This is a genomic window from Lysobacter korlensis, from assembly GCF_042434515.1.
In genome coordinates, this window is record NZ_JBHLTG010000001.1 from 1,302,679 (window position 1) to 1,412,813 (window position 110,135).

A 110,135-nucleotide genomic window follows, 5' to 3' on the forward strand; every position below is an offset into this window, starting at 1 on the left:
TGCCGATCGGCCATGGACAGACGATTTCGCAGCCCTGGGTCGTCGCCAAGATGACCGAAGCGCTGCTGGAGAGCGCACCTTCGAAGGTGCTCGAGATCGGTACGGGTTCGGGCTATCAGGCCGCGGTGCTCGGTGCGCTGGGCCTCGAGGTGCATACGGTCGAGCGGATTGGCGAGCTGCTTCGCGCTGCGCGCAAGCGCTTCAGGCAGCTGGGCCTCAATATCCGCAGCAAGCACGACGACGGCCACGCCGGATGGGCCGAGAACGCCCCGTTCGACGCGATCATGGTCACGGCCGGCGCCGCCGCGATCGTCGATGCCCTGGTCGACCAATTGGCGCCCGGCGGCATGCTGATCGCCCCGGTCGGTTCGGCGGCGTCGCAGGAACTGCTGCGGCTGCATAAAGATGCCGATGGGCAGGTTGTGCGGCAGACGCTCGCCCCCGTCGTGTTTGTGCCGCTGCTGCCCGGCACCATTGACTGAGTTCTCCCAGGGATCGCCTTTTGAAGCTTTTCGGACCGCTGTACGAACGCACCCTCATCTGGGCGCGCCACCGCCATGCTCCGGCGCTGCTGACCGGGCTCAGCTTCGCGGAGGCGGTGGTCTTTCCGGTTCCGCCGGAGGTGATGCTCGCGCCGATGGCGCTGGCGCAGCCGCAGCGAGCGTTCTGGCTTGCAACGCTGAGCCTGATCGGGTCGCTCGCCGGCGCGATCGTCGGTTACCTGCTGGGGCATTTCGCGTTCGAGCTGGTGCGTCCGCTGCTCGAAGCGCTGGGCTGGATCGACAAGATCGAGGCCCAGGTGGCGTACCTGGCCGAGATCGCGAAGAACTCGCCGTGGAAGGCGTTCTGGTTGCTGGTGCTCGCCGGTTTCACGCCGATTCCGCTGAAGATCTTCACCTGGGCGTCCGGCGTGGTGGGCGTGCCGATGCTGCCGTTCCTTGCCAGCATGCTGGTCGGTCGCGGCAAGCGGCTCTACCTGATCGCGATCGCGGTGCGGCTCGGTGGCACGCGTGCCGAAGCGACGCTGCGGCGTTTCATCGAGCCCGTGGGCTGGGCGGCGCTCGCCGTGCTGGCGCTCGGGATCGGCTGGTTGGTCTGGAGGGCACAGCAGGGCGCATGAGCAGGATCACCGCTCCTTGGTTCGCACTCGCCGCTTGCGTGGCGCTTTCGGCATGTTCCAGCACCGTGGTCCGCGAAACCGGCCCCTCGTCGGGCGGTTCCGCGCCAGCGGTCGGGCGCCCGGGCCAGATGGACGTGGTCCAGCGCGGCGACACGCTTTTCCGCGTGGCGTCGCGCAATGGCCTCACGGTGGGCGACCTCGCGGCCTGGAACGGCATCAAACCGCCCTACACGATCTATCCGGGACAGCGTCTGCGCCTGTACCCGCCCGGTGCGACGCCGAGCGCAGGACCCGGCTCCGCTACCGCGCGAGCCACGAGCGGGACGCCCGCGCGCAGTAGCTCCGGGGCGCGCCCGGCCGCAACCAAGGCCGCCAGCGCACCGCGGGCCGTCGCTAGCGCGACACCGGCGCCAGCGCCGTCGGCGCCGCCGCTGCAGAGCGGCATTGCCTGGCGCTGGCCAGCGGAAGGGACGTTGCTGAACCGATTCGCCGCCGGAGACCCGACCCGGCAGGGCATCGACATCGCGGGCGCCGGTGGCTCGGCCGTGCGTGCGGCCGGCGACGGCACCGTCGTGTACTCGGGCTCGGGCCTGGTCGGCTACGGCGAACTCGTGATCATCAAGCACAGCGAGGCCTGGCTTTCGGCCTACGGCCACAACCGCAAGCGCCTGGTCAACGAGGGCCAGCTCGTGAAGGCCGGCGACCAGATCGCCGAGATGGGGCGCAGCGGCGCATCGCGCGACATGCTCCACTTCGAGATCCGCTACAACGGCAAGCCGGTCGATCCGCTGCAGTACCTGCCGCCGCGCTAGGCGAGCGCCGCGGACTGAAGCGGGTCGTCCACCCCGTGCGGAGTCGGATAAAGCGCCGGACTCAGGGTGCTGGTGGCTGCAGGATGAAGCCGGCAACCACGCGGCGCCCTTCACCCGCGAGGACGCTGAAGGTGCGTGCAGCCGCGCCGTTCGTCATCACTTCGATGCCGATCCCACGCCCCAGGCAGGCAGCCATCGTGGCAGCCGGCGGGAACACCTGTCGTGCCCCACTGCCGAGCAGCACCACTTCCGGATTGAGTGACAGCAGGGGCTGGAGCTCGTCCGGCCCGATCGCGGCCGCATCGGTGACCGGCCATTCGGTGACCAGTGCGCCCGGAGAGATCACAAAGCTTGTCGTCAGGTGCTGCTCGTTGATGCGGGCCGAACTGCCGTCCGCGCCTTTCAGCACGAACTCGTGGTCGGCTGGCTCGAGCGTGAGCTGCACCGTCAGCCTCGCGGCAACACGATCTGCCGCTTCTCGCGGCTCTGACGGTAGAGCACGGCCGTGTGGCCGATGCGCTGCACCACGGCTGACCCGGTGCGCTCGCCGAGGTCGGCGATCATCGCGTCGCGTGCTTCGCGGTCGTCGGCTGCAACCTTGACCTTGATGAGCTCGTGATGCTCGAGCGCCAGGTCGACTTCGGCGACGACGGAGTCGGTCAGACCCTTTCCGCCGATCTGCAACATCGCCTTCAGGTCATGTGCCTGGCCGCGCAGGAACCGGGTCTGGGCGGAGGTCAGGACGGTCGGCATCGGGGCACGTGATCAGGGTCTGGCAGGGGGCGGAAGGGTATCATGGGTTCCCGTCGCTCCCCCGAGTCCGGTTTTCATACCGATGGCCACGCGCAGCAAGAGCAGCCACCGCTGGTTGCAGGAGCATTTCTCCGACCCGTACGTGAAGAAGGCGAAGGCCGAAGGGCTCAGGTCGCGTGCGGCCTATAAGCTCGAGGAGCTCGTGGAGCGTGACCGGCTTCTCAAGCCGGGCATGGTCGTCGTCGATCTGGGCGCCGCTCCGGGAGGCTGGTCACAGTGGGTGCGGCAGGCCCTCGGCGAAAGTGGCCGCGTGGTCGCACTCGACATCCTCGACATGCCTTCACTCGCGGGCGTGGAGTTCCTTCATGGGGATTTCAGGGACGATGCGGTCCTATCGCGGTTGGAGGCGACGTTGGACGGCAAGGCGGTGGACCTTGTGCTGTCGGACATGGCCCCCAATATGAGCGGTGTAGATGCGGTGGACCTGCCGCGCGCGATGCATCTGGCGGAACTGGCGATGGATTTCGCCGACCGCCACCTGCGGGTCGATGGCGCGTTCCTGATCAAGTTGTTCCAGGGCGTGGGTTTCGACGAGTACGTGCGCGAGTTGCGCCGCCGCTACGCCAAGGTGTCGATCCGTAAGCCCGCGGCATCCCGCAAGCGCTCGCCTGAAGTCTATGCACTGGCGCAGGGCAAGCGGGCGGTGGTTCGATAGAGACATGCCGGCCCTGGGCCGGTCGCGAAAAGATGGTTTATGCCTTCGGGCGAACAGGCAGGGTTAAGTGAACGATTTGGCCAAGAATCTGTTGCTTTGGGTGGTCGTCGCCGTCGTGCTGATGGTGGTGTTCCAGGCTTTCGGGCCGCGAACCGCCAGCAACGAGACGCTTGCGTACGACCAGTTCGTCCAGCAGGTGCAGAGTGACCGCGTCGAAAAGGTCACGATTGCCGACGACCGCACGACGATCACCGGCGAGCGCAAGGACGGCAGCAAGTTCACGACCTTCAGCCCCGGCGACAAGGATCTCGTGAACGAGCTGCTCGAGCACGACGTTGCAATCCAGCAGACCCCGCCGGCCAATGGGCCGTCGCTGGTCTACATCCTGATCAACGTGGCCCCGTGGCTGCTGTTCATCGGTATCTGGATCTACTTCATGCGCCAGATGCAGCAGGGCGGCAGCAAGGGCGCGATGAGCTTCGGCAAGTCCCGCGCAAAGATGCAGGGCGAGGACCAGGTCAAGGTCACGCTCGCCGATGTTGCCGGCTGTGACGAGGCGAAGGAGGAGGTCGGCGAACTCGTCGAATTCCTGCGCGACCCCACCAAGTTCCAGAAGCTCGGCGGCAAGATTCCCCGCGGCGTGCTGATGGTCGGTCCTCCGGGTACCGGCAAGACGCTGCTCGCCCGTGCGATCGCCGGCGAAGCGAAGGTGCCGTTCTTCTCGATCTCGGGTTCCGACTTCGTCGAGATGTTCGTCGGCGTCGGTGCGAGCCGCGTGCGCGACATGTTCGAGCAGGCCAAGAAGCACGCGCCATGCATCATCTTCATCGATGAAATCGACGCGGTCGGCCGCCATCGTGGCGCGGGCCTCGGCGGCGGTCATGACGAGCGCGAGCAGACGCTGAACCAGCTGCTGGTCGAAATGGACGGCTTCGAGGGTGGCGAGGGCGTGATTGTGATCGCCGCGACCAACCGTCCGGACGTGCTCGACCCTGCGTTGCTGCGCCCGGGCCGTTTCGACCGCCAGGTCGTGGTGGGCCTGCCGGACGTGAAGGGCCGCGAGCAGATCCTGCGCGTGCACATGCGCAAGCTGCCGCTTGCCGACGACGTCGTGCCGATGACGATCGCTCGCGGTACGCCAGGCTTCTCGGGCGCGGACCTCGCAAACCTCTGCAACGAGGCTGCGCTGTTCGCCGCTCGCGAGAACGGCAAGGAAGTGCGCATGGATCACTTCGACCGTGCGCGCGACAAGATCCTGATGGGCGCCGAGCGTCGTTCGATGGCGATGAGCGAGGACGAGAAGCGCCTGACTGCTTACCACGAGGCGGGCCACGCGATCGTCGGTCGTGTCGTGCCCGAGCATGACCCGGTCTACAAGGTCACGATCATCCCGCGTGGCCGCGCCCTGGGCGTGACGATGTACTTGCCGGAAGGCGACAAGTACAGCTACAACAAGGTCGCGATCGAGTCGCAGCTGTGCTCGCTGTACGGCGGCCGCGTTGCCGAGGAGTTGATCTTCGGTAACGACAAGGTCACCACGGGCGCGTCGAACGACATCGAGCGTGCGACGAAGATGGCGCGCAACATGGTCACCAAGTGGGGCCTTTCGGACGAGATGGGTCCGATCGCCTACTCGGAAGAGGAGGACGAGGTGTTCCTCGGCCGTTCGGTGACGCAGCACAAGAACGTCTCGAACGAGACGGCCCGCAAGATCGATGAAGTGGTGCGGGCTATCCTCGACAAGGCTTACGGTCGCTCGACGCAGATCCTGCGCGAGAACATCGACAAGCTGCACATCATGGCTGAGACCCTGCTGCAGTACGAAACGATCGACGCCAAGCAGATCGACGACATCATGGCCGGGCGTCGCCCTGGTCCGCCGTCGGACTGGTCGCGTGGCGGCCCGGCGCATGAAGAGCCGAAGACGCTCACGCTTGGTGGTCCACAGCCGACCGCCTGACGTCGCCGGTTGCGATGAAACGGATCGAAGGCCAGAGTTCGCTCTGGCCTTCTTTTTTGTGTCGGCGTCGGCCTCGGCAATGAACTGTTTCATCGCGGCTGTGCGGCGCCAAGCGGGGCATTGATCGCAGCCGCTTGGGATCGGCCGGGATGATTGCCGCGGCCTCTAAGATTCAGTCACTACAGGAAGCGACGCGATGTTCGATATCTCGCCCAGGCTGGACTGCAACGGTCGCGAACTGGTGCTCGACCAGCCGCGTGTGATGGGCATCGTCAACGTGACGCCTGATTCGTTCTCCGATGGCGGGCGGTACGACACCGCCGACCTGGCCGTCGCGCATGCGTTGAAGCTCGCCGAGGAAGGCGCGGACGTGCTCGACATCGGCGGCGAATCGACCCGCCCCGGCGCCCCTGCGGTCGATGCCGACGAGGAACTGCAGCGCGTGCTGCCGGTCATCGAGCGACTGGTGCGGGAAACGTCGCTTCCGATCAGCGTTGATACGTCAAAGCCCGAGGTGATGCGTGCGGCGGTCGCAGCTGGCGCCGGCCTGATCAACGACGTGCGTGCACTGCGTGAGGGCGGCGCGCTCGACGCCGCTGCCGCGCTCGGCGTGCCGGTCGTGCTGATGCACATGCAGGGCGAACCGCGCTCGATGCAGGACGCGCCGAACTACGACGATGTGGTCGCGGACGTGCACCGTTTCCTTGCCGAGCGCATCTTCGCTGCCGAGATGAGCGGGATTGCGAAGTCGCGGATCGTCGTCGACCCCGGGTTCGGTTTCGGCAAGACGCGCGATCACAACCTCGCATTGCTTGCAGGGTTGGATCGGTTCGGCGACCTCGGCGTCCCGCTGCTTGCAGGGCTGTCGCGCAAGCGAACGATTGGCGAACTCACCGGGCGCGACGCGCCGGCTGATCGCATCCACGGTTCGGTGGCGGCGCACCTGATCGCGGCGCAACGTGGCGCGCGGCTGCTACGTGTTCATGACGTTGCCGCCACTGTGGACGTGCTGAAGATCTGGCATGCGGTCGCCGGCGTCACGCCGCCGCGCCGCAGTGCGGCGTCGACAATCCGGTGGCCGGACGAGGATTGAGCCGGGCTCGACAGTTGCCCACAGCGCGTGTGGACAACCGGTGCAGCGCTCTGTGGATAGGGTGCTGCAGGCCCCGCGGGGCAAGGGCTTCGCGGTGGTTGGCGATTTTTTGTCCAGGCCGGAATCGGCTATGCACAGCGCTTGTGGACAAGCGCATGAGCGAAGCTGTGGATAACGATCGTAGAGCCTGTAACTGTCGGGCTTGGCTTCGATCTGGCTAATTTTTGGCCACTTGTTTTTGCTTGACATATGCCCTGCGACCGGGGCCTTGGGTGACCGCGGGCGCCTGATCCTTGACCCGGTCCGGCCGTCCGGGATGCCGAGCGCGCCGCGGTCCGTCACCGGCGGCCGGGCACGCTAAGCTTGGGCGACCGCCCGGGGCCGGGCGAGGGGACGCAAGATGACGGCCAGTACGCCATTGCTCGTGACGTTTTCGATCTACCTGATCGCCATGGTGGCGATCGGATTCGTGGCCTGGCGTTCGACGCACAGCTTCGACGACTACATCCTCGGCGGACGCTCGCTCGGCGGGTACGTGACCGCGCTTTCCGCCGGTGCGTCGGACATGAGCGGCTGGTTGCTGATGGGCTTGCCGGGCGCGTTGTTCGCGAGCGGCGTGTCCGAGTCATGGATCGCGTTCGGCCTGATCGCGGGTGCCTGGGCGAACTGGCGTTTCGTTGCGGGTCCCCTTCGTGTGTACACCGAGCGCACCCGCAACGCGCTGACGCTGCCGGACTACTTCACGCACCGCTTCGCGGACGAGCGGCGGGTCCTTCGCGTGCTGTCCGCGCTCGTCATCCTCATTTTCTTCGCGGTGTACTGCGCGTCGGGCGTGGTCGCCGGCGCGCGGCTTTTCGAAAGCGTCTTCGGCCTGTCGTATGCGGAGGCGATCTGGTGGGGCGCCGCTGCGACGATCCTCTACACACTGATCGGTGGCTTTCTCGCGGTGAGCTGGACCGACACTGTGCAGGCGACGCTGATGATCTTTGCGCTGGTGCTGACGCCAATCGTCGTGCTCGTGAGCAGCGGCGGGTTCCAGCCCAGCCTGGCGCTGATCGGCGAGTCCGACATGGCGCGGCTGGACTGGTTCAACGGCGGCGCGCTCGGCTTCGTCGGCATCGTCTCGTTGCTGGCCTGGGGCCTGGGCTACTTCGGTCAGCCGCACATCCTGGCGCGCTTCATGGCGGCCGATAGCGTCGCGACGATCCCCAAGGCTCGCCGCATCGGCATGATCTGGATGGTGCTGTGCCTGTTCGGCGCGATTGCCGTGGGATTCTTCGGCATCGCCTACTTCGCGGCGCACCCGGCCGCGGCCGCCCCGGTGCAGGCCAATCCGGAACGCGTGTTCATCGTGCTCACGGAGCAGTTGTTCAATCCCTGGGTGGCCGGCGTGCTGCTTTCGGCGATCCTGGCGGCAGTGATGAGCACGCTCTCCTGTCAGTTGCTGGTGTGCTCGAGCGTGCTGACCGAAGACCTGTACAAGGGCTTCGTGCGCCGCAACGCCGGGCAGCGCGAACTGGTGTGGGTGGGGCGCGCAATGGTGCTCGCAATTGCGCTGGTCGCGATCGTGATCGCCCAGGACCCGGACAGCCGCGTGCTCGCGCTCGTCGGCTACGCGTGGGCGGGCTTCGGCGCGGCGTTCGGGCCGGTGGTGCTGTTCTCGCTGTTCTGGCAGCGCATGACCCGCAACGGTGCGCTGGCCGGCGTCGTTACCGGTGCGCTCACGGTGATCCTGTGGAAGCACACCGGGAGTGCGCTGTACGAAATCGTCCCGGGCTTCATCGTGGCGTCGGTGGCCATCGTCGTGACGAGCCTGCTCGATCGCGAGCCGCCGGCTGACGTACAGGTCACGCACCAGCAGGTGCGCGCGTCGCTGCGCGAGACCGGCTACTGAGCCGGACCAAAGAGCGGCGCTGCGAATGAGTGCGGACCTCCGGCCGCGCGCGATCGCGCTGATGGGCCCGACGGCATCGGGCAAGACCGCGCTCGCGCTCGAATGGGCGCAGCGGCTCGGTGGCGAGATCGTCAGCGTCGATTCGGCGCTGGTCTACCGTGGTCTGGACATCGGCTCGGCCAAGCCCACGTCGGCCGAGCGCGCTGCAGTGCCGCACCACCTGATCGATATTTGCGACCCGTGGCAGCCGTACTCGGCGGCAGAGTTCGCGGCTGACGCGCGTCGCGCCATGGACGACATCGCTGCCCGGGGGCGCTGGCCGATCCTCGCCGGCGGTACCGGCCTGTATTTCCACGCCCTGCTGCACGGCCTGTCCGACATGCCCGAAGCCGATGCGGCGACGCGCGCGGCCATTGAGCGCGAAGCCGCCGACCGCGGCTGGGCTGCGCTGCACGCCGAACTGGCCGCGCTCGACCCCACGGCCGCTGCCCGAATCCATGCCACCGACGCGCAGCGAATCCAGCGCGCGCTGGAGGTCTATCGTCTGTCGGGTCGGACGATCAGCCAGTGGCGGGCCGCCGCGCCCGTTACGCGGCTGCCGTACCGTGTGCTCAAACTCGCGCTCGCACCGGCCGCGCGTGAGGTGCTGCATGCGCGCATCGAGGCGCGCTTCGACGCGATGCTCAACGCCGGATTCCTCGACGAAGTGCGGGCACTGCGCGCGCTGCCCCCGCTCGCGACGCACCCCGCGCCGTTGGACCTGCCGGCAGTGCGCGCGGTCGGATACCGGCAGGCCTGGGAGCACCTCGAGGGGCGGGTCGGCTTCAACGAGTTCCGCGACCGCGGCATTTACGCCACTCGCCAGCTCGCCAAGCGCCAGCTCACCTGGTTGCGCGGCCAGCTGGACCTGCGCTGGTTCGATCCGTCCACCCAGCGCCACGAGTTGGACGCCGCGCTCGAACTGTTCGTTGGTCGGCAGTAACACCTGCCGCGCACACACCTGCGCAAACCGATTGCGCGACGCGTGACTGCGTTCGCCAAACCGTGCATCCGCGCGGATGGATTCAGCGGCAGTTGCGTTACCATCGGCCTATCGCCGCTGCGGGGGACAGCGCCCGGTGATCCCGCGAAGCGGGTGTTTTGTCTGGCACACCTATAACTAGAACAGCTGGGGAATTCGAATGTCGAAGGGGCAATCCTTGCAGGACCCATTCCTGAACGCACTGCGCCGCGAGCGCGTGCCGGTGTCGGTCTACCTTGTGAACGGCATCAAGCTGCAGGGCACGATCGAGTCGTTCGATCAGTTCGTCGTCCTGCTGCGCAACACCGTCAGTCAGATGGTCTACAAGCACGCGATCTCGACCGTGGTGCCTGCACGCAACGTGCGCGTCGGTCCGGGCGGCGGCTATGTACAGGCGGCCCACGAGAATGGCGAGAGCGACGAGGAATCCGGGCCGTCCCCCAGCGACGCCTGACTTGATTCCGCTCCGGGCGCCCGCATCTCTCCGGCAGGAATCCCATGGCCGCGTCAACGGCCGGAGCTGAAGCTACTTGTTCGAGCGTTCCCGCAAGGGTGAAACCGCACTGCTGATCCAGCCCCACGCCGGCGGGCCGCCGGATGAAGGCCTGCTGGAGGAATTCGGCGACCTCGCGCGTTCGGCGGGCGCGACCGTCGCCGCGACGCTGACCGCCCGCATCGATCGGCCGAACGCCGCGATGCTGATCGGCAGCGGCAAGTTGGAAGAGGTCAAGGCGGCCGCGGAGGCGACCGGTGCCGACCTCATTCTCGTCAACCACCCGTTGTCGCCGGGCCAGGAGCGCAACCTCGAGAAGCTGCTGCAGCGGCGCGTCGTCGACCGTACCGGCCTCATCCTCGATATCTTCGCGCAGCGTGCGCGCAGTCATGAAGGCAAGCTGCAGGTCGAACTGGCCCAGCTGCGCCACATGGCGACGCGGCTCGTGCGCGGCTGGACCCACCTTGAGCGACAGCGCGGTGGCTCGATCGGCCTGCGGGGCCCGGGTGAAACCCAGCTCGAGACCGACCGCCGGCTGCTCCAGAAGCGGCTGGAACAGCTGCAGCGCAGGCTCGAGAAAGTCGAGGTGCAGCGCACCCAGATGCGGCGCGCGCGCGTGCGCAGTGAACTGCCGCGCGTGGCGCTTGTCGGATACACCAACGCGGGCAAGTCCACCCTGTTCAACGCGCTGACCGGCGCTGAAGCCTATGCGGCGGACCAGCTGTTCGCGACGCTTGATCCGACCGTTCGCCGCATCGAGCTGCCTGGCGGTGGCGTCGTGCTCGCCGATACCGTCGGATTCGTCCGCGACCTGCCGCACGACCTCGTGGCAGCGTTCCGCTCCACGCTGTCGGAGGCGCGTGAGGCGGACCTGCTCGTTCACGTGGTCGACGCTTCCGACCCACTGCGCGATGAGCGCATCGCCCAGGTCGACGCGGTGCTCGCTGAAATCGGTGCGGGTGAGATCCCCCAGTTGCTCGTGTTCAACAAGATCGACCGCCTGGGCGAACCCACGGCTGACGACGAGGCGCCTGACGATGCGGCCGCGGGCGACGGCGACGCGGGAGCGGGCGCGGCGATGGAGCCACGACGCGATCGGCCTGCCGAAGGCCGGCATCGCGTGTGGTTGTCGGCGCGCGATGGCGTGGGCATGGACCTGCTGCGCGAAGCGGTCGGCGAAGCGCTGGAGCTGCGACACGTCGCTGGCGAAGTCCGGCTGCCGGCACGGGCTGCGCGGCTGCGCGCGCAGCTGCACGAGCTCGGGGCCGTGCGCGCCGAACGCGCCGACGATGACGGCTGGCTGCTCGAAGTCGACATGGCCGAGGCCGATGCGCAGCGCCTGTTCGCGCAGGCGCACGGTGATGCGCTGCAATCGTTGGTCCCGCCGCCTGCGGAAGACGCCGGCCTCGCTTGAGGCAGCCGGGACCCCCACCTAGAATCACCGGGCCTTGCGGCGATCCGTCGCAAGGTTCGTTGCGAACCTGCATCCACAGGTTTCACACCTGCGCGGCGCGGATGCCCGCACGCATTACAACCTAGGAGCAGGCATGGCCTGGAACACCCCTGGCAGTGACAATTCCGACGGCCGCCCGCCGCGTCGCGACCGCGACGGGCTCGCCGGGCGTCTGGACGCATTGCGCGGCCTGTTCGGCGACGGCGGCGGCAACAACGTCTGGCGGTGGGCCGGCATCGTTTTCGGGCTCTGGCTGCTGTTCAACAGCTTCGTTCTGGTGACCGAGCAGGAGCGCGGCGTCGTGCTGCGTTTCGGCAACTTCGCCCGCGTGCTACAGCCCGGCCCGCACATCAAGGCGCCGTGGCCGATCGAGCGCGTGGTCAAGGTCAACGCGACCCAGAGCAAGGCCTACACCGAGAACGTGCCCGTGCTGACGCGCGACGGCAACATGGTCGACGTCGAAGTCAACGTGCAGTACCGCATCGGCGATCCGGTGCGTTACCTGTTCGGTTCGCGCAATGCCGATACGGTGCTGCAGCAGGCGACGCAAAGCGCCGTTCGCGAACTCGTCGGCCGGTCGGACCTGGACTCGGTGCTCGGTGCACGCAGCGCGCTGACGGTCACGGTGCGCGAGCGCCTGCAGAGCCTGCTTCGCGCGTACCGCACGGGCCTGGTCGTCACCGAACTCAATCTGCCGAATGCGCGTCCGCCGGAAGAAGTGAAGGACGCATTCGACGAAGCGCAGCGCGCCAGCCAGGACAAGAACACCGCGATCAACCAGGCCCAGGCCTACGCGAAGCAGGTCGTGCCCGAGGCGCGCGGCGAAGCGGCACGCATCCGCACGGCGGCCGAGGGCTATCGGACCTCGACGGTCGCGCGAGCGCAGGGTGACGCCGAACGCTTCACGCTGCTGGTCGAGCAGTACAAGCAGGCGCCGGACGTGACCCGCAAGCGCCTGTGGCTGGATACCGTCGAGCAGGTGCTGTCAGAAAACCGCAAGGTGGTCGGCGGCGATTCGCGCCAGCTGATCTACGTGCCGATGCCTGACCCGAAGGCGGATGCGGGTGCGCGTCGCGCCGAGGCAGCGCCGCTCGCGAACCCCGAACTGCTCGATCCGGTCACCACGAACGAGCCTGCCACCCGCACCGGGCGTACGTCGCGTCCGAGCGGCCGAGAGGAGTCGAGCCGATGAGAGTCCAGATGTGGATCGCGCTTGCGGTCGCCGCCCTGTTCGCGTTGATGGGGTCGATGTTCGTCGTCAGCGAAGGGCAGGGCGCGATCGTGCTCAACCTCGGACGCCTGGTCCGTACCGAAGTCGAGCCCGGCCTGCACTTCAAGTGGCCGCTGGTCGAGACGGCGCGCGTGTTCGACCGCCGCCTGCAGGTGCTCGAGTCCGAGCCCGAGCGCTATCTCAGCGCCGACAAGCAGGACGTGAGCGTGGACTTCTTCGCGCTCGGTCGCGTGGAGGACCTCAAGGCGTTCTATCGTGCCACCGGTGGCGACGAGAACGTAGCGGTGCAGCGTCTGGCACCGATCATCAAGGACTCGCTGCGCAACGAGATCAACTCGCTGACGCTGCGCCAGGTCGTGTCCGGCGACCGCGCGACCGTGGTTGGCAAGCAGATCGATGCGATCAACCGCGGTGCGGCGACGCTCGGTGTCGAGATCGTCGACATCCGCATCAAGCGCATCGATCTGCCGCAGGACAGCAACGTGTTGAAGTCGGTGTACGACCAGATGCGCAGCCAGCGCCTGCAGGTCGCCAGCCAGCTGCGCGCCGAAGGCGTCGAGCTTGCGCAGACGATCCGCGCCGGCGCTGACCGCGACCGCGCGGTGCTGCTGGCCGAGGCCGAGCGCGACGCGCAGAAGATGCGCGGTCAGGGCGACGCCGAGGCGGCCAAGCTCTACGCGCAGGCAGCGAATCGTGACCCCAGCTTCTTCGCGTTCCAGCGCAGCCTCGAGGCGTACCGCAACTCGTTCGACGATGGCGAAGCAGTGATCGTGCTCGACCGCGACGACCCGTTCCTGCAGTACATGAAGTCCGACCGCTGAGATCGCGATGAACGAGCTGTTGTCGGCGCTCGCGCTGGTCGCGGTGCTGGAGGGGTTGTTCCTGTTCGTCGCCCCCGGTGGCTGGAAGCGCGCGGCTGAGCAGTTGTATGCGCTTCCTAACGCGCGGTTGCGCATGTTTGGAATGGTTGTCGTCGTGCTCGGGTTGCTGTCGCTTTTCCTCGTGCGGGGCTGATCGGCCGACGGTGGATATAGGCACGGGTGGGCGCCCCGCAGGTCGAGGTGGCCTTGCAGGGGCAAAACCCGGATAATGCGCAAAAGCCGGCCGGGTGATCCGTCCGGCTTTTTCCGTGTCTGGGGTCCGGTGCCTGCGCCGACCGCCGCCATCGCCGTTGACGGACGCCCGCTTCGTCGGCCGGCGCCGCCGCCAAACAAGTTCCGGAGCAGCAAACAGATGGGTCAGTCAGTCGTGGTGTTGGGCGCCCAGTGGGGCGATGAGGGCAAGGGCAAGATCGTCGACCTGCTGACCGAGAACATCGGCGCGGTCGTGCGCTTCCAGGGCGGCCACAACGCCGGCCACACGCTCGTCATCGGCGGCAAGAAGACCGTCCTGCACCTGATTCCGTCCGGCATCCTGCGCCCGGATGCGCTCTGCCTGATCGGCAACGGCGTCGTGCTGCATCCCGGTGCGCTGCAGAAGGAAATCGCCGAGCTCGAAGGCAACGGCGTCGAGGTGCGTTCGCGCCTGAAGATCAGCCCGGCCACGCCGCTGATCATGCCGTACCACATCGCACTCGATCAGGCGCGCGAGAAGGCCGCCGGCGGCAAGGCGATCGGCACGACCGGGCGCGGCATCGGCCCGGCGTACGAGGACAAGGTGGCGCGTCGCGGCATCCGCGTGGCCGATTTGCATTACCCAGACCAGCTGGCCGAGAAGCTGCGTACCGCGCTGGACTATCACAACTTCGTGCTGACGAAATACCTCGGCGTCGATGCGGTCGACTTCCAGCAGACCTATGACGAAGCGCTCGCATTCGGCGAATACGTCGAGCCGATGAAGGCCGACGTCGCCGGCATCCTGCACGAGCTGCGCAAGCAGGGTAAGCGCGTGATGTTCGAAGGCGCGCAGGGCTCGCTGCTCGACATCGACCACGGCACCTACCCGTACGTGACCTCGAGCAACACGACGATCGGCGGCGCGATGGCGGGCTCGGGCGTCGGCGCGAACGCGATCGACTACGTGCTGGGCATCGCGAAGGCGTACGCGACGCGCGTGGGTGGTGGTCCGTTCCCGACCGAACTCGACGATGAGGTTGGCCAGGGCCTGCGTGATCGCGGCCAGGAATACGGCGCGACTACCGGTCGCCCGCGTCGCTGCGGCTGGATGGACATCGTCGCGCTCAAGCGCGCGGTGGCGATCAACGGCATCACCGGCCTGTGCATTACCAAGCTCGACGTGCTTGACGGCATGGAGAAGCTGAAGATCTGCATCGCGTACGAATACCGCGGCAAGCGCACCGAGTACGCGCCGCTGGACGCGGCCGGTTGGGAAGAGTGCACGCCGGTGTACCTCGAGTTCCCGGGCTGGGACGAGAACACCCACGGCATCACCGAGTGGGACAAGCTGCCGGCCGCTGCACGCGCGTACCTGCGCGCGCTCGAGGAGCTTGCGGGCTGCCCGCTTGCGATCGTGTCGACCGGTCCGGACCGCGCGCATACGATGGTGCTGCGCGATCCCTTCGCGTAAGTCGCGAAAGGCCTGACAAAAAAGCCGCCCTAGGGCGGCTTTTTTGTGGCCGAGAGGTTTGAACTTCCCGCGCTCCGTGACACCCGGAACGCGGGACGCCGCGTCGTCGCTCGTCCGGTCAGTCGTTCGATGCGCGGGCCTTTGCGCCAGCCGAGGCATTGCCGCGGGCCGACACTCCGCTACGCGGCGAGGCGCTGGCCTCGGCGCCGGCGTCACCGCGCACATCGGCGTCGGCGCGGGTGCGGCGCGGCTGGCCGTCCTTGCCGGCGGCGCCTTCAGCCTCCGAGTCCGAACGCCCGGCGCCGATCGACCCCGCCAGGCCGGCTGCACCTTCTGCCGCGCCGTCCGCGTTGACCGGGCTGATGCGGCCGCGCATGCGGTCGAGCAGGCCCGGGCGACGCGGCGTTTCGCCAGCGACCGGATCGGATTGGGCGGCGCCTGCCGACTGCAGCGAGCCCGCAGCCGCGCCCGCAGCGTCCAGAGCGCTGGCGCCGCGCTGCGACGAGACCGACGCACCGCCCTCGGCCATGCCGCGCGCATTGGCAGCCGTTTCAAGGCCTGCGGCCGCTGCCCCGCGGCTCATGCTACCGGCGCGGGCGCCCGTGACGTCGGCTGCAGTACGCGCGCTGCCCACCGCTTCGCCCGCGACGTCGAGGCCACGCTGGCCGTTCGTCGCGGCGCGTTCGCGTGCCGAGCGCAGTGCGCCGGTCGCGCTGCCGGCCGCATCAACCGCGCCGTCGAGCGACCCCGCGCCGCCAAGGGCCGCCGCGCCTTCGCCGCTGCCCAGCAGCGATGCGCCACCACGGCCCAGGCCGAGCGCAGCTTCGCCGCGCCCGCTGCCCTGTGCGCTGACCGAGCCGGCGGTCTGCGCCGCGCGGCCGCTTAGGTCCTCGGTCAGGCCGACGGCGCGGCGCTGCGTGGCTTCGGTGCGCTCCCGCAGGCGCTGGGCCCGCTCTTCGACGCGCAGCTGCGACGCGTCGATACGGCCGGCGCCGCCGATCGAGCCACCGGCCTGGCCGCCGATACGGCCGACCGTCGAATTGAGGCCCCCGGTCAGGCCGCCACCGATCGAACCGCCGCCGCCGAGGAGCTGCGCCTGCGCGGGGAGCGCGATGGCGACGGCAGTGGCGAGGAGGGTATTGATGAGGGTCTTGTTGCGCATGTCGGTCTCCGGTGCCACGGACCATCCGCGGCGTCTTGAAGACCTCTACGAACCGGCGCGCCGGGTTCTTCCATGCCATCCGCCCGGCAGCCGGTTACGGTTGGGCTTCGTTCAGCGAAGCGGATCGATCAGCCCGTCGCCATAGCGCGGGTCGCGGCCGGGTTTGCCGAGATCGCGCGCACGCGCGGCGAGCGCGCGCTGCACGTGGGTGGCCGCGGCCGGATCAGGTGCCGACAGCGACTCGGCCGCCAGCCGCGCGACCACCGGGGCCGCGAACGACGTTCCGCGCATCGCTCGCGGGCCTTCGCCGAGTACGCCTGTGGCGCTGAAATCCACATGCGGACCGCTGCCGGATTCGGGGAGCACCCGCTGCTTCGCGTCCACGCCGCTCACCGCGATTACTCCCGCGTAGGCGGCGGGAAACAGCGGCGGTGCGGCGGGCCCGTCATTGCCGACCGCGGCGACCAGCACATGGCCACGCGCGAGCATCGACTGCACGGCGCGCGCGAGCACCGGATTGTCCGGCCCGACAAGGCTGATGTTCACCACCGGTACCCGCTCGCGTGACATCCAGGCCAGTGCCTGCACGAGACCGAGCGTCGCTTGGCCGACTGGATCGCCGCACCACAGATCAGCCGCGTAAAGCTCGGTACCGCGCGCGGCCAGTCGCGTGGCCACCGCGGTGCCGTGCGGCTGCGGTTTCGCTGCCCCGCCGCAGCCGTGCCGTTTGATGCGCACGCCGGCAAGCGCCGGATGTGCGGCATCCACGCCGCCATCGATCAGGCCGATGCGTACCGCGCCCGAAACCGCGGACGCGCCCGTCGCTGCGACTGTCGCTGCTGCAACAGGCGCGGCCTGCAGGTAGATGTGCTGGAACGCGAACGTCGCCTCTGGCGCCGCGCGTTGCAGATCGCGCATCGCGCGTGTCGCGCGCCGGCCGCGCGTGTCGCGCACGACGGCGATGTCGAGGTCCAGCGCGTTATCTGTGGCTGCACCGGGTGCGAGTTCGAAACCTGCCGCCCGCAACGCGTCGATCGCATCCGGAGCCGCGCCGAGCATCAGGAATTCACCACGCAGGACCGGCTCGCCCTGCAGGTCGAGGTCGACGCGCGCGCGGTGCGTTCGCACGAGGTCGCGGATCTGCAGCCGGCGCAGCTGTGCCAGTGGGGCCTGCATGCGTGGGTCGGACAACGTGCGGTCCAATGCGGCGGTCGCCGCCTGTGTCGGCAGCGAAGGCACGCCCGTCGGCAAGGCAGGCAGGCCCGGTCTCCCACCCAGGGCCTGCGCGCCGGCCGCGTGCGCCACGAGTAGCGTCGACAGACATCCCAGCAGCATCAGGCGGTTCGGGCGCATCGAAGGGCAGGCTGGACCGGAAGAGCCGGATGCTAGCATCGGCCCGCTTTACCGCGCGCCAGCGCCGGACTGCAGCGGGCGATGGAACAAAACGCCTTCCTCGAACGTAGGAACCTCTAACGCGTGGATTCGAGTAATGCCGTCCGCGACGGATTGATCGAGCTGCTGCCGCGCCTGCGTCGCCTGGCGCGGACGCTCGCCGGTCAGGCCGCCGATGCCGACGACCTCGTCCAGGTCGCGCTGGAACGTGCGCTTGCGCGCGCGGACCAGTGGCGGCCCGACGCGCGGCTTGACGCCTGGGTATTCGGGATTCTCCGCAATGCCTGGCTCGACGAGCTGCGCTCCCGCAGCCGCCGCCAGCGCGTGTTCGCGCCGGAGGAGGCCGGGGAGGCGGTCGGCGAGGAGTCGGCCGAGCGGCGCGTGCAGGCGATGTCGGTGGCAGCGGCGATGACGCGGCTGCCGGACGAACAACGCGAGGTGGTGGCCCTGGTGCTGGTTGAAGGGCTGTCATACCGCGAGACCGCGGACCTGCTGGAGGTTCCGGTCGGCACCGTGACCAGCCGCCTGGCGCGTGCGCGCGCTGCGCTGCAGGCCCTGTTGGGCGAGGAATGATGAGCACGATCGACGAGCACGAACTGCAGGCCTGGATCGACGGCGAACTTGCGCCGAGCGATGCCGCGCGCGTGGCGGCGGCGGTCGCGGCCGACCCCGTGCTTGCCGCGCAGGCGTCGCGTGAGCGACGACTGCGCGAGCGGCTGCGTGCCGAGTTCGATCCGGTGCTGGACGAGCCGGTGCCGGCGCGGTTTGCGGAGTTGCTGGGAGGCGCCGCGAGTACGCCTGTGCGTGGCGGCGCCTTCGCGGCAGGCAGGAGCGGCCGCGATGCGATTGATCAGGGCGGCAGTTCCGTAGACTCCGCCGCCGCGACAGGCGAGCGCAAACCGGCCGCCGCCAACATCGTTCCGCTCACAGCGCGACCCCGGACCGCGATGAGCAAAGCCCGCTGGGGCACGCCCGTCTACGCGCTGGCCGCATCGCTCGCCGTGCTCGCGGTCAGTCTGTGGCTGCGCCCGGGCACGGGGCCGGTACAGGTGCAGGACGGCACGCTGATCGCACGGGGCGAGCTGGAACGCGGACTCGACCAGGCACTGGCCAGCGAACCCGCAGCGGTCGCGCAGGTCGCCATCGGCCTGAGCTTCCGCGATGCCGACGGCCGCATCTGTCGCAGCTTCGTCCACCGTGCGCAGCCCGGGCTTGCCGGCCTTGCGTGCCGCGAAGGGGAGCGCTGGTCGTTGCCGGTGCTCGCACGGCCTGTCGAGGGCGCAGACGGTGAACTGCGCCAGGCATCGAGCGCAATGTCGCCGGAGGTGCAGGCGGCGATCGATGCACGCCTGCAGGACGAGGTCTTCGACGCCGAAGCCGAACGCCAGGCGCGCGAGGCGGGCTGGCGCTGACTGTCGTCAGTCGCGGCGCATCCCTCAGCGCAGCAGCAACACCGGGATCGGGCAGTGGCGCAGCACCTGCGTCGTCGTGCTGCCGACGATCATCGCGCGGATGCGCGAATGGCCGTACGCACCCATCACCAGCAGGTCGATGGCCAGCGCATCGGCCTGCGCTGCAATCACGGTATCCGCGCTGCCCTGGGCGGCATGAAGCTGCGCATCGAAGCCGGCGTCACGCAGCGTGGTCTGCGCCCATTGCAGGTGCGCCTGCTGCGCGTCATCGGGCGCGCCCACCATCAGCACGTGGCAGTCCAGCCCCTTCAGCAGTGGGCTTGCGCAGACCATCTCCACGCAGCGGCGCGTGGTGGCGCTGCCGTCGAACGCGATCATGAAGCGGGCGACCGGGCGGAACGCGCGCGACGCGACCAGCACCGGCCGGTGCACCGCACGCACGACGCGTTCGAGATTGCTGCCGAGGTGCCCGGCCGCGAAGTCCGCATGCTCGCCGCGCTTGCCGATCACGAACAGGCGCGTGCCCGCCTCGAGGTCGAGCAGGGATTCGACGAGGCCGCCGTGGAGGTGGCGAAGCGTTGCATCAACGCCATGCCCGGCAGCGCGCTCGCGCAGCGCGTCGAGCAATGCGCGCCCCTGCTGCTGCGCGATCACCGCACGCCGCTCGTCCAGCGAGGCAAGCTCGGCGAGCAGGGTTTCGCGCGCACCCAGCGACAGGCTGCCGCTGAGGTCCCGTGCCGCCGCGTCGTGTTGCCGGTCCTGCACGTGAAGCAGCTCCAGCGGCGAGCCGAGACGGGCTGCGGCCCACGCTGCGAAATCGGCCACGCTGTCCGCGTAGCTGGACAGGTCGACAGCGGCGACGACGCGACCGGTCGGATGGATCAGTTCGGCACTCATGCGCTCTGGCTCCTCAATGTCCACCGAGCATCTGCTCAGCACCGGGTTTGTCGTGCACACCGAGCCGGTCGACGATCGTCGCGCTGGCTTCGTTGAGGCCGATGACCTCGACCTTCGTGCCTTCGCGGCGGAACTTCAACACGACCTTGTCCAGTGCGCCAACCGCGCTGAGGTCCCAGAAGTGTGCACGTGACACGTCGATCGTCACGCGCTCGAGCACTTCGCGGAAGTCGAACGCACCGGCAAACGCGTCAGCCGAAGCGAAGAACACCTGGCCGGTCACAACATAGGTACGCGCCTTACCGTCCGTGTCACGCGTGGATTCGACATGCAGCAGCTGCCCGACTTTGCGCGCGAAGAACAGCGCCGAGAGCAGCACACCGGTCAACACGCCCTGGGCGAGGTCGTGGGTGAACACGGTAACCAGCACCGTGCCGATCATCACGATGCTGGAACTCTTCGGATGCGTGCGTAGGTTGCGGATCGACGACCAGCTGAAGGTGCCGATCGAGACCATGATCATGACCGCGACGAGTGCCGCCATCGGGATCTGCTTCACCCACGGTCCTGCGAACACCACGAGCATGAGCAGCACAACGCCCGCGACCAGCGTCGACAACCGCCCACGCCCACCTGATTTCACGTTGATCACCGACTGCCCGATCATCGCGCAGCCGGCCATGCCGCCGATCAGGCCCGAGGCGATGTTCGCCACGCCCTGGCCCGCGCTCTCGCGGTTCTTGTTGCTGGGCGTGTCGGTGAGGTCGTCCACGATCTGCGCGGTCAGCAGTGATTCCAGCAGGCCGACCACGGCCAGCGTGAGCGAGACCGGCAGGATGATGCGCAGCGTTTCGAGATTCAGCGGTACGTCCGGCAACAGGAAGATCGGCAGGCTGTCGGGCAGCTCGCCCATGTCGCCCACGGTGCGGATGTCGAGGCCGAGCGTGATTGCGACGATGGTCAGCACGACGATCGCGACCAGTGGCGACGGTACCGACCGGGTGAGATACGGAAAGAGGTAGATGATCGCCAGGCCCGCGGCCGTCATCGCATACACCTGCCAGTTCACGCCGGTCAGCTCGGGCAGCTGTGCCATGAAGATCAGAATCGCAAGGGCGTTGACGAAGCCGGTGATCACCGAGCGCGATACGAAGCGCATCAGCGAGCCGAGTTTCAACACGCCGGCAAGGATCTGCCACACGCCGGTCAGCAGCGTTGCAGCCAGCAGGTACTGCAGGCCGTGATCGCGTACGAGGTCGGCCATCACGAGCGCCATCGCGCCGGTCGCGGCCGATATCATGCCGGGCCTGCCGCCGGTGAACGCGATGACCACCGCGATGCAGAACGACGCGTAGAGGCCGACCTTCGGATCGACGCCGGCAATGATGGAAAACGCGATCGCCTCGGGAATGAGCGCGAGTGCGACGACGAGCCCGGCGAGCACGTCGCCGCGGATGTTGCCGAGCCAGTCCTGACGCAGCCGGTCGATTGAGATCAAGACAAGGTCCCCGGCGACGGCGCTCGACGGCGCGGCCGCGAAATATCGGAAAAAGGTGGCGCACAGGCGCCCCTGCCCCGAAGGGCGGACTGCTCACCAGCGATCAGGGTGGCGTCATCACGCGTGTTTCGACCGTCGAAGCAGGGCGCATGCCTCGGGGGCCGCGCGAAGGGGCGGCAGTCTAACCGATCAGCAAGAGCGGATCGGGCGTGCGCTCCGGCGCACCTTGTATTGCCTAAGGACCCGCTGGTTGAAAATGAGAATGGCTCGCATTACGCTGCGCGCCCTTCGTCGCGGCCGCGCCGTCATGCGCCTCTTTACCTCTTCTACGCATCGACCGTCCGCGCCGCCCGCGTCGGCGGTGTCCAGCGCCGTCAAAAGGATTTCCATGTCGCCCCGCAAGTGTCCGTTGTTTCTCGCGCTCGTTGCCGCGCTGACCGCGCCTGCCGTATCCGCGCAGATGGCACCGTCGCAAACGCTGGCTGCAACGACTGTCGAGACGACGGAGGCTCGCGAAGCAGGCGCATCCGACGCGCGCACGCTCGACAGCGTCGTCGTGACCGCGACGCGCGGCACCAAGGCGATCGACAAGATCCCCGGTGCGGTCAGCGTGATCACGCGTAGTGAGCTCGATGCACAGCTGCAGATCACCGAAGACCTGAGCCAGGTGCTCGCAACCCAGATCCCGGGCTATGCGCCCTCGCGACAGAAGCTCACGACGTTCGGCGAGTCGCTGCGTGGCCGCACGCCGCTGATCCTGTTCGATGGCGTGCCGCAGTCAAACCCGCTGCGCAACGGCGCGCGCGAAGGGTATTTCGCCGATCCGTCGGTGATCGAGCGCATCGAAGTCGTCAGCGGCGCGTCGGCAGTGCAGGGCCTGGGTGCCACCGGCGGCATCATCAATTACATCTCGCGTACGCCACGTATCAAGGGCACGAGCCACACGGTCGACCTCAAGTACGGCACGCAGGGCGAGAGCGATGACGCGCTCTGGAAGGCCGGCTACGGGCTCGAGCACAAGCAGCGCTTCGACGCATTGCTTTACGTCGGCGCGACGATGCGCGGCGTCGGTGTAGACGGCGAGAACCGCCGCCTGGGGCTCGAGGCCACGCAGGGCGACGTGCAGGATTCCACCGCGACGGATCTGTTCGCCAAGGTCGGCCTCGATATCAGCGACGCACAGCGGGTGCAGGTCTCGTTCAACCGCTTCCTGCTAGAAGGCGATGGCGATTGGACGCGCGTGGATGGCGATCGCGACGCCGGCATCCTGACCAGTGCCGTACGCGGCGAGCCGGTCGGACTGCCGCCGCGCAACCGCGTGCAGACTGCGTCGCTGGACTGGATGCATGCCGACCTCGCAGGCGGCACCGCGAACGTGCAGCTGTACAAGCAGGATTTCGAGTCCGTGTACGGTGCGGGTACGTTCGGAGTGTTCCAGGATCCTGCGATCGCGCCGGTCAATACGCTGGTCGACCAGTCGGAGATCATTGCCGACAAGGCCGGGCTGCGCACGACGTGGGTGCGGCCAGACCTGTTCCTCAACGGGCTGGAAATGACGGTCGGCGTCGACTGGCTTTCGGACGAGTCGGAGCAGCAGCTCGCGCAGACGGGGCGCACCTGGGTGCCGCCGCTCGAGTTCGAGAACGTCGCGTTGTTCACGCAGGCCGAGTACACGAGTGGCGCGTTCACCGTGCGCGGTGGCGCGCGTCGCGAGCATGCGACGCTCGAGGTCGAGGACTACACGACGCTTGCCGTCCGGCAGTCCAACGGGTCGTACCGTCGCTTCGATGTGGCCGGCGGCGGCCGCTCGTTCACCCAGTGGGTCGGCAACCTCGGTGCGGTGTGGCGCTTCGCCGACGGCTGGTCCGCGTTTGCTGCGTACAACGAAGGCTTCGGTCTGCCGGATGTCGGGCTGGTGCTGCGCGGGGTGCGTGCCGAAGGGCAGTCAGTTGGCGACCTCATCGCGCTCGAGCCGATCGTCACGGACAATCGCGAGGTCGGCATCACCTGGGCCGGCGCGCTCGGCAGCTTCACCGCATCGGCGTACGACTCGCGCAGCGAACTGGGCTCGCAGGTGCGTGTGGATCGCATCACGGGGCAGGGCTCGATCCAGCGCGTGCCCGTCGAGGTCAGCGGCTTCGAGTTCGCCGGGGAGTTGCGGCCCCACCAGGACTGGGCGCTTACCGCGACTTACGCGACCACCCGCGGCAAAACCGCGGCCGAAGAAGATGCGCCGCTCGATCTCGCGCTCGGCGCGCGCTCGCAGGGGCCCGACAAGGCGGTCGCCGCGGTTCGCTGGCAGGCGAGCCCGTCAGTGGCCGTGTGGCTGCAGGCGATGCACCTGTTCTCGCGTCACGTCAACGAAGGCCGCGTCATCAACAACGGCCTGACCTCGCTCGAAGAGAACTTCAACGGGTATACGATCGCCGACCTCGGCGTGACCTGGAACTCGCGCTGGGGGCAGTTCGGGCTGGGCGTCGAGAACCTGTTCGACCGGCAGTACGTCGGCTATTACTCGCAGGCCAACAACAGCGGCAACAACCTGGACTACTTCGCGGGCCGCGGCCGCGCCTATCTGCTGAGCTGGCAGCGGACGTTCCGCTGACTGCAGGGCCTGGGGGTGTCGCCGTTTCGTCGCCGGTAGAGCGCTGTACGGGAACGGTGATGCAGACGCCTACGGGGCGGCGTGGCCGCCCATGGCGACCGCGTGTTGCGCAGTCGCCTCATCGACCGCGGATAACGCGGTTGGTTGTAGACATTGAAGTCTGTAGGCCGAGACGCGACGCACGCGCCTCGGCCACTGCGTGCAACGCTCAGCGCTTGAAGCGCACTTCACCGCGCATCGGTGCACTCCTCGGATCGCAGCGATATTCGAAGCGGGCGTGCAGGCCGCTGGCCTTGCCCGCTGCATCGAGTGCCACGTCGACGATATCGAGCACGCCGGTGCTGTTCGGGCAGTAGACCGGATCTTCGAGCCCGCGGATGACGTTGAGCCCGGCGAACCGCGACGTCGCTTCGCCGCGCGTGACGTAGCGGCCTGGACGCAGCGTCTGGCCGGTCGGCGGAAACACGACGACGTTCCAGAAGTCCTTGATCACCGACGCTTCGTAATACATGCCGGACGCGTCGCCGTTGAGCGAGAACAGGCTGGTGTCGCCGTGGTGATGCTGCCGCAGCGCACCCCAGGGCGAAGTCTCCGGTGCCTTGATGCGCAACGACAGCGGCGAAGCCTTGTATCGCAGCAGCCCGCTCCACGCGGGCGCATCGGGTGACCCGACGCGCTGGCTGTAGGTGGCCTCGAGCGCTACGACCTTGCCGGCGGCGTCGTAATCGATCTGGCGGATGACGATCCAGCCCCAGATCGTGTCTTCGGTCGAGCAGCGCGGATTCTCGAACGTGACCTGCAATCCCGCGGCGCGGCCGTAGGTGGCGGTGGGGCATCCGACATCCGGATACAGGCCGGGCTTCAGGCGCTCGCCCGGCGGGGCGACGAACGTGACATACCAGTTGCCATCACCGATCGCCGCTGCCTGGCCCGAGGTGTCGCGCACGTTGAAGAACACGCGGTCCCCGAAGCTTGTGAGCGTGAATCGCGCGGTGTCCTCCGTGAGTATCTGCCGCGCACCCGTCGCTTCGTCCTTGACCGTGAACTCCGATTGCGCATGTGCGGCGCCTGCCGAGGCGAGCAGCGCAATCGATACCAGTCCAGCGTTGAACCAGTTCTTCAGCCGTTCCATAGCACTCTCCCTTTGTCCGGCCTGCGCCGGTGTCGTTGATCCCTGCTCAGGCAAACGCAGTCGGAGGCCAGATTCGGGCAGCGATCGCAGCGCAGAAAAGGGAAGGCAAAAGGTCCAGTCAGCATTCGCAGCGATGCGGTCGCGGCGACGCCGTGCGGTCGCGTCATGCATCGACTCGCTCAAACGAAAACCCCGGCTGGAGCCGGGGTCTTCCTTGAAGCAGTTACTGGAGGTCGATCAGAAGTTGATGCTCCACGAATCGATCCGGCCGGTGTCGCCGCCGTAGTTGTCGTTGACGCGCAGCTTCCAGGTGCCGTTGAGCGCCTCGCTGGTCAGGTTGCGGGTGTAGGTCCCGATGACGTTGTCGGCGCTGCCGCCGGAGCGGTTGTGGATGTTGTAGACCGAGCCGTCCGGCGCAACCAGGTCGACCTTCAGGTCACCTTCGTAGGTGTGCAGGATGTTGACGCTCACCGATGCGTCGCTCGGCCCGTTGCCGCTGCGACCCGACACCGTGATCGGGCTTTCAACCGTCGAGTAGTCGCGGATCGCGTAGTCGGTGCCGTTGCTGTAGGTCTGGCGGCTGCCGCCACTGCTGGTCGAGTAGTCGCCAACCAGACTCACGCCCGAGAACGACGAGTACGCCTTGACGCGCACGTAGTACGTGCCCGCCGCCGGCGAGGCGAACGTGCAGGTTTCGCTGTTGCCCGAGCGGTAGGGGCGGCAGTCGTACGAGCTGTCGGTCGGCGCGCTGCCGAACTTCACGTACAGGTCGGCATCGCCGGTGCCGCCGGACATCGTGAACGTCAGGTTGCTTGCGCCCGACGGCACGCTCATCGTGTATTCCAGCGATTGGCCCGTGCTGGCGGCCAAGCCGGTGACCGGCGTGCCCTTGGTCAGCGTGCCGCCGGTCGGCGGAGGCGGCGTGGTGCCGCCGCGGGCCGCATCGACCGCGGCGCGTGCCTGGATGATGCCGGCACCAATCGGCTGCGACGGCGTCGACGGGAACGGACGCGCGGTGCTCTTGAGGATGGACTCGATCTCGGCCGGTGTCTTCGGGGTGCTGGCCGCGGCCTGCATCAGTGCGACCAGGCCGGCGACGTGCGGCGTCGCCATCGAGGTGCCGCTGTATGACGCGTAGCTTTCAGTCGACGGGCCCGACGTGCCCGAATTGAGCGTCGAGCGGATCGACGAACCCGGAGCGGCGATGTCGATCAGCGAGCCGTAGTTCGAGAAGCTCGAACGCGCGCCGGTGTTCGTGGTCGAGGCCACCGCGATCACGTTGTTGCAGTTCGCCGGCGAGGCGTTGGAGACGTTCGTGTTGTCGTTGCCGGCCGCGATGACCAGCGTCGAACCGCGCGACACCGCGCTGTTGATCGCGTTCTGCGTCGTGGTGCCACAGCTGCCGGAACCACCGAGGCTGAGGTTGATCGCTTCGGCCGGGTAGGGGTTTGCGGGCACGCCGGACACGCTGCCGCCCGATGCCCAGATGATCGCGTCGGCGATGTCGGAGTCGTAACCGCCGCCCTTGCCCAGCACGCGCACCGGCACGACCTTCGCGCCGAACGCCATGCCGGCAACGCCCTTGCCGTTGTTGGTGACCGCTGCCACGGTGCCGGCCACGTGCGTGCCGTGCCAGCTCGAGGACTGGCCACCAGAAGCATCGCCCGGGTCGGACGGATCGGAGTCACGGCCATTGCCGTCGGCGGCCACCGCGGTGTCGACGATGAAGTCGTAGCCCGGCAGCATGTTCGCGTTGAGGTCGCTGTGATTCGTGATGCCGGTGTCGAGCACCGCAACCACCGCGCCGCTGCCGCTGGTGACGTCCCATGCCTGCGTCGCGTACGTGCCGCCCGCGCCGGTGCCGAAGCCGTACTGCTGGCTGAAGTCGGGGTCGTTCGGGGTGAATACCGGGTGGTTGAGCTTGTCGACTTCGATGTATTCGACAGCCGGGTCGGCTGCGATCTGGCGCATCAGCGCCTCGGCTTCGACGCGGTCGAGCTCGCGGTCGGTCTTCAGCACATCGGCGCCCAGCGCCATGCGGCGCACGTGGTCGAGTCCGACAGCCTTGCCGCCGACGCGGGCGACGCGGTTCGCAGCAGCGCGGACGTTCGCCGGATTGGCGCGCTCCGGCGTGCCTTCGCGGTACTTCACGATGAAGCGGTCATTGCCCTGCGACGCGAGGCCGGAGGCGTTGACGTTGCCGGCGTGGACAGCGCCCGCCATGGAAGCCAGCGCCAGCGTGGTCGCGGCAGCGAGGGCATGGAGGCGGGTGCGGCGCGGATTGCGATTGGTCATCGATGAACTCCCGAAGTGGGCGGCGCTGATGCAGAGCGCGGGGATCCGTCTGGTGAACTGCGCTGGGCGTCCTGCACGCCAGACGGTGGGGGATGGCGCCTCTTCCGTGAGACCGCTGACTCGAACCTAAATGACGATCGGAGTCACAAACAAGACAAATTCCGCAAAGGGATGAGCTTAAAGTGTGACAACTGTCACAAATGCCGGAAGGAAGGCGCCTCGCTTACTTGACTGAACAGGGGTGTGGTGGCTCGAAAACGGCGTCGCGACAAGCTGAACAGGGCGGCTGCAGGCACGGTTTTTGTCCGCGCGACGCCTTCGGCCGAGCTGAATAGCGGTTCTTCGGCTCGTCCGGACGGCTATGGGCCCCGTCCCGCAAGGCTCTCGGCCGCTCGCCGGCCGGATCGCGCATTTTCTTGCTGCAGCGCGTCAATCACTTCGGCGGCGAGCGCGGAACCGGCCGTGCTGCGGCATTCGACGCGCCCTACGCGCCAGGGCACCTACGGTAGAGGCCACTGAAGCTGCTGGAGTTCCGGATGGCGCATGCGACCAGGGTGGTGCACAACCGAATCGCGGTCGTGTTCGACTTCGACCTCACGCTCGGCAAAGGATCGGTCGACGTGTTGCTGCAAAAGCTTGGGGTGGACCCCGAATCTTTTCGACGCGAGCAGGTCGAGCCACTGGACCGGGAGGGATGGGATCACTCGCTTGCCCGGTTCAAGGCGCTGATTGATCTGTCCGAACGCTGCGGCGGTGCAATCACCGAGTCGCTGCTGCAGGAGGTCGGCCGCGACACCCCTCTTTACCGCGACGTCGAACGGGTGTTCGACCGTTTGCGTGAAACCGCGCGAGCGGTCGTCGACGATGTGGTGGTCGAGTTCTATGTGCTGACCGCCGGATTTGCGGAAGTGCCCGGAGCCACCTCGATCGCGCACGAATTCAAGGCGATCTGGGGCAGCGCGGGCTGCTACGACGACGATGGCCGGCTCGTGTTTCCCAAGCGCATCGTCACCTACCCCGAGAAGGTGCGTTACCTGCTGCAACTCGCAAAAGGATTGTCGGTCGACGGGTCGGACTCGCCACCCGACGTGTATCGCGAAATTCCCGAACAGGACTGGCACGTGCCGTTCGACCAGATGGTGTACGTCGGCGATGGCGCGAGTGACCTGCCCGCGTTCGACCTGATCGGCAGTCGCGGTGGAATCGCAATCGGGGTGTTCGGTCCGGACGGCTCGGCTTCGAGCTGGAGCAAGGACAAGAAGATGCGTGCCGGTCGCCGTGTCCAGAACCTCGCACGCGCCGACTATGCGGAGGACGCGGAGTTGTCGCGGTCGTTGTGCCTGGCGGTCGAGGCGATTGCGAAGCTGATCGCGTTACGTCGACTCGGCTGCCACGAGTAAGCCCGTGTGCCGGGCATGCGGCAGCTGCCGGTCCCGCTTTCCCGCAGCGCGGCTCGCTACTGGGACAGCCTCGCCGGCCTGAACGCACCGCTTCGCCGATGCGTCCTCGTGTGCAGCCGCTTATGCGATCGGGCAGTGCGACAGCTGGCCCGGGGCCGCGGTCTGATAGCGGGGTGCCGGCCGTCGGTGACATCACCGTCGCGGTGATGCTTCGGCACCGCCTCCCGGTCAGGTGCCCGTGGGATGTGGATGCACGGCAAGCCGGCTCCCTTGCCAGAGACCTACGTCGATGATCAAGCGCGGCGAGAAGCCGTACACGAAGTCGAGGTGAGAGCGGGCTCGACTGCGACGGGCAGGTTCCGCCGTGGTCGTCCGCGGCCGGACCGGGTCGGGGGTTGGGGCCCTGGAGGAGACTGCCGTGCGAGGGGAAGCGCGGTGCGGCCACCGCTGGCACCGCAGGAAGAGGCCGGATTCGGCACATCGTGACGACCCCGTCTTCACGCGACCTAGTCCGCCAATGGTTGAGGCTGGATTCCGGCCAGATCGCGCGGGGGAGCCATCGCAGCCAAGCGCGGCCGTAGGCCTGATCCACCCGCGTTCTTCTAGAAAACCACTGCATGGCACGTGCGTCGTGCCACTGACGGCCGTCGGCCGTCGTCGGCTTCGTGCCTATCACAGGGAACCCCATGACTTCACGAACACACCTGCGCTCCGCCCCGTCCGTCTGCCGTTCGCTGCTGGCGGTTGCCTGTTTGGCCGCGCTGCCTGCACTCGCACAACAGCAGCCGCCGCCGGTCGACCCCGCCCGCGTTCCGGGCCAGACGGCACAGGACATCGACCCGGCCGCGCGCACTCCGGCACTGCAGGCGCGCACGATCGACCCGGCCGCGCTTGCCGCGCCGGGCACGTGCCCGTTCGCAGGGCAGGGGCAGGTGACGCTCTCGCGCATTGAAGTAACCGGCGCGACGTTGGTGCGGCAGGCCGAGCTCGACGCCGCCGTGGGCGATCTCGTCGGACGTACCGGCGATACGCAACTGCTGTGCGACGCGCGCGACCGCGTCGCGGCCGTGTATGCCCGCAACGGCGAGGCGCTGGCGCGTGTCGAGCTGCCCGAGCAGCGCATCACCGACGGCGTGCTGACCCTTCGAGTCAATGAAGGCCGCATCGCCGACGTGCGCATCGAAAACGCCGAGGCGATGGGCCCGTCGGCTGCGCTTGCGCAGGCCTACCTGGATGCGCTGAAGACCCAGGGCGCGACGAGCTGGGCCGATGTCGAGCGCGCGTTCCTGCTGGTACGCGAACTGCCCGGTGCCGACGTGAACTTCTCGATGCGCCGCGCCGATGACGGCAGCGCCGACGGCCTGCAGGCGACCGCGACGTTCGCGCCGCGCCGCACGCTCGATGTCACGCTGGGTGCGCAGAACCTAGGCTCCGAAGCGCTCGGCAAGAACGGTGTTTCCGCTCGCTTCGATGCAAACGGTTTCACCCGTTTGGGCGAGCGCACCAGCCTGGTGCTGTACTCGAGCGTCGACGGTGAGCAGCAGGTTGCACAGCTGCTCGAGGAAGTGCGCGTCGGCCCGTCAGGCCTGGTGCTGACCGGCGACGTGGCCTACGGCCGCACCGAGCCGGAAGGCGACCTCGCGGCGCTTGATCTCGACGGTGAATCGTTGGTTGCCCGTGTAGGTGTCCGCTATCCGTTCGTCAAGCAGCGCAACGCGATGGTCGACGGTGCCGTGCGCCTGGAGGCGATCGAGCAGGACAACGCGCTCGGTTTCCTCGGCTCGTTCGGCGGGCCGGACATTCCGCTGTTCGAAGAAAGCCTGCGTGTTCTGTCGCTCGGCGTCGAAGGCCGCTGGATGTATGGCGACACGCGCAACTTCGCGACGCATGCGAGCGTCGAGCTGCGCCAGGGGCTGGAAGCGCTCGGCGCCAGCGAGACCGGCGACCGGCTGCTCTCGCGGACCGATGCGCAAATCGACTTCACGTCCGTTCGCCTCGGCGCGGGCGCGCGCCTGCGGCTGGGCAACAGCACGGCGGTCGCACCGTATGCCGCACTGACCGCCGCCGCGCAGTGGACCGACGACTCGCTGCCGGCCTACGAAGAGTTCCAGTTCGGCAACTACACGATCGGCCGCGGCTTCGACCCGGGCGCCGCAGCGGGCGACCGCGCAATCGCGGCCCGCGCCGAGCTTGGCGTGGAGTTCTCACTGGACGGCGCTGCGCAGCTGGGCCTGTTCGGCTTTGCCGACGGCGCGAGGCTGTGGAGCGAAGACCGCGGCGGCTACGACGCCGAGCCGTGGTCGGCAGGCCTCGGCATGCGCCTGCGTGGCCGCACGAGCGAGTTCGCCCTGATCTGGGCGGCGCCGCAGACCGCGCCTATCCCGGGTTTCGCCGAGCCGGACAACAGCCTGCTGCTGACGTTCTCCCACGCCTTCTCGATTCGCTGAGGACACGCACATGACCCATAAGACCCCTTCCCGCGGCCTCGCGCTTCGTGCCCTGTCGCTAGGCATCGCCACCGCGCTTGCCGCGCCGCACGTCGCGGCGCAGAGCCTGCCGACCGGCTTCACCGATGCCACGAACGTCACTGCACCGACGTCCGACGGCACCACCATGACCGTCAACGTGACCGGCCCCCGCGCGTACGCCGAGTGGACCACGTTCGACGTTCCCGCCGCCACGTTCTTCAATGTGACCAGCGACGCCGGCGTCGGCAACAACTACATCTTCGTCAACCGGGTGACCGGCGGCATGACGTCGACGATCGCGGGCACGGTCAATGCCGGCGGCAACTTCTGGCTGATCAATCCGGCCGGCATCGCGGTCAGCAGCTCGGGCGTGTTCAACGTCGGCGGCTTGCTGCTGTCGACTGCGGCGCTGCTCAACGGCGAGGACGCAACGCTCAACGGCGCTGCATTCCTCAACGGCACCACGAACACCTTCACGTTCGGCGGTGCAGCCGGCGGCATCACGGTCGCCAACGGCGCCTCGCTCAACGCAAGCAGCGGCCCCGGTGCGATCGCGCTGATTGCCGACGCGATCAACTTCGGCGGCACCGCTAATGCCGGTACGGGCCAGAACGCGCTCGTCGGCGCGCGTGGCGTGTCGGTGACGTTCGACGGGAACCTCGATGCGATCACCACGCTCGCCATCACCGAAGGCAGCACCGCCACGACCGCGGTAAGCGTCGGCGGCGCAAGCACGTTCAGCGGCAACAAGACCATCATCGCGGCCGCTGGCATGACCGATGCAGCGGGCAATGTGCTGCTCAACAACAGCGGCGGCGCCGACACGGTCACGTTCAATTCCGGTGACATCGTGCTCTACGCGGCGGGCAACGCTGGTGCGGGCACGACGCGCACGTTGATTGCAGGCGGCCGCACGCGACAGACAGCTGTCGCGGCCGGCGCGTCGAGCGTCCGGATCTTGGGCAACGTGGGCACGGGCACATCGGACCTCGACATCCGCTCGGCGGGCTCGGTCGACTACTCGACGAACACGCTGCAGGGCCGTGATGTCGCGATTGGCTCCAGCGGCTCGGTCACCGTCGGCACCGTCACCGCGCGGGACGACCTCGTGATTCGTTCGCAGGGCATTTCGGTCGGGGGTACCCTCACCTCCGGCGGTACGGTCGGCGGACTCGCTCCGCTCGACACCAGCTCTGCGGGTGCAGCTGACCACCTGCAGACAACGAGGCTGTCCGGCAACGACATGTCGCTGTATGCCGAGACCGGTAACCTGACCGTCGCCGTGGCGCCGAACGTCGGTGACGGCTACCGCATCCGGGCCGCGGACTTCTTCGGCGCTGGTGTGTTCACGCCCAACTTCACCCAGGGCACCGAGAACACGTTCGTCATCACCGATACCGCAGGTGGCTTCACCGCTGCCAACCTCAGCAGTCCGGGCCGCCTCTGGATCGAAGCCCGGAACGGGGGCAATCTGAACGTCACGGGGCCACTGACCTCGGCGCGCGGTGATGTCCAGCTCATTACCTCCGGCGGCGGAAACATCAACCTCGGCGGCAACGTAACCTCGGGCATCCGCGCGGGCTCGACGAACGAGTACATCTCGCTCCGCTCGTCGGGTGCAATCAATCAGACCGCAGGCATCGTCAATACGACGCAGAGCTCGAGCGGGCGGCTGTACGTAAGCGCGGCCAATGGCATCTCGTTGCTTCAGGAAAACCTGTTCGCCGCAGCCGCGTTCCGCAACTCGGGCGCCGGCGGCATCCAGGTCCGCAATGCCGGTACGGGTGCTGCCGGCGTGCCGTTCGAACTGACCACGCTCAACGTGGACAGGTTCAGCCCGCAGATCGCTGGTGCAACGACCGGCAGCGGCGACATCCGTTTCGACGTCGCCAGCGGCATGCTCGTCAACGCAGTACCGGTCACCACCGGCGCAGGGAATATCGTCGTTGATGGCGCGACCGTGGTCGCAGGGGCGACGACGTTCACGGCCACCGGCGGCAGCGCTACCTTCAACGGCACGATCGACGGGCAGGCGGCGAACCAGGGCGACCTCGTCATCAACGCGACGGGCACCACGTTCAACGGCAACGTCGGCTCGACGAACGCGCTGTCGACGCTGACCGTCAACGGCGCAAGCATGCTCAACGCCAACAGTGTGGCCGCTAGCAACGGCCTCGACCTCGACGACCTGACGGTCGGCGCGGGCGTTGCCGGTAATGCCACGCTCACCACCGATGGTGCGCTGACGGTTGGCAACATCACGGCGAACCACACCGGCACGCTGGTCGGTAATGGCGGCTCGGTCGACATTACGTCCTTCGTCGGTCCGAATGCATCGCTTTCGCTGACCTCGAGCCTGGGCTCGCTCGCACTCGGCTCGGCCAACGCCGGCGGCAGCGTTTCGCTCGCCGCGACGGGCGGCGACCTCAACGTCGCCACCACGATCGACGCAGGCGGCAACATCACGGCCGATTCGGTCGGCACGGTGCGCGCGAATGCACTGCGCTCGAGCGGCGGCACCGTCTCGGTCACCGCGCTCGGCACGGTGGGTGGCGCGACGCCCGGCAGCCGCATGGACATCTCGTCCGCCGGCAATGTGAGGGTCGACGCTTCGGGCGCAGCGCTGCTGGGCACCGTAGCGGCAACGGGTGCGGGCGCCGACATCATTGCCGCCGCCAACGGGCTCGACATCGCAGCGGCCAACGCCACCGGCGTGCTTTCGCTCACCGGCGATGCGGGCGGTATCACGCTCGGCACCGCATCCAGCAATTCAACGACCGTCAACACCAGCGGCGCGCTCAACGTCACCGGCCCGCTCACCACGAACCTGCTGACCGGTACCGCCGGTGGCGGCGCGGTGCTCGGCGGCGCGAACCAGATCGGGCAGCTTGGGGCGTTCACCACGTCGAGGCTCACCCTCCGCAACGCACGCGCGCTGACGGTCTCGGGTGTGGTCAACGCCGGCACCGGCGACGCATCGATCGCCGTGACGGGCGGCAATCTCGAGATCGGTGCGGCCGGCCAAGTGCGCGGAGCCGGTGTCGACCTGTCGACCGATGCGAACTTCATCAACGCCTCGGGCTCGGATGCGGTCGTCGCATCCAATCGTTGGGTGATCTACTCGCAGGCTCCGGCCGGCAACGTGTTCGACAACCTCAACAGCAACAATACGGCGATCTGGAACGCGACGCGCGCCACGCTCGCTCCGGCGGCAGTCAACGCCAACCGCTACGTGTTCGCGTTCCAGCCGCGGCTGACGCTGACCACCGGCAACGTGAGCAAGGTCTACGGCACCGACCTGACGTCCAACCCGGGCGTTGCGTTCACGATCAGCGGCTACCAGCCGGGCGTTGCCGGCGCGTTCCTCGCCGACACCCAGGCGTCGGTATTCAACGGCACGCCGCGCGTGACCTCCGACGGCTTCGCGCCGCGTGCGTCGGTCAACGGTGGGCCATACGGCATCACGGTCGATCCGAACTCGCTCGCGACCAACAGCGGCTATGCGGTCGACGTGTCGAACGCGGGCAGGGTGACGGTCACGCCGCTCGGCATCACCGGCACCGTCAACGTCGACAACAAAACGTACGACGGCAGCACGGCGGGAATGGGCGCGGTGGTGTTGAACGGCGTTCTTTCGGGCGACGCAGTTGGCACGGGCGGCACGACCTTCACCTTCGCCGACAAGAACGCAGGCACCGGCAAAACCGTCAACATCAGCGGTACGAGCCTCACGGGTGCCGACGCTGGCAACTACACGCTGACGCTGCCGGCGACTGCGGTGGCGGACATCCTGCGCCGTGCACTCGTGGCGGGCTTCGTGGTCGATAACAAGACCTACGACGGCACCACCACCGCGACCGGGGCCGTCACTCTGAACGGCGCGGTTGCCGGAGATGCGGTGGGGACCACGGGCACCGCCTTCGCGTTCCTCGATCCGAACGCCGGCACGGGCAAGGCCGTTAACGCGAGTGGCACGACATTGACCGGTGCGGATGCCGGCAACTACACCTTGACGCTTCCCGGCAGCGTCGTCGCCGACATCCTGCAGCGCGCGATCACGGTCACCGCCGATCCGAAGATGAAGCAGGTCGGCAATCCCGACCCGGCACTGACGTACACGATCACCAACGGATCGATCGTGACGGGTGACTCGCTCAGCGGCTCGCTGACCCGTCAGCCGGGCGAGTCTGCGGGTTCGTATGCGATCCAGCAGGGCACGCTGAACGCGTCGTCGAACTACCGCCTCACGTTCGTCGGCTCGACGCTGACGATCACGGAAGAAGCGGTGCTGCCCGAGCCGCCGCCGGTGGGTGTCATCGCGACGAACTCGTTCGCGAGCGAAACGACGGACCTGCTCGATCGCATCGACGACCGCACGCCCGGCGCGATGTTGCAGGCCGCTGCGCTCGAAGTGATCGACGAGCGCGACGACTGCGAAAGCGCGGACGGCCAGCGCACGGCCTGCCCGAGCTCGCAGCCCCGGTAAAACCAGCGCACGGCGGTAACACGTCGTAACGAAAAGGCCCCGCAATGCGGGGCCTTTTCGTGTCCGGCGTTAACGCGGGCCGGCCGCTGGTTTGTTTCGCATCGCAACCGACGTCGGCCTCGACCGGTCACCCGGCCAGGCCGACGCGGCGCGCGACTTACATCACATTCGGCTCGCTGAACGCCTCGATCTCTTCGAACTCGCTGATCGGCACGCAGCTGCAGAACACGTTCTTGTCGCCGTAGACATTGTCGACGCGCGCGACCGGCGGCCAGTACTTCTGCTGCCGCAGCGAAGCTAGCGGGAAGACGGCCAACTCACGCGAATAGCCGTGCGTCCATTCCGCCGCCATCACCGCATTCGCGGTGTGCGGTGCGTGCTTGAGCGGGTTGTCCTCGCGATCCATACGGCCTTCCTCGACCGCGCGGATCTCGTCGCGGATCTGGATCATCGCGTCGATGAACCGATCCAGCTCGTGCAGCGCCTCGCTCTCGGTTGGCTCGACCATCAGCGTGCCCGCGACCGGGAAGCTCAGCGTCGGTGCGTGGAAGCCAAAGTCGATCAGGCGCTTGGCCACGTCCTCGGCGCTGATGCCCGTCGCGTCCTTGATCGGGCGCAAGTCGAGGATGCACTCGTGCGCGACAAGGTCGTTGCGACCGGTGTAGAGCGTCTCGTAATGCGGCGCGAGGCGCTTGGCGACGTAGTTCGCGTTGAGCAGCGCAACCTGGGTCGCGCGGCGCAGCCCTTCGGCGCCCATCATCGTGACGTACATCCAGCTGATCGGCAGGATCGAGGCGGAACCGAACGTCGCCGCCGACACCATGCCGACCGGGGCATCGCTACCGAACGCACGCGGCAGGAACGGTGCAAGGTGCTCCTTGACCGCGCACGGGCCGACGCCCGGGCCGCCGCCGCCGTGCGGGATGCAGAACGTCTTGTGCAGGTTGAGGTGCGATACGTCCGAGCCCCACTTGCCGGGCTTGGCGACGCCGACAAGTGCATTCATGTTCGCGCCGTCGGTGTACACCTGGCCGCCGTGCTTGTGCACGATCTCGCAGATCGCAACGATGTCCTCCTCGAACACGCCATGCGTGGACGGGTAGGTGATCATCAGCGCGGCAAGGCGGTCGCTGTACTTCTCGGCCTTCGCGCGCATGTCCTCGACGTCGACATTGCCGTTCGCGTCGCACTTGGTCACCACGACCTGCATGCCGCACATCTGCGCCGAGGCGGGGTTCGTGCCATGCGCGGACTCGGGGATCAGGCAGACGTCACGATGGCTCTCGCCGCGCGAGGCGTGGTATGCCTGGATCGCGAGCAGGCCCGCGAACTCGCCCTGCGCGCCGGAGTTCGGCTGCAGGCTGACCGCGTCGTAGCCGGTGCATTCGACCAGCATCGCTTCGAGTTCGGTGATCAGCTGGTGGTAGCCCTCGCTCTGGTCGGTCGGCGCGAACGGATGGATGTTCGCGAACTCCGGCCACGTGACCGGGATCATCTCGGCCGTCGCGTTGAGCTTCATCGTGCAGCTGCCGAGCGGGATCATCGTGCGGTCGAGCGCGAGGTCCTTGTCCGACAGCGAGCGCATGTAGCGCAGCAGTTCGTGTTCGCTGTGGTGCGTGTTGAACACCGGGTGTTGCAGGAACTTGCTGGTGCGCAGCAGGCCAGACGGCAGGGAGTCGGCGGCGCTGGAATCGAGCGCATCGACATCCGTGATGTGCGCCCCGAACAGCGCGGCGATGTCCACCACGTCCTGTCGCGTCGTCGTCTCGTCGAGGCTGATGCCGAGGCTGCGGCCGTCGATCTCGCGCAGGTTGATACCGGCTTCCCGTGCCTTCGCATGGATTGCGGCGGCGTCGACATCGACCACGTGCAGCGTGTCGAAGAAGTCCGGGCCCACGGTCACGCGGGCCTGGCGCAGCGCGGCAGCGAGGATCGCGGCCAGGCGGTGCGTGCGGCGTGCGATGCGGGTCAGGCCTTCGGCACCGTGGTACACCGCGTACATGCTGGCCATGACGGCGAGCAGGACCTGCGCGGTGCAGATGTTCGACGTGGCCTTCTCGCGGCGGATGTGCTGCTCGCGCGTCTGCAGCGTGAGGCGATAGGCCGGCTTGCCCTCGGCGTCGATCGACACGCCGATCAGGCGCCCCGGCATCGAGCGCTTGTACGCATCGCGGCAGGCAAGGAACGCCGCATGCGGGCCGCCGAAACCGAACGGCACGCCGAAGCGCTGACTATTGCCGACTACGATGTCCGCACCCCATTCACCGGGCGCCGCGATCAGCGTCAATGCGAGCAGGTCGGTCGCGACCGCGACCAGGCCGCCGCGTGCGTGCACGGCTTCGGCGAGTGCCGCGTAATCGTGGATCTGGCCGAACGTGTTCGGGTACTGCAGCAGCACGCCGAAGCAGTCGACATTCGTCACTTCGCTCTCGTCGCCGACATGCAGCTCGATCTCGACGCCGGCCGCGCGCGTGCGCAGCACTTCCAGCGTCTGCGGGTGGACGCCGCTGGAGACGAAGAACACGTTCGACTTCGACTTGCACATGCGCTTGGCAAGCGTCATCGCCTCGGCCGCCGCGGTGCCCTCGTCGAGCAGCGAAGCGTTCGAGATCTCCATGCCCGTCAGGTCGGCGCACATGGTCTGGAAGTTGATCAGCGCTTCCATGCGGCCCTGCGAGATCTCGGCCTGGTACGGCGTGTAGGCCGTGTACCACGCCGGGTTCTCGAGGATGTTGCGCAGGATGACCTTCGGCGTATGCGTGCCGTAATAGCCCTGGCCGATGTAGCTGCGGAACACGCGGTTGCGCTTGGCGAGCGTGCGGATCTTGGCGAGCGCTTCTTCTTCGGTGATCGGCTCGGGCAGCGCGAGCGGCGTGGCCGACTTGATCGAGCCCGGTACGATCGCATCGGTCAACGCGTCGAGCGACTCGTAACCGACCACGCGCAGCATGTGCGCGATCTCGGCATCGTTCGGTCCGATATGGCGCTCGATGAATGCGCCGTGGTGTTCGAGTGCGCGCAGCGAAGTGCCGGCGGGGATCGGGGTGGAACTCTGGTTCATGACGGAGGCGTCCGAAGGCTGCGTGCATGCCACACGCGGGGCGCCCCTCTGTCCTTTTGCCTGAGAGTTTGGAAGCGGCCCCGGCTGGCTGCCGGGGCAGCGGGGGAGGGCGCTTCTTGCCCCTTCGGCGCCGGATTGAACCGGTCTCTCCAGAGTTGTGTACGCGGCGGTCGTGGGGCCTGAGCGATTGCGGGCGTTTGCGCCTTCGGCAGCGGGACCGTGCCCGCTTCTCCCACCGCGTGCTGCTGGCGGGATTATAGACGTGCCGGCCGCGTGAAGGCCCGGCCCGCTTGCGGCTTTACTGCCCGCGGGCGCGGTCGGCCGGTTGGGGTTAAGTCTGGCCGCGGCCTGCAACCGCGGGTACTGCGCACTACGCACTGCGCCCATATGGCACGACCGTAAGTCGCCTCCGTCGCGCCTCGGGCGCGAAAGGCCGCAAGGTGCAGGCGGAACACGCGCACTGTGGATCGCGCCCGCCCAGCGCCGCAAACGCGGGCGTACCCGCCCGCGCGAGCCTGCGGGCGAGGCCGCAGCGAACGGACGAGGCGGGCGATTGGCGGCCGATGGAACGCAACGCCCCGGTGGAATAACGAAGGCGCCGCCCCTGAGTCGTTAAGCTAGCCCGCCGTCCCGCGCCCATGATGATGCCCCGTTCCACCCCGGCCCTCCCGGTCCGCCGGCTCGCGTTGCTGCTCGGTGGGCTGGCGATGTTCGGCCCGTTCTCGATCGACACGATCTTCCCCGCGTTCCCGCAGATCGGTGCCCAGCTCGGGGCCGACAAGGTGGCGATGCAGCAGACGATCAGCGTGTACCTGATCGCCTACGCGCTGATGAGCATCGTGCACGGCCCGCTGTCGGACGCGATCGGCCGGCGCCGCGTGATCCTCGGCGGCCTCGCCGTGTTCACGCTCGCGTCGGTCGGCTGCGCGCTTGCGACCGATCTGCCCACGCTGCTCGCGTTCCGCGCGCTGCAGGGCCTGTCTTCGGGGGTCGGGCTGATCGTGGGCCGCGCGGTGATTCGCGACGTGCTCAACGGTGACGACGCGCAGCGGCTGATGAGCCAGGTGTCGATGATCTTCGGCATCGCCCCGGCGATCGCGCCGATCATCGGCGGCTGGATCCTCGGCTGGAGCCGCTGGCCGGCGATCTTCTGGTTTCTGGTCGCGTTCGGGCTGGCGCTGCTGATCGCCACGGCCCGCTGGCTGCCGGAGACGCACCTGCCCGAGCAGCGGCGGTCGCTGCGTCCGGTCGGGCTGATCCGTGACTACGCCGGCATCTTCCGCAACGCCCGCTTCCAGCGGCTCGCGGCGGCAAGCGCGTTCAACTTCAGCGCGCTGTTTCTCTACATCGCGTCCGCGCCCGCGTTCGTGCTCGACATCCTGAGGCTGGACGAGCGGCAGTTCGCCTGGTTCTTCGTGCCCACGATTGGCGGCATGGTGCTCGGCGCCTTCATGTCCGGCCGGGCCGCGGGGCGCATTTCCGGCGAGCGCCTCGTCGCGATCGGCTTCGCCTGCAGCGCCGTCGCGATGATGTTCAACCTCGGCTACAACCTGCTGGTCGACGTGCCCAGCGTGCCGATCGCGGTGCTGCCGATGAGCCTCAACGCATTCGGCATCGCGCTCGTGTTTCCGATCATCACGCTGTCGATCCTCGACATGTACCCGCAGCAGCGCGGCGCGGCCTCGTCGCTGCAGGCATTCACCAGTCTGGTTCTCAATGCCGTCGTTGCGGGTCTGCTGTCGCCTTGGCTCAGCAGCGATCCGCTCGCTCTCGCGGCCGGCGCGGCGGCGTTCATGGCGGTCGGCTGGTGCTTCTGGCGCTGGGAGCGGCAGGTGCGGCGGCGGTCGATCGATTCTTCGGGCGAGCAGCCTGCGATGCCGAGCGAGATCGTCTAGGCCCATGGGTCTGCAGCCGGCGGCGGAATGGAGCAAGCCGCGCCCGCCTCGGCTGGTTGGCCCATCGGACGCGACGAAGCGCGCGACCGCTTCGCCAAAAGGAAAGGCCGGCATTCGCCGGCCTTTCGGTGCCACCAGTGGCTGAGGCTCAGCCCGCGATCGGCGGTGTCGCCGGCTTGGCAGGTGCGGCCGGCGCTGCCGGGCCCGTTGCCGGTGCCACCGGGCTGGCTGCCGGAGCCGGCGTCGCGTTCGCCTGCCAGCCGCAGGTGCGGCCCTCGTTCTGCTGCTTCAGCCAGGTCTGCAGCGGTGCGAAATACTCGAGCACGGCGGAGGCATCCATCTTCTCGCCACCGGTCAGCTCCTTGAGCGTCTGCTGCCACGGCTGGCTCGCGCCCTTGCTCAGCATCGCCTGGAACTTCTGGCCGGCTTCCTTGTTGCCGTAGAAGCTGCATTCGTACAACGGGCCCTTGAAGCCCGACGCGTCGCACAGCGCCTTGTAGAACTGGAACTGCAGCACGTGCGAGAGGAAATAACGCGTGTACGGCGTGTTGCCCGGCACGTGGTACTTCGCGCCCGCATCGAAGAACTGCTCGCCGCGTGCCTCGACCGGGGCGACGCCCTGGTACTTCGCCTTCAGATCCCACCAGGCCTTGTTGTACTCGCCGGGCTTGATCGAACCATCGAACACACCCCAGCGCCAGCGATCGATCATCAGGCCGAACGGCATGAACGAGACCTTCGCCAGCGCCATACGCATCTGCGCGTTGATCAGCGCTTCGTTGGTCTGCTGCTGCTCGCCCACGAGGCCGATCGACTGCAGGTACTGCGGCGTCATCGCGAGCACGATGGTGTCGCCGATCGCTTCGTGGAAGCCGTCATGCGCGCCCTGCTGGAAGATCGGCGGCAGCTTGTTGTATGCGAGGTAGTAATAGACGTGGCCGAGCTCGTGGTAGATCGTCGTGAAATCTTCCTCGTTCGGCTTGATGCACATCTTCGTGCGCACGTCGCCTTCCATGTTCATGTCCCACGCGCTGGCGTGGCAGACCACGTCGCGGTCGCGCGGCTTGATGAACTGGGTGTTCTTCCAGTAGCTCTCCGGCAGCTTCGGCATGCCTAGCGAGACATAGAAGTCCTGCGCGCGCTCGGTCATCTGCTTCGCGTTCGCGAGGCGCGCTTCCTGCTCGGCTTCGACCAGCATCGCCGGCGTTGCGGGCACCTGCGACTGCGCGATTCGGCCCGCATACGCCTGCTGGTACTGCGATTCCAGCGCGGTGCTGATGTCCAGGCTGCCGGCGCCCGGGTACGGCGCGAGGATGTCCCAGATGTTGCCCCAGTCCTGCTGCCACATGTTGCCGAGCAGGTGCGCCGGCAGCATGCCGCCGGCGGCCGCGCCCTTGTCAGCGCCGTACTCGGACTGCAGCCGCGTGCGGGTGTAGCAGTGCAGCTGCTCGTACAGCGGCTTGACCTGGGTCCACAGGCGGTCGGTCTCGGCTGCGATCTCGGCCGGGCTCATGTCGTAGCCCGAACGCCACATCTCGCCGGCGTCGGCGAAGCCCAGGTTCTGCGCGCCGTCGTTCACGAGCTCGACGAAGCGCGTGTAGTCCTTGCGCATCGGCGGCGAGATCGTGTGCCAGCCGCGCCATGCGGCCAGCTGCTCGTTGTAGTCGCGGTTGTTGCGCAGCACTTCCTCGAGGTCGCCCAGCTGGCGGCAGCTGCGCGCCGCGCCTTCGCCGGTGCAGAACTCACCCGACCCGTACATGCCTTCCATGCGCGTTGCGATCTGGGTGAGCTCGGTGAGCTTGGCCGGATCCTTCGGCGGCGGCATCGAGGTCGAGAGCTTGAGCAGCCGGATCGCGCGCGCGGTCTCCGGCGACATCTGCTGGCCTTCGAACTTCTTCGCCTGTTCGATCCAGCTCTTGAGCTGGCCGAGGTAGCGCTCGTTCGCCTTCGCCGACAGCAGCTGGCTGTCGTCGCTGATGTAGGTCGACGACAACCACTGCGCCGCCGTCAGCTCCGGATACAGCGCCTTGTATTCGGCGTTGACCCGCGCGATGAACTCGTCGGCGGTCTCGCCTTCGCGCGCTGCCGGTGGCGCGCCGGGGCGCGAATCGTCCGGGCTGGGCTGCCGCGTGCAGGCCGACAGGCCGAGCAGGGCAGTAATGCTGAGCGCGAGAAGCGCGCGTGCTGGGGTCATGATCGAGGTCTCCGGAGTCTTCAGGCGCGAGCGCACCCGCGCCCGAAGGCTAGAGGCCCCAGCAGGACCGTGCAAGTTGCCCGGCGTGACCGGGTCAGGCGGCCGCTGCGGGCAGGGGCGGCAGGATCGGCACGCGCGTCGTCGCGTCGGCCAGGCCGTGGCGTTGCAGCCACTCCCACGAGGTCTCGGCGTCGCGTTCGAAATACGCCCGCGCCGAGCCCAGCCGGAAGCTGTAGCCCCAGGCATCCATGTCCGCAAGCGCGCGATCGCGGCCTACGCCGCGCAGCTCGCCGGCCAGCAGGATCTGCAGCACGCAGACGGCGTCTTCCTCCTCGATCGAGTCGGTCGCGTCGGTATGCACCGCGGCGCGGCGCGCAGGTGGCAGCACGATCAGGTGACAGGCCTCGTGCAGCAGCGAGTGCACGGGCGTGTCCCGCCTGGCGTAGACATCCGAAGCGATGATCCCCGCCTCGGCGTCGCCCCAGTAACTACCGGGGATCGGCTCGCCATCGGCAACCAGGTGCAGGCGCAGGCCATAGCGGGCGAGCAGCGTGGCTGCGTCGTCGAAGTCGATGTCGGCCAGGGTCAGCATCGGGAGCGTCGGGTAGATCGGCGCAGCGGTCACGCATGGCGCAGCGCCACTCGGTTTGCCACAGGGCGGCGGCGACCGCCAAGGCGGCCGCCGGCACCGTTGCAGCGGTCAGGCCTGCGCGGGTTGCTCGGGCAGGGCCACCGAGATGTCGAGCACCTTGTTGTCGCCTTCGCCTATCAGGTCGACCTTGACCGACTCCGCATCGACATTGACGTACTTGCGGATGACCTCGAGCAGCTCGCGCTGCAGCATCGGCAGGTAGTCCGGGCCGCCGCGGCCGGCACGCTCATGGGCGACGATGATGCGCAGCCGGTCCTTCGCAAGCGAGGCCGTCTGCTTCTTCGCCGTCAGGAAATCGAACATCCCCATCGGTTAACCTCCGAAGAGCTTGCTGAAGAAGCCCTTCTTTTCCGCCATCGTGAAGCGCATCGGGCGCGTGTCGCCGAGCAGGCGGGCCACCGCGTCGTCATACGCCTGCGCCGCATCGGACTGCGACTCGAGAATCACCGGCTCGCCCTTGTTCGAGGCGTTGAGCACGTCCGGCGATTCGGGAATCACGCCGATCGTCTTCAGGCCGAGGATTTCCTCGACATCGCCGATGCTGAGCATCTCGCCGGTTTCGACGCGCTTGGGGCTGTAGCGGGTGAGCAGCAGGAACTCCTTTATGCGGTCGCCGTTCTCGGCGCGCCGCGTCTTGCTTGCCAGCAGGCCGAGGATGCGGTCGGAGTCGCGTACCGAGGAGACTTCCGGATTGACCACGACCACCGCCTGGTCAGCGAAGTACATCGCGAGAAACGCGCCTTTCTCGATGCCGGCCGGCGAGTCGCAGACGATGTAGTCGAAACCATCCTGCGCGAGGTCGTCGAGCACCTTCTGCACGCCTTCCTTCGTCAGTGCGTCCTTATCGCGCGTCTGCGACGCCGCGAGCACGTAGAGGTTGTCGAAGCGCTTGTCCTTGATCAGGGCCTGGCGCAGGGACGCTTCACCGTTGACGACGTTGACGAAGTCGTACACGACGCGACGCTCGCAGCCCATGATCAGGTCGAGGTTGCGCAGGCCGACGTCGAAGTCGATCACCGCCACCTTGTGGCCGCGCCGTGCGAGCCCGCAGGCGAGGCTCGCGCTGGTGGTGGTCTTGCCCACGCCGCCCTTGCCGGACGTGACTACGATGATCTCGGCCAAAGTTCGTTTCTCCTGTTCTGATCTTGGGGGATGGATCGCGCGGCCGGGACGGTCAGTCCAGCGCCGCGATCCTCAATTGTTCGTCTTCGAGCCAGACCTGGACCGGCTTGCCGATCAGGTCCTTCGGGATGTCCTCGAGCACCTTGTAGTGCCCGGCGACCGCCACGAGCTCGGCGTGGAACTCGCGGCAGAAGATACGCGCCTGCGTGTTGCCCTGCGCGCCGGCGAGTGCACGACCGCGCAGCGCACCGTAGATGTGCACCGAGCCGTCGGCGATGACCTCGGCGCCCGCACCGACGGTGGTCAGCACGGTCAGGTCCCGGTGGTCGGCGTAGATCTGCTGGCCGGAGCGGACCGGCGCAACCTGCATCAGGCCGGGCTGGGGCTGGGCCGCGGCCGGTGCAGGCGCCGCGCGCGGCGGCTCGGGTGGTGGCGGCTCGCGCCGCGGGGGCAGGGCGGTTGCTGCCGCTGCAGGCGCGGGCGTGCCGTCGACGCGTTCGTACTGGGCGCGGAACTTCGCGAGCAGCGGCAGGCCGAGCTGGATCGACAGCTGCTCGATCTCGCTCGTGCCGTACGCAAGCGCGACCGGCAGTACCCCGGCGGCACGCAGGCCGTCGATCAGGCTGCGCGCGGTCGCCGCATCAGGCGCATGGGCCAGGCCGCCGAAATCCAGCACGACGGCAGCACGGTCGAACAGGTTGGGCGCGCGCTGCACGCGACTGCGCATCTCGTCGACCAGGCGTGCGACGTCGAGCGTGCGTATGCGCAGGTTCGCGATGCCGACCTGGCCGATCTTGAGTTCACCGGCCGGCTCGAAATCCATGCCGACCACGTTCACAGGCCGGTCCCCGTCTGCATCGGTACGAATGCCGCTGCGTCCAGCGCAACGCGCGGCTGGCGGACCCACGGCAGCTTCGGCAGTGCGTCGCCGTAGGTTTCGTTGATCCAAGGGTAGCTTTCGAGGTCCTTCATCAGCATCGCTGCGCGCAGCCGGGCGTCGGGCATCACGTTCTGGCCGACCTCGTGGAATCCGAACGCGCCATGGAACAGCAGCACCGGGTCGTTGCCACCGTCGAGGAAGACCTCGCAGGCCATCTGCGCGTAGCGCAGCTCGGCGTAGCTCTGGGCGTCGGCGTAAAAAGCGCGCCCGACGCCGCCACCACGCCGCCGGCTGGCAACGACGATGCGGTCGATATAGAAGAAATTGGAGTAGCGCTCGCGGAACCAGCGGAAATTGCTGCTGTCGTGCTCGGACCGATGGCCGATGCCGATCAGGAACCCGGCCAGCGTGCCGTCGCGCTCGGCGACGCGGAAATACTCGGCGCAGTCGTAGAACGCGCGAAGCCGCGTGGAGTCCAGCGGCAGGATGGCGGGTCCGGCGGCGTTGTTGAGTGCGAGTACGGAATCCAGCTCGTGCTCGCGCACGTCGCGGACGACAATCGACATTCCATGCTCCCTGGTTCGTCGGCCGGAGACGGCCGCGGCCGGCGGTGATTATCGCATGGGGTCCCAAGCGCGGCGACCGCGACCGCAGGCATGACTTTCGGACGGCTCCGTGCGCCCGGCCGCGCCAGTACGATGCGTGCATGCTGGCCCGCCTGAACCATATCCAACTGTTGCGTTACTCCGGCCTGTTCACCTGGGCCGTCGTCGGCGTGCCGCTGCTTTACCTGTGGATGCTGCCGCTGGCCGCAGGCGTGGACGAGGTCCCGCTCGGTCTGCGTCCGCGGCCGTGGCAGGGGTGGGTGGCCTATGCGGCGTTCGGTATCAGCTACGCCTGGCTGACGCGCGGCCTCGATGTCCGCCGGCGCACGGTCGGTGATTACGTGCTGCTGCTGGTGCTGACCGGTGCCGCGATTTCGGTGAGCTACTACGCCGAGAGCGGGCTGGGCAGCGTGCTGCTGATGGTCGCGGCCTGCCTGCTGCCGTGGCTGCTGCCGCTGCCGCTCGGGATCGCGTGGCTGGCACTGAGCCAGCTGGCGGTGGTGCCGGTGTTCGTTCGCGGCTTCGACTTCACGCTGCTCGAGGCGATGATGCAGTCGGTGCTGTACGCCGGCTTCTCGCTGTTCGTGTTCGTGACCAGCCTGGTCGCACGCCAGCAGGCGCAGGCCCGCGACGAGCAGCGGCGCTTGAATGCGGAGCTGCGCGCCACCCGCGCGCTGCTCGGCGAGAGCGTGCGCGTCAACGAGCGCACGCGCATCTCACGCGAGCTGCACGACCTGCTCGGGCATCACCTGACGGCGCTGAGCCTGAATCTCGAAGTGGCCGGGCATCTCGCAGAGGGACGGGTGAAGGACCACGTGCACCAGGCCCATACCCTCGCGCGGCTGCTACTCACCGACGTGCGCGAAGCCGTCAGCCAGCTGCGCGAAGGCGGATCGATCGACCTCGCCGCCGCACTGCGGCCGCTCGCCGAGAATGTGCCGGCGCTCGACATCCACATGGATATCCAGGCGCCGCTGATGCTCGACGACCCCGAGCGCGCCCACGTCCTGCTGCGCTGCACGCAGGAAATCATCACCAACACGGTGCGGCACGCAGGCGCGCGCAACCTGTGGATCCGCGCCGAGCGCATCCGCGACTGCGTGCGCGTGACGGCGCGCGATGACGGACGCGGCGCCGAGCAGCTCACGGCAGGCAACGGCCTGCGTGGCATGCGTGAGCGGCTCGCCCAGTACGGCGGTGACCTCACGATCGATACCCGGCCGGACGCGGGATTCAGCCTGACGCTGACCCTGCCTGTCTCGGCCTCCACCGCAGCTTGCGAAGGAGTGACCGTATGATGTCCGCCCCGAAATCCCCGACCGTTAGATCCCCGATCCGGGTGATGCTGGTCGACGACCAGACGCTCGTGAGGCAGGGCGTTCGGTCGCTGCTAGCGCTCGCCGAGGGCATCGAGGTGATCGCCGAGGCCGGCGACGGCCGCCAGGCGGTCGAGATGATTCCGCAGGTCCAGCCCGATGTGGTGCTGATGGACATGCGAATGCCCGCGATGTCCGGTCTCGAGGCGCTGCAGGCACTCGCGCGGCTCAATGCATTGCCGCCGACGATCATCCTCACCACATTCGACGACGACCAGCTGGTGCTCGCGGGCCTCAAGGCCGGTGCGAAGGGCTATCTGCTCAAGGATGTTTCGCTGGACCAACTGGTCGGGGCGATCCAGACGGTCGCCGCCGGCGGCTCGCTGGTGCAGCCGGCAATGACGCAGCGCCTGCTTTCCGGTCTGGAGCACATGCGCAACGACTTCGTCAGCCTCGATCGGCCCGATCCGCTGACCGAGCGCGAGACCGAGATCCTGCGCCTGATGGCCGGAGGGTTCTCGAACAAGGAAATCGCGAATTCGCTCGGTGTCGCCGAAGGCACGATCAAGAATCACGTGTCGAACATCCTCAGCAAGCTCGGTGTGCGCGACCGCACGCGCGCGGTGCTGAAAGCGTTCGAGTTGCAACTGGTCTGATCGCAGGTCAAGACGCCAAAGGGCCTGATTTCAGGCTGCAAAGGCCTCATTGGCCATCGCCGTTGCAGGTCCGCGCCGGGCGCCGGCGGCGAATCCAATGCGGGCCATGCGGGCGGCAAGGCAGCGCTGCGTGGCCCCGATTGGGCGGAGAAGCCGTTGGTCGGCCTGAATCCGCACAATCCATGGCTGCGCTCGTGAGCTCAACCTTGCTAGGATTGCCGGTCTGCGCCTGCGGCCCGTAATGGGCCGGCCCTGGAGAACCCAAGAATGACCCGTCTGCTCGAAATTCTGATCTCGGTGGCGATCGTCGCCGTGCTGTTCCTCGCCGTGGGCCTGGTGCTGCCGTCGAGCCGCCATATTTCCCATTCGGTTGAGACCAACCGCAAGCTGACGATCGTGTACGACACGCTCAACAGCCTGCGCCGTTTCGACGACTGGAACCCGGTGGCGCTGTTCGATCCCCAGATGAAGATGAAGCTGTCCGGTCCCGAGTCGGGCAAGGGCGCACGTCTGGACTACTCCTCGGAGGTCGAGGGCGTGGGCGAGGGCAGCTGGGAAATCGTCGAGACCGAGCCGGGCAAGAGCGTTACCTACGCGATCACCAATCCGGAGCGCGGCGAGAACAAGCGCAGCAAGTTCATCCTCGAGCGCACCGGGCGTAACGGACGCAACGTCGAGATCACCCAGACCTACGACGTCGACTACGGCTGGAACCTGCTCGGCCGCTATGCCGGCCTGTACGTGACCAGCAGCGTTGGCGAGCAGATCAAGATGGGCCTGCGTCGTCTGAGCAACATGCTGGCCACGGTGCCGAACTACGACTACGCGGACCTGAGCAAGGACGACCCCACCCGGGCTCCCAAGGTTGCCGAGCGCTCGGCCGAGAACCTCCTCGTTGTGACCGCTGCGGTCGATCGCAACAACGAGAAGGTCCAGTCGCAGATGAAGAGCAACATGGAATGGATCCGCAAGGTGATGGCCGCGAACAACCTCGAGCCCGCGGGCCCGGTTCGCATCGTCACCAACGAGTTCGGTGCGGAGACCTATTCGTTCGACGTCGCGCAGCCGGTCCGCAAGGCAGGCTCCGCCCCGGCAGCTGAAGGCGCCGAAGGTGCAGCGGGCGAAGCGGCTCCGGCCGTTGCCGCCGGTCCGGCGACGAAGCTCGAAGGCATCAAGCTCGACGGTCCGGTCGAGCTGGTGTTCAGTGATGCAAGCAAGGTCGCGACCGCGCCCTTCAGGGGCCACATGGCCAGCCTGCCGAAGATGCGCGATGCGCTGCGCGGCTGGGCGATGACGCGCGGTTACGAGACCACGGAACGTCCGTACGAGGCCTGGAACAAGGGCATCGAAGCGGGCTTCACCGAAGAAGGCGAATACGACGTGTTCTGGGCGATCAAGTAAGTCGCGGTTTCACTGGTATCTGTCACGACGCGCCGCGGTCTCCGCGGCGCGTTTTTTTGTGCCGACGGAATGGGCGCTTGAGCCGGGCCCGAAGCTAGATCCTATGCCGCGGCGCACGATGTCTCGCATGACCTCGCCGGCCTGCCGGCCTCGGTAGCGCCGCACGCGTGCAGCGCGGAGCGGTGATTGCACTGCCGGCCGGGACCGATGGCCGGCTCACGCGGCCGCCGGCGTCGGCGGCATTCGCATCGCTATCGCTATCGCTATCGCCTTGGCTTTCGCGTTCGCGGTCGTCATAGGCCGGAAGCGGGCCGGTGCCACCGGGCCCGGTGCTATGGTTCTTCGCTCCGCCTCACCTGTATCTGCGCGCGCCCATGAATCCCACCGGACGCCTCCCGCTGTTGTCACGCCTGCTCGCTGCCTCCGGCGCATTACTTGCCGCCAGCGCGGTTGGATTGTCGGCGTACGCATCACACGGTGCGGAGGAGGACGCGCGCATGCGGCTGTTTCTGGCGGCGACGATTGCGTTCGGGCACGGGGTCGCGCTCGCGGCGCTGGCCCCCCAGGCGACCGGGAGGTGGGCAAACGGCGCGCTCACGCTGATGCTGGCCGGTGTCGTGGGTTTCTCGGGAAGCGTCGTCGCGGCCCACTTTTTCGGTACGCCGACGCGCCTGGCCCCGATTGGCGGCAGCCTGCTGATGCTCGCGTGGCTGCTGCATGCGATCGATCGTATGAGGCGCTGAACCATGGCGCGTCATTCGCCCGGGTTCGACACCGCTGCAGCGTACGAGCACCTCGCGCGTCGTGATCGACGCCTGGCTGTCTGGATGCGGCGGCTCGGCGTGATCGACCCCGAGCCCCGATGGCGGAAGCGCTTCGACCCGGTCGACGCGCTGGCGCGGGCGATTCTCTACCAGCAACTCAGCGGCAAGGCCGCCGCGACGATCGTGGCGCGCGTCGAAACCGCGATCGGCAGCGACCGCCTGCATGCGGACACGCTCGGCCGCTGCGACGACGCGACGCTGCGGGCCTGTGGCGTTTCGGGCAACAAGCTGCTCGCGCTGCGTGACCTGTCGTTGCGCGAGTCGCAGGGCGAGATCCCCGACCTGCGCCGGATGGCGACGATGGACAACGACGCGATCATCGCCGCGCTGGTGCCCGTGCGCGGGATAGGCCGCTGGACGGTCGAGATGATGCTGATGTTCCGGCTTGGCCGCCCGGATGTGCTTCCGGTCGATGACCTTGGTATCCGGAAGGGCTTGCAGCGGCTCGACGGGCTGGAGGCGATGCCCACGCCGAAGCAGTTGCAGGTCAGGGGAGAGCGGTGGGGGCCGTATCGAACCTACGCGAGCTTCTACCTCTGGCGGGTAGCGGACGCCGCTGTGGACAAGGCCGTCGCGACTCCGCGCTCGCAGGACTGACGGCATCACGCGGCATCACGCGGCATCACGGCCGGGTTGGTAGCGTCCGGCGTCGGGTCGGTCATGTCCCGTCCCGCAACCCGATCTGTCCGCGTCGCCGGAGGTGTTCCATGGCTACATCCAACCGTTTGCGTCTGCTCAGCCTGTCCGCAGCGCTTGTTTTCGCGGTCGCCGCTGCTCCTGCATGTGCGGAGCCATCGAACAAGTGGCGTATCCAGGTGAGCAGCGACGCCGACAGTGCCGGCGTGATGGTGTTCGACATCGTCCCGGTCAACGCGCCGCCGCGCAGCGTCACCGTGCAGATCCCCGACGACGCGGGCGAGAACGAGGTGGCCGACCTCATCCGTGATGCGCTGCGGGTCCAGATCGGCGACGCCTATAACGTCGAGGTCGACGACGGCGAGGATGTGCTGGTCAAGAAGCAGTTCGGTGCCGCCGACTTCGACCTTCGCCTCCGCGAGACGACTGTGCGCGGCGTGCGGATCAACCTCGACCGCGAGTAAGCACGCGACCGCGCGGCACGCGCGGGGTCAGCCCGCGGCTACGCCGTAGCGCCAGTGCCACGGCTCGTAGACGATCCCGTGCGGGTTGTCGCGCGGGTAGCTCATATGAAAGCCGTGCGCGGCGGCGTTGCGCTGCAGCCATGCGAACGCTGCGGTGTGTTCAAACGACTCCTCCGCCGGCGGCTCGCCGGGGGTACCGATGTCGAGTGCGCAGCCCGAGTGGTGTTCGCTGTAACCCGGCGCCGCGTTGACCGTCAGGATCTGTTCTACGGTCAGGCCGCGCGCGAGCTTGCGTTCGAAAATGCCGAGCTGGTAGTCGTGGCTGCGGTATCCGGAGATGGACTCGAGCACGATGCCCTCGCGGTGCGCGGCTTCGCGCATGTGGCGCCACGCGTTTGCCGCATCCGCGCGCATCCAGAGCGGTCGCCGGTAGCGATCGAAGCCGGCGAAGGCCAGGCGTTCGGGCTCGGCCACGATCGCAAGACCCGTGCGCGCGCCGTACTCGTCGCCGATCCCGAGGCGACCCAGGTGCGCCGACAGACGATCGAGCGGCAATGTCGCCAGAGCGCGGATGCCGGTCGCCGCGTCGCGACGGGGGCGATGTAATGCCGCCACCGCCGCCAGCGCCGCCTCCACCCCGGCGTCGCGCTTCCATTGCGGCACCAGCCCGACCAGCTCGCCGCCGGCAAGGGTTGCGAGGTAGCGGCCGTCGCGCTTGCGGCGCAGCACGGTGTCCGAGCGTGCGAGCAGCCGCGCATGGTGGTTGCTGCGTGCGCTGAGCAGGCGCGCGGGCCAGAGTTCGATCTCGGGCGTGTTGACCAGCTGGAACGTGTTCGAGCGCATCGGCGCAGCGTAGCGTCGGGCTGGGGGCGACGCTACGTACAAAGGGTCATTCGCGGCCATCAGTCGCATAACAGCGTCGATGGACGGCATTCTGGCGGCATCCGGCATCCGGCATCCGGCATCCGGCATCCGGCATCCGGCATCCGGCATCCGGCATCCGGCATCCGGCATCCGGCATCCGGCATCCGGCTTACGCATCCGCTCTCGCCGCGGCAATCGAAACGATTTGCCAACCGCTACGGCTGGCTGCTGCGATACGCAGCGCATGCCCGCATGCCCGCATGCCCGCTTGGCCGAACGTAGGCGATTCCAAGCGACCGCGCGACCGCGCGCACGCGCGCTTACGTCGCCTTCTTGAACACGGCGATCGCCGGCGACATCGGCGAGCTCACCACCAGGTTGACCAGCTGCCAGCCCTGCAGGCCCTGGCGGTTTAGCTCTTCCTGCACGACCTCGGGCTTGAACCGCCCGAGCAGGCCCGGCTTGATTTCGATTACCTGGTACGACCATCGCTGCGTCATGGTGAGTTCTCCGTGTCAGACGTGTCGGGTGGCGGCGGGTCGGGTTTCGGTAGCCGGCCCGCCTTGCGCAGTGCGTCGCGCAGCACGTACTCGATCTGGGAGTTGAGGCTGCGCAGCTCGTCGTCGGCCCAGCGCTGCGCGGCGTTGAGCACGTCGGCGCTGATGCGCAGCGGATAGGCTTTCTTTTCGCTCATGGGCGACGGGGCGGTTCGCGGTAGCCGCTCCGAGCGCGAGCCGCCGTGACGATCAGCGCGATGCCAAGCACGTTGACCGCGACCACCATCGCCACGACGACCATCAGTCCACGGCCCTCGTCGCCGGCGGCCCAGTACAGGCCCACCGCGGCAGCCAGCATTGCCAGGCCGACGCCGACCAGCAGCAACGAAAGCCGCCGTGCCAGCGCGTCGGGATCAGCAACGCGCGTGGCGTCGAGCCCGTTGATCAGATGCAGATGGCCCCGGCGGACGTAGGCGGCGACCACCAGCACGGGCAGGCTGGTCAGCGCGATCAGCAGCGGGGCGATCAGGGCAGCAGCATCGGACATGGCGGCCTCCCGTCAGTACAGCGAGCCGGTGTTGACGACCGGCTGCGTGGCCCGGTCGCTGCACAGCACGACCAGCAGGTTGCTGACCATCTGGGCGCGACGCTCCTCATCGAGTTGAAGCGTGCCGCTCTTCTGCAATTCGGCCAGCGCCATTTCGACCATGCCGACCGCGCCGGCCACGATGCGCGTGCGGGCCGCGATGATCGCGTTCGCCTGTTGGCGCTGCAGCATCGCGTGTGCGATTTCCGGCGCGTAGGCGAGGTGACTGATGCGCGCATCGAGCACGGCCACGCCGGCATCCGCCAGCCGCTCGGCGAGTTCTTCCTTGAGGTGCTGGCTGATCTCGAGTGCGTGGCTGCGCAGCGCCAGCTGGCCTTCCTCGTGCTGGTCATACGGGTAGCTGGTCGCCATGCCGCGCAGCGCGGACTCCGACTGGATATGGACGAAGCTCTCGTACTCGTCCACGTTGTAGACCGCCTCGGCCGAGTCCACGACCTGCCAGACGATGACCGCAGCGATCTCGATCGGGCTGCCGTCGAGCTCGTTGACCTTGAGCTTGCCGCTTTCGAAGTTACGGATGCGCAGCGACACCTTCTTCTTGGAATAGAAGGGGTTGTTCCAGCGCAGGCCGTTCGCCTTCACCGTGCCGACGTATTTGCCGAACAGGCTCAGGACGGCCGCCTGGTTGGGCTCGACCATGTACAGGCCGAACAGACAGAAGACCGCAATCGCACCGGCGAGCGCGGCCGCGATCGCCTGGATGCGCTGCTGGTCGCCCGTGCCGTCGAGGAAGGCGACGACGCAGCCGATGATCGCGACCAGGAGCAGCAGCAGGACCGGAATGCCGGGCAGGGATTTGGTCGGGTTCTCACGCATGGCCTTCGCTCCTTGATCCGCATTGGTGATATCAAAAAGATATCACTTGCTCCGGGCCTTCCGGGCTGAATCCGACGAACGGTCGGAGCCTACGGCCTGACCTGATAGAGCGGGGCGGGGATGAATTCGCCGGTCGCATACAGCGTGCGCCCGTCACGCGACCAGCCCAGTGCCTCCGGCTGCGGCAGCACTGGCAGGGCGCGGATGGTCGGCTTCTCGGCGATCGCCTGGCTCCACGATTCGCGTGGAGCACGCGTGTACAGCAGCAGGTGCCGGTAGGTCATGACGGCCAGCGTGCGGCCGTCCGGCGAAATGTCGGCCGCGGTCACCTGGCCCTGCAGCCGGGCGCGCCGGGGCCAGCGCTCGCGCATCTGCTGGTCGGGCCGCGGCAGGCCAACGAGGGTGCCGATGCGCTCGGCGGTCAGTAGACCGCCCCCTTCCGGGCGCAGCGGAAGCGAGAACACTTCGGGTGGCTCGCGTTTTTTCGTGATCAGCAGAATCTGTCGCCGCCTCACGTCGACCGCGACGGCCTCGCAGTCGCGCGCGCCGTCCGGCCAGCGGAATGCGATCGACCATGCCGGGTTCAGGCGCGCGTTCGCGAGCCGGGACGGCTCTTCGATGATGTGCAGTTGCAGCGAGCGCCGCAGCCCGCCGTTGTCGCCGATGTCGGCCACGAGCAGGTACGCGCGGCCGTCGAGTTCGAACGAGGCGAGGTCTTCCCAGTCGGTCTTCGGCACGCCTTCGACCCGGAATGTCGCCTGCCGCTGGCCGCGCAGGTCGATCGCGAACAGGCGTTCGGGATTGCCGCCGTCGTCGTGGATCCACAACACGTTGCGATGCCGGCGCGACGTGGCCAGGCCGCTGACCTCATCGAGTTGCGGATCGATCAGCACGCCGCTCAGGCGTGCGCCCGCGGTGGTGGTGTCGGGCTCGGGTCCGCAGCCGGCCAGTACCAGCAGCGCCATCAGCACGGCGGGCACGGTGAGTGAACGCAAAGGCAGCGACGGGAGAGGGCGACCACGCGGCATCGCTGCAGCATCGCATGTGCACGCGTGCCGCCCAAGCGATGTGCGCCCTGCGATGGCGATGCGGGCATCGACGTTAAACTGCGCGCTGCGTTCATAAGGGTGCGAGCAGATGATTGCGACGGTATCGATGGGCACGCCGCTGTCGGCACACGCCACGCGCGTGCTGCTGCTCGGCTCGGGCGAACTGGGCAAGGAGGTCGCGATCGAATTGCAGCGCTTCGGCGCGGAGGTGATTGCGGTCGACCGCTACGCCGATGCGCCGGCCATGCAGGTCGCCCACCGCAGCCATGTCATCGACATGCTCGATGCGCAGGCGCTGCGCGAGCTGATTGCGACTGAACGTCCATCGCTGATCGTTCCCGAGATCGAGGCGATCCACACGCAGACGCTGGTCGAGCTCGAGCAGGAGTTCGCCGACCGCGGCACGGCCACGCGCGTGGTACCGACCGCCCGCGCCGCGCGGCTGACGATGGACCGCGAAGGCATTCGCCGGCTTGCGGCCGAGACGCTCGGGCTGCCGGTTTCGCCGTACCGTTTCGTGGACACGCTGGACGATTACCGCGACGCGGTCGCGCAGATCGGCCTGCCTTGCGTGGTCAAGCCGGTCATGTCGTCTTCGGGCAAGGGCCAGAGCACGGTGCGCGCTGAAAGCGACATCGACGCGGCGTGGGAGTACGCACAGACCGGCGGTCGCGCGGGGGCGGGGCGCGTGATCGTCGAAGGCTTCGTCGACTTCGACTACGAGATCACGCTGCTGACCGTGCGGTATGCCGGCGGCACTGCGTTCTGCGCGCCGATCGGCCACCTGCAGCGCGATGGCGACTATCGCGAAAGCTGGCAACCGCAGGCGATGAGCGCCACCGCGCTCGAACGAGCGCGCGACATTGCCCGGCGCATCACCGACGATCTCGGCGGATGGGGGCTCTTCGGCGTCGAGCTCTTCGTGCGCGGCGACGAGGTCTGGTTCAGCGAAGTCTCGCCACGTCCCCATGACACCGGGCTGGTCACACTCGCGTCGCAGACGCTCAGCGAGTTTGCGCTGCATGCCCGCGCAATCCTCGGACTGCCGGTGCACGCAGACGCCGACGGTGTCGTTCCGCTGCTTGCGCCGTCCGCTTCGTGCGCGGTGCTGGCCGAGGGCAGCGGCGTACCGGTGTTCGGTGGGCTCGAGCGCGTGCTCGCGGCGCCGTCGGTGCAGCTGAGATTGTTCGGCAAGCCGCGCGTCGACGGCAGGCGGCGGGTCGGCGTCACGCTCGCCACCGCGGGCGATGTCGACCAGGCACGCGAGGCGGCACGCGATGCGGCCGAGGCGCTGCGCATCGAGCTGCTTTGAGCACGACTTTCACTCTGGACGGGACGGACAATGGGCGCAGGACAGACGATCGGCGATCGCAACGGCTACGCGGTGTTCCTGTTCGACCACGCGCTTGAAACGCTGGGCGAGCCGATCAAGCCCTATCTGTGCGATGGCCCCGTCGGCACGCACCTCGCGTGCCGAGAGATCGATACCGCCGGTGGTTTCGTCGAGATGATGCTCGACGGCTGCGACGAGTCCGGCGCCCGGCAGGAAGTCGAGCTGATCGTGCCGACGAACATGATCCGCATGATCGTCTCGGCGCGCACCGAAGGCTCGTTCGGCTTCGTGCCCCGGCGTGCGGTGCCGCTGGAGCCGGCGCTTCCGCCGACCGGACCGACGGCTGCGCCCGCCGACGCCCAGCCTCAGGCCGTGCCGGATTCGGGTCGTGGCGAGACGCCGCCGGTTCAGACGCCGGACAAGCCGTAGCGTTCGAGCGCAGGCCGTGCGCGGCGCTCACCTTCGCTGGTAATCAACGGTGCGGACGGCGCAGTCGCGGTTCGCGACTGTCGAGCCTCCAGCTCAGACCCAGACGTCGTTTGGCGCCGTGTAGTCGCCGCCGGCAGCGCCAGTATTCACGACGCCGCGCGGTTCGACCAGCATGATCCGGCATTCGGACTCGGCAATCGGACGGTGCTCGACACCGCGCGGCACGACGAACATCTCGCCCGGCCCCAGTTCGACACATCCATCGCGGAACTCGATGACCATGCGGCCTGCGACCACGATGAAGACCTCGTCGGTGTCCTCATGCGCATGCCAGATGAACTCGCCTTCGATCTTCGCGATCTTGAACTGCACGTCGTTCATCTCCGCGACGACACGCGGCGACCAGCGGTCATCGAACCGTTCGAACTTCTGGCTCAGGTTGATCGGGCGGTAGTCCATCGGGGCTCAGCGCGTATTCGAGGCTGGCCACTGTACGTCGAGCCAGACCAGGTGGTGGTCGCTCGCTTTGGCGATAGCGGCGTCGCGTGAAGTCGAGGGCGGCCAGAACACGCCCGCGTCCTGCACTCGAAGGTCGCTCGACGGCAGCACGTAATCCAGCCGCAGCGTGCCGGAACTCGTACCGAAGTCGCCGGTGTGCGTGGCAACGTCGCCATGGCGTTCGATTCGGCGCTCGGCCGCACGCTCGACCGCGCCCGCACTGCGCGGTATCGGCTCGTCGATGACCCGCGGGTGCGCCAGCAGTTGTGCAATCGCGCCGCGCACGCCATCGCCGTCGTCGGGATCGGCGTTGTAGTCGCCTGCGATCACGAACGATGCGTCCGCCGGCAGGCCGCCGCAGCGGCCGGTGTCATCGCAGAGCCACGGTGCGGGGCCCGGGTCGAGGTATTCCTTCCACAGGCGGATCTCGTCGAAGTTGCGCGCGCCGTTGCGGTCCTCGGGCCCATCGAACACCGGTGGCGTCGGATGCGCGGCCAGCAGGTGCAGGCGCCCGTTCGGCGTGCGGATCGGAACGTCCCAGTGCGACTTCGACGAAAGCCGCAGTTGCGACCACGTCTGCGGTGCGTACCAGGGCTCGCCCGTCGCCGGGTCGATAGGCTGGCGCGCGCCAGGAAGTGCGCTCCAGCGCAGCAGCTGGAACGTGCGGACGTCGCGCAGGTCGATCGGATACTGCGACAGCACGAGCATCCCGTACTGGCCGGGGTGCAGGCCGTAACCCCAGGCGTCGTCGCCCAGCGTGCGGCCGTCGCCACCGACGCTGCCACTGCGGTCGAGGTCGAGCCCGCTGGGCACGCCGGTATTGACCGGTGCGAGGAAGCGATACGGGTAACGCAGCGCTTCGCCACCGCCGGGCTGGGCGACTTCGAGGTAGCGGCGCTGGAACAGCTCGGCCGCGCGCTGCTGTTCGTCGTAGTCGAACTCGTTGAGCCGCACGATGTCGGGACGGACCCGTTGCAGCACGGCCGCGATGCTGCGCGCGTTCTCGTCGCCCACTTCGAGGCGTCGGATCAGCCCGCCGCTCGTGTTGTCATACAGCGACGTGTTGTAGGTGGCGATGCGGACCGTCGCAGGCGTCACAGCGGTGGCCGTGGGGGCGCGGTGCACGTTGAGCCTGACGCAACCCACGGCCAGCGCCGCGGAGGCGAGGGCAAGCCAGAACAGTGGGCGGCGCAGCAATCGGCCCGGCATCAGGCCGCGTCTCCGTCCTCGAGGTCGCGCCAGTAGCGGCCGTCGAACCCCTCGAGCGGACGGAAGCGGCGCTTGTAGTCCATCTTGCCGTGGCCGGACAGCCAGTAACCGAGGTAGACGTGCGGGCGATGCTCGCGGCGCGCCCATTCGATCTGCCGCAGGATCGCCAGTGTGCCGAGGCCGCGATGCGCGAATTCGGGGTCGTAGAACGTGTACACCGCCGACAGCGCATCGGCGGTCAGGTCGGTGACCGCGACCGCCAGCAGGTGGCCCGGGCCGCCCGTGGGCGACGGGTCGCGGAATTCGAGGAAGCGGCCTTCGCTCCAGCTGCCGACGAGGAACTGGTCGAACTCGGCCGCGCCGTGCGTGTCCATGCCGCCGCCGGCATGCCGGGTGGTGAGGTAGCGACGGTAGAGCGCGAGCTGCTCGTCGGTGCGCTCGGGCGGGCAGACCCGCATCTGCACCTGCGCATTGCGCGCGAGGCAACGGCGCTGGCTGCGGTCGGGTACGAAGCGGTCGACCGGGATGCGCACCGCGACGCAGGCGCGGCATGCCCCACAGTGCGGCCGGTAAACGATGTCGCCCGAGCGGCGAAAACCCCAACCCAGTGCGAGCGGATACCAGTGCCCGAGCCGCGGGTCGCGCGGATCCAGCACAAGATCGCGCGCGAGCCGGTCCGGCCAGTACCCGCACGCGTGCTCGCTGGTGTGGAACAGGCGCAGGTCGTCGGAATCATGGTGGTTGGTACCCATCCGCCGAGCATAGCGCCGCGCACCTGAGTGCGAGGTGTGATGGGCGCGGCCGTACAGGGCCGGTTTCGCGCAGCGCGCGGGCGTTGGCGCTCTGCGTAGGAGGAAAGTCGCGCAGACGCAGAGCGGGCTCGACTGATCGGTGGGCGCGGTGTGTCGGCTGCCCCGCGGCGATGCGGACTCAACCCTGCATCGCGACGTGCCGCAAGGTGTCGGTCACCTGCCAGCGCCCATCGATGTGTCGCACCTGCAGTGTCTTGTAGCTGCCGTACATCTGGTGGTGGTAGGCATTGACCTCGATCTTCGCGGTGTCGGCGGCAGACGGGCGGAAGCCCTGCACGTCGATCAGAAGCGCGGGCTGCCCGGTCTTCGGAAACACGCTGCCGGTATCGCTGTCGGCAACGCGGCGGCAGTGCGAGCCCGGCACGGTGATGAACGGCTGGCGCCCAACCTGGTCAATCACCGCAGCCGGTGCATCACGGCCGTCGATCGTCAGGCACAGCACCGGCAGTTTCGCGTCCGCAACCGCGTGCTGGAAGGCCGCGATCGCCACCGCCGGCAGCGTTGCATGCACCGAACCGTCGAACGGCGGCGATGCAAGCACCGGCGCCAGAGGCGTGCGCACGGTCTGGACCAGTGCCATTCCGATGACAACCGCGATGCCGCCCAGCACTGCGACCTTGAACCGGAACGCGCGCTTGCGTCCCGGGTCGGCGGCTGCCTGCTGGGTGCGGGGCTCGAATCGGAACGTCGGCGCCGAGCCGTCGTTCGTACGCGTGGAGTCGATCAGGCCCGCCGTGCGCAGGATCTCGCGCGCCCGCACCTGGTCTTCCGACCGCACGATCCACACCGCCGGCTTAGGCGCGTCGGTGTCGCTATAACTGAAGCCGCCACGGCGGCTGCCCTTGTACGAGCGGCCGTCGGTGATGCGTACCTGGATATCGGCATCGCGCATCAGCTGCGCGACCTTTTCGACGTTTTCCAGTCGCGGGCTGCTGAATATCTGACGCATCGATCACCCCTTCGCGGGTGCGGGCTCGTCGCCGACCACGCGGATCATGCCTTCCTGTGCCGTGCTCGCGACGAGTCGCCCCGTGCGGTCGTAGATCTGCCCGCGGGCAAGGCCGCGCGCGCCCTGGGCGCTCGGGCTGTCGATGGAATACAGCAGCCAGTCGTCGGCGCGGAACGGGCGGTGGAACCACAGCGCGTGGTCGAGCGAGGCCATCTGCACGTTCGGCTGGTAATAGCTGATGCCATGCGGGAACGTCGCCGTACCGAGCAGGTGGAAGTCGGACGCATACGCCAGCAGGGCGCGGTGCAGCTCCGGCGCATCACCGACTTTTTCGCTCAGGCGGAACCAGACCTGCTGGTACGGCGGGCGCTTCGGCGGCTTGAGCTCATCGCGCGGGTAAACGTGGCGGAACTCGAACGGTCCCTGCTTCGACAGCCAGCGCTGGACCTTGGTCGGCAGCTTCGCGATCACCTTTTCGGGTACCGCGGGCGAAGGATCGATGTCCTCGGGCTTGGGCACTTCGGGCATCGAAAGCTGATGCTCGCCGCCTTCCTCCTCGTGCTGGAACGAGGCGGCGAGGAAAAAAATCGGCTGGCCGTGCTGGATCGCGGTGACGCGACGCACCGAGAAGCTGCCGCCATCGCGGGTGCGGTCGACCTGGTAGACGATCGGCGCTTCGATGTCGCCGGCTCTCAGGAAGTACGCGTGCAGCGAATGCGCCGCGCGGGGCGAGAGCATCGTCGACTGCGCGGCCGACAGCGCCTGTCCGAGCACCTGCCCGCCGAAAACGTACTTTGTGCCGATGTCGCGGCTCTGGCCGCGGAACAGGTTGTCTTCCAGGCGCTCGAGCGAGAGCAGTTCGATGAGCTCGGAAACTGGGGAAGTCGTCATGGGGGTGCCATTTGCCGGGCCCGCATTATATTGGGAAGCGCCCCGCGCCCCGGCCGCGGGCCCGCATACCCGCGGGATCGGTTAATGCGCCGCAGGGGTGGGCGACGCGCATACGCGCCTCATGACCCGCTGCTCCGATTGCGGTTGCGTTCCGGCGCGGATGAGCCCGCAAATCAGGGCTGGAATCGCTCGAGCCGGGTGGCGCCTAGAACCCGCGGCCAGGGGAACTGCGGCCCCGGGTCGCGCTTGCGGAACACCGTGCGCGAAGCATCGTCTGAAGCAGGCACCTGCGTGGTGTCGAGGTCCTCGTGCCCCGCGACGTAGCGCAACGTCGGGTGATCCGCCTGCAGGCGCTGCAGCAGGGCGATCAGCGACTCGATCTGCGCCGGGGTGTAGGGCTCGTCCATCGCCTGGTGGTCGGCGGCGAGCCAGTTCGGGTAGCGGCCGGTGTTGACCAGTTCGATCCCGATCGACCGCGGGTTGTAGCCGCGCGTGTGGTGCGCGATCCGCAGTGCGTCGACGTACTGGTGCACCGAACCGTCGCGATCGATGTAGTAGTGGCCGCTGTTGCCGGTGCCGGATGCCGGGTAGAGCACCTGCTCGCCGTAGCGTCGTGCCATCGCGAGGTCGGGCAGCTCGGTGCAGTGGATCACGACCAGGTCGATCTGTTCCCGCGGGCGGGCATCGAGGCGCGCCTCGTAAGGCAGCGGGTCGATCTGCACGGGCAGCGGCGGAAGCTCGGGCAACATGTGCCGGATGCTAGCATTCAGCCCCGTTCCGGAGCCCGTGATGAAACTGCCTCCCGCCGACTCCGCGCTCGGCCGATTGATGGCCACGCTTCCGCGCGACGGGCGCATCCAGTGGATCGGCGTTCGGCCTGGACGCGACGAGCCCGTGGTCGAGCTCGACGAGGTCCAGGTCGAGACTGGCACCGGCCTCGTCGGCGACCGCTACGCCGGCGGCAGTGGCAAGCGTGGCGTGACGCTGATCCAGGCCGAGCACCTGCCCGTAATCGCGACGCTTGCAGGCCTGGACGCGATCCACCCGACAACGCTGCGCCGCAACCTCGTGGTATCCGGCATTCCCGTCATCGCGCTCAAGGGGCGGCGATTCCGCATCGGCGACGTCGTGCTCGAAGGAACGAGCCCATGCGATCCGTGTTCGAAGATGGAGCAGGCGCTCGGGCCGGGCGGCTACAACGCGATGCGCGGCCACGGTGGCCTGTGCGCACGCGTGATCGAAGGCGGCGTGATCCGACGCGGTGACGCGGTCGTGGCGCTGCAGGACTGATCCGGAGAATCGATGAGCACACGTGGCCACTGCATCCTGTCGCACGGTTTCGAGAGCGGCCCCGACGCCACCAAGGTCACTGCGCTCGAGCACGTCGCGCAGCGCCTCGGCTGGACCTGCGAGCGGCCGGATTACACCGACTTGGACGCGCGCCGCGAAGTCAGCGAGCTCGGCGATGTGCCGGCACGCGTGCAGCGACTGCTCGCGCTTGCGCGCACTGCGGCTGCGAAGGGCCCGGTCGTGCTCGCGGGCTCCAGCCTCGGTGCGTACGTCAGCGCGCGCGTCTCGCTCGAGGTGCCGGCGGCCGCGCTGTTTCTGATGGCGCCGCCGACCCGGATGGGCGCAGCCGCCCCGCTCGATGCGGCGCAGGTGCCGACATCGATCATCCACGGCTGGGACGATGAGCTCATTCCGGCTGCGCACGTGATCGACTGGGCCCATCCCCGCCGTGCGCGATTGCTGCTGGTCGACGACGGCCATCGCCTCTCAAACCATGTCGAGGCAAGCGCCGATGCGTTCGCCGCGCTGCTGTCGGGGATTGATCGATGAAGTTTTTTGCCAGCTGCGGCAAGGGCCTGGAATACCTGCTCGCCGACGAGTTGCTCGCGCTGGGCTGCGCGCGCGCGACCGCGACGGTTTCCGGTGTGAACGTCGAAGGCGAGCTCGTCGATGCGCAGCGCGCGGTGCTGTGGTCGCGGCTGGCCAGTCGCGTGCTGTGGCCGATCGCCGAATTCGCCTGCGCGAACGAGCAGGACCTTTACGCGGGAGTGGCCGCGCTCGCATGGGACGAGCATCTGCAGGCCGGCGACACGATCGCGGTCGACACGCATGTCTCGGGAGAAGGGCTGACGCATGCGCGTTATGCAGCGCAGCGGGTCAAGGATGCAGTCGTCGATACCGTACGCGCATCCGGCGGCGTGCGTCCGGATGTCGATGTCGAAGCGCCTGACCTGCGCATCAACCTGGTCGTGCGCAAAGGCCGCGCGATCGTGTCGATCGACCTGTCGGGCGGCCCGATGCACCGGCGCGGCTGGCGCCAGTTGCAGGGCGAAGCACCACTGAAGGAGACGTTGGCCGCGGCGATGCTCATGCGTGGCCGCTGGCCGCAGGTGTACGCGAACGGCGGCGCTCTGCTGGATCCGATGTGCGGCAGCGGCACGCTGCTGATCGAAGGCGCGCTGATCGCCGCCGATGTGGCGCCGGGCCTGTTGCGCCACGAGCACGGGGTGCCGACGCGCTGGCGTGGCTTCGACGTTGAGGCCTGGCGCTCGCTGCTCGACGACGCGCGCAGTCGCGAGCAGGCCGGGCGTGCGTCCCTGCGGTCGGTGTTCCTGGGTGCAGACCTCGATCCGCATGCGATCCGCGCAGCGCGTGACAACGCGATCGTCGCGGACGTAGGCGAGGCGATCGAATGGCGGGTGGCCGACGTGCGGCAGCTTGATGCCGATGCGTTGCGCGCTCGCATGCGTGCAAGCGGGGAGGGCAGTGCGGATCGGGCGTCACGCGACGCCGCTGGTCTGGAACCCGGCAGAGACGCGAGCCCGACCGGAAGCCAGTCCCCTTGGGCGGCCGCACGCCTGAAAACGCTCGCAGACGGTAGCGAGGGTGCAGCAGACGCAGCTACGCAGCCGGAGGGCGATGGCGTCGGAGCGGCCGCAGAGCGCAACGCCGACCCGCAGCCCGCAGGGCTCGTCGTCTGCAACCCACCGTACGACCTGCGGCTTGCCGCCGATCCCGCGCTGTACCGTGCGCTTGGCGACGCCCTGCGCCGCGCGGTGCCGGCTTGGCGTGCCAGCCTGCTTTGCGGCAGTGTCGAGCTCGCGCATGCCACCGGGCTGCGCGCGCAGAAGACCTACCAGGTGTTCAACGGCGCGATCGAATGCACGCTGCTCGCGGTCGACCCGATCGCACCACCGCAGCGCGAGCGCGAAGCCGATGCGCCGCTGGCGCTGTCGGAAGGCGCGCAGATGGTTGCGAACCGGCTGCGCAAGAACCTGCGCAAGCTCAAATCCTGGCGCGAGCGCGAGGCCGTGACCTGTTTCCGCGCTTATGACGCCGACCTGCCCGAATACGCGGCTGCGATCGACGTCTACGTGCCGGCCGATACGGGCGCATCGATGAGCGATGCATGGCTGCACGTGCAGGAATACGCGGCGCCGGCGGAGATTCCCGAAGCGCTGCAGCGCCGTCGGCTCAACGAATTGCTCTCGGCGGCCCGCGAGGTTTTCGGCGTGCCGCGCGAACGGGTTGCACTGAAAACGCGTGCACGCGGCAAGGGCGGCAGCAAGTACGGACACTTCGACACGCGCGGCGAGTTCATCGTCGTGCGCGAGGGTGATGCACGGCTGCGCGTGAACCTGTTCGACTACCTCGACACCGGCCTGTTCCTCGACCATCGCCCGCTACGCCTGCGCATCGCCGACGAGGCCGAGGACACGCGCTTTCTCAACCTGTTCGGCTATACCGGCGCCGCGACGGTGCATGCCGCGGTCGGTCGCGCGCGGCAGACCACGACGGTCGACCTGTCGGGCACCTATCTGCAGTGGTGCGCCGACAACCTGGCGGAAAACGGCATCGGCGGTCCGCGCCACAGGCTGGTGCAGGCCGACGCGGTTGCATGGCTGGAGGCCGATACGGGCGAATACGACCTGATCTTCTGCGACCCGCCGACGTTCTCCAATTCCAAGCGGGCCCGCGATTTCGACGTGCAGGCGGTGCACGTGCGGATGCTGCGCGCCGCGGTGGCCCGCTTGGCGCGCGACGGCGTGCTGTATTTCTCGAACAATTTCCGTCGCTTCCGGCTGGATGAAGCGGCCGTGTCGGAGTTCGCGGCGTTCGAGGAAATCACGGCGCAGACGATTCCGCCGGACTTCGCGCGCGATGCGCGCATCCACCGCTGCTGGCGACTGCGCAAGCGCTAGGTCTGGTTGGCAATTGCCACGGACGGCGCGCGGCTACACGACCGCGCCGCCAGCCGGGCGAGACGGCGCACCACCGACTCAGCCAGCCTCTGCCACTGATGTTGGCGTGCAGAAGCGGCGCAGCGCGGCGGCAATCAAACAGGCAGCGGGGCAACGGGCAGTCGACGGCTGAATTCCTGACACGGGCGGCGCTCTGCCGGCCAGCAGCTCACCCATTGCGCTCATCCGCGCAACGCTGGTTTTCGGCGCCGCGGCTCGGAAACGGCGCCGCGCGGCCTCATTTCGTGGACAGGTCGAAGCCTGATACGGAGTCCCCATGTCCACCGCAGTCCAGAACGCCCGCGTGATCCGCTCGCTGCGCGGCATGCCCGCATCCGACGGCGCCGGCGTGCGCCTGACCCGCGTCATCGGCACGCCCCAGTTGCCGGATCTCGATCCGTTCCTGATGCTCGACGAGTTCGGTACCGACCGGCCGGAGGACTATCTGGCGGGTTTCCCGAACCATCCGCACCGCGGCTTCGAGACCGTGACCTACATGCTCGACGGCCGCATGCGCCATCGCGACAACCACGGCAACGAAGGCGTGCTCGTGCCCGGCAGCGTGCAGTGGATGACCGCGGGCCGTGGGCTGGTGCATTCGGAAATGCCCGAGCAGGTGGAAGGCCGCATGCGCGGCTTCCAGCTGTGGGTGAACCTGCCGGCACGCGAGAAGATGTGCGAGCCGCGGTATCAGGAGTTCGACCCTGACCGCATCGTGCAGGTGGCGCCGGCGCCTGGCGTGCAGGTCAAGCTCATCGCGGGCCGCATCGGCGAGGCCGTGGGCCCGGTGTACGGCGACGGAGATGCGACGACCGCGCCGGTGTACCTCGACGTGTCGCTCGATGCCGGCGCGCGCTGGGACTACTCACTGCCGGTTGGCCATAACGCGTTCGTCTACGCGTACGAAGGCACGGTGCACGTGGGCGAGGGCGATCAGCGGCGCGAAATGCGGGCGCAGGAGCTTGGCGTGCTTGGCGGTGGCGAACGCGTCGTGCTGCAGGCCGGTGACGCCGGTGCCCGGCTGATCCTCGTCGCAGGCCGGCCTCTGCGCGAGCCGGTCGCAAGGCACGGGCCGTTCGTGATGAACACCCGGCAGGAACTGATGCAGGCTTTCGTCGATTTCCAGGAAGGGCGCTTCTAGGCGCCTTCGTCCGCGGCGGCAGGCACTGGTCCCGCCGCCGCCGGAAATCACTTGCTGCTGAGCTGGGCAGCCCGGAAGCGCAGGTTCGTGGTCTGCGCGAGTGCCTCGTTCAACTGCTGCTCCGACTTCGCCTGCACCCAGACGTGTGCGACGCGGCCGCCTGGCAGCTCGATCAGGGTCTCGCGTGCCTGGATGCCCGGCTGTGCGGCCAGTTCGCTCCGGTACCACTGCACCTGACGGCCATCGATCGACGCTTCTTCCGCCTGGTCGCGGCGGCGCGGCCGGAATGGCGATTCGTTCGCGATGAACAGTCCGAATGCCTCGGACCCGTCAGCGCGGAGTGCGCGGCAGAAGTCGGATGTGGCCGTCGCCTTGTGCTGCCAAGCCAGGCCGGAGTCGGCCGGGAGCTGTGGGCACGCGACCGCGCCCGGCGATGACTGGGCCTGTGCACCGGCGGCGAGCGCCAGCAGGATCGGCAGGCTGAAAAAAGCTCTGTTCATGAATCCCCCGTGTGGCCGCGGAACCGTGCGGCCTGGACTGAACATAGTCCCTTTTTTGGGGGTTGACAAACGCTTCGTGTCGAATTTTGTGACCTCGGCCGCAATGCGTTGGAGCACTGACACTGCAGGGCACAAAGCGACGGAAAGCGTTGATGCAAAAGGCTTTACCGCCCCTATTCAGCTCGGCGCGCGAGCCGAAGGGTCGCTTTTGGCGGCGACGAGCGGTCGAGTTCGAGCAGCGTCAGCTGCCAGCCGCGCACCGACACGCGATCCGCGGGCGGTGTGGTCGTCAGGCGCAGCGGCTCGGGCTTGCCATTCCCGGGTTTCAGTTCGAACAACAGCACCGCTTCGCCGGCGTGGATGCACTGCACCTGCGGCGGGCAACGCGAGTCCGATTCCACCGACACGAAGCGCAGTTGCGCGCCGGCTGGGAGCGGGGCCGCGTTCCCCGGGGCGAGAGTGACGGTCTCGGCGGTGGTAGCGCCGGCGCTAGCGTTGGCCTGATCGGTCTGACCAGCAGGTCCGGCGCTCGTGCAGCCTGCAAGCGCGCAGCCGGCCAGCATCAGTGACAGGGCGGAATGCTGTTTCATGCGGAGCCTCAATCCCGGCAAGTGGACAGGCTAGACCAGGCGGGATGAATGCGTGTCGCGCATGCCACGCCGCCGCGGCCGTGCCCATTCGTCCGGCTGCGTCGCCAGCCGGCGTGCGAGATGCACCGGCTCGGGCAGCCGGTGGCCGCACTGCATTTGAAGGCTGTACTCGAGCGAGGCCGCAAGCGAGACACGATGGCCGGGCGATACGAAGATCGGCGGTGACTCGCTGCGCGTGCGCACGGCCCAGCCGATCTGCTGGTCGCCGTCGCGCAGGCGCGAGGCCTCGCCCTCGAGCGGGCCGGGCTCGACGAACGCACCGGCAAGGCGCCCACGTGCAACGCCGATCGTCGGCAGCCCACTCGCAAGGCCGAAATGCGTCGCCAGCCCGCACCGCCGCGGATGGGCGATGCCGTGGCCCTCCACCATCGCCAGGTCGGGCTCGCGCGGCAGCGCCGACAGGGTCTCCAGCATCGCGGGCAGCGCGCGGAAGCCCAGCAGTTCGCGCACATACGGCAGCGGAGCGGGAAACTTGCAGACCTCGGCATGCAGCGGCTCGAGAGTCTGTACGTCGAGCAGCACGGCCGCCGCGCGCACGCGGCCGTCGTCGGTGTCGGCCGCGCTGAAGCCGGCAATGGTGCGCAGCGGCATCCGCAGCGCGTCGCTGAGCTGGACCTGCGAGGCCAGTTCGCTCTGCAGCAAGCGCGCGCCGTGTTCGCTGCCATCCCAGCCGGGGAAGCCCGCGTCGAGCCGGAACGTGCCGTACGCGCGGATCACCACGACGCCACCTCGAGCCGGGCAGGAGCCTCGCTCGCTGCGGACGCGTGCAGGCGGTAGTGGATGCCGTACTCGGTCTCCGCCATGGGCTCGACCGGGCATGCGCACAGTGCCGCCGCGAGCGCCGGTGCCGTATTGCTGTGGCCGACGATCAACACAGTGCCATCCGTATGCCGCGCGCGCAGCTGCGCCGCCAGGTCGGCGGGGGCGGATCGCGCGTCGTAGGTCTCGACGGTTAAGCCGTGTGCACGGGCCGCAGGCTGCGCCGTCGCCTGCGTGCGGCGGAAGCCGGTTGCGTAGACAGCTTTCAACCGCGCATCCGCGAGCATCGTCGCCAGCCGTTCGGCACGCGCTTGCCCGACTGCGGTCAGCGTCGGGTCGCGCGTATCGTCGGTGGCTTTTTCCGCGTGGCGGACGATCACGAACGTTGCACCGTCTGGCTCGGCGCGCGGCGCGCTCGCACACGCTGTGGCCAGCGTGGCGTAAGCCAGTACGAGCAGCGGCGCGGCGGTCGCATGCATGAATTGCCGTGTGCGCGACATCGCGCACCGGATGCCCGCCGACCGGTTCACAGTGGCGTGCGCTCGCGGCGTGCGCGGCAGGCCTCGTCGACCAGCGCGAGCAGGGCGTCGGGATCGACCGGCTTTACGAGATGCGCGTCGAAACCGGTGCGTTCGCTGCGCTCGCGGTCGTCCTTCTGTCCCCAGCCGGTAACCGCGAAGATCGCAAGCGAATCGCCCCAAGGCTGCGCGCGGATGTGCGCGCAGACGTCGTGGCCATTGCGCCCCGGCATGCCGATATCGACCAGCATCGCGTCCGGCCGCAGCCTGGCCGCGGCATCGATGCCCGCTTCGCCGTCGTAGGCCACGTGCACGTCCTTGCCGCACAGGCGCAGGAACATCGCGAGCGAATCGGCGCTTTCGCGGTTGTCGTCCACCACCAGCAGGCGCTGTGCGCCAGCAGCGGGTCCGGCTGTGCGCAGGCTCGTGTCCGGTTGCACCGGCTGCGGCAGCACACTCAACGGCAGACGCACGGTGAATTCGCTGCCCATGCCCTTGCCCGCGCTCGCAGCGCAGACGGTGCCGCCGTGCAGTTCGACCAGGCTGCGCACCAGCGTCAGGCCGATGCCGAGACCGCCCTGCGCCTGGCCCAGCGAATGATCGACCTGGCTGAACATGTCGAACACGCGCGGCAGCATCTCGACAGGAATACCGACGCCGGTGTCGCGCACGCGCACGACGGCCACGCCGTCTTCCGCCGCGGCCGACACCACGATGCGCCCGCCATGCGGCGTGTACTTCGCAGCGTTGTTGAGCAGGTTCGAAAACACCTGGGCCAGGCGGATCGGGTCGGCATCCAGCATCAGCCGCTGGGGCGCGAGTTCGAGTTCGAGCGCATGGCGCCCGGCATCGATCAGCGGGCGACTGGTCTCGACGGCGTGGTGGATCACCTGCGCGAGGTCGACGCTCTCCGGCCGCAGCTCGATCTTCCCGCGGCTGATGCGCGATACCTCGAGCAGGTCGTCGACCAGGCGCACCAGGTGGCGCACCTGCCGGTCCATCATCGCGTGCAGGCGCGGCGTATCGGTGGCGCCGGCCGAGTCCATCTGCAGGATGTGCAGGCAGTGACGCAACGGGGCGAGCGGGTTGCGCAACTCGTGCGCGAGCGTCGCGATGAACTCGTCCTTGCGGCGGTCGGCATCGCGCAGCGCATCTTCGGTCTGGCGTCGCTCGGTGATGTCGAGCGTGACGCCCGCCACCGCGACGGCCCGGCCGGTCGTGTCGTAGCCGGCGCGGCCACGCGCGACCAGCCAGTGCACGCTGCCATCGGGCCAGACCACGCGGTATTCGGCTTCGTAATCGCGGTGGTGTTCGATCGCGGCACGCAGCTCGTTCTGCATCATGTCGCGGTCGTCGGGATGCACCAGCTCGCCCCACAGCCGCGCGTAGTTCAGAGCCGCATCGGAGGAAAGCCCGTAGTGCGCCTTGCACAGCGCGGTGCAGGTGAAGTCCATCGTCAGAAGGTCGAGCTGCCATGAACCCAGCCGCCCGGTTACCAACGCCAGCCGCAGCCTTTCCTCGTTGCGTCGCAGCGCTTCCTCGGTCTGCTTGCGGCCGGTGATGTCACTGAACAGCACCGCGATACGGCCGTCGGTCGCATTGCCGATGCGGAATGCATACACGTCGAGCCACCGCTGCATCGCGCGCGCCTGCGCTTCCAGACGCACCGGGCGGCCGCTCTGGGCAACTTCGCCGAACGTGCGGAACCAGTGATCCTCATGCTGCGGCACCAGTTCGCGCATCGTGCGTCCGAGCGCATTGCGCAGGCCGCTGTGTCGCTCGAACGCGGGATTGAGTTCGAGGAAGCGGTAGTCGTTCGCGCAGCCGTCGGCATCGAACAGCATTTCGACGACGCAGAAGCCTTCGTCGATCGACTCGAACAGCATGCGGTACTGCTCGCGGCTCTGGCGCATCGCGAGGTTTGCGCGGGCGCGCTCGAGGCGCAGGTGCACGCGTGCGGTGAGTTCGTGCAGCAGCTCACGCTCGTCGTCGCGCCAGATCCGCGCCGTGGTGTCCTGCGCCACCATGACGAAGCGCCAGCGGCCGCCGCTCGGGAACGGCACGATCAGCACCGCGCCGATGTCGCGCTTGCGGTATTCGTCCAGCCTCGGCGTCGTGCGCGGGTCGGTCGCCACGTCGTGCACGGTGATCGCATGGCCGCTCTGCAGTGGCGCGATGAAGCTGTCGTCGATCACGTCGGCCAGCGTGCGCGGGGTCGCGGTGACGCGCGCGTCGCCGTGCAGGTGCACGACCGTGGCCTGGTTGCGGTCTTCCTCGACGTCGGCGAACACGAGAGTGGGGATGTTGAAGTACCTGCAGATGCGGTCTGCCGCCACGTGCATGATCTCGTCCGCATCGTCGAGCTGGGCCAGCGCCGATTGCAGCTGCGCAGCGAAGCGCGCGTCGCGCTCTCGCCGGCGGTGTTCGTCTATTTCCAGCACCGAGCCGATGAAGCCGAGCAGCGAGCCGTCCTCATCGATGCGCGGCGCGGCGGCGTCCAGCACCCACCGGTACTGGCCGTCGTGCCGCCGCAGCCGGTACTCGACGCGGACGGGGCGCCGGCGCGCCTGCGCCATGCGATAGACCGTCAGCACGCGTGCGCGGTCGTCGTCGTGGATGCAGGCCAGCCAGCTATCGCGCAGCCGCGTCAGCGCGCTGATGCCGGTGAACTCGAACCACGACTGGCTGAGGTAACTGCAGCTGCCGTCCGACTCGGTCACCCAGATCATCATTGGGGCGTGGTCGGCCATCGTGCGGAAGCGGTTTTCGCTTTCGCGCAGCGCCTGTTCGACCAGCGCGCGTTCGACGGCGAGCGCGGCCGTGCGCGTGGCGATGTCGAGCAGTTCGCAGTCGGCGCGATCGAGTTCGCGGTCGTCGCGGTAGTGCGCGACGAACAGGCCCAGCGTGCGCCCGCGGCTGGAGACGATCGGAATCGCCTTGCATGCGTGCAGCCCGTGCTCAGACGCGATCGGGCACAGCGAATCGCAGATGCGCTCGAGCAGCGCGGTCGTTGCGGGGGTATCGGGATGCAGGCCGGTCCCGTTGACCGCGCTGGCGATCGCCTCGTGGTACGCGGCGGGCATCGAAGGGGCAGCGATGGTGCGCAGCCGCACGCTCTTGGCGTCGAACAGCGTCATCGCGCCCACGAGCCCGCGCTTGGAGGCCCGTTCGAGCACGTGCACCAGCTCACCGAGCACCTCCGGGGTGGGCTCGCCACCAGCGACGCGCTCGAGCACCTCGCGCAGCCCGCGCTGCAGCGCCTCCGAGCGCTGGCGCTCGCCAAGGTCGACGATGACCGACAGCAGCCGCTGGACCTGGCCACCGGCGTCGACCAGCGCGCTCGCACTGCAGCTGGCCCAGAGCTGCGAGCCATCCTTGCGGCGGTAGCGCTTTTCGTAGACCACGGCCTGGCCGTCGCCGCCCAGGCGTTTGAGTGCGTCGCGCGTGCTGTCCAGGCTGTCTTCGGCGGTGATGTCGAACAGGTGCATGCCGAGCAGTTCGGCTTCGTCGTAGCCGAACATCCCGCACGCATAGCGGTTCGCGTGGCAGATGCGTCCGTCGGGCGTCGCCTGCAGCACGGCCGCATTGGTTTCGTCGATCAGGCTGAAGTAACGGTCCTCGCTCTCGCGCAGCCGTTCCTGCGTCGCGAGCCGGTCCAGAAAGCGGGCGACGATGCGGGCGCACAACGTCAGCACGCGGCCGTCCTGGGCATCCAGCGAGCGTGGGCGGCGGAACAGCACCGTCAACGTGCCATCGGCCGAACCGTCGCGGCGCAGCGGCACGCTGTTCGCGGTGGGAAAACCGGCTGTCCGGAAGCGCACATCCAGTGCGTCCGCATCGGCTGCGTTCGCGAGCACCGCTCCGCGCAGTGCATCAACGTCGGCGGCTCGCGCGCCGGCGATGACCGGCGCCGGGACCGAGGGGAGCGCGCATGTGTCGCGGGCGTCGATCACCACCGCATCAGCCGCAAGCAGCGAGACCGTCAGCGCGGCAGCGGCGTCTAGTACCTCATGCGCGTCGCCCGTGGTCCCGAGCGACTGCTCGAACGCATCGAGTGCGTCCAGCGCCTCGAGCAGGTCCGGGCGCGCCGGCGACTGGCCGGCCGTCGCGTCGGCCGGCGACGGCTGGCGGGTTCGGGTGGACGACAAGCGGCGGCTCCGGGATCAACGCGTGATGACCGCGTGTTTATACGACGCGCACGGGCCCGGAAGAGTGAATATCGCGTGATGTTGCAGCTTCGTATCACCCCTTCGCGAGTAGGGCGAACAGGCCGCGTGCCGCATTCAGGCGGGCGGCCGCGTCCGGCAGGTCCAGCTTGATCCGCAGCTTGTCCGGCCCGTCCATCTGGTACGACTTCGGCTGCCCCTGCACCAGGCGGATGACCGCCATCGGGTCCACGCTGGGCTTTTCGGTGAACTGCACGCGCCCACCTTTCTCGCCGAGGTCCAGCTTGCGGATGCCGAGCTCGGTTGCCTGCTGTTTGAGCTCGGCGATCGCGAACATGTTCTTCGTGGCGTCCGGCAGCAGGCCGAAGCGGTCGATCATCTCGACCTGCAACTCGCGCAGTTCGCCCGCATCGCGTGCGCTGCTGATGCGCTTGTAGAGCGTCAGGCGCGTGTGCACGTCCGGCAGGTAGTCGTCGGGAATCAGTGCGGGAATGCTGAGCTCGACATCCGCGCCGCGCGCTTCCTGCAGGTCGACGTCCGGCAGCTGGCCACGGCGGATCGAGCGCACCGCGCGCTCGAGCAGCTCGGTGTACAGGCTGAATCCGACCTCCGTCATCTGCCCGCTCTGGTCTTCGCCGAGCAGCTCGCCAGCGCCGCGGATCTCGAGGTCGTGCGTGGCCAGCGTGAAGCCTGCACCCAGCTCGTCCATCGCGGCGATCGCATCGAGGCGTTTCTTCGCGTCCTCCGTGATCGCCTTGCGGTCGGGAATCACGAGGTACGCATAGGCGCGGTGGTGCGAGCGGCCGACGCGGCCGCGCAGCTGGTGCAGCTGCGCCAGGCCGAATTTGTCCGCGCGGTTGATGATGATCGTGTTCGCGTTCGGGATGTCGATGCCGGATTCGATGATCGTGGTCGACAGCAGCACGTTGAAGCGCTGCTTGTGGAAATCGAGCATCACGCGCTCGAGTTCGCGTTCGGGCATCTGCCCGTGCGCGACGCCGATGCGCGCGCCGGGCACCAGTTCCTCGAGCTGCCGGTGCATGCGGCCGATGCTTTCTACGTCGTTGTGCAGGAAGTACACCTGGCCGCCGCGCGCGAGCTCACGCTGGAACGCCTCGCGCAGCTGCGCGTCGTCCCAGGGCACCACGAACGTCTGCACCGCGAGGCGGTGCGCGGGCGGCGTGGCGATGATCGACAGATCGCGCAGCCCGGCCATGGCCATGTTCAGCGTGCGCGGGATCGGCGTCGCGGTCAGCGTGAGCAGATGCACGTTCGCGCGCAGTGCCTTCAGCGCCTCTTTCTGCCGCACGCCGAAGCGTTGTTCTTCGTCGACGATGACCAGGCCGAGGTCCTTGAACTTCACGTCCGGCTGCAACAGCCGGTGCGTGCCGACGATGATGTCGATCGTGCCTTCGGCAACCTTCTCCAGTTCGGCGGCGATCTCCTTTTTCGATTTGAAGCGCGACAGCACCTCGACACGAAGCGGCCAGTCCGCGAAACGATCCTTGAAGTTGCGGTAATGCTGCTCGGCCAGCAGCGTGGTCGGCACCAGCACGGCCACCTGCTTGCCGCCGATCGCCGAGGCGAACGCCGCGCGCACCGCGACTTCGGTCTTGCCGAAGCCGACGTCGCCGCAGACCACGCGATCCATCGGCTGGCTTGATTGCAGGTCGACGATCACGGCGCTGATCGCCGAAGCCTGGTCGGGTGTTTCCTCGAACGGGAACGTCGCCGCGAACGGCTCGTACATCGCCCGGTCGACGTCGATCGCAAGGCCCGCGCGGGCCCGTCGCTTGGCCTGGATTTCCAGCAGTTCCGCAGCGACGTCACGGACTTTCTCCGCGGCCTTTCTCTTGGCCTTGGTCCACTGCTCGCCGCCGAGCGAGTGCAGCGGCGCGGTTTCTTCGGATGCGCCGGAGTAGCGGTTGATCAGGTGCAGCTGCGAGACCGGCACGTAGAGGCGGTCGCCCTTCGCGTACTCGATGTCGAGGAACTCGCCCGGCGTGCCGCCGACGTCGAGCGTGACGAGGCCGCGGTACCGGCCGACGCCGTGGTCCTCGTGCACGATCGGCGCACCCTCGGACAGCTCGCCGAGGTCGCGGATGATCGCCTCGGGCTCGCGGCCGGCGCGCTTGCGGCGGCGCGGCTGGCTTGCGCGTTCGGGAAACAGCTGGCGCTCGGTGAGCACCGCGATCGGCGGCTCGGTCAGCGCGAAGCCGTCCTCGAGCGGAGCCACGGCGATCGCGAAGCGGGGCACGGTCGTCGCATCGTTGCGTGCCACGCGCGCCGGCGCGCCTGCGTTGCCGGCCGTGCCCGTGTCGAAACTGCCGGCGAACGCACCCCAGTCGGGTACGACCTGCGGTTCCAGCCCGGCGGCGCGCAGCAGTTCGAGCAGTGCCTCGCGGCGGCCGGCGGAATCCGCGGCGACCAGGGTGCGGCCGGGGTAGTTCGACAGAAAGGATTTGAGCGCCTCGGCCGGCGCCTGGTCGCGCGCTGCGACCGGCAGCAGCGGCGCCGGCTGGTCGCCGAGCGCATGCGCGCGCTCGAGCTGCACGTGGCCTTCGCCGCAGACCTCGACGCGGTTGGCCTGGTTCAGCCGTTCGCGCAGGGCTTCCGGCGAGAGGTACAGCTCGCCGGGCGGCAGCAGCGGGCGCTCGACGTCGTGCCGGCGCTGGTCGTAACGCTCGCCGGTCTGTTGCCAGAACTGCTCGGCAGCCCCGAACACGCCATCGCCGATGATCGGCAGCATGTTCGAGCCGAGGTAGTCGAACAGCGTGGCCGTTTCCTTGAAGAACAGCGGCAGGTAGTACTCCACGCCCGCCGGCGCGTGGCCGGCCTTGAGATCCTGGTAGAGCGTGCTGCGGCGGGTGTCGACGTCGAAGCGCTCACGCAGCGCGTCGAGTGCGCGCTTGATCGACGCCTCGTCCAGCGGCAGTTCGCGCCCGGGCAGCAGCTGGATCGAATCGACCTTTTCCAGCGACCGCTGCGATTCGGGATCGAACAGCCGGATCGTGTCGATGTCCTCGTCCAGCAGCTCGACTCGGAACGGCTGCTCGGCGCCCATCGGGTACACATCGAGCAGGCCGCCACGCACGGCGAAATCGCCCGGGTCCAGCACCTGCGGCACGTGGCGGTAGCCGGCCGCTTCGAGGCGGCGCTTCTCGGCGTCCAGGTCGAGTGTCTGCCCGACGCGGATGTCGAAGTTGCCGCCAACCACGTGCTTCGGCGGCGCCAGGCGCTGCATCAGGGTCTGCACGGGCACCACGACGACGCCGCGCTCGAGTGTCGGCAGCCGGTGCAGCGCGGCCAGGCGCTGGCTGACGAGGTCGGGGTGCGGGCTGAACTGGTCGTACGGCAGCGTTTCCCAGTCGGGGAAATGCAGCACCGGCGGCCAGGCGCCGCGCTGCAGCATCGGTACCTGACCGTCGCGCTGCATATCGCAGGCGAGCAGGGTGCGCAGGTCGGTTTCCAGCTGGTGTGCGGCGTGGTTGTCGCGCGCGACGACCAGCAGCGGGCCCGCATGGGCGCTCGCGGCGGCAGCAATGTGGAACGCGAGCGCCGAAGGCGAGGCCGGCGCACGCCACCACGCGCGTTGCTGGCCCGCACGTGGAAGCGGGGGAATCGGAAACGGGGAGTTCGGCATGAAATCGCAGTTCGCAGGCGGGGGCTGCACGCGGCGCCGGCGGCGTGCGGGGCGCCGATTCTACGGGATGCCCCCGCGGCTTCCGTCCACGCGCCGAGCACGCTTGCCCGCGCGGGACCGGCGTTGCGCGGCTGGAACCCACCGTCGCGACGCGTCGCTTTCAACTTCACCGCGCGCTATCTAGATTGCGCCCATGCTGCCGCGCCCGCAGCGTTCGCAGGTACTCGCGTCCTCCGCGTCTGGCCGCCATGTGCTCGTCGGCGCGCGGCTTGGTTGCCACCCCGCAGCGGGCATGCCGCCGCATCGCCGTGGAGCGTCTTGCCGCTGTCAGAGGCCCTGCGGTCGGTGCGCGACCCGGCGCCGGGTGACGGCTGGCGAGCTGGCGCCTACCGATTCGCCGCAGCCCGCGCACGCACTCATTCCAACTGTCAGGAGTTCAACGATGTCGATCGAAAAAGTGCTCTACACCGCCCAGGCGACGGCGACCGGCGGCCGCGACGGTCGCGCCGTGTCATCCGACGGCGCGCTGGATGCGAAGCTCGCCACGCCCCGCGAGCTCGGCGGTACGGGTGGCGAGGGCACCAACCCGGAACAGCTGTTCGCGGCCGGTTATTCCGCGTGTTTCCTGGGTGCACTGAAGTACGTGGCTGCCCGTGAGAACGTGACGCTGCCCGCCGAGACGCGTGTCGAGGGCAGCGTCGGCATCGGCCCGATCCCGGGCGGGTTCGGCATCGAAGCGGAGCTGAAAGTTGCGTTGCCGGGCCTGCCACGCGAGCAGGCGCAGTCGCTGGTCGACCAGGCCCATGACGTATGCCCGTACTCGAACGCCACGAGGGGCAACGTCGACGTCACGCTGACGCTGGTCTGAGTCGTCGGCGCTGCTTCAATGAAAACGCCGCGCCTTTCGGGGCGCGGCGTTTCTATTTGCATCACTGCGACGCATCGCGTGCGTCAGTGCAGATTGCGCAGGTCCAGCACCATCCGCACCATGCCCGGGTCATCGCCCGGCGTGCGCAGGAAGCCGATCGACTCCGCGAGCGAGATCATCGGCTGGTTGCTTTCCAGCACGTCGCCGTACAGGCGCTGCAACCTGCGTCCGCGGGCCCATTTGACGAGCCGCGTCATCAGGTAACGGCCAACACCCATGTTCGCGACGTAGCGGCTGACGAGAATCGCGAACTCGCCATCGCGGCCGTTCTCGTCGACCGCGATACGGGCAACCGCGCCGATCAGCGCTTCGCCCGGGGGCAGCGGTTCGGCGGCGACCAGCGCGAACTCGTTACGCGGACTGATCCGCGTGAAGCGCTGGGCCATCTCGGGTGTCAGCTCGCCCATCGTGTAGAGAAAACGCTGCCTGACCTCTTCGGGTTGCAGCAGTGCGAAGCCGGCGCGCAGCGGTTCGGCGTCCTCCGGCCTGATCGGCCGGATCAGCAGCTCGCGTCCGTTCGGAAGGCGCTGGCGTTCGTGCCAGGGCGGAAGTCGTGCTCGATCCATCATGTTCCCGATGTTGGCACACTGCCCTGTGTCCACTCCTTCATTCGGTGTCGACATGGATGAGGTCGAACTGCGTGACCTGACCCGTTGGCCGGTTGTCGAGGCGCAGCTCAAATGGCAGGACGATCTCGTGTTTTCGGTAGCCGGCAAGATGTTCTGCGTGCTGTGCGTTCAAGGCCCGCAGGCAGGCGCGATCAGCTTCACAGCCGAGGACGGGCGGTTCCTGGAGCTGGCCGGCCAGCCCGGATTCGTTCCCGCTCCGTACCTTGCGCTTGCGCGATGGGTGCAGTTGCCAGTGCCTTCGTGCATCGCGAGTGGCGAGCTGCGCGCGCTGATCCGCCGCAGCTACGAGCTCGTTCGGGCGAGGCTGCTAAAAAAGGTGCGTCATGAACTCGCAGACTGAATCCGCTATCGCCACTCCTTCGTTCGCGTCCGCATTGCGGTTCTGGTTCGTGCTCGGCTGCATCAGCTTTGGCGGCCCGGCCGGCCAGATCGCGGTCATGCATTCCGAACTTGTCGACAAGCGGCGTTGGGTCGACGAAACGTCGTTCATGCGCGCGCTCAACTTCTGCATGCTGTTGCCCGGCCCGGAGGCGATGCAGCTGGCCGCATGGCTGGGCTGGCGGTTGCACGGCATGCGCGGCGGCCTGGTTGCAGGGGCACTGTTCGTGCTGCCGGCCGCAGTGCTGCTGGCTCTGCTGAGCTGGTTGTACCTGCGTTTCGGCGAGTCGCCGGTTGCGGTGGGCATCGTGTTCGCGCTGCAGGCCGCGGTGCTGGGCATCATTGCCCACGCGGCGCGCAAGATCGGCGGGCGGGTGCTGAAGACACCGTTCGCGTTGGTGCTCGCGCTGGCCGCGCTGCTGCTGATCGCGTTCACGCCGCTGCCGTTTCCGCTGCTGATACTCGGCGCCGCGCTGGCCGGGCTTGCCGCGCATCGCTGGCGCCCGGGTTGGCTTGCGCCGCCGGCCCGGCATGGCGCGCCCGCCGCGGCGTCGGAATCGATGCCGCCGCCGGCGGATCGACGCGCCGGGTTTGCGCGAATGGCGCGCGTGGCTACGGCGCTGCTGCTCGCCTGGTGGCTGCCGCTGCTCGCGCTGGCGGCATGGCCGGGCGTCGACAGCACGGCCTTCGCGATGGGCCTGTTCTTCAGCAAGGCCGCGCTGGTCACGTTCGGCGGGGCCTACGCCGTGCTGCCATACGTCGCCGAGCAGGCGGTGCAGTCGCACGGCTGGCTCGACGCGGGCCAGATGATGGCCGGGTTGGGCTTGGCCGAGACGACGCCGGGGCCGCTCGTGCTCGTGCTGGAGTTCGTGGGCTTCGTCGGCGGCTGGCAGCATCCCGACCTCGCGACCCCGCTCGCGTCGGCACTGCTGTGCACGGCGGTGACGCTATGGGCGACGTTCCTGCCGAGTTTCCTGTTCGTGCTGACGTTTGCACCGTGGATCGACCGCATCGGCGAAACCGGCGCGATCGCGGCCGCGCTGTCGGCGGTTACCGCCGCGGTGGTCGGCGTGATCGCGCACCTGGCGCTGTGGTTCGGTGGGGCGCTGCTGACGGGGCAGGAAATCCCGGCAGTGGTGTTCGCGCTGGTGATCGCGGTGGTGGTGTACGTCGGCCTGACGCGTTGGCACTGGCCGGTGGCGGGGATCGTGGTCGGCGCAGGCGTGCTCGGCGCGGTCGCGCAGAACGTGCTGGTGATCGGTTGATGGGCGCTTCCCGGCCTCTCGGCCGGGAGCAACTGCCTGCGTCGCAGCGGGGGCGACTCGCGCCGTTATCGAGCGTGCGACAGTCCACGCCCCGGTTCGGTAATCCCGTGACCCCAGCGATGAAGTCGACGCCGAGGGCTCAGTGACGCCCGCGTAGCTTCTTGATGCCCTGCACGACCAGCAGCACCGCGATGCCCAGCGCAATGCCGACCGCGGCATCGAACAGCATCGACAGCAGCGTGCCGGTGAACCCGCCCTTGTAGGGCTCGATGAAGTGCTCGAGCACCGGGATGCCGTGGACGAGGATGCCGCCGCCGACCAGGAACATCGCGGCCGTGCCCGCGATCGACAGGAACTTCATCAGCAACGGCGCGGTGCGCAGGATCGCGGCGCCGATCGCGCGGCTGCCGCCGTCGTTACGCCGGGTCATCGCCAGGCCCAGGTCGTCGAGTTTGACGATGCCACCGACCAGCCCGTACACGCCGACGGTCATGATCAGCGAGATCGACACCAGCACCGCGAGCCGGCTCATGAATGGCTGCGCGGCGACGGTGCCGAGCGTGATCACGATGATCTCGGCCGACAGGATGAAGTCGGTGCGGATCGCGCCTTTGATCTTGGTCTTCTCGAACGCGACCATGTCGACGCTTTCGTCGGCCACGGCCTGCAGGTGGGCTGCATGGCCGGCCACGTCCTCGGATTTGCTGTGCAGCAGCTTGTGCGCGAGTTTCTCGACGCCCTCGTAGCACAGGAACGCGCCGCCGATGATCATCAGCGGGATGACCGCCCAAGGCGCAAGCGTGCTGATCAGCAACGCGGCCGGCACCAGGATGGCCTTGTTGACCAGCGAGCCTTTCGCCACCGCCCAGACGACCGGCAGCTCGCGATCGGCGCGGATGCCCGAGACCTGCTGCGCGTTCAGCGCGAGGTCGTCGCCGAGCACGCCGGCGGTCTTCTTGGTGGCCACTTTGGTCATGACCGCCACGTCGTCGAGGATCGTGGCGATGTCGTCGATCAGTGCGAGAAGGCTGGCTGCGGGCATGGGCGCTTGAGGCTGAAATGAGGGCGCGAGTTTCGCACAAGGCCGTTGCATGCCCGGTGTGCAGCGGATTCCTGCAGCGACAGGCCCGCGTACGGGGCGGGCCTTGCCGCTCACGCGCCTGACAGGTGCGCCCGGTCAGCGCGTCAGGTCAACGACTCGGCCATTGCCTAGTGGGCCAACGCCGCCGCGGCCGCGGATCAGCTCGGCTGCTTCAGCCAGTCCACCCGCCACGACGCGCCGTTTTCGCCTAGCGCGCGGGCGAGCAGCGGCAGTGCCGAACGCAGCGTCTCGTCCAGCCGCCACGGCGCGTTGAGCAGCAGCAGCCCGCTGCCGTTCATGCGCAGCGGCGAGTCGTCCGCGCGCACCAGCAACTCGGCGACGAACGCCGATTTCGCCGGCAGGGCATGGGCACGGCGGTAAAACGGCTGCAGCGATCGGCGCAGCTTGATCGGATACCACAGTGCGAACGTGCCCTGCGGCCAGCGCGTCAGGCCCTCCCGCAGCGCGCCGATCGCGGTGTCGAGCTCTTCGAGCTGCGCCTCGTACGGCGGGTCGATCAGCACCAGGCCGCGGTTGTAGCGCACTTCGCCGATGCGCGGCGGAAGCAGCGCCCTCATCGCGGCATAGCCGTCGCGGGCGTGCGCGGCCACGCGGGGGTCCTGCTCGAAATTCGCCGCCAGCTGGCCGGCTTCTTCGGGAAGCAGTTCACACGCCGCGATGCGGTCGTCGGGGCGGAGGGCATGGGCCAGCAGCCATGGTGAGCCCGGATAGCTCGCCTGCCCGTGCTCGCCGCGACAGGCGCGCACTGCGGCGAGGTAACGCGCAATGGCCGGGTGCTTCGGCGCCTCCGCGAACAGCCGGCTGATGCCACCCTCGGCCTCCGCGGTGCGCAGGGCGGAGTTGCTGTCGAGCGCGTAGAGCCCGCGTCCTGCGTGGGTGTCCAGCGCGAACAGCGGGGTAGGCTTGGCGGTCAGCGCATCGCAGATGGCCAGCAGTGCGACGTGCTTGAGGACGTCGGCATGGTTACCGGCATGGAAGGCGTGGCGATAGTTCATCGCCATAGCCTACGCACTTGGATGCCGGCGGCCCACCGTCCGGTATCGCCGCCGCGCGCGCTGTCGGTCGACGAGAAGCATGGAAGCGCGCGGGATCGGTTTCGAAATCAACCCGCGAACGGCTAGATCCACAGCGAAACCCCCCGTAAGCGCCGCCCCGAGCACCGTCGTCGCGAGCACATCGCCCGGGTAGTGCAGGCCCAACACGACGCGGGACGCAGCCACGCTCGCGGTGAATGGCAGCAGCAACCAGGCCAGCGCCGGGTAGTGCGTGATTGCGACCAGGCTGAACGCGACCGCGTGCAGCGTGTGGTCGGACGGAAAACTGAACTCGTCGAGCGGCGCGACCGGTGCACGGATGCGCGGCTCAACACGAAGCGACGCGGCCGCTGCGTATGGCGTTTGAGCACCCGCTACGGCGCCAGCGCGATCGCGCCCGTCATCCCCGGTGCACCGAGGCGATCAGCCCGCTGATCCCGCCCAGCACCAACAGCGCGGCCATCAGCACCTACCAGGCCGCGCCATCGCCAAGGCGGCTGACCACGGCGAAGTAAGGCCGTGCACGGGTACCGGAGCACGAGCGGTTTGCGCGCAGACACCAGCCGATGTCGCGCAGCCCGAGATGGCGCCGCCAGTGCATCGGTTTCATGGCAGCCCGGGTCCGGATGCATGCAGTTGCGCAGCCACGGGCAGTGTCTGAGGGGCTACCGGGGCATGACGCGCGCCGCCGGCTGCAACCGGCCGCCAGGATGGCTGTGGCTCACGCGGTCTCGAACGCCAGCGTGATCCCGATGCGTTCAACCATCTCCGGTTCGCAGAACAGGTCGGCTTTCAGCAGCGGACGTGCATCGAGCCACCGCCGCGCCAGCGTCACCGTGAGTGTGTCTCCGTCGGCCCGCGCATCCAGCTGGGGAATCGGATCGCCCTCATGCGCGCGGTGCAGCAGCACGGCGAGCCGAAGCAGCACGGTGCTGCGTCGGACCTGGGCCATCAGCCGATCGGGCAGCGCTTCGAACGGCGATTTCGGAATCGTGCGCCGGTGCGTGCGGACCAGCGCGGCGAGGAACTGCTGCTGCTGGCGCGAAAATCCAGCGATGTCCGACTGCTCGATCACGTACGCGCCATGCACGTGGTACTTGCTGTGCGCGATCGCAAGTCCGAGCTCATGCAGGCGCGCCGCGCGCGACAGCATCAGCCGGTCGTCCGCATCGAGCGACCACGGCACCGCCACCTGGTCGAACAGCCGCAACGCGGTGGCCTCGACACGAGCGGCCTGGGTCCGGTCGATGCCATAGCGCACCATCATCGCCTCGACCGCGGTTTCGCGCGGGTCCAGCGAGCTGCCGCGGTCGACCATGTCGTACAGCACGCCCTCGCGCATCGCGGCCTTGCTGACCTGCATGCGATTGAGCCCCAGCGCCTCGAATGCCGCCTCGAGCACCAGGATGCCGCCCGCGATCACAGGGCGACGCTCGTCCGACAGGCCCGGCAGGTCGATGTCGTCGATGTGCGACGCCTGCAGCAGCCGGTCGCGCACGACCGGAAGCGCGTCGGCGCTGACCGCGCCCTTGGTGAGCTTGAGTTCGGCGCAGATGCCACCGATCGCCTTGATCGTGCCCGACGAGCCCAGCTCCTCGGTCCAGCCCAGCGCCCGGTAGCCGCTTGCGAACTGCTGGAATTGTGTGGCGACTTCAGCCAGCGCCTCCTGCCATCGTTTGGGCGAGAGTTTTCCGTCATCGAAGAACCGGCGCGTCGTCGCAACGCAGCCCAGCTGCACGCTCTCGCGTTCGATCGCTTCGAAACCCGAGCCGATGATGCATTCGGTCGAGCCGCCGCCGATGTCGATCACCAGCCGCAGCTCACCGGGCTTGGGCGGCTGTGCGTGCGCGACGCCGAGGTAGATCAGGCGCGCCTCTTCGCGGCCCGCGACGATTTCGATCGCGTGGCCGAGCGCGCTTTCAGCCGGCATCAGGAACGCGTGCGGCGCCGCCAGCCTGCGCACCGAATTGGTCGCGATCGCGCGCACGCGCTGCGCCGGGATATCGCGCACGCGCTGGCCGAACCGCGCAAGACACTCGAGCGCGCGGTCGCGCACGACCGGGTCCAACCCGCCGCGCGCATCGAGCCCTTCGGCAAGGCGCACCGATTCCTTGATGCGATCAACCACCCGCAGCTGGCCCAGCACGTAACGCGCCACCACCATGTGGAAACTGTTCGAGCCCAGGTCGACGGCGGCCAGCAGGTCGCCGTCCTGCAGCGGAAGCCGCGCGGTGTGCAGTAATCCATTCATGGGGAAATGATCCGTTATCCGCAGATGCGGGCCAACAGCGAACCCTGTGCGGAGTGCGGCGTCTCCCCGTCGGCGGGGCGAATGGCCGTGTAGTGCCCATCAGCGCCGAGCGTCCATGCGTTGACGTTGTCGGCGAGGTGGTTCTTCAACGCCTCGTCGAACACACGCTCGGCGGCATGCAGGTCCAGGATCGGAAAGCCGGTCTCGATGCGGCGTAGCAGGTTGCGTTCCAGCCAGTCCGCGCTCGAACAGAACAGCTCCGGCGCCTCGCCATTGGCGAACCAGTACACGCGATGGTGCTCGAGGAAGCGCCCGACGATCGATCGCACCCGGATGTTGTCCGAAACGCCTGGCACCCCCGGCCGCAGCGTGCAGGCCCCACGCACGATCAGGTCGACCTGCACGCCCGCCTGTGACGCGTCGTAGAGCGCGCGGATCACCTGCGGCTCGTTGAGCGCATTCATTTTGGCGATGATGCGAGCGGGCCGGCCCGCCCGCGCATGCGCAGCCTCGCGGGCGATGCGCGCCAGCACCCCGGCATGGAGTGTGAAGGGCGACTGCAGCAGACATTCGAGTTTCAGCGACGGCGCCAGGCCCGACAGCTGCTGGAAGATCAGGTGCACGTCGTGGCCAATGCGCGGGTCCGCGCTGATCAGGCCGAAATCGGTGTAAACGCGCGCGGTGCCGGAATGGTAGTTGCCGGTGCCGAGGTGCACGTAGCGGCGCAGCTTCTGACCTTCGCGGCGCACGATCAGCATCATCTTCGCGTGCGTCTTGTAGCCGACCACGCCGTAGACGACCTGCACACCGGCCTCCTGCAGCCGGTCGGCCAGTCCGAGGTTCGCTTCCTCGTCAAAGCGCGCGCGCAGCTCGACGACCACGGTCACGTCCTTGCCGTTGCGTGCAGCCTGCACGAGCTGCTCCACGATCGGCGAGTCCTTGCCGGCGCGATACAGCGTCTGCTTGATCGCGAGCACGTTCGGGTCTTCCGCGGCCTGCTTCAGCAGCTCGAGCACCGGCGCGAACGAGTCGAACGGGTGGTGCAGCAGCATGTCGTTCTCGGCGACGGTCTTGAACATCGTGTCCAGGCCCTTCGGCACGCGCGGCGTATACGGCGGAAACTTGAGCTCCGGCCGCTGCACGAGGTCGTAGATCTGCTGAACACGGCTGAGGTTGACGGGGCCGTTGATGCGATAGACCGCGTTTTCGGTCAGATCAAAGTTGTGCAGCAATGCCTGCACGATCGCAGGCGGGCACTGTTCGGCGATCTCCAGCCGCACCGCGCGCAGGTAGCCGCGCCCGGCCAGCTCGTCGCGCAGCGCGAGCGCGATGTTGTCGACTTCTTCCTCGTCGACCAGCAGCTCGGAATTGCGCGTGACGCGGAACTGGTACGCGCCCTTGACCTGCATGCCCGGAAACAGGTCGTCGACGAACGAGGCGAGCATTGCCGACAGGAATACGAAGTCGTTCGGCCCGCCGGAAATCTCCTCCGGCACCTGGATGATGCGTGGCAGTGACCGGGGCGCACGCACGACGGCGAGATGGCCCGCGCGGCCAAACGCATCACGACCCTCGAGCACGACGACGATGTTGAGCGACTTGTTGAGGATCTTCGGGAACGGATGCGCCGGATCCAGACCCAGCGGCGACAGCACCGGCATGATCTCGTCGCGGAAGTAATCCCGCAGCCACTGCGTCTGCGCCTCGTTCCAGCGGTCGCGCCCCATCACTCGGATGCCGGCCTCGGCGAGCGCCGGGCGCAGCACGCGGTTCCAGCAGTCGTACTGCGCGCTTACAAGCTCCGCGGCCCGGTCGTGGATGCGCGCCAGCACCGTGGACGGCGCCAGTCCGTCCGCGCCGGGTCCGAAGCCGAGGTCCTGCGCGTGGCGCAGCGTACCCGCGCGGATTTCGAAGAACTCATCGAGGTTCGTGCAGCTGATGCACAGGTATTTCAGCCGCTCGAGCAGCGGCACGCGCTCGTCCTGCGCGTGTGCGAGCACACGGAAATTGAAGTCCAGTTGCGACAGTTCGCGGTTGAAGTACAGCGACGGGCTGCGCAGCGGGTCGTCCGGCGGCGAGTCGCCCGTTTCCGGCGTGGGGATGATGAGCGTGGTGCGCGGGTCGCTGGAGGTATTCATGCAGGCTGTACGTATTGTTCCCGCGATCGTAGCCGCTCGGCGCTGAAGTGGCAGGAGAACGTGCTGCCGCGACCGACTTCGCTTGCGATGCCGAGCCGGGCCTGGTGCAGGTTCAGTACGTGCTTCACGATCGAAAGGCCGAGCCCGGTGCCGCCACTCTCACGTGAACGGCTGGTCGACACGCGATAGAAGCGCTCGGTCACGCGTGGCAGGTGCGCGGCCGGGATGCCGTAGCCGCTGTCGACCACCTCGAGCGCAGCGCCTTTGCCATCGCGGCGAAACCGGATGCGGATCGAGCCGCCCGCAGGCGTGTAACGGATCGCGTTGCTGACGAGGTTGGAGAACGCGCTGTGCAGTTCGCGGTGCGAGCCCCATAGATCCACACTCGCGTCGTCCTCGACGGTGATCTTGTGGCGGTTCTGACTGAGTGCGGTCGCTTCGCGCCTCAGCGCAGCCAGCATCGGCGCCATCGCGACCGTCTCCTCGACCGGCAGGCTGTCCTGCGATTCCAGCCGCGAAAGCATCAGCAGGTCTTCGACGAGCTGGGTCATGCGCTGCGACTGGCGCTGCATTTCAGCGAGCATCGGCGCCCAATCGGGGTTGTCCGCCGGATCGAGCATGTCGAGGTAGCCGTGCACGACCGTGAGCGGCGTGCGCAGCTCGTGCGAGACGTTCGCCACGAAGTCCCGGCGCATCTGTTCCAGCAGCAGCAGCCGCGTGACGTCGCGCGCCACCAGCATCCACAGCTCGTCGGAATACGGGATCAAACGCAGCGTCAGCGTGACCGCCGGATTGACCGGCGAGCGCGCTTCAATCGGCTCGGCATGACGCCCTGCGGCAAGCCAGTGCGCGAGCGGCAAGGGATGCAGCCTCGCGACCAGCGGCGCCCCGATGTCACTCGGATACTGCAGGCCCAGCAGTGCACCACTGGCCTCGTTGAACCACTGCACGCGCTGGGTAGTGCGGTCGACGACGACGATCGCGTCGGGCAGGGCGGCCGCGGCGGCGCGGTAGGCGCGCAGCATTTCGATGAGCCGGCGCTTGCGCCCACGCATCTCGGCCTGGCCGCGGTAGAGCAGGCGATCGAGCTCGTTCCAGACCCCATCACCAAGCGGCGGTGCCAGCCGCTGGCGTGCGGTCAGCCGCAGCAGCACACCGCGCAGGCGCCAGTAATGCCAGCCCACTACGCCGAGCGCGGCGAATGTCACGATCGGCCACGGATACCCGCTCATCACGCCGATTGCGGCCGCGATCGCCAACACCGCGATCAACTGCGCCAGCGTGCGGAACCATGCGTTGCGGGTGCGGTGCGGCATCGGTCGAGTCTAGGGCGGGAGAGACACCGGCGTCAGCGCAGGCCCGCCGGGCAGGACGGGGGGGCGCTTCAGCCTTCGAGGGACGCCGAGAAGCGGTAGCCGGCGCCGCGCACGGTCTGCACCATGCCGTCGATGGCGTGCGGCTCCAACGTCTTGCGCAGGCGGCGGATGTGCACGTCGACCGTGCGTTCTTCCACATACACGCTGCCGCCCCAGACATGGTCGAGCAGCTGGGTGCGTGAGTAGACGCGCTCGGGATGCGTCATGAAGAAGTGCAGCAGCCGGTATTCGGTCGGGCCGATCTGCACCGGCTGGTCGCTGCCGTCGACGTGGGCGAACACGCGGTGCGCGGCGCCGTCGATCCGCAGCGGACCCACAGACACGCTGCCGTCTTCGTCATCATCACGCGAGCGACGCAGCACGGCCCGGATACGCGCCAGCAGCTCGCGAGCGGAGAACGGCTTGACGACGTAATCGTCGACGCCTGCCTCCAGGCCACCAACGCGGTCGTTCTCCTCGCCGCGCGCGGTAAGCATGATGATCGGGATCTCACGCGTCAGCGATTCGCGGCGCCAGCGGCGGGCCAGCTCCAGGCCGCTGGTGCCGGGCAGCATCCAGTCGAGCAGGATGAGGTCGGGCACGCGGTCGGCGATCGCAGCCTGAGCCTCGCGGCCATCGGCCGCATGCACCGGGTCGTACTCGCCCTTGCGCAGGGCAAACGCCACCATGTCGCGGATGGCCGGTTCGTCTTCAACGATCAGGATGCGCTTGAGCACATGTCACCGGATGGGCTGGGGGATCACTGCAGCCGCGTCAGTACACTACCGATTTATGACGGCGCAGTGACATCGTCACACTCTCGGGCCCGGCGCCACGCCTGCTCAGTTGCGACGAAGGTCCTCGTCGCGGATCCCCTGTCGCTTTAGCTCGAGCACGGTTGGCGTGATCGCCGCGATGCGCGCTTCGATGCGTGCACGTGCGTAGTAGTCCAGCTGCGGCCGCTGTTTGAGCGTGTTGAGCTGCAGCAGCGCCTGTTCGGGTCGACCGCTGAGGTAGGCGGCCTCCGCATAGGCTTCGCCGGCGCGCACCGGGTCACCGGCGATTTCGCTCGCCCGCGCGAATGTTCGCTGGAACAACGCATCGTCACCCGCCTCGGCGAGCAGCGGGCGCAAAACTGCCTGGGCGCGTTGGCCCGAGGCGGGGGTGTTGCGCTCGCCGAGGATGCGCGCGTACGTCAGCGCGATCGCGCGGTTGCGCGGGTTGTGCCGCAGCAGTTCTTCCAGGCGGGCATCGGCCGAAGCGGCCTTGCCGCTGCGGGCCTCGGCTTCGGCAAGCGCAAGCGTGATCCAGCGGTCGCCCGGATGTTTTTCGAGCAGCTCGGCCAACGCATCCGCGGCGGCGACGGACTGGTTAGCCTGCAGCCGCGCAACAGCCTGGCCGTAGCGCTGCGCATCATCGAGCGGCGCCGCTTTGGAAATCCGCTCGTACTCCTTCAGCGCCAGCGCGGGCGTCTCGGCGGTCAGCACGCGCAGGCGTTCACGTGCAAATGCGAATTGCCCGGTTCCGCCCGCGGCCGCCTTGCCGCCGACCTGGAAACCGCCCGGCAGCAGTGGGTTATCCCCGAGCCCGCCGGCATCCACCAGATTCTGCGGCGTTCTCGCGATCTGTTCGGCGCGTTCCTTCGCCTCGCTGATACGCGTGGTCGTGACCGGGTGCGTGCGCAGGTAGTCCGGCGTTTCACCGAACCAGTTGGCCGCGTTCGTGCGCGAGCGCGCCTGCAACGTCGAAAAGAACCCCGCCATGGCGTCCACGTCGTACCGGCTGCGCGAGAGCGTCTGGATGCCGACGCGGTCGGCCTCCGATTCACTTGAACGCGTGTAGTCGATCTGCCGCTGCTGGGCCAGCCCCATCGCCGAGACGATCGCCGCCTGCGCCGCGTCGTCGCTGGAGTTACCGCCTGCCGATTGCGCGATCACGATCGCCCCGAGCATCGCCAGCAGGATCGGCAGCTGGTCACGCTGGGCGCGTTCGACCGCGCGCAGCACGTGGTCCTGGGTGACGTGCGCGATCTCGTGTGACAGCACGGCGGCCACCTCGTCCTCGCGATCGGCCGCCAGCACGAGGCCCGCATTCATGCCGATGTAACCGCCCAGGGTCGCGAATGCGTTGATCTCACGCTGGCGCAGCATGAAGAACGTGAACGGCTGCCGTGGCTGGTCGCTGTTCGCAGCAAGCCGCGAGCCCAGCGTGTCGATCCAGCTATCGATCAGCGGGTCCTCGAGGACATAGTCGTAGTGCCGCAGCTGCGCGAGCAGCATTCCGCCGTAGCGCCCCTGCTGGGTCGGGCTCAGCAGCTCACCGGCAGACGATCCGATGTCGGGCAGGCGCGGCTCCTGCGCAGGCAGGCAGGGCGCGGCGAGGAGGACCGTGACAGCGGCGGACAGCAGGGCGATGCGGCGCAAGTCGGTATTCCTCGGCAGGCAGGGCAGGCGGAGCGGACAGTGCAAATTGCGGCGGTGCGCGTGAACGGCTGTTTAAGCCCGTCCGGCCAGACTGCCCGGCGGCGGGCCGGATGCGAGAATGGAAAACCTGCGTCGCCGGTCCCATATTCGACCACAGCTGGCTTAGACCACACCGCCTTCCACGAGTTTCCCTTCGGAGCATGACCTTGAGCGATTCACCACAGACCTCGCCCCCGATCACGATGTACACCACGGCCGTCTGCCCGTACTGCATCGCCGCGAAGAACTTCCTGAAGAGCAAGGGCCAGACCTGGACCGAAGTGCGCATCGACCTCGACCCGGGCGAGCGCAGCCGCATGCAGGCCCTGACCAAGCGCACGAGCGTGCCGCAGATCTTCGTCGGCGACGTCCATGTCGGCGGCTATGACGACATGATCGCGCTGCATCGCGCTGGCGGTCTCGAGCCATTGCTGGCCGGTGAGGCGCCGCGCGCATGAGCACGAACGACCAGGCCGGCGCTCCGGCGTCGGCACAGGCCGAGAGCGATCGCGTCGCGGAGTTCACCGCGTTCCGCAAGCGCATGAACGAGCGCATCCTCGCCGAGCCGAACCAGGTCGTCCGGCGCTTTTTCGCGCTCGACACCCAGACCTACCAGCCGGGCGCGCTCGACCTCAAGACCAAGGAGCTGCTCGGGCTCGTCGCGTCGATGGTGCTGCGCTGCGACGATTGCATCAGCTACCACATCGCCCAGTGCAAGGAAGCCGGGGTCAACCGCGCGGAAATGTTCGAGGCATTCTCGGTCGGGCTCGTCGTCGGCGGCTCGATCGTCATTCCGCACATGCGCCGCGCGGTCGATTTCCTCGATCGGCTCGAGCAGGGCGAGGCCTCGGCACCGGTCAATCACGACCACGGCTGAGTTGCACAGGCGAGCTGCCACCTGCTGCGGGCCGTTTGCGTTGCGCGAACGGTCCGCTCGCAGCCGAAACGCGACCGCGTGCCAGCAAGCGGGCGGCCGCTTCCGGCATAATTCGGCGGTTCTCTTCACGGCGCGGCCGCCATACGCGCGCCCATCAGTCGGAATTCTCCTATGACCCAGACCATTACGGTGATCCGCGGCGACGGCATCGGCCCGGAAATCATGGACGCCACCCTTCGCGTGCTCGACGCGATGAACGTCGGCCTGCAGTACGAGTTCGCTGACGCCGGACTGGTCGCGCTCGAAAAGCACGGCGAGCTGCTGCCGGCCTCGACGCTAGAATCGATCCGCACCAACCGCATCGCGCTCAAGAGCCCGCTGACCACGCCGGTCGGCGAAGGTTTCTCGTCGATCAACGTCGAGCTGCGCAAGCGCTTCGACCTCTACGCAAACGTGCGTCCCGCGAAGTCGTTCCCGAACACCAAGTCGCGCTTCCCGTCGGGCGTGGACCTCGTCACCGTGCGCGAGAACACCGAAGGCGCGTACATCGGCGAAGGCCAGTCGCTGAGCGAAGACGGCGAGACGGCCGTTCTGCAGCAGAAGGTCACCCGCCGCGGCTCCGAGCGCATCGTTCGCTACGCATTCGAGCTGGCGCGTCGCACCGGCCGCAAGAAGGTCACCGTCGTCCACAAGGCAAACATCCTGAAGTCGACGTCGGGCCTGTTCCTTCGCACCGCCCGCACGGTCGCGCAGGAGTACCCGGACATCGAGTGCAACGAGATGATCGTCGACAACTGCTGCATGCAGCTGGTCATGAAGCCCGAGCAGTTCGACATCATCGTGACGACGAACTTGTTCGGCGACATCATCTCCGACCTGTGCGCCGGCCTCGTCGGCGGTCTCGGCCTCGCGCCGGGCGCGAATATCGGTACCGATGCGGCGATCTTCGAAGCGGTCCACGGCACCGCGCCGGATATCGCGGGCCAGGGGAAGGCGAACCCGTGCGCGCTTCTGCTGGGCGCTGCCCAGATGCTCGACCACCTCGCGATGCCGGAGCAGGCAGAACGCCTGCGCAAGGCGATCATCACGACGCTCGAAGAGAAGGATTCGCTGACGCCGGATCTTGGTGGCAGCGGCAATACGACGTCGTTCGCGGACGCGATCATCCGCCGCCTGTAATCGCAGCAGCTGCCGCAGCAAAAGAAACGGGGCGCCAAGGGCGCCCCGTTTGCGTTCCAGTCTTGCGCGGCGATCGAGCCGCAGCCAGCCTGGTCAGTCGCGCGACTGCAGCTTCGACAGCAGGCGCAGGATCTCCAGGTAAAGCCAGATCAGCGTGACCAGCAGGCCGAACGCCGCATACCACTCCATGTACTTCGGCGCGCCCTGTTCGACGCCCGACTCGATGAAGTCGAAGTCCAGCACGAGGTTCAGCGCAGCCACCACCACGACGACGGCCGAGAACGCGATGCCGAGCCAGCCACCTTCGTGGATGAATGGGATGGAGGTGCCGAAGAAGCCCATCACGATGTTGACGAGGTAGAGCAGGGCGATGCCGCCCGTGGCCGCGAACACGCCGAGCTTGAAGTTCTCGGTAGCCCGGATCAGTCCGCTGCGATAAGCGAGTAACAGTGCCCCCAGCGTGCCGAACGTCAGCCCGACCGCCTGCATCACGATACCTGGGAACTTCTGCTCGAACATCGCCGACACGGCGCCGATGAAAAGGCCCTCGAGCCCCGCATACAGAGGCGCTGTCACCGGCGACCACTGCTTCTTGAACACCGTCACCAGCGCGACGACGAGGCCACCGATCGCCCCGCCGAGCACGTAGGGCATCAGGTTCGCGGTGCCCCCGCTCGAGAAGAACAGGTTCCACGTATAAAGCGCGCCCGCGAGCGTCACGACGAGCAGGAACGCGGTCTTGTTGACGGTCCCGTTGAGCGTCATCGCGCCTGCGTCGCCACGCACGACTGCCCCGGTGCCGAGATCCAGGAATGTCGATTCCTTCAAGGCTGGATTACCACTGCGCATCAGCTTCCCCTGTAGACCCTAGTTGACGTGAAAGTAGAGGATACCGCTCCCGCCACGGTCGTGCCGATTGACAGCGGTCTTCTTGGGTTAGAGAATGCACGACCTTTCGCGGCGCTGGCGCGCACGGAAGCCCGGCATCGGGGCATAGCGCAGTCTGGTAGCGCATCTGGTTTGGGACCAGAGGGTCGGGGGTTCGAATCCCTCTGCCCCGACCATCAAACGGTCGCCGGTAAGATGTAAGCCTGGCGCCCGTAGCTCAACCGGATAGAGCACCGGCCTTCTAAGCCGGTGGTTGCAGGTTCGAGTCCTGCCGGGCGCGCCATTTAAATCAGGCGTTTAGAGTGCGTTCCCCCTCGGCTCCTGAAAATGGTCCTGAAAAAAGGCCGTTCATCTTCGATGTTCCACGGGCAGAAAAATTCATGTGCCCGCGACCTCGGGCGTGTCCCACTTAGGTAAAGTTCTCTGTACTATCGCCGTTATTGCGGTAGCGCTTCACGCCGACTGGGATGCCGGGATTACGTTCTCTGTGACGACTAAAGCCGCCCCGCAAGACCGATTCAACGAACTGCTCGACCGCGGGCTCCTTGCGCTCAGCAACGGGATATCTCCGTTCGAGCTGAAGTGCTTCGAGCGCGACGCGGAGCGGCTGAAAAAAACAGACGCTGGCCTGGCGTTCGAACTCCTTGCGTTGGCTGCGGCAATTGGCGGCCGTCTAGACGAAGCGGACACGTTGTTCGAGAAGGCGCTGCCACACTCGCGCCAGACCGTCTTCACGGTTCAGCGGTACATGATTGTTCTTGCCGGAACTGCCCAGACGGAGAAGATGCTGAGCCTGTTCCGCCGCTTTGAATCGGTCCTCAGGAACAGTCCAGCCGCGATCGACAACATGAGTCGAGCGCTAACAACGGCCGGGTGGTTGTTCACTGCTGAGGCTTTTCGCGGAGAGGCCGAGCGTATGGGTATAGATATTCCGTCGATCGTGGGCAGCGCATCCTTAGCCAAGCTCGATCGCACCGAGTTCCCAGAAGAAAAGATCGCAGAGGCGGTTGGGTTCTCCCATCGCTATCTTCGCGAACGCGGTGCGAGCCCAGAGGCAGTTGAGGCTTGCATAGTCCCGTCCGAAGACGGCACGAGTGCGGTGTTCTTCCAGTTCGCGCTCGAGCGCCCCGCCGACGAGGTTGTCGACCTTGAGTGGGACCTGTTCGGCGAGCTGTCAAAGCAGCAGTTCGCTATCCAGCGCTCTGGGCGCCTTGTCTTTGGCCTGACCTCGCTCACCGCTTGATATGCCGATCACGTGTAAGGACCTGAACGCCTTCTCGTCCCGTATTACGGCTAACACTCCAGACGAAACGGACATCCGCGCAGCTATAAGCCGCAGCTACTACGCCGCGTTCCATGCTGTGCTGCCGTTCGTCGAGCGTTTGCCGGACTCGGCAAAGTGCCGCCCGAACGCGACCCACGTGACGCACGTGGAGATGACCGAGCGCCTTAAAGAGTGGCGGACCGCTGGCGTCCATTCCCGGCTGGCCAAAATGACGGCAACGGGAGAGCAACTGGCGAGCGCAATACAGACGGCTCGCACAGCGCGGGAAAAGGCTGACTATCGGCTCGGCGCGCAGGTCCTGCCTGGCGAGGCGGCCACTCAGATCGGTCGCGCCAAGAAGGTCATGTTGATGATGGCGCAGCTCGAGAACGAGATTAATCGCCCCTAAAGGCAGCCGCGGGCTAGTTGTCGCCGGCCGGTTCCACCCGCGGCAGCTCGTGGTCGTAGACGTTAAGCATCGCGTCGGTCACGTGGCCGCTTGCCTGTTTCTTGTTGCCCTTCGTGTCCGTAATGCCGCGGTGCTTGAGCCCATGCAGGCCGAACCGGTCTTCCTCGGCTAGCACGCCGTCTTTCACCGCTTGCCGCATCATGCGACCCCAGGCTGTGTTGAAGCCCGAGCGGGTCAGCGGCTCGCCATCCTCGCCGACAAACAGAAACCGCTGATCCGCCTGCAGAGGGACGGCTCGACGTTTGGACTGCCAGATGGCCTCGCGCCGCTCCCGGAGCGCAGTCACGGCCGCAACGGTCAGCGAGCCCTTGCGGACGATGTTGTCTCGGCTGCCTTTGCGGCGATTGGTCTGCAGTTCGTCGCCGAGGTCGTGCGCGTCGGTCAGGGTCAGCACCTCGATGCCGCGCAGCCGCGCCTGGTAAGCGAGCTCCATCGCTGCCCACAAGTACGGCGGCAGGCACCCCTTCTCACGTGGCTGGCGCAGGCTGCACGCTCGGGCATAGGCCTGGACCGCACGGAACACGTGGGCCTCGGGCATCCGGTGGTCGCGCTTCTCCTTCACGGCCTTAACGCCGCGGAACGGGTTGGTTGTGCAGTGGTCGTGCTCGACCCCCCAGCCGACCACGCGGCGCAGGTAGCGCAGCCAGTGATTCGCCTTGGTCGGGTAGCCCGGGGTTGCGGCCTCGCCAGGGCGCTCAGCCGGTCGCCCCTGCGCAATTACATCGATGACCCGGCGCACGCCGCCCGGCGTGAGCTTGTCGATGACGACGGCGCCTAGCGTCAGGCCGTTCTTGAGAGGGTACTTGCGGATCGCGCCCGCGTAATCGCTGTAGTGCTTCTGCGTCGATGCGGCCAGCCCCTTAAAGGCCAGGCTGGCGTGAAAGCAGTCCATCACGAATGCGATGGTGCCGCGCACCTCAGCGCCTGCGCGCTGCTCGGCGATCACGTGCAGATCCGACAGTCGCGCCGACGCTTGCGCGACGGTGTGCGCCTTGTTGCCGCGGCCCTCCGGGTGCGGATCGAGCACGTACCAGCGGCCGTTGCCGCTGGCGTCCCAGTAGATGCCTTTCGGGACCTTCGAATAGTCGATGTGCGCGGGAAGGTTCGCCGGGCGCTTGCGTGGTCGTCCGCGGGGCATATCAGACCAACTCGTCGGGGTTGTATTTGCCGTCTTCGTTCGCGGCCTTGGCCAGCCCGAGGGCCGCATTCAGGGCCTCGACCGTCGTCCAGATGCCGCCGCGACCGTCGTACTTGAAGCGTACGCCCTGGGCGCGCGCCCATGCCTCGACCGTTGCAAGCCGCGGGTTCTCGCCGGGCTTGCACAGCTGCTGCAGGTCTTCGAATTGGAGGACCGGGCCGATCACTGCTGCGCGTGCTCCTGCTGGTATGCGTCCCACGCGTGCTGCACCGCGCGGAACTCGTCGGCGTCGCCGCCGCGGTCGGGGTGATGCTTCGCGCGCAGGCGGCGATAACTGCCCTCGGGATCGTTTGGGTCGAGCAGGTCGCGCCAGTGGCTCGTGCCGCCCGGCGCGGGCAGCGCTGCGAATCCGGTGAACGCCCGATCGAGGATCTCAGCGCCGCCGTGGCGCTCGATCGCGCGCATCGCCTCGAGCGTCGCCGCGACGGCCGCGAGGTTGTCGGCGACGCGGTCGTATCGATCGATCGCCATGCAGCGCATGGGCCAGCCGTCGACGCGGGAATCGCGCCAGTAGACCGAGACGCCCGGATCGTCCGGCTCTCGCTGGCCCGAGCGGGGCAGGCCGTCGAGGCGGAGCTGCAGGTTCGTGCTGATGACCAGGTCGAAATCGCTGACGCCCATGCGCTCGAGCTCGGCCTGCACCCGGCCGACGCCGTCGGCGATCGTGACTTCACCGCGCGTCGCGTAGCGCGATGGCTGGCCGCCCGGCGGCGTGTAGCTGCTGGTGCGCATCACCTGCTTGCCGAAGCGAGCGCGGGCGCGCGCAGCGGGCGGGGTGCGCTTCCAGCCGGTTGGCCACTGCAGCGGGGACGCTGGAATCGTCATGCCAAGATTCCTCCTCGGGGATCTACAAGAGGGGCGAATTCGTGAGCACTGAAGATTGGGCTGCACTGGGGACGTGGGTTACGGGCTTGCTGAGTGCAAGCGCAGGCATGCTTGGGGCTCTTGGTACCTGGGCGACGGGTGCGGCCACTGCTTTCATCGCTTGGCAGGCATACCGGTTTACTTCCCGCGCGGATCGTGATCGCAATGAGGTCGACCATCACGCGACCGCTGCCTATGCGCACGCCTGCAAACTGGAGATCGCTGACCTGCGCACCATGGCGGAGGCGTTCGCTGTACACATCTCGGCCGCGCTCAAGAGCGATGACTCCGCGCAGCGATACGGAGCGCTCATGGCGTTCATCACAATGCCGTCGTTTGAGCCTTCGGCGCGGATAACGAGTTCGCCGTCGATTGGCCGTCTCGATCCGAGTGTTTCGCAAAGCCTCAACAAGGTCATGACCGCAGCGAGCGCTGCAGAGCGACTCCGCAAGGGAGTGCTCACGGTTGCGAGAGAACTCGACGCAGACGAAATTCTCGAGCCTCGAATACCTGCTTTCCTCAAGCCTGCAGAAGAGCTTATGACTGCGTTTATTCGTCAGGCTGTTGAGACGGACGAGGTCTTGGCCGCTGCGATCGAGTTTCATGTGAACGCAGCAAAAGGTTCGCCGGCCACCGGCAGGGGCAAGTAGGGTCATCGTGCTTTCCAGTGGCGAAGGCGCGGCACGCGCCGCGGCTTGATGGCTGAGGGTTGCCGGCCGTCGCCGGCGAGCAGCGCGCGCAGCGCGCGCAGGCGCACGATCTCGTCGGCCGCCAGCACGAGCTGATCGCGCAGCACGTCCTTTTTCGGCTGGCACATGCGCTTCGGCGGCTTGGGGAAGAGGTCGTTCATGCGGCGATCCTCTCGGTTATCGCCGCACGCGCGGTGGCGAGTTCCGCGATGAATCGGTCCAGATGCCCGCGCAACCTCTCGGTGTAGGCGTCGGGTTCGACGCGCACGAGCAGCGGCGGATAGCCGGGGCAATACGACATGAAGTCCCACCAGGCGCGGCCGGTAATCAGCAGCGAGCCATGCACCTGCGCGCGGTGCTCATCCGGCAGCCCGCCCGCGCGCAACCACTTCAGGTGGGTCGGGCCGTCCGGGCATTTGATCTCCAGGCCACCGTCAGGGTCGATGAGGCTGTCCGGGCTGCAGCCGAGCGTGCCGGCATCGTTGAGGATGAAGCCGACCTCGACCGGCACGAGGTCACGCTCAAAGGCGTACAGGTCGCGGGCCTCGGGTTCGAGCTCGTTCCCGCGCTGCGTGTGCCGGTTGCCGCCGAAGCTACGCTCGGCGTCGGGACGCACGAGTTCGTCGATCAGCTCGCAGATGTAGGTATCGGCGCCGGCCGCGTAGTCGCCGCGCTTGTCGGTGACGATGCGACCGAACTCAGAAGCGGTCGGCACACCGCGGCGCGCGGCGTACCACTCAGGCGAGCGCTGCTCGCAAGTGAGGATGCGCATCGGCTCAGTCCTTCGGTGTCACGCGCGCTTTGGCGCGGTTGAAGGCGTTGCGCACCTCGGCCGGCATGTTGCTGGCCTTACCGCCGTAGTCCTTCAGCATTGCCTCGCGGAGCGGCTGGTACTTTTCCAGCTCGGCCAGCTCGTTCGCCTTGTCGATCCAGTCGATCGCCTTCGCGTCGAGTGCGCCGCCGCCGAGCCGGCCGTCGTCATCCTCGCCGTGCGTCGTGATGTTGAGCAGTGAGCCAGCGGTGTAGCGCTTGCCGTAGCTGACGGACGAGCCAACCGCCTGGACGCTGTTCTTGCTGCCCGTCTTGTCGGCCGGCAGCGTGATCTCGGTGGTTTCCTGATGACCGGCCCGGTGCGCGAGGATGCCAACGACGTGCACGCTGTCGTCCCCGGTCTCGGTGCGGAACGACAGGGCGAACCCGTGCTTCTGCAGGATCGGCTTGATCGCCGCGTTGATGTCCTCCCACAGGGCGTACGTGCTGGTCACGTTGCCGCTGTTGTTCTTGATCTTGCCGCGCTCGACGATCGACGGCAGCTCAGGCTGCATCGCGGCCATCGCTGACGTGTAGGCCGCGCGTGCCTCGCGCTCGAGCATCCGCTCGTGCATTTGCAGCAGCCGCTCCATCTTGTCGATGTCGGCGTTCGGATCGGTGGCCACGCGCTCGATCACCGCGAGCATGGTCGCGGGCGACGACATATCGGCTGCCGGCACGGGCGGCGGGGTCTGCTCAACGGTCAGGGCTGCACTGGTCATGGGCTTACTCGTCTGGAATAAGTGCCGGTTACGGTTCCGGCGCCGAACCGAGGGGAGCGGTTCGGCCGTATCTGCCGCGAGGGGAGCGCGACAGAGAGGGGTCAGGTCGCCTCCACCCACACGGACGCCATGCGCTCGATGTCATCGGGCGAGCAGGTCGGCCAGTACTGGCGGGACACGTGACGGCACATGCCGGCAATCACTTCGCGGAACTGGCCTTCGTCCATCGAGGCGAAGGAAAGCGAGCGGGGCACGCGGTAGGTGCACGGGCCGACGCCAGGGAAGTTCAGCGCGATCTCGTCGCAGCCGACGTTCGCCTCGATCTGCAGGCGCTTGAGCACCCCGTGCGAGTCCATGCCGGCGAACGCTTCGATGTTCTCGGCGAGCATCGACCCGAGCTGGTGCGCCAGGCGGTGGAATCCGGGCGAGCGCGGCTTCGTCAGCTCCGCCGACAGGATGTCGCCGAGCTTGTAGCCCTTCGCGCGCAGCTGGCCGAGCGTGAAGCCGTCGAGCGGCTCCAGGCGGCCGCGGCCGACGCGCCACAGCGTGCGGTCCTTTGTACGCTTGATCAGCGGGCGGACGGCGTTCATCGGGCAGCCACCAGCACGAGCGCGGCGATCATCGCCACAGCGGCCCAGCCGAGAGCGGCGAGGGCGCGGTCGGCGCGCGTCAGACGGCGCGGCCGGGCATCGTGCGGCGTGGTGCGCTCGACAGAATCGATAACACCGCGGGCCAGCAGACGGGCTTCGAGGCGCACGTTCATGCCTCCGGCGTCGGCCAGAAGATCGACACGAGGTAGCCGACCGCGAGCAGTGCGCCAGCAGCTCCACCCCACACCAGGGTATTGCCGGTTACCGCGATCGCGCCGATGCATGCCAGCGCTGCGCAGACTAGGCAGCAGATCACCGAGGCGCCCGGGTCGGCCGGTTCATCCGCCACGTCATGCTGCGGGTCGTGGTCAAAGCGAACGGCGCTCATGAGCCCACCCGATCGGTTCGGCGGGCTTGGTCCGCGGCCAACTCCATTCGCAGCGCTGCGAGCGCACGCTCTACGTGCTCGATCGTCGCCGCGTCAGGAAAGAGCCTGACGTACATCTCGCCGCAGCGAAGCTGGATGCCCGCCGGCAGGTTGGTGCTGGCCGAAAACGCATCGGCTTCGATGCGCTTTCCGGGCCAGAAGTAGAGGTTCGCGCTCACTCGCCGACCTCCTTCTCAGCGCGGTCCTCGGCGATGCGGCGCAGCCCGAGGTTCACCAGCGTCTGTACCGCGCGGAACAGGCCGTCGCGGTCGCCGTCGCGCAGGTACTGAGCGACTTCGCTACCTGTCAGCTCGTGGCAGGTGTGGTCGTCCCACGCTTCTGCATTGGCTTCGCGGTCGCCACGAAGCTCGGACACGAGCTCGTCCGTCCGGCGCTCGATGAAATCGGCGCGCAAGCTGCTGCGCTCGTAGTCCCAATCGTGGAGGCTTTGGTAGCTGACGGCGTGCTGCATGGCTGGCTCCGTTGCCGCGGGTTGCGGGCGACGAAGCCACGTTACCAGAACGGTAACGGCAGTCAATACCAAAAAGGGAACTTTCGATTGTGCGACGCATCAAGCCGACGAGCGGCCACAAAAAAGCCCGCCGGAGCGGGCTCGTTAACTCGTCCGGCTGGCGCTTTAGCCGACGCCGTCTACCTGGCGGATACGGATCTGGCGAGTGTGCGCGACCCCGTCGTCCATCCGGACGGCAACTCGGAAAGTCGAAGGCTGCTGGAACGTGATGCCGCCGAACGTGGCCATTACGTTCTGAGCAACGAATTCCATGCCACTGGCGTGGGCCGCTTCGGCGTTGAGGCCGGAGAGGTCGACGGGTGACTTGCCAATGAGTGTTGTCGCCCCGTCGTCGGAAACGATCTCAAACTCGACCTCAAGGCTTGTTAGGGGATCCGACACGGGCATCTCGATCGTGATCGCCACGGCAAACGAAGCGAACTTGAGCGGAAACTCACGGGAGTCGATCGTGGTTCCATAGACCCCGATATAGGAGTGCTTCCCTCCAACCTCAACTCTAATGTCGTCGCAGAAGACGACCGAAAGGCGTCGCGTTCGAGTCATGCATCCTCGCCCACGTGTAGCAAATCAAGAATCTCGTCTGCCGTTCTTCCAAGCACCTTAGCTAGAGACTTCACCGTCGATGCGTGGATCTGATTCGGGTCGATCCTACCTAGCTCTATCTTCGAAACATGGCCTTGGTTTGACCCGATAGCCTGCGCCAACGCCTCTTGCGAGAGGCCTTGGGCAAGTCTCAGCGAGCGAATCGAAAGCTCCCCGGGTAGGTAGGTTTGAACGAAGCTTTTTCTAGCCTCGTGCATCAAAGGGGCCATCACTGGGTCGGCGTCGTACTGGGCCGCCAATGAGGCCATGTCCGCGAAATCGTCGCTGTCATCTTCCAGCACGGCGGGCAACAGGGCGGGTCGCACGATCGACGTCGGAGCAACGGTCGACGCCCGCGCGCCCCCGAAGAGCCACTTAGCTCCCGTACTTTGCATGCATTCGGTCGAAGTCGGCCAGGACTCGAACTGTATAAGGGTGGCCGTTGGCATAGTTCCAGCTCCGTTCAAACACGCCTAAAACGATGATCCGCCTCTGGCCGGCCGCCGCGAAGTACCCGTAGACGACTCGGTACTTCTTGCCTTGGCTTTCCAGCTTCCACACTTTGAACCGCCAGATCGCCCTCTTCGGGCGGCCGTGGATGAACCACTTGTCGAGCCACCGGGCGCCGAAGCGGTGATGCGGCCGGCGGTTAGCCTTTTCGCCATACATCTGCTGCAGTAGGAAGTCGCACCCTTTAGGGTTCGCTTCGAATTCGCTCAGTGCTGCAGCAATAGCGGCCGCAGCAACGGGATCTTTAGCCTTGATGCGTGGAAGATCGATCTCGCGGACGCAATTCAGGATGTTGAAGAAAAGGGGCGTCATGTACTGCAGTACATACTACGCCGAATTCGTTTAGATTTCGTCAAATCCATCTGGCCGAGGTTCCGTTTGGCGCTTCAGTTGGTCCGCTGGTCAGCTTTGGGTGCTGCCTCGAAGGCAGGCAATTGTGTCACCCGCCGATCGTCCCGCAGGCCTTGCACTCGCCTGTCGCCGTGCTCTGACTCGCGCCAACAGGGCGATCGACAAAGCGGATTGCTTCGCCGTCGACGACCGTGTGCCTGTCGTTATTGCTGCGGCTGGTCTGAACGATGACGGCGTCGGCGCCGAGCTGCGCACCGGCGGCCTGTAGCTGCGGGATGGCGTCAGCAACGGTCGGGTCGGTGAAGCCGGGCTTGTACCGTTTCGCCGAGACGATACCGATCGACTCGTATTCGCGCCTCGGGGCGGAATAGAGCACCTGCACAGCGCTGCTCGAGGTCGGCGCATACATGGTCGCTGAGTTGCGGTGCACCTGGGTCGTGCTGCATGCAACTAGTGCGAGCAGCAGAGCGGCGGAAATGATGGTGCGCATGCGTGGATCCCTCCAGAATTCGCGTTGATCAGGCTTTGACATCGCCGCGCATGCCCTCGATGGCGCGGGTGAACACATATGGGATCACGGTCACCGCGCACGCGAGCGCTGCGGCCGCGGCCTGCTGCGGCGCGCCGTTGGCGTACAGCGTTGAGAACACGAGAAACGCTCCGAGCATGCAGCCGGCCACGGTGAGCGCCCAACAAACAGCAATGAATCCACGCATGTTTACTTCCCCCTGGTCAGTCGTGCCTTTCCCTGATCAGCCCAGCGTCTTCCAAGCTGATCCCTTCATTGATGCACTCGTACGCGCGGTGCAGGTCGCGGTGCAGCTGGGCGAGGTCTTCGGACGGCACGCACTCCAGCGCCACGTAGCCCCGCGTGGCTTGGTCGACAAGTAACTGCAGCCCCCACCGTTTCGACAGGTGCCGGATCATCCGGCAGTGCCATTCGATGTCGATCGAATCGGAACAGCGATCCCCTTCCAGCCCTGTAACAACGCGCAGCTTCGGCGCCGGCACCTCGCCAGCGATTTCCGCCATGCGTTTAGCCAGCTCTTGCAGCGTCTGCTTTTTCTGTGTCCCCCGAGTCAACTGCGCGCTCCTGCATTCGCCTGGTCATGAACTTCATCAGGTCGACCACGTTAGAGCCATCTCCATCGCTCAGCGTCTCGACCGCTTCGTACGCCGCCTCAAGCAACTCGGGCGGGAGCAGGTCGTCGTGCTGCTTGCCGAGGATCTGCAAGAACTGCTGCGCGAGGTAGACCGCCTCAGACAGCTTCGTGAAGTCTGGTCTCGCCAGATGAGAACCCTGCAGCGGCGCGGTCTCTAGAGCCCCTTGTGCGCCGGGCTGCAAGACGTCAAGCCAACCCCTTGGCTTCCCTAGTTTTTCTTCAATGTGGCGCGCCAGCCGATCGCCTATCGGCTTGCCCCCGAGCCACTGACTGACTTGCACCTGCTCGCGATCGATAGCCTTCCCGAAGGCGGTCGGGCCCTCGTGCTCGCGCACAAGCATCTCGACGTTCGCCTTCCGGACGGTCTTGTTATCCATCTGGGCATGGTCAGAGACGCGACCATGCGGGGGAAGAACCGAAACGGGAACAATCCCGTTGCCATAGGGTTCCCAGATTGGTAATGTCGCAGCAGACCGAAAGCCGGAACTGCTATGGACGCCAAGACCTACTTCACCGAGCGCGATGGCCGTGTTTCCAAGGACGGTGACGAGCTCCAGCGCGTCGCGGCCGCGTGCGGCGTCACCCCGGGAACCCTTTACCTCGTCGCCCTTGGCCACAAGACCCCGAGTGCCGAGCTCGCATGCCTGATCGAGCACTCGACGGGTGGCTACGTCGACCGCCGGGACACCCTGCGCGATTTCCCGTGGGACGGCCCGCTCGTCGCGGGTCAGCCGGCCTAAGCCGCGCGCCTTGTTCCTTTCGATTCCAGTCGTCGTGTCCATGCCGCGCACTGTGCCGGCGGCCCCGAGCGACTTCCACGTTCGCCAGGGGGTTTCATGAACGTCGTCGACGCAGCACACCAGACCGTGAAGTCCTACCCGGGCGGCGCGGAATCGCTCGGCCCGCGCGTCGGCATCGGTCCGGCGGTGCTCCGCAGCAAGGTCAACCCGAATACGACGACGCATCACCTCACGCTCGCCGAGGCCAGCGAGGTCATGGGCGTCACCGGCGACCACCGCATCCTGCACGCGCTCGCTGCTGAACATGGCTACACGCTGCAAGCGATCGAAGCCCCGCAGGACGGGGCCTCGATTCTCCAGGCGGTGCTTCAGGCAAACGCTGCAGAAGGCGCGTTCGACCGTGAGCTGCAGACCGCACTGTCCGACAACACGATCACCGCGAACGAAGCGCGGCTCGTCGAGGCGGCATGGTCCGCCGCGCAGGCCGCTGGCATCGCCCTGATTGCTCGAGTGCGCTCGATGTCGCGGGGCACCCGGTGAGCCGCGCGACGTTCGAGGTCGGCCGCGATCCGCCGACGCCTGAGCCCGAGCGGGCCGACCTAAAGCCGGTGCCCGTCGATGAGACCACGCGCCCGTCGCCCCGTGCGGTCGAGCGCGCGCGGGACGAGCTGGCACGGATCAAGGCGCGCAACCGCCGCGACGCCGAGCAGCAGGCGGAGCTCTACGGGGAGCGCGACGATGCGTGATTACGGCAAGGTCGCCCCGCAGTTCTGGACCGGCGCAACGGGCAAGGCACTGAAGAAGGCCGGGCCAGAGACGGTCCTGGTCGCGCTGTACCTGATGACCAGCCCGCACGCGAACATGATCGGTCTGTACTACCTGCCTGTGATGTTCATCGCCCACGAGACCGGGCTTGGCATGGAAGGGGCTTCGAAGGGCCTTCAAGGGTGCATCGAAGCGCAGTTCTGCAGCTACGACGAAGCTTCTGAGCACGTGTTCGTGCACTCGATGGCGCGCTTCCAGATCGGCGAGCAGCTCGACGTGAAAGACCGTCGCTGCAAGGGCGTCGAAAACGAACTCGAAAAGACCCCGAAAGGCCCGCTCCGCAAGGCTTTCCACGACCTGTATCGCGTCGCTTTCCACATGGGAAAGGGCGCTGATGAGGAAGCCCCTTCGAAGCCCCTTCGAAGCCAAGAGCAGGAACAGGAGCAAGAACAGGAACAAGAGCAAGAGCAGGAGCAGGAGCAGCCTCTTGGCGCCTCGGCTGCGCCGATCCGCCCGGCGGCGGTAGTCCGCATCCCGCTGAAGGACGGAACCGACTACGGCGTGACAGCCGAGCAGGTCGAGGAGCTGTCGGGCCTGTACCCGGGCGTCGACGTCCGCCAAGAGCTGAACGCCATGCGGGGCTGGGCCATGGCCAACCCGCCGAAGCGCAAGACCCGATCGGGCGCCCTGAAGTTCATCACGGGGTGGCTCGATCGCGAGCGGAAGAGGCGCGCCGAGGCGCCCCGCAAGCCGAATGCCGCAGAGACCGGCTTCGAACTGAAGACCTACACCGGAACCGCCGACGATGACCTCCCCGAATCCCTGCGCCATTGACGATTCCTACCTGGCGACCGACACCTGCCCGAAGCACGGCGAGGTGCAGATCCGGGTGATCGATTCGCCGTTCTGCGAACCGGGCGAGAAGTCCACGCTGATCAAGGGCGAGTGCCCGCAGTGCCGCGCCGAGCGGATCGACCGCGAGACTGCCGTCGCTCGTCGCGAGCGCGAAGCCGTCGTGCTGCTGGAGACGAAGCGTCTGCTACGCGATGCGGGCATCCCTCCGCGCTTCGCGAGCAAGACGTTTGCCGGGTTCGACGCCGACAGCCAGGGCGCCCGGAAGAACCTGCGCGTCTGCGAGGCCTTCGTCGAGCGCTTCCCCCAGCAGCTCGAGAACGGCACCACGCTCGTGATGACCGGCCGCCCAGGCACCGGCAAGACGCACCTTGCGACGGCCATCACCCGCGGCGTGATCGAGCGGCACGGCAAGGTCGCGCGCTACATCGGCGCGTCCGACCTGATGCGGTCGATCAAAGAAACGTACCGCCCGGGCAGCGAGCGCACCGAGCGCGAGGTCATCGCCGAGTTCGCCTCGATCGATCTGCTCGTCGTCGACGAGGTCGGCATCCAGGTCGGCAGCGACACCGAGAAGCAGCTCATGTTCGAGGTCTTCAACGGCCGCTACGGCGCGCTGAAGCCGACGGTGCTGCTGTCGAACCTCACGACCGAGGAGCTCGGCGCCTACTTGGGCGACCGCCTTATGGACCGGTTCCGCGAGGGCGGGGCGGTGCTGGTGTTCGACGGCGAGAGCCGACGGGGGCGCGCGTGAGCGCCTACACCGTGCAGATCGCGCCGTACGGCACGCAGTGCGCTGCGTACATCGCCGCCGTCATGGTCCGCGCGTACGCACAAGAACCGTCGGTCGAATCTCTGCGAACGCGTTTCGGCATGTCGCGCGCATCGGCGTATCGCTGGGCCGCTGCATGGCGACAAGCGCATCGCGGAGGGAGCGTGCCCATGGCTTCCCCGGCGGCGGTGAAGTGGCTGGAACTCGCGTTCGAATTTCGCACCGCTCCGCCGCCGCTTGAGATTTTCCGCGAGAGGTTCGGCTACTGCCGCGGGCAGGCGTTCCGCGTCCGCCGAACGTGGGAGCTCGCCCTGCGCACCGCCGCGCCGGATCGGAAGGTGCGCCATTGGGAGGTCGCGGCGTGAGGACCGAAGGCCGCCAGCCCGACCTGATCCGCAACAGCCCGCCGGAACTGGCGAAGGCGTACCGCGTGGCTGCCGACACGGTGCGGCGCGATCCGCACTGGGCGCCGAGCGATGCCGAGAAGCGTGCGCGCCTGTACGAGCGTGAGGCCGAGCGATTGGAGCAGCGAGCATGAGCACGAGCGAATGGCACGCGGGCGTTCCGACCGAGCCTGGCCTGTACGCCGTCGACCTCGGCGGCGGGCAGCGGCCGATCCTCGTTCATTGGGCCGAGGGGCAGCGCGACTGGCGCGACGGCGCGGTGCGGGTTCCGGTGCGCCGGTGGCACGGTCCGCTGCCGCCAATCCCGCGGACGGTCAGGCCCGAGGCGAGGGCGAAGCGATGAACCGCCACGTCCGCGACCGCGCGTTACTGGACTGCGCCTACGAGTTCCAGTGCCTGCTGCGCCTGCCTGGCTGCGAGGGCGGTGCGGGCGAGCCTGCGCATTCGAACCAGCCGCGGCATGGAAAGGGTGGCGGGCTCAAGGCGCACGACTGCTTCCACGTGCCGGCGTGCCGGTCCTGCCACCGGGAGTTCGACCAGGGCAAGACGATGACGCGTGACGAGAAGCGCGAGCTGTGGGAGCGCGCGTTCTGGGAGTACCTGCCGATGCTGTGGCAGCGCGAACTGCTGAAGGTGACCGCATGACGCTCAACCCCGCGCTCGAAACGGCCCTCTACTCAGAAGACTTCATGGCGGACTTCGACCGCCTGCTGCAGATCACGGGCACGAAGCTGCGCCTTGTGTGGGACGGCCCGCGCGATCGCGACGTGCTCACGCTGTGGCTCATCTACGACGGGCTCCGCGCGCCGCTGGCACAGTACAAGCCGCAGTGGCCCGGCTTTGCCTGGGCCGCGGGCGTCGCAAAGGTCGAGGACTTCCGCGAGCGCCTCGACGGCCTGCTGCGCCTGCACAACGCCGAGGTCGGCCTGCTCATCAACCGCGTGCGCCGTGAGGGCAAGTTCGGCGTCGCGTTCCCACATGCGCCGCAGCCGGGACCGGGCCGCGTGCACTCGCGCGCGATCGTCACTACGCGCCGGTCCACCGCGCAGCACGAGTGTTCCGGCGAGTACGCGCCGCCTAATCCGGAAGAGGTCCGTCAGTGATTGCAATCAACCTTGAGGTGTTCGGCTCTCCCGCCCCGCAGGGCAGCAAGTCGTTCAAGGGCATCCATGGCGGCCGCGCGGTGCTGGCGGAGTCGAGCAAGAAGGTGCGGCCGTGGCGCATGGACGTGAAGGCATGCGCCGAGGCGTTCGCGCGCGACTGCGTCGACCTTCTGCCGCTCGACGCGCCGCTCCGGGTGTCGATGGTGTTCACGCTGCCCAAGCCACTGAGCGCGCCGAAACGCCGCCGCACGTATCCGTGCCGCCTGCCGGACCTGTCCAAGCTGGCGCGCAGTACCGAGGACGCGCTGACCGACGCCGGCCTGTGGCGAGACGACGCACGCGTGGTCGAGTACGCCCGCTTGGCCAAGGTCTACCCGGGCGAGGACGTCGACGCGCTGGCCTCGCCTGGGGTGCGGATCCGGATCGAGGTGATCGAATGACCCAGGACGAGCTGGACGACCTGCTGTATCAGTGGGGGCGCTACCACGGGCGCGAGGGCGTGCTGATCAGCGAGACGGCCCACCCGCTCGAGCGCGCGCGCGAGTTCGCGCCGGGCAAGCGGGCCCGATCAGTCGTGGCCCGGGACGGCAGCAGCCGGCGCGAGGCCATGGCGGCCACGGTGAACGCCGGCACGCGGCACCTGCATCTGCGACGTGTGCCGATGGACTTCATCGATCACGTGCCATGCGCCGAGACCCGCAGCACGCGCACCCCGGGCCGAGAATGGCCGGTGCCGCCTCACCTGGAGCGCGTCAACCGCGCGGCGCTTGACCTCATCAAGTTCAGTCCGCTGCTCGGTCTGTGCCTGCAGGCGCGCTACTGCCAGATTGCATTCGACGCTGCTCGTGCGCAGTGGGTGGGCAAGACCTTGAAGGACGAGTACGACACCGAAATGGACGTGTCGACGAAGCGTTTCCGGGACGAGCTGTTGAAGGCGAAGTTCTGGATGCATGGCAAACTCAGTCAATAATGAATAGCCCATCACAAAACGATCACGCGGCGTTCAGAGTGACGTGACTTTCTCAGAATAGTCGAGCTTAATAGCCCCAATCTGCCAGCAGTCCCAGAACGCCTCGCCTAACCCGCGGGGCGTTTTTCGTTCTGGCGCCCGTTACCGCTCGGCGTCTCTCCCGCCGCGGTCTTTTACCGAGACGTCGATGACCTCGATCACCGCCGACCTGCTCGTGCGGGTGATGGGCTGCCCGCGTTCTGTTGCTGCGGAGTGGGCCCGGCCGCTCGACGAGGCCTGCCGGTTGTACGAGATCACGACGCCGGCGCGTGTCGCCGCGTTCCTCGCGCAGGTAGGTCATGAGTCGGCGGGCCTGACTCGCGTTGTCGAGAACCTGAACTACTCGGTCGACGGCCTGCTGCGGGTGTGGCCGAAGCGCTACACCCTCCGGCTGGCTGAGTTCCACGCTCGGAAGCCGGAGCTGATCGCGAACTTCGTTTACGGCGATCGCTTGGGCAACAAGCTCCCCGATGACGGCTACCGGTACCGCGGCCGAGGCCCGATGCAGGTGACTGGCCGGGCGAACTACGAAGCAATGCGCGACGTGATGCGGATTCGTGCAGGCAAGGTGCCTGACTTCGTTGAGCTTCCTGACCTGCTAGCTGAGCCGAAGTGGGGCGCGCTCGCTGCGGCCGCCTACTGGCACAGCCGACATCTGAACGTGCTTGCCGACGCCGGCCGCTTCACCGAGATCACCCGCCGCATCAATGGCGGGACTAATGGGAACG

114 protein-coding genes, 2 tRNA genes, 4 pseudogenes and 1 riboswitch (2 of these 121 only partly in view) are annotated in these 110,135 nt (G+C 67.7%); of the genes and pseudogenes, 58 read left to right on the plus strand and 62 right to left on the minus strand.

The window, feature by feature from the left end:
* The 3 genes in view from ACFFGH_RS05955 to ACFFGH_RS05965 are tightly spaced (at most 20 nt apart) and all read left to right on the plus strand, a layout consistent with a single transcriptional unit that may run on beyond the window.
* Positions 1–482, plus strand: the 3' portion of a protein-coding gene (locus tag ACFFGH_RS05955) for a protein-L-isoaspartate(D-aspartate) O-methyltransferase (protein WP_386665822.1). 196 nt of this gene lie to the left of the window's left edge; the window shows 482 of its 678 coding nt (coding positions 197–678); its start codon lies off the left edge, out of view; the stop codon is at positions 480–482.
* 20 nt (positions 483–502) lie between these two features.
* A complete protein-coding gene (locus ACFFGH_RS05960) occupies positions 503–1,120 on the plus strand; it encodes a YqaA family protein (RefSeq protein ID WP_386665825.1) in 618 nt (205 codons plus the stop codon).
* On the plus strand, positions 1,117–1,932 hold the full coding sequence (locus ACFFGH_RS05965) for a peptidoglycan DD-metalloendopeptidase family protein (protein ID WP_386665828.1): 816 nt from the start codon (positions 1,117–1,119) through the stop codon (positions 1,930–1,932). The genes ACFFGH_RS05960 and ACFFGH_RS05965 overlap by 4 nt, the downstream gene beginning before the upstream one ends.
* A 61-nt stretch (positions 1,933–1,993) precedes the next feature.
* On the opposite strand, the gene ACFFGH_RS05970 is transcribed toward ACFFGH_RS05965, so the two are convergent.
* The gene (locus ACFFGH_RS05970; RefSeq protein WP_386665831.1) at positions 1,994–2,377 is read right to left on the minus strand and encodes an Mth938-like domain-containing protein; all 384 of its coding nucleotides are present in this window, start codon (positions 2,375–2,377) and stop codon (positions 1,994–1,996) included.
* Between the two features lie 2 nt (positions 2,378–2,379).
* Entirely contained in the window at positions 2,380–2,685 is a 306-nt protein-coding gene (yhbY, locus tag ACFFGH_RS05975) for a ribosome assembly RNA-binding protein YhbY (protein ID WP_386665833.1), read from the minus strand.
* Between the two features lie 82 nt (positions 2,686–2,767).
* Here yhbY and rlmE point away from each other — a divergent pair, with 82 nt between their 5' ends.
* The 11 genes from rlmE to ACFFGH_RS06030 all read left to right on the plus strand — a co-directional run bounded on the left by rlmE (position 2,768) and on the right by ACFFGH_RS06030 (position 15,071).
* On the plus strand, positions 2,768–3,400 hold the full coding sequence (gene rlmE, locus ACFFGH_RS05980; RefSeq protein ID WP_386665836.1) for a 23S rRNA (uridine(2552)-2'-O)-methyltransferase RlmE: 633 nt from the start codon (positions 2,768–2,770) through the stop codon (positions 3,398–3,400).
* A 67-nt stretch (positions 3,401–3,467) separates the two neighbouring features.
* The gene (ftsH, locus tag ACFFGH_RS05985; protein WP_386665839.1) at positions 3,468–5,360 is read left to right on the plus strand and encodes an ATP-dependent zinc metalloprotease FtsH; all 1,893 of its coding nucleotides are present in this window, start codon (positions 3,468–3,470) and stop codon (positions 5,358–5,360) included.
* A gap of 196 nt (positions 5,361–5,556) precedes the next feature.
* The gene (folP, locus tag ACFFGH_RS05990; RefSeq protein WP_386665841.1) at positions 5,557–6,453 is read left to right on the plus strand and encodes a dihydropteroate synthase; all 897 of its coding nucleotides are present in this window, start codon (positions 5,557–5,559) and stop codon (positions 6,451–6,453) included.
* 400 nt (positions 6,454–6,853) lie between these two features.
* On the plus strand, positions 6,854–8,347 hold the full coding sequence (gene putP, locus ACFFGH_RS05995) for a sodium/proline symporter PutP (RefSeq protein ID WP_386665844.1): 1,494 nt from the start codon (positions 6,854–6,856) through the stop codon (positions 8,345–8,347).
* A 25-nt stretch (positions 8,348–8,372) separates the two neighbouring features.
* Positions 8,373–9,329, plus strand: coding sequence for a tRNA (adenosine(37)-N6)-dimethylallyltransferase MiaA (miaA, locus tag ACFFGH_RS06000; RefSeq protein WP_386665847.1), 957 nt, complete (start codon positions 8,373–8,375; stop codon positions 9,327–9,329).
* A gap of 199 nt (positions 9,330–9,528) precedes the next feature.
* Complete coding sequence (gene hfq, locus ACFFGH_RS06005; protein ID WP_386665850.1) at positions 9,529–9,822, plus strand: RNA chaperone Hfq; 294 nt, start codon at positions 9,529–9,531, stop codon at positions 9,820–9,822.
* A 76-nt stretch (positions 9,823–9,898) separates the two neighbouring features.
* Complete coding sequence (gene hflX, locus ACFFGH_RS06010) at positions 9,899–11,275, plus strand: ribosome rescue GTPase HflX (protein ID WP_386665852.1); 1,377 nt, start codon at positions 9,899–9,901, stop codon at positions 11,273–11,275.
* 133 nt (positions 11,276–11,408) lie between these two features.
* Positions 11,409–12,506, plus strand: a complete 1,098-nt coding sequence (gene hflK, locus ACFFGH_RS06015; RefSeq protein WP_386665855.1) for an FtsH protease activity modulator HflK — start codon at positions 11,409–11,411, stop codon at positions 12,504–12,506.
* A complete protein-coding gene (gene hflC, locus ACFFGH_RS06020; protein ID WP_386665858.1) occupies positions 12,503–13,366 on the plus strand; it encodes a protease modulator HflC in 864 nt (287 codons plus the stop codon). Before hflK ends, hflC begins: the two co-directional genes overlap by 4 nt.
* 7 nt (positions 13,367–13,373) lie before the next feature.
* Positions 13,374–13,559: a DUF2065 domain-containing protein gene (locus tag ACFFGH_RS06025; RefSeq protein WP_386665862.1), complete on the plus strand. Its 186-nt coding sequence runs from the start codon at positions 13,374–13,376 to the stop codon at positions 13,557–13,559.
* Between the two features lie 219 nt (positions 13,560–13,778).
* Positions 13,779–15,071: an adenylosuccinate synthase gene (locus tag ACFFGH_RS06030; RefSeq protein WP_386665865.1), complete on the plus strand. Its 1,293-nt coding sequence runs from the start codon at positions 13,779–13,781 to the stop codon at positions 15,069–15,071.
* 118 nt (positions 15,072–15,189) lie between these two features.
* Here the strand turns inward: ACFFGH_RS06030 and ACFFGH_RS06035 are convergent, their stop codons facing one another.
* Positions 15,190–16,233 carry a hypothetical protein gene (locus ACFFGH_RS06035; protein WP_386665868.1) on the minus strand — a complete coding sequence of 348 codons (1,044 nt, stop codon included), beginning with the start codon at positions 16,231–16,233 and terminating at the stop codon, positions 15,190–15,192.
* A 111-nt stretch (positions 16,234–16,344) separates the two neighbouring features.
* Positions 16,345–17,586 carry a S8 family serine peptidase gene (locus ACFFGH_RS06040; protein WP_386665872.1) on the minus strand — a complete coding sequence of 414 codons (1,242 nt, stop codon included), beginning with the start codon at positions 17,584–17,586 and terminating at the stop codon, positions 16,345–16,347.
* Between the two features lie 123 nt (positions 17,587–17,709).
* Here ACFFGH_RS06040 and ACFFGH_RS06045 point away from each other — a divergent pair, with 123 nt between their 5' ends.
* Together ACFFGH_RS06045 and ACFFGH_RS06050 are read left to right on the plus strand one after the other, a co-directional pair.
* Entirely contained in the window at positions 17,710–18,198 is a 489-nt protein-coding gene (locus ACFFGH_RS06045; RefSeq protein WP_386665874.1) for an RNA polymerase sigma factor, read from the plus strand.
* A complete protein-coding gene (locus ACFFGH_RS06050; protein WP_386665877.1) occupies positions 18,198–19,037 on the plus strand; it encodes a hypothetical protein in 840 nt (279 codons plus the stop codon). The genes ACFFGH_RS06045 and ACFFGH_RS06050 overlap by 1 nt, the downstream gene beginning before the upstream one ends.
* Positions 19,038–19,061: 24 nt before the next feature.
* Here ACFFGH_RS06050 and ACFFGH_RS06055 read toward each other — a convergent pair whose 3' ends face one another.
* Both ACFFGH_RS06055 and ACFFGH_RS06060 read right to left on the minus strand, forming a co-directional pair.
* Positions 19,062–19,934: a universal stress protein gene (locus ACFFGH_RS06055; protein ID WP_386665880.1), complete on the minus strand. Its 873-nt coding sequence runs from the start codon at positions 19,932–19,934 to the stop codon at positions 19,062–19,064.
* A 13-nt stretch (positions 19,935–19,947) separates the two neighbouring features.
* Positions 19,948–21,414, minus strand: coding sequence for a SulP family inorganic anion transporter (locus tag ACFFGH_RS06060; RefSeq protein ID WP_446686148.1), 1,467 nt, complete (start codon positions 21,412–21,414; stop codon positions 19,948–19,950).
* A gap of 406 nt (positions 21,415–21,820) precedes the next feature.
* On the opposite strand from ACFFGH_RS06060, the gene ACFFGH_RS06065 reads away from it, so the two are divergent.
* Positions 21,821–24,037 (plus strand): TonB-dependent receptor, encoded by a 2,217-nt coding sequence (locus ACFFGH_RS06065; RefSeq protein WP_386665882.1) that lies wholly within the window; start codon positions 21,821–21,823, stop codon positions 24,035–24,037.
* Between the two features lie 208 nt (positions 24,038–24,245).
* Here the strand turns inward: ACFFGH_RS06065 and ACFFGH_RS06070 are convergent, their stop codons facing one another.
* The 3 genes and pseudogenes from ACFFGH_RS06070 to ACFFGH_RS06080 all read right to left on the minus strand — a co-directional run.
* Entirely contained in the window at positions 24,246–25,169 is a 924-nt protein-coding gene (locus ACFFGH_RS06070; protein ID WP_386665885.1) for a hypothetical protein, read from the minus strand.
* Between the two features lie 237 nt (positions 25,170–25,406).
* Positions 25,407–25,790: a proprotein convertase P-domain-containing protein gene (locus tag ACFFGH_RS06075; protein ID WP_386667407.1), complete on the minus strand. Its 384-nt coding sequence runs from the start codon at positions 25,788–25,790 to the stop codon at positions 25,407–25,409.
* Positions 25,770–27,464, minus strand: a pseudogene (locus ACFFGH_RS06080) (S8 family peptidase); the annotation flags it as partial. The pseudogene ACFFGH_RS06080 and the gene ACFFGH_RS06075, both read right to left, overlap by 21 nt.
* 536 nt (positions 27,465–28,000) lie before the next feature.
* Between ACFFGH_RS06080 and ACFFGH_RS06085 the strand changes: the two are divergent.
* From ACFFGH_RS06085 to ACFFGH_RS06095, 3 genes are all read left to right on the plus strand, one after another.
* Positions 28,001–28,864 carry an HAD family hydrolase gene (locus ACFFGH_RS06085; protein WP_386665888.1) on the plus strand — a complete coding sequence of 288 codons (864 nt, stop codon included), beginning with the start codon at positions 28,001–28,003 and terminating at the stop codon, positions 28,862–28,864.
* A 686-nt stretch (positions 28,865–29,550) separates the two neighbouring features.
* Positions 29,551–31,311: a ShlB/FhaC/HecB family hemolysin secretion/activation protein gene (locus ACFFGH_RS06090; RefSeq protein WP_386665891.1), complete on the plus strand. Its 1,761-nt coding sequence runs from the start codon at positions 29,551–29,553 to the stop codon at positions 31,309–31,311.
* Between the two features lie 10 nt (positions 31,312–31,321).
* Positions 31,322–35,818, plus strand: coding sequence for a beta strand repeat-containing protein (locus ACFFGH_RS06095; protein ID WP_386665894.1), 4,497 nt, complete (start codon positions 31,322–31,324; stop codon positions 35,816–35,818).
* A gap of 157 nt (positions 35,819–35,975) precedes the next feature.
* On the opposite strand, the gene gcvP is transcribed toward ACFFGH_RS06095, so the two are convergent.
* Complete coding sequence (gcvP, locus tag ACFFGH_RS06100; RefSeq protein ID WP_386665897.1) at positions 35,976–38,879, minus strand: aminomethyl-transferring glycine dehydrogenase; 2,904 nt, start codon at positions 38,877–38,879, stop codon at positions 35,976–35,978.
* A 38-nt stretch (positions 38,880–38,917) separates the two neighbouring features.
* Positions 38,918–39,042, minus strand: a riboswitch (glycine riboswitch).
* A gap of 481 nt (positions 39,043–39,523) precedes the next feature.
* On the opposite strand from gcvP, the gene ACFFGH_RS06105 reads away from it, so the two are divergent.
* Complete coding sequence (locus tag ACFFGH_RS06105) at positions 39,524–40,774, plus strand: multidrug effflux MFS transporter (RefSeq protein WP_386665899.1); 1,251 nt, start codon at positions 39,524–39,526, stop codon at positions 40,772–40,774.
* Between the two features lie 148 nt (positions 40,775–40,922).
* Here ACFFGH_RS06105 and ACFFGH_RS06110 read toward each other — a convergent pair whose 3' ends face one another.
* From ACFFGH_RS06110 to ACFFGH_RS06135, 6 genes are all read right to left on the minus strand, one after another.
* On the minus strand, positions 40,923–42,968 hold the full coding sequence (locus tag ACFFGH_RS06110; protein WP_386665902.1) for a M2 family metallopeptidase: 2,046 nt from the start codon (positions 42,966–42,968) through the stop codon (positions 40,923–40,925).
* Between the two features lie 94 nt (positions 42,969–43,062).
* On the minus strand, positions 43,063–43,560 hold the full coding sequence (locus tag ACFFGH_RS06115; protein WP_386667408.1) for a hypothetical protein: 498 nt from the start codon (positions 43,558–43,560) through the stop codon (positions 43,063–43,065).
* Between the two features lie 108 nt (positions 43,561–43,668).
* Positions 43,669–43,929 (minus strand): cell division topological specificity factor MinE, encoded by a 261-nt coding sequence (minE, locus tag ACFFGH_RS06120; protein WP_386665905.1) that lies wholly within the window; start codon positions 43,927–43,929, stop codon positions 43,669–43,671.
* Between the two features lie 3 nt (positions 43,930–43,932).
* The gene (gene minD / locus ACFFGH_RS06125) at positions 43,933–44,742 is read right to left on the minus strand and encodes a septum site-determining protein MinD (RefSeq protein ID WP_386665908.1); all 810 of its coding nucleotides are present in this window, start codon (positions 44,740–44,742) and stop codon (positions 43,933–43,935) included.
* A gap of 52 nt (positions 44,743–44,794) precedes the next feature.
* Complete coding sequence (gene minC, locus ACFFGH_RS06130; protein ID WP_386665910.1) at positions 44,795–45,580, minus strand: septum site-determining protein MinC; 786 nt, start codon at positions 45,578–45,580, stop codon at positions 44,795–44,797.
* Positions 45,577–46,188: a GNAT family N-acetyltransferase gene (locus ACFFGH_RS06135; protein ID WP_386665912.1), complete on the minus strand. Its 612-nt coding sequence runs from the start codon at positions 46,186–46,188 to the stop codon at positions 45,577–45,579. Before ACFFGH_RS06135 ends, minC begins: the two co-directional genes overlap by 4 nt.
* A gap of 140 nt (positions 46,189–46,328) precedes the next feature.
* On the opposite strand from ACFFGH_RS06135, the gene ACFFGH_RS06140 reads away from it, so the two are divergent.
* The 6 genes from ACFFGH_RS06140 (at position 46,329) to ACFFGH_RS06165 (ending at position 51,524) form a co-directional block, all read left to right on the plus strand.
* Entirely contained in the window at positions 46,329–47,525 is a 1,197-nt protein-coding gene (locus tag ACFFGH_RS06140) for a histidine kinase (protein ID WP_386665914.1), read from the plus strand.
* Positions 47,525–48,199 (plus strand): response regulator, encoded by a 675-nt coding sequence (locus ACFFGH_RS06145; protein ID WP_386667410.1) that lies wholly within the window; start codon positions 47,525–47,527, stop codon positions 48,197–48,199. The genes ACFFGH_RS06140 and ACFFGH_RS06145 overlap by 1 nt, the downstream gene beginning before the upstream one ends.
* A 267-nt stretch (positions 48,200–48,466) precedes the next feature.
* Positions 48,467–49,600, plus strand: a complete 1,134-nt coding sequence (locus tag ACFFGH_RS06150; protein ID WP_386665917.1) for a polyketide cyclase — start codon at positions 48,467–48,469, stop codon at positions 49,598–49,600.
* 374 nt (positions 49,601–49,974) lie between these two features.
* Entirely contained in the window at positions 49,975–50,343 is a 369-nt protein-coding gene (locus ACFFGH_RS06155) for a DUF423 domain-containing protein (protein WP_386667412.1), read from the plus strand.
* A 3-nt stretch (positions 50,344–50,346) separates the two neighbouring features.
* The gene (locus ACFFGH_RS06160; RefSeq protein ID WP_386665920.1) at positions 50,347–51,021 is read left to right on the plus strand and encodes a DNA-3-methyladenine glycosylase family protein; all 675 of its coding nucleotides are present in this window, start codon (positions 50,347–50,349) and stop codon (positions 51,019–51,021) included.
* A gap of 110 nt (positions 51,022–51,131) precedes the next feature.
* Positions 51,132–51,524, plus strand: a complete 393-nt coding sequence (locus tag ACFFGH_RS06165; protein ID WP_386665922.1) for a hypothetical protein — start codon at positions 51,132–51,134, stop codon at positions 51,522–51,524.
* 27 nt (positions 51,525–51,551) lie between these two features.
* On the opposite strand, the gene ACFFGH_RS06170 is transcribed toward ACFFGH_RS06165, so the two are convergent.
* From ACFFGH_RS06170 to ACFFGH_RS06195, 6 genes are all read right to left on the minus strand, one after another.
* Positions 51,552–52,367, minus strand: coding sequence for a M15 family metallopeptidase (locus tag ACFFGH_RS06170; RefSeq protein WP_386665924.1), 816 nt, complete (start codon positions 52,365–52,367; stop codon positions 51,552–51,554).
* Positions 52,368–52,708: 341 nt separating this feature from the next.
* Positions 52,709–52,888 (minus strand): DUF4177 domain-containing protein, encoded by a 180-nt coding sequence (locus tag ACFFGH_RS06175; RefSeq protein ID WP_386665927.1) that lies wholly within the window; start codon positions 52,886–52,888, stop codon positions 52,709–52,711.
* Positions 52,885–53,082 (minus strand): type II toxin-antitoxin system antitoxin, encoded by a 198-nt coding sequence (locus tag ACFFGH_RS06180; RefSeq protein WP_386665930.1) that lies wholly within the window; start codon positions 53,080–53,082, stop codon positions 52,885–52,887. Before ACFFGH_RS06180 ends, ACFFGH_RS06175 begins: the two co-directional genes overlap by 4 nt.
* Positions 53,079–53,432 (minus strand): hypothetical protein, encoded by a 354-nt coding sequence (locus ACFFGH_RS06185; protein ID WP_386665932.1) that lies wholly within the window; start codon positions 53,430–53,432, stop codon positions 53,079–53,081. The genes ACFFGH_RS06180 and ACFFGH_RS06185 overlap by 4 nt, the downstream gene beginning before the upstream one ends.
* Before the next feature lie 12 nt (positions 53,433–53,444).
* On the minus strand, positions 53,445–54,308 hold the full coding sequence (locus tag ACFFGH_RS06190) for an SPFH domain-containing protein (protein WP_386665934.1): 864 nt from the start codon (positions 54,306–54,308) through the stop codon (positions 53,445–53,447).
* Between the two features lie 89 nt (positions 54,309–54,397).
* A complete protein-coding gene (locus tag ACFFGH_RS06195) occupies positions 54,398–55,303 on the minus strand; it encodes a YjiK family protein (protein WP_386665937.1) in 906 nt (301 codons plus the stop codon).
* A gap of 142 nt (positions 55,304–55,445) precedes the next feature.
* Here ACFFGH_RS06195 and purT point away from each other — a divergent pair, with 142 nt between their 5' ends.
* Both purT and ACFFGH_RS06205 read left to right on the plus strand, forming a co-directional pair.
* A complete protein-coding gene (purT, locus tag ACFFGH_RS06200) occupies positions 55,446–56,669 on the plus strand; it encodes a formate-dependent phosphoribosylglycinamide formyltransferase (protein WP_386665938.1) in 1,224 nt (407 codons plus the stop codon).
* A gap of 30 nt (positions 56,670–56,699) precedes the next feature.
* Positions 56,700–57,119 (plus strand): hypothetical protein, encoded by a 420-nt coding sequence (locus ACFFGH_RS06205; protein ID WP_386665941.1) that lies wholly within the window; start codon positions 56,700–56,702, stop codon positions 57,117–57,119.
* Positions 57,120–57,212: 93 nt separating this feature from the next.
* Here the strand turns inward: ACFFGH_RS06205 and ACFFGH_RS06210 are convergent, their stop codons facing one another.
* The 6 genes from ACFFGH_RS06210 to ACFFGH_RS06235 all read right to left on the minus strand — a co-directional run bounded on the left by ACFFGH_RS06210 (position 57,213) and on the right by ACFFGH_RS06235 (position 62,224).
* Entirely contained in the window at positions 57,213–57,578 is a 366-nt protein-coding gene (locus tag ACFFGH_RS06210; RefSeq protein ID WP_386665943.1) for a cupin domain-containing protein, read from the minus strand.
* 6 nt (positions 57,579–57,584) lie between these two features.
* Positions 57,585–58,826 (minus strand): endonuclease/exonuclease/phosphatase family protein, encoded by a 1,242-nt coding sequence (locus ACFFGH_RS06215; protein ID WP_386665946.1) that lies wholly within the window; start codon positions 58,824–58,826, stop codon positions 57,585–57,587.
* Positions 58,826–59,578: an arginyltransferase gene (locus ACFFGH_RS06220; RefSeq protein ID WP_386665948.1), complete on the minus strand. Its 753-nt coding sequence runs from the start codon at positions 59,576–59,578 to the stop codon at positions 58,826–58,828. The genes ACFFGH_RS06215 and ACFFGH_RS06220 overlap by 1 nt, the downstream gene beginning before the upstream one ends.
* Positions 59,579–59,756: 178 nt before the next feature.
* A complete protein-coding gene (locus ACFFGH_RS06225) occupies positions 59,757–60,587 on the minus strand; it encodes a hypothetical protein (protein ID WP_386665951.1) in 831 nt (276 codons plus the stop codon).
* Positions 60,588–60,590: 3 nt separating this feature from the next.
* Positions 60,591–61,478: an acyl-CoA thioesterase II gene (gene tesB, locus ACFFGH_RS06230; RefSeq protein WP_386665953.1), complete on the minus strand. Its 888-nt coding sequence runs from the start codon at positions 61,476–61,478 to the stop codon at positions 60,591–60,593.
* 173 nt (positions 61,479–61,651) lie between these two features.
* A complete protein-coding gene (locus ACFFGH_RS06235) occupies positions 61,652–62,224 on the minus strand; it encodes an N-acetylmuramoyl-L-alanine amidase (protein ID WP_386667414.1) in 573 nt (190 codons plus the stop codon).
* Positions 62,225–62,267: 43 nt separating this feature from the next.
* On the opposite strand from ACFFGH_RS06235, the gene ACFFGH_RS06240 reads away from it, so the two are divergent.
* From ACFFGH_RS06240 to ACFFGH_RS06260, 5 genes and pseudogenes are all read left to right on the plus strand, one after another.
* A complete protein-coding gene (locus ACFFGH_RS06240; protein WP_386665956.1) occupies positions 62,268–62,768 on the plus strand; it encodes an MOSC domain-containing protein in 501 nt (166 codons plus the stop codon).
* A 12-nt stretch (positions 62,769–62,780) separates the two neighbouring features.
* Positions 62,781–63,317, plus strand: a complete 537-nt coding sequence (locus tag ACFFGH_RS06245; RefSeq protein WP_386665958.1) for a hypothetical protein — start codon at positions 62,781–62,783, stop codon at positions 63,315–63,317.
* A pseudogene (locus ACFFGH_RS06250) lies at positions 63,314–64,207 on the plus strand (THUMP domain-containing protein); the annotation flags it as partial. The gene ACFFGH_RS06245 and the pseudogene ACFFGH_RS06250, both read left to right, overlap by 4 nt.
* Positions 64,208–64,441: 234 nt before the next feature.
* Positions 64,442–65,689 (plus strand): annotated as a pseudogene (gene rlmKL / locus ACFFGH_RS06255) (bifunctional 23S rRNA (guanine(2069)-N(7))-methyltransferase RlmK/23S rRNA (guanine(2445)-N(2))-methyltransferase RlmL); the annotation flags it as partial.
* A gap of 316 nt (positions 65,690–66,005) precedes the next feature.
* Positions 66,006–66,869, plus strand: coding sequence for a pirin family protein (locus ACFFGH_RS06260; protein WP_386665961.1), 864 nt, complete (start codon positions 66,006–66,008; stop codon positions 66,867–66,869).
* 47 nt (positions 66,870–66,916) lie between these two features.
* Here the strand turns inward: ACFFGH_RS06260 and ACFFGH_RS06265 are convergent, their stop codons facing one another.
* The 6 genes from ACFFGH_RS06265 to mfd all read right to left on the minus strand — a co-directional run bounded on the left by ACFFGH_RS06265 (position 66,917) and on the right by mfd (position 77,105).
* Positions 66,917–67,369 carry a hypothetical protein gene (locus ACFFGH_RS06265; protein WP_386665964.1) on the minus strand — a complete coding sequence of 151 codons (453 nt, stop codon included), beginning with the start codon at positions 67,367–67,369 and terminating at the stop codon, positions 66,917–66,919.
* Between the two features lie 173 nt (positions 67,370–67,542).
* Positions 67,543–67,932 carry a hypothetical protein gene (locus tag ACFFGH_RS06270; protein ID WP_386665967.1) on the minus strand — a complete coding sequence of 130 codons (390 nt, stop codon included), beginning with the start codon at positions 67,930–67,932 and terminating at the stop codon, positions 67,543–67,545.
* Positions 67,933–67,989: 57 nt separating this feature from the next.
* A complete protein-coding gene (locus ACFFGH_RS06275) occupies positions 67,990–68,739 on the minus strand; it encodes an endonuclease V (protein WP_386665969.1) in 750 nt (249 codons plus the stop codon).
* Entirely contained in the window at positions 68,733–69,257 is a 525-nt protein-coding gene (locus ACFFGH_RS06280; RefSeq protein WP_386665972.1) for a phosphoglycerate mutase family protein, read from the minus strand. Before ACFFGH_RS06280 ends, ACFFGH_RS06275 begins: the two co-directional genes overlap by 7 nt.
* A gap of 47 nt (positions 69,258–69,304) precedes the next feature.
* Positions 69,305–73,444, minus strand: a complete 4,140-nt coding sequence (locus tag ACFFGH_RS06285) for a PAS domain S-box protein (RefSeq protein ID WP_386665974.1) — start codon at positions 73,442–73,444, stop codon at positions 69,305–69,307.
* 94 nt (positions 73,445–73,538) lie between these two features.
* A complete protein-coding gene (gene mfd / locus ACFFGH_RS06290; protein WP_386665977.1) occupies positions 73,539–77,105 on the minus strand; it encodes a transcription-repair coupling factor in 3,567 nt (1,188 codons plus the stop codon).
* 442 nt (positions 77,106–77,547) lie between these two features.
* Between mfd and ACFFGH_RS06295 the strand changes: the two genes are divergently transcribed.
* Positions 77,548–77,973, plus strand: a complete 426-nt coding sequence (locus ACFFGH_RS06295; RefSeq protein ID WP_386665979.1) for an organic hydroperoxide resistance protein — start codon at positions 77,548–77,550, stop codon at positions 77,971–77,973.
* Positions 77,974–78,056: 83 nt separating this feature from the next.
* Here the strand turns inward: ACFFGH_RS06295 and ACFFGH_RS06300 are convergent, their stop codons facing one another.
* Positions 78,057–78,602, minus strand: coding sequence for a GNAT family N-acetyltransferase (locus ACFFGH_RS06300; RefSeq protein WP_386665982.1), 546 nt, complete (start codon positions 78,600–78,602; stop codon positions 78,057–78,059).
* Between the two features lie 25 nt (positions 78,603–78,627).
* On the opposite strand from ACFFGH_RS06300, the gene ACFFGH_RS06305 reads away from it, so the two are divergent.
* Entirely contained in the window at positions 78,628–79,002 is a 375-nt protein-coding gene (locus ACFFGH_RS06305) for an MmcQ/YjbR family DNA-binding protein (RefSeq protein ID WP_386665985.1), read from the plus strand.
* The gene (chrA, locus tag ACFFGH_RS06310) at positions 78,986–80,305 is read left to right on the plus strand and encodes a chromate efflux transporter (RefSeq protein ID WP_386665988.1); all 1,320 of its coding nucleotides are present in this window, start codon (positions 78,986–78,988) and stop codon (positions 80,303–80,305) included. The genes ACFFGH_RS06305 and chrA overlap by 17 nt, the downstream gene beginning before the upstream one ends.
* A 139-nt stretch (positions 80,306–80,444) precedes the next feature.
* Here chrA and ACFFGH_RS06315 read toward each other — a convergent pair whose 3' ends face one another.
* The 8 genes and pseudogenes from ACFFGH_RS06315 to ACFFGH_RS06350 form a co-directional block, all read right to left on the minus strand.
* Positions 80,445–81,347 (minus strand): DUF808 domain-containing protein, encoded by a 903-nt coding sequence (locus tag ACFFGH_RS06315; protein WP_386665992.1) that lies wholly within the window; start codon positions 81,345–81,347, stop codon positions 80,445–80,447.
* Positions 81,348–81,544: 197 nt separating this feature from the next.
* Positions 81,545–82,402 carry a 23S rRNA (adenine(2030)-N(6))-methyltransferase RlmJ gene (locus ACFFGH_RS06320; RefSeq protein ID WP_386665995.1) on the minus strand — a complete coding sequence of 286 codons (858 nt, stop codon included), beginning with the start codon at positions 82,400–82,402 and terminating at the stop codon, positions 81,545–81,547.
* A 147-nt stretch (positions 82,403–82,549) separates the two neighbouring features.
* Positions 82,550–83,042, minus strand: a pseudogene (locus tag ACFFGH_RS06325) (phosphatase PAP2 family protein); the annotation flags it as partial.
* 120 nt (positions 83,043–83,162) lie between these two features.
* Positions 83,163–84,692: a Ppx/GppA phosphatase family protein gene (locus tag ACFFGH_RS06330; protein ID WP_386665998.1), complete on the minus strand. Its 1,530-nt coding sequence runs from the start codon at positions 84,690–84,692 to the stop codon at positions 83,163–83,165.
* A gap of 14 nt (positions 84,693–84,706) precedes the next feature.
* A complete protein-coding gene (gene ppk1, locus ACFFGH_RS06335; protein ID WP_386666000.1) occupies positions 84,707–86,830 on the minus strand; it encodes a polyphosphate kinase 1 in 2,124 nt (707 codons plus the stop codon).
* Entirely contained in the window at positions 86,827–88,146 is a 1,320-nt protein-coding gene (gene phoR / locus ACFFGH_RS06340) for a phosphate regulon sensor histidine kinase PhoR (protein ID WP_386666003.1), read from the minus strand. The genes ppk1 and phoR overlap by 4 nt, the downstream gene beginning before the upstream one ends.
* Positions 88,147–88,214: 68 nt before the next feature.
* Complete coding sequence (gene phoB, locus ACFFGH_RS06345) at positions 88,215–88,922, minus strand: phosphate regulon transcriptional regulator PhoB (RefSeq protein WP_386666005.1); 708 nt, start codon at positions 88,920–88,922, stop codon at positions 88,215–88,217.
* Positions 88,923–89,027: 105 nt separating this feature from the next.
* Positions 89,028–90,608 (minus strand): M48 family metalloprotease, encoded by a 1,581-nt coding sequence (locus ACFFGH_RS06350; RefSeq protein WP_386666007.1) that lies wholly within the window; start codon positions 90,606–90,608, stop codon positions 89,028–89,030.
* Positions 90,609–90,850: 242 nt separating this feature from the next.
* Between ACFFGH_RS06350 and grxC the strand changes: the two genes are divergently transcribed.
* The 3 genes from grxC to ACFFGH_RS06365 all read left to right on the plus strand — a co-directional run bounded on the left by grxC (position 90,851) and on the right by ACFFGH_RS06365 (position 92,703).
* Complete coding sequence (gene grxC / locus ACFFGH_RS06355) at positions 90,851–91,105, plus strand: glutaredoxin 3 (RefSeq protein ID WP_386667416.1); 255 nt, start codon at positions 90,851–90,853, stop codon at positions 91,103–91,105.
* Positions 91,102–91,524 (plus strand): carboxymuconolactone decarboxylase family protein, encoded by a 423-nt coding sequence (locus ACFFGH_RS06360; RefSeq protein WP_386666010.1) that lies wholly within the window; start codon positions 91,102–91,104, stop codon positions 91,522–91,524. The genes grxC and ACFFGH_RS06360 overlap by 4 nt, the downstream gene beginning before the upstream one ends.
* A gap of 171 nt (positions 91,525–91,695) precedes the next feature.
* The gene (locus ACFFGH_RS06365; protein ID WP_386666012.1) at positions 91,696–92,703 is read left to right on the plus strand and encodes an isocitrate dehydrogenase; all 1,008 of its coding nucleotides are present in this window, start codon (positions 91,696–91,698) and stop codon (positions 92,701–92,703) included.
* 93 nt (positions 92,704–92,796) lie between these two features.
* Here the strand turns inward: ACFFGH_RS06365 and ACFFGH_RS06370 are convergent, their stop codons facing one another.
* A complete protein-coding gene (locus tag ACFFGH_RS06370; protein ID WP_386666015.1) occupies positions 92,797–93,552 on the minus strand; it encodes a Bax inhibitor-1/YccA family protein in 756 nt (251 codons plus the stop codon).
* Between the two features lie 138 nt (positions 93,553–93,690).
* On the opposite strand from ACFFGH_RS06370, the gene ACFFGH_RS06375 reads away from it, so the two are divergent.
* The 4 genes from ACFFGH_RS06375 (at position 93,691) to ACFFGH_RS06390 (ending at position 95,264) form a co-directional block, all read left to right on the plus strand.
* A tRNA-Pro gene (locus ACFFGH_RS06375) sits at positions 93,691–93,767 on the plus strand.
* A gap of 30 nt (positions 93,768–93,797) precedes the next feature.
* Positions 93,798–93,874, plus strand: a tRNA-Arg gene (locus ACFFGH_RS06380).
* A 99-nt stretch (positions 93,875–93,973) separates the two neighbouring features.
* Positions 93,974–94,834, plus strand: a complete 861-nt coding sequence (locus ACFFGH_RS06385) for a hypothetical protein (protein WP_386666017.1) — start codon at positions 93,974–93,976, stop codon at positions 94,832–94,834.
* Position 94,835: 1 nt separating this feature from the next.
* Positions 94,836–95,264, plus strand: a complete 429-nt coding sequence (locus tag ACFFGH_RS06390) for a HEPN domain-containing protein (RefSeq protein ID WP_386666020.1) — start codon at positions 94,836–94,838, stop codon at positions 95,262–95,264.
* Positions 95,265–95,277: 13 nt separating this feature from the next.
* On the opposite strand, the gene ACFFGH_RS06395 is transcribed toward ACFFGH_RS06390, so the two are convergent.
* From ACFFGH_RS06395 to ACFFGH_RS06405, 3 genes are all read right to left on the minus strand, one after another.
* Positions 95,278–96,351 carry a site-specific integrase gene (locus tag ACFFGH_RS06395; protein WP_386666023.1) on the minus strand — a complete coding sequence of 358 codons (1,074 nt, stop codon included), beginning with the start codon at positions 96,349–96,351 and terminating at the stop codon, positions 95,278–95,280.
* 112 nt (positions 96,352–96,463) lie between these two features.
* Positions 96,464–96,688: a hypothetical protein gene (locus tag ACFFGH_RS06400; protein ID WP_386666026.1), complete on the minus strand. Its 225-nt coding sequence runs from the start codon at positions 96,686–96,688 to the stop codon at positions 96,464–96,466.
* The gene (locus tag ACFFGH_RS06405) at positions 96,685–97,347 is read right to left on the minus strand and encodes a J domain-containing protein (RefSeq protein WP_386666029.1); all 663 of its coding nucleotides are present in this window, start codon (positions 97,345–97,347) and stop codon (positions 96,685–96,687) included. The genes ACFFGH_RS06400 and ACFFGH_RS06405 overlap by 4 nt, the downstream gene beginning before the upstream one ends.
* 41 nt (positions 97,348–97,388) lie before the next feature.
* Between ACFFGH_RS06405 and ACFFGH_RS06410 the strand changes: the two genes are divergently transcribed.
* Positions 97,389–98,036: a hypothetical protein gene (locus ACFFGH_RS06410; protein WP_386666032.1), complete on the plus strand. Its 648-nt coding sequence runs from the start codon at positions 97,389–97,391 to the stop codon at positions 98,034–98,036.
* 2 nt (positions 98,037–98,038) lie between these two features.
* Here ACFFGH_RS06410 and ACFFGH_RS06415 read toward each other — a convergent pair whose 3' ends face one another.
* The 15 genes from ACFFGH_RS06415 to ACFFGH_RS06485 form a co-directional block, all read right to left on the minus strand.
* Positions 98,039–98,236 (minus strand): hypothetical protein, encoded by a 198-nt coding sequence (locus tag ACFFGH_RS06415; protein WP_386666034.1) that lies wholly within the window; start codon positions 98,234–98,236, stop codon positions 98,039–98,041.
* Positions 98,233–98,847 carry a lambda exonuclease family protein gene (locus ACFFGH_RS06420; protein ID WP_386666036.1) on the minus strand — a complete coding sequence of 205 codons (615 nt, stop codon included), beginning with the start codon at positions 98,845–98,847 and terminating at the stop codon, positions 98,233–98,235. Before ACFFGH_RS06420 ends, ACFFGH_RS06415 begins: the two co-directional genes overlap by 4 nt.
* Positions 98,848–98,851: 4 nt before the next feature.
* A complete protein-coding gene (locus ACFFGH_RS06425; protein ID WP_386666039.1) occupies positions 98,852–99,607 on the minus strand; it encodes an ERF family protein in 756 nt (251 codons plus the stop codon).
* A 101-nt stretch (positions 99,608–99,708) separates the two neighbouring features.
* The gene (locus ACFFGH_RS06430) at positions 99,709–100,197 is read right to left on the minus strand and encodes a hypothetical protein (RefSeq protein WP_386666042.1); all 489 of its coding nucleotides are present in this window, start codon (positions 100,195–100,197) and stop codon (positions 99,709–99,711) included.
* Positions 100,194–100,370, minus strand: a complete 177-nt coding sequence (locus ACFFGH_RS06435) for a hypothetical protein (RefSeq protein ID WP_386666045.1) — start codon at positions 100,368–100,370, stop codon at positions 100,194–100,196. The genes ACFFGH_RS06430 and ACFFGH_RS06435 overlap by 4 nt, the downstream gene beginning before the upstream one ends.
* Complete coding sequence (locus ACFFGH_RS06440; protein ID WP_386666047.1) at positions 100,367–100,585, minus strand: hypothetical protein; 219 nt, start codon at positions 100,583–100,585, stop codon at positions 100,367–100,369. Before ACFFGH_RS06440 ends, ACFFGH_RS06435 begins: the two co-directional genes overlap by 4 nt.
* Positions 100,582–100,803 (minus strand): hypothetical protein, encoded by a 222-nt coding sequence (locus ACFFGH_RS06445; protein ID WP_386666049.1) that lies wholly within the window; start codon positions 100,801–100,803, stop codon positions 100,582–100,584. Before ACFFGH_RS06445 ends, ACFFGH_RS06440 begins: the two co-directional genes overlap by 4 nt.
* Entirely contained in the window at positions 100,800–101,096 is a 297-nt protein-coding gene (locus ACFFGH_RS06450; protein ID WP_386666052.1) for a hypothetical protein, read from the minus strand. Before ACFFGH_RS06450 ends, ACFFGH_RS06445 begins: the two co-directional genes overlap by 4 nt.
* Positions 101,097–101,261: 165 nt before the next feature.
* Positions 101,262–101,699, minus strand: coding sequence for a DUF6941 family protein (locus ACFFGH_RS06455; RefSeq protein WP_386666054.1), 438 nt, complete (start codon positions 101,697–101,699; stop codon positions 101,262–101,264).
* Positions 101,696–102,040, minus strand: coding sequence for a helix-turn-helix transcriptional regulator (locus ACFFGH_RS06460; protein WP_386666056.1), 345 nt, complete (start codon positions 102,038–102,040; stop codon positions 101,696–101,698). The genes ACFFGH_RS06455 and ACFFGH_RS06460 overlap by 4 nt, the downstream gene beginning before the upstream one ends.
* Before the next feature lie 73 nt (positions 102,041–102,113).
* Positions 102,114–102,560: a hypothetical protein gene (locus tag ACFFGH_RS06465; RefSeq protein WP_386666058.1), complete on the minus strand. Its 447-nt coding sequence runs from the start codon at positions 102,558–102,560 to the stop codon at positions 102,114–102,116.
* Positions 102,561–102,687: 127 nt separating this feature from the next.
* Complete coding sequence (locus ACFFGH_RS06470) at positions 102,688–103,089, minus strand: hypothetical protein (protein WP_386666061.1); 402 nt, start codon at positions 103,087–103,089, stop codon at positions 102,688–102,690.
* Between the two features lie 28 nt (positions 103,090–103,117).
* Positions 103,118–103,315: a hypothetical protein gene (locus ACFFGH_RS06475; protein ID WP_386666064.1), complete on the minus strand. Its 198-nt coding sequence runs from the start codon at positions 103,313–103,315 to the stop codon at positions 103,118–103,120.
* A 16-nt stretch (positions 103,316–103,331) separates the two neighbouring features.
* Positions 103,332–103,631, minus strand: coding sequence for a hypothetical protein (locus ACFFGH_RS06480; RefSeq protein ID WP_386666066.1), 300 nt, complete (start codon positions 103,629–103,631; stop codon positions 103,332–103,334).
* A gap of 4 nt (positions 103,632–103,635) precedes the next feature.
* Complete coding sequence (locus ACFFGH_RS06485) at positions 103,636–104,139, minus strand: hypothetical protein (protein ID WP_386666068.1); 504 nt, start codon at positions 104,137–104,139, stop codon at positions 103,636–103,638.
* A gap of 114 nt (positions 104,140–104,253) precedes the next feature.
* Between ACFFGH_RS06485 and ACFFGH_RS06490 the strand changes: the two genes are divergently transcribed.
* The 13 genes from ACFFGH_RS06490 to ACFFGH_RS06550 all read left to right on the plus strand — a co-directional run.
* Positions 104,254–104,502: a hypothetical protein gene (locus ACFFGH_RS06490; protein WP_386666071.1), complete on the plus strand. Its 249-nt coding sequence runs from the start codon at positions 104,254–104,256 to the stop codon at positions 104,500–104,502.
* A gap of 96 nt (positions 104,503–104,598) precedes the next feature.
* Positions 104,599–105,042 (plus strand): phage regulatory CII family protein, encoded by a 444-nt coding sequence (locus ACFFGH_RS06495; RefSeq protein ID WP_386666073.1) that lies wholly within the window; start codon positions 104,599–104,601, stop codon positions 105,040–105,042.
* A complete protein-coding gene (locus tag ACFFGH_RS06500) occupies positions 105,039–105,248 on the plus strand; it encodes a hypothetical protein (protein WP_386666076.1) in 210 nt (69 codons plus the stop codon). Before ACFFGH_RS06495 ends, ACFFGH_RS06500 begins: the two co-directional genes overlap by 4 nt.
* Positions 105,241–106,101 (plus strand): hypothetical protein, encoded by an 861-nt coding sequence (locus ACFFGH_RS06505; RefSeq protein WP_386666079.1) that lies wholly within the window; start codon positions 105,241–105,243, stop codon positions 106,099–106,101. Before ACFFGH_RS06500 ends, ACFFGH_RS06505 begins: the two co-directional genes overlap by 8 nt.
* Positions 106,073–106,873 (plus strand): ATP-binding protein, encoded by an 801-nt coding sequence (locus ACFFGH_RS06510; protein WP_386666082.1) that lies wholly within the window; start codon positions 106,073–106,075, stop codon positions 106,871–106,873. Before ACFFGH_RS06505 ends, ACFFGH_RS06510 begins: the two co-directional genes overlap by 29 nt.
* A complete protein-coding gene (locus tag ACFFGH_RS06515) occupies positions 106,870–107,256 on the plus strand; it encodes a hypothetical protein (RefSeq protein WP_386666084.1) in 387 nt (128 codons plus the stop codon). The genes ACFFGH_RS06510 and ACFFGH_RS06515 overlap by 4 nt, the downstream gene beginning before the upstream one ends.
* The gene (locus ACFFGH_RS06520) at positions 107,253–107,429 is read left to right on the plus strand and encodes a hypothetical protein (RefSeq protein WP_386666087.1); all 177 of its coding nucleotides are present in this window, start codon (positions 107,253–107,255) and stop codon (positions 107,427–107,429) included. Before ACFFGH_RS06515 ends, ACFFGH_RS06520 begins: the two co-directional genes overlap by 4 nt.
* Positions 107,426–107,638, plus strand: coding sequence for a hypothetical protein (locus ACFFGH_RS06525; protein ID WP_386666090.1), 213 nt, complete (start codon positions 107,426–107,428; stop codon positions 107,636–107,638). Before ACFFGH_RS06520 ends, ACFFGH_RS06525 begins: the two co-directional genes overlap by 4 nt.
* Complete coding sequence (locus ACFFGH_RS06530; protein WP_386666092.1) at positions 107,635–107,940, plus strand: hypothetical protein; 306 nt, start codon at positions 107,635–107,637, stop codon at positions 107,938–107,940. Before ACFFGH_RS06525 ends, ACFFGH_RS06530 begins: the two co-directional genes overlap by 4 nt.
* Positions 107,937–108,398 carry a hypothetical protein gene (locus tag ACFFGH_RS06535; RefSeq protein WP_386666094.1) on the plus strand — a complete coding sequence of 154 codons (462 nt, stop codon included), beginning with the start codon at positions 107,937–107,939 and terminating at the stop codon, positions 108,396–108,398. The genes ACFFGH_RS06530 and ACFFGH_RS06535 overlap by 4 nt, the downstream gene beginning before the upstream one ends.
* On the plus strand, positions 108,395–108,838 hold the full coding sequence (locus ACFFGH_RS06540; RefSeq protein ID WP_386666097.1) for a RusA family crossover junction endodeoxyribonuclease: 444 nt from the start codon (positions 108,395–108,397) through the stop codon (positions 108,836–108,838). The genes ACFFGH_RS06535 and ACFFGH_RS06540 overlap by 4 nt, the downstream gene beginning before the upstream one ends.
* Complete coding sequence (locus ACFFGH_RS06545) at positions 108,835–109,368, plus strand: hypothetical protein (protein WP_386666100.1); 534 nt, start codon at positions 108,835–108,837, stop codon at positions 109,366–109,368. Before ACFFGH_RS06540 ends, ACFFGH_RS06545 begins: the two co-directional genes overlap by 4 nt.
* A gap of 187 nt (positions 109,369–109,555) precedes the next feature.
* Positions 109,556–110,135 carry the 5' portion of a glycoside hydrolase family 19 protein gene (locus tag ACFFGH_RS06550; protein WP_386666103.1) on the plus strand. 56 nt of this gene lie beyond the right edge of the window, so only the first 580 of its 636 coding nucleotides appear in the window; its start codon is at positions 109,556–109,558; its stop codon lies off the right edge, out of view.

Bases quoted from the DNA above. Each gene is read 5' to 3' on its own strand.
- ACFFGH_RS05965 (WP_386665828.1), top strand. From the start codon at position 1,117: ATGAGCAGGATCACCGCTCCTTGGTTCGCACTCGCCGCTTGCGTGGCG.
- yhbY (WP_386665833.1), bottom strand. From the start codon at position 2,685: ATGCCGACCGTCCTGACCTCCGCCCAGACCCGGTTCCTGCGCGGCCAG.
- rlmE (WP_386665836.1), top strand. From the start codon at position 2,768: ATGGCCACGCGCAGCAAGAGCAGCCACCGCTGGTTGCAGGAGCATTTC.
- folP (WP_386665841.1), top strand. From the start codon at position 5,557: ATGTTCGATATCTCGCCCAGGCTGGACTGCAACGGTCGCGAACTGGTG.
- putP (WP_386665844.1), top strand. From the start codon at position 6,854: ATGACGGCCAGTACGCCATTGCTCGTGACGTTTTCGATCTACCTGATC.
- miaA (WP_386665847.1), top strand. From the start codon at position 8,373: ATGAGTGCGGACCTCCGGCCGCGCGCGATCGCGCTGATGGGCCCGACG.
- hfq (WP_386665850.1), top strand. From the start codon at position 9,529: ATGTCGAAGGGGCAATCCTTGCAGGACCCATTCCTGAACGCACTGCGC.
- hflK (WP_386665855.1), top strand. From the start codon at position 11,409: ATGGCCTGGAACACCCCTGGCAGTGACAATTCCGACGGCCGCCCGCCG.
- hflC (WP_386665858.1), top strand. From the start codon at position 12,503: ATGAGAGTCCAGATGTGGATCGCGCTTGCGGTCGCCGCCCTGTTCGCG.
- ACFFGH_RS06025 (WP_386665862.1), top strand. From the start codon at position 13,374: ATGAACGAGCTGTTGTCGGCGCTCGCGCTGGTCGCGGTGCTGGAGGGG.
- ACFFGH_RS06030 (WP_386665865.1), top strand. From the start codon at position 13,779: ATGGGTCAGTCAGTCGTGGTGTTGGGCGCCCAGTGGGGCGATGAGGGC.
- ACFFGH_RS06035 (WP_386665868.1), bottom strand. From the start codon at position 16,233: ATGCGCAACAAGACCCTCATCAATACCCTCCTCGCCACTGCCGTCGCC.
- ACFFGH_RS06040 (WP_386665872.1), bottom strand. From the start codon at position 17,586: ATGCGCCCGAACCGCCTGATGCTGCTGGGATGTCTGTCGACGCTACTC.
- ACFFGH_RS06050 (WP_386665877.1), top strand. From the start codon at position 18,198: ATGAGCACGATCGACGAGCACGAACTGCAGGCCTGGATCGACGGCGAA.
- ACFFGH_RS06055 (WP_386665880.1), bottom strand. From the start codon at position 19,934: ATGAGTGCCGAACTGATCCATCCGACCGGTCGCGTCGTCGCCGCTGTC.
- ACFFGH_RS06065 (WP_386665882.1), top strand. From the start codon at position 21,821: ATGTCGCCCCGCAAGTGTCCGTTGTTTCTCGCGCTCGTTGCCGCGCTG.
- ACFFGH_RS06070 (WP_386665885.1), bottom strand. From the start codon at position 25,169: ATGGAACGGCTGAAGAACTGGTTCAACGCTGGACTGGTATCGATTGCG.
- ACFFGH_RS06085 (WP_386665888.1), top strand. From the start codon at position 28,001: ATGGCGCATGCGACCAGGGTGGTGCACAACCGAATCGCGGTCGTGTTC.
- ACFFGH_RS06090 (WP_386665891.1), top strand. From the start codon at position 29,551: ATGACTTCACGAACACACCTGCGCTCCGCCCCGTCCGTCTGCCGTTCG.
- ACFFGH_RS06095 (WP_386665894.1), top strand. From the start codon at position 31,322: ATGACCCATAAGACCCCTTCCCGCGGCCTCGCGCTTCGTGCCCTGTCG.
- gcvP (WP_386665897.1), bottom strand. From the start codon at position 38,879: ATGAACCAGAGTTCCACCCCGATCCCCGCCGGCACTTCGCTGCGCGCA.
- ACFFGH_RS06105 (WP_386665899.1), top strand. From the start codon at position 39,524: ATGCCCCGTTCCACCCCGGCCCTCCCGGTCCGCCGGCTCGCGTTGCTG.
- ACFFGH_RS06110 (WP_386665902.1), bottom strand. From the start codon at position 42,968: ATGACCCCAGCACGCGCGCTTCTCGCGCTCAGCATTACTGCCCTGCTC.
- ACFFGH_RS06115 (WP_386667408.1), bottom strand. From the start codon at position 43,560: ATGCTGACCCTGGCCGACATCGACTTCGACGACGCAGCCACGCTGCTC.
- minE (WP_386665905.1), bottom strand. From the start codon at position 43,929: ATGGGGATGTTCGATTTCCTGACGGCGAAGAAGCAGACGGCCTCGCTT.
- ACFFGH_RS06135 (WP_386665912.1), bottom strand. From the start codon at position 46,188: ATGTCGATTGTCGTCCGCGACGTGCGCGAGCACGAGCTGGATTCCGTA.
- ACFFGH_RS06140 (WP_386665914.1), top strand. From the start codon at position 46,329: ATGCTGGCCCGCCTGAACCATATCCAACTGTTGCGTTACTCCGGCCTG.
- ACFFGH_RS06145 (WP_386667410.1), top strand. From the start codon at position 47,525: ATGTCCGCCCCGAAATCCCCGACCGTTAGATCCCCGATCCGGGTGATG.
- ACFFGH_RS06150 (WP_386665917.1), top strand. From the start codon at position 48,467: ATGACCCGTCTGCTCGAAATTCTGATCTCGGTGGCGATCGTCGCCGTG.
- ACFFGH_RS06155 (WP_386667412.1), top strand. From the start codon at position 49,975: ATGAATCCCACCGGACGCCTCCCGCTGTTGTCACGCCTGCTCGCTGCC.
- ACFFGH_RS06160 (WP_386665920.1), top strand. From the start codon at position 50,347: ATGGCGCGTCATTCGCCCGGGTTCGACACCGCTGCAGCGTACGAGCAC.
- ACFFGH_RS06165 (WP_386665922.1), top strand. From the start codon at position 51,132: ATGGCTACATCCAACCGTTTGCGTCTGCTCAGCCTGTCCGCAGCGCTT.
- ACFFGH_RS06170 (WP_386665924.1), bottom strand. From the start codon at position 52,367: ATGCGCTCGAACACGTTCCAGCTGGTCAACACGCCCGAGATCGAACTC.
- ACFFGH_RS06175 (WP_386665927.1), bottom strand. From the start codon at position 52,888: ATGACGCAGCGATGGTCGTACCAGGTAATCGAAATCAAGCCGGGCCTG.
- ACFFGH_RS06180 (WP_386665930.1), bottom strand. From the start codon at position 53,082: ATGAGCGAAAAGAAAGCCTATCCGCTGCGCATCAGCGCCGACGTGCTC.
- ACFFGH_RS06185 (WP_386665932.1), bottom strand. From the start codon at position 53,432: ATGTCCGATGCTGCTGCCCTGATCGCCCCGCTGCTGATCGCGCTGACC.
- ACFFGH_RS06190 (WP_386665934.1), bottom strand. From the start codon at position 54,308: ATGCGTGAGAACCCGACCAAATCCCTGCCCGGCATTCCGGTCCTGCTG.
- purT (WP_386665938.1), top strand. From the start codon at position 55,446: ATGATTGCGACGGTATCGATGGGCACGCCGCTGTCGGCACACGCCACG.
- ACFFGH_RS06205 (WP_386665941.1), top strand. From the start codon at position 56,700: ATGGGCGCAGGACAGACGATCGGCGATCGCAACGGCTACGCGGTGTTC.
- ACFFGH_RS06210 (WP_386665943.1), bottom strand. From the start codon at position 57,578: ATGGACTACCGCCCGATCAACCTGAGCCAGAAGTTCGAACGGTTCGAT.
- ACFFGH_RS06215 (WP_386665946.1), bottom strand. From the start codon at position 58,826: ATGCCGGGCCGATTGCTGCGCCGCCCACTGTTCTGGCTTGCCCTCGCC.
- ACFFGH_RS06220 (WP_386665948.1), bottom strand. From the start codon at position 59,578: ATGGGTACCAACCACCATGATTCCGACGACCTGCGCCTGTTCCACACC.
- ACFFGH_RS06225 (WP_386665951.1), bottom strand. From the start codon at position 60,587: ATGCGTCAGATATTCAGCAGCCCGCGACTGGAAAACGTCGAAAAGGTC.
- tesB (WP_386665953.1), bottom strand. From the start codon at position 61,478: ATGACGACTTCCCCAGTTTCCGAGCTCATCGAACTGCTCTCGCTCGAG.
- ACFFGH_RS06240 (WP_386665956.1), top strand. From the start codon at position 62,268: ATGAAACTGCCTCCCGCCGACTCCGCGCTCGGCCGATTGATGGCCACG.
- ACFFGH_RS06245 (WP_386665958.1), top strand. From the start codon at position 62,781: ATGAGCACACGTGGCCACTGCATCCTGTCGCACGGTTTCGAGAGCGGC.
- ACFFGH_RS06260 (WP_386665961.1), top strand. From the start codon at position 66,006: ATGTCCACCGCAGTCCAGAACGCCCGCGTGATCCGCTCGCTGCGCGGC.
- ACFFGH_RS06265 (WP_386665964.1), bottom strand. From the start codon at position 67,369: ATGAACAGAGCTTTTTTCAGCCTGCCGATCCTGCTGGCGCTCGCCGCC.
- ACFFGH_RS06270 (WP_386665967.1), bottom strand. From the start codon at position 67,932: ATGCTGGCCGGCTGCGCGCTTGCAGGCTGCACGAGCGCCGGACCTGCT.
- ACFFGH_RS06280 (WP_386665972.1), bottom strand. From the start codon at position 69,257: ATGCATGCGACCGCCGCGCCGCTGCTCGTACTGGCTTACGCCACGCTG.
- mfd (WP_386665977.1), bottom strand. From the start codon at position 77,105: ATGCCGAACTCCCCGTTTCCGATTCCCCCGCTTCCACGTGCGGGCCAG.
- ACFFGH_RS06295 (WP_386665979.1), top strand. From the start codon at position 77,548: ATGTCGATCGAAAAAGTGCTCTACACCGCCCAGGCGACGGCGACCGGC.
- ACFFGH_RS06300 (WP_386665982.1), bottom strand. From the start codon at position 78,602: ATGATGGATCGAGCACGACTTCCGCCCTGGCACGAACGCCAGCGCCTT.
- chrA (WP_386665988.1), top strand. From the start codon at position 78,986: ATGAACTCGCAGACTGAATCCGCTATCGCCACTCCTTCGTTCGCGTCC.
- ACFFGH_RS06315 (WP_386665992.1), bottom strand. From the start codon at position 81,347: ATGCCCGCAGCCAGCCTTCTCGCACTGATCGACGACATCGCCACGATC.
- ACFFGH_RS06320 (WP_386665995.1), bottom strand. From the start codon at position 82,402: ATGAACTATCGCCACGCCTTCCATGCCGGTAACCATGCCGACGTCCTC.
- ACFFGH_RS06330 (WP_386665998.1), bottom strand. From the start codon at position 84,692: ATGAATGGATTACTGCACACCGCGCGGCTTCCGCTGCAGGACGGCGAC.
- ppk1 (WP_386666000.1), bottom strand. From the start codon at position 86,830: ATGAATACCTCCAGCGACCCGCGCACCACGCTCATCATCCCCACGCCG.
- phoR (WP_386666003.1), bottom strand. From the start codon at position 88,146: ATGCCGCACCGCACCCGCAACGCATGGTTCCGCACGCTGGCGCAGTTG.
- grxC (WP_386667416.1), top strand. From the start codon at position 90,851: ATGTACACCACGGCCGTCTGCCCGTACTGCATCGCCGCGAAGAACTTC.
- ACFFGH_RS06360 (WP_386666010.1), top strand. From the start codon at position 91,102: ATGAGCACGAACGACCAGGCCGGCGCTCCGGCGTCGGCACAGGCCGAG.
- ACFFGH_RS06365 (WP_386666012.1), top strand. From the start codon at position 91,696: ATGACCCAGACCATTACGGTGATCCGCGGCGACGGCATCGGCCCGGAA.
- ACFFGH_RS06370 (WP_386666015.1), bottom strand. From the start codon at position 93,552: ATGCGCAGTGGTAATCCAGCCTTGAAGGAATCGACATTCCTGGATCTC.
- ACFFGH_RS06390 (WP_386666020.1), top strand. From the start codon at position 94,836: ATGCCGATCACGTGTAAGGACCTGAACGCCTTCTCGTCCCGTATTACG.
- ACFFGH_RS06405 (WP_386666029.1), bottom strand. From the start codon at position 97,347: ATGACGATTCCAGCGTCCCCGCTGCAGTGGCCAACCGGCTGGAAGCGC.
- ACFFGH_RS06415 (WP_386666034.1), bottom strand. From the start codon at position 98,236: ATGAACGACCTCTTCCCCAAGCCGCCGAAGCGCATGTGCCAGCCGAAA.
- ACFFGH_RS06420 (WP_386666036.1), bottom strand. From the start codon at position 98,847: ATGCGCATCCTCACTTGCGAGCAGCGCTCGCCTGAGTGGTACGCCGCG.
- ACFFGH_RS06425 (WP_386666039.1), bottom strand. From the start codon at position 99,607: ATGACCAGTGCAGCCCTGACCGTTGAGCAGACCCCGCCGCCCGTGCCG.
- ACFFGH_RS06430 (WP_386666042.1), bottom strand. From the start codon at position 100,197: ATGAACGCCGTCCGCCCGCTGATCAAGCGTACAAAGGACCGCACGCTG.
- ACFFGH_RS06435 (WP_386666045.1), bottom strand. From the start codon at position 100,370: ATGAACGTGCGCCTCGAAGCCCGTCTGCTGGCCCGCGGTGTTATCGAT.
- ACFFGH_RS06440 (WP_386666047.1), bottom strand. From the start codon at position 100,585: ATGAGCGCCGTTCGCTTTGACCACGACCCGCAGCATGACGTGGCGGAT.
- ACFFGH_RS06450 (WP_386666052.1), bottom strand. From the start codon at position 101,096: ATGCAGCACGCCGTCAGCTACCAAAGCCTCCACGATTGGGACTACGAG.
- ACFFGH_RS06455 (WP_386666054.1), bottom strand. From the start codon at position 101,699: ATGACTCGAACGCGACGCCTTTCGGTCGTCTTCTGCGACGACATTAGA.
- ACFFGH_RS06465 (WP_386666058.1), bottom strand. From the start codon at position 102,560: ATGACGCCCCTTTTCTTCAACATCCTGAATTGCGTCCGCGAGATCGAT.
- ACFFGH_RS06470 (WP_386666061.1), bottom strand. From the start codon at position 103,089: ATGCGCACCATCATTTCCGCCGCTCTGCTGCTCGCACTAGTTGCATGC.
- ACFFGH_RS06475 (WP_386666064.1), bottom strand. From the start codon at position 103,315: ATGCGTGGATTCATTGCTGTTTGTTGGGCGCTCACCGTGGCCGGCTGC.
- ACFFGH_RS06480 (WP_386666066.1), bottom strand. From the start codon at position 103,631: ATGGCGGAAATCGCTGGCGAGGTGCCGGCGCCGAAGCTGCGCGTTGTT.
- ACFFGH_RS06485 (WP_386666068.1), bottom strand. From the start codon at position 104,139: ATGGATAACAAGACCGTCCGGAAGGCGAACGTCGAGATGCTTGTGCGC.
- ACFFGH_RS06490 (WP_386666071.1), top strand. From the start codon at position 104,254: ATGGACGCCAAGACCTACTTCACCGAGCGCGATGGCCGTGTTTCCAAG.
- ACFFGH_RS06495 (WP_386666073.1), top strand. From the start codon at position 104,599: ATGAACGTCGTCGACGCAGCACACCAGACCGTGAAGTCCTACCCGGGC.
- ACFFGH_RS06505 (WP_386666079.1), top strand. From the start codon at position 105,241: ATGCGTGATTACGGCAAGGTCGCCCCGCAGTTCTGGACCGGCGCAACG.
- ACFFGH_RS06510 (WP_386666082.1), top strand. From the start codon at position 106,073: ATGACCTCCCCGAATCCCTGCGCCATTGACGATTCCTACCTGGCGACC.
- ACFFGH_RS06525 (WP_386666090.1), top strand. From the start codon at position 107,426: ATGAGCACGAGCGAATGGCACGCGGGCGTTCCGACCGAGCCTGGCCTG.
- ACFFGH_RS06530 (WP_386666092.1), top strand. From the start codon at position 107,635: ATGAACCGCCACGTCCGCGACCGCGCGTTACTGGACTGCGCCTACGAG.
- ACFFGH_RS06535 (WP_386666094.1), top strand. From the start codon at position 107,937: ATGACGCTCAACCCCGCGCTCGAAACGGCCCTCTACTCAGAAGACTTC.
- ACFFGH_RS06545 (WP_386666100.1), top strand. From the start codon at position 108,835: ATGACCCAGGACGAGCTGGACGACCTGCTGTATCAGTGGGGGCGCTAC.